This window comes from Orrella sp. JC864, from assembly GCF_037026685.1.
Taxonomy (GTDB): domain Bacteria; phylum Pseudomonadota; class Gammaproteobacteria; order Burkholderiales; family Burkholderiaceae_B; genus Orrella.
In genome coordinates this window covers 112616-224756 of the sequence record NZ_JBANET010000001.1, presented here as the reverse complement: position 1 = coordinate 224756, position 112141 = coordinate 112616, and the positions used below count along the sequence as shown (strand labels likewise).

General features: G+C 70.3%; 98 protein-coding genes, 1 pseudogene and 1 riboswitch (2 of these 100 cut by a window edge). Of the genes and pseudogenes, 53 read left to right on the top strand and 46 right to left on the bottom strand.

Going from position 1 to position 112141, the window contains the following annotated elements; genetic code table 11:
- Nucleotides 1-674, bottom strand: partial view of a LysR substrate-binding domain-containing protein gene (locus V8Z80_RS00965; RefSeq protein ID WP_336060724.1) — the 5' portion only. 280 nt of this gene lie to the left of the window's left edge; only the first 674 of its 954 coding nucleotides appear in the window; its start codon is at nucleotides 672-674; the stop codon falls past the left edge of the window.
- 107 nt (nucleotides 675-781) lie between these two features.
- On the opposite strand from V8Z80_RS00965, the gene V8Z80_RS00960 reads away from it, so the two are divergent.
- Both V8Z80_RS00960 and V8Z80_RS00955 read left to right on the top strand, forming a co-directional pair.
- A complete protein-coding gene (locus V8Z80_RS00960; RefSeq protein WP_336060723.1) occupies nucleotides 782-1687 on the top strand; it encodes a DMT family transporter in 906 nt (301 codons plus the stop codon).
- Nucleotides 1688-1792: 105 nt separating this feature from the next.
- Nucleotides 1793-2434 carry an OmpW/AlkL family protein gene (locus tag V8Z80_RS00955; RefSeq protein WP_336060722.1) on the top strand — a complete coding sequence of 214 codons (642 nt, stop codon included), beginning with the start codon at nucleotides 1793-1795 and terminating at the stop codon, nucleotides 2432-2434.
- Between the two features lie 10 nt (nucleotides 2435-2444).
- Here the strand turns inward: V8Z80_RS00955 and V8Z80_RS00950 are convergent, their stop codons facing one another.
- From V8Z80_RS00950 to V8Z80_RS00920, 7 genes are all read right to left on the bottom strand, one after another.
- Nucleotides 2445-3542, bottom strand: a complete 1098-nt coding sequence (locus tag V8Z80_RS00950) for a DNA alkylation repair protein (RefSeq protein ID WP_336060721.1) — start codon at nucleotides 3540-3542, stop codon at nucleotides 2445-2447.
- A 12-nt stretch (nucleotides 3543-3554) separates the two neighbouring features.
- Nucleotides 3555-4847: an LLM class flavin-dependent oxidoreductase gene (locus V8Z80_RS00945; protein ID WP_336060720.1), complete on the bottom strand. Its 1293-nt coding sequence runs from the start codon at nucleotides 4845-4847 to the stop codon at nucleotides 3555-3557.
- 13 nt (nucleotides 4848-4860) lie between these two features.
- On the bottom strand, nucleotides 4861-5634 hold the full coding sequence (locus V8Z80_RS00940; RefSeq protein WP_336060719.1) for a 3-oxoacyl-ACP reductase: 774 nt from the start codon (nucleotides 5632-5634) through the stop codon (nucleotides 4861-4863).
- Between the two features lie 196 nt (nucleotides 5635-5830).
- Nucleotides 5831-6136 (bottom strand): putative quinol monooxygenase, encoded by a 306-nt coding sequence (locus V8Z80_RS00935; RefSeq protein ID WP_155195432.1) that lies wholly within the window; start codon nucleotides 6134-6136, stop codon nucleotides 5831-5833.
- Nucleotides 6137-6148: 12 nt separating this feature from the next.
- Nucleotides 6149-7111, bottom strand: coding sequence for a tripartite tricarboxylate transporter substrate binding protein (locus V8Z80_RS00930; protein ID WP_155195433.1), 963 nt, complete (start codon nucleotides 7109-7111; stop codon nucleotides 6149-6151).
- A gap of 104 nt (nucleotides 7112-7215) precedes the next feature.
- Nucleotides 7216-8301: an isocitrate/isopropylmalate dehydrogenase family protein gene (locus tag V8Z80_RS00925; protein ID WP_155195434.1), complete on the bottom strand. Its 1086-nt coding sequence runs from the start codon at nucleotides 8299-8301 to the stop codon at nucleotides 7216-7218.
- Nucleotides 8302-8309: 8 nt separating this feature from the next.
- Nucleotides 8310-8999 carry a GntR family transcriptional regulator gene (locus V8Z80_RS00920; protein ID WP_155195435.1) on the bottom strand — a complete coding sequence of 230 codons (690 nt, stop codon included), beginning with the start codon at nucleotides 8997-8999 and terminating at the stop codon, nucleotides 8310-8312.
- A 113-nt stretch (nucleotides 9000-9112) separates the two neighbouring features.
- A riboswitch (TPP riboswitch) is annotated at nucleotides 9113-9222 on the top strand.
- Between the two features lie 100 nt (nucleotides 9223-9322).
- On the opposite strand from V8Z80_RS00920, the gene V8Z80_RS00915 reads away from it, so the two are divergent.
- Nucleotides 9323-10771 carry a sodium:solute symporter family protein gene (locus tag V8Z80_RS00915; protein WP_336060718.1) on the top strand — a complete coding sequence of 483 codons (1449 nt, stop codon included), beginning with the start codon at nucleotides 9323-9325 and terminating at the stop codon, nucleotides 10769-10771.
- Nucleotides 10772-10777: 6 nt separating this feature from the next.
- Here V8Z80_RS00915 and V8Z80_RS00910 read toward each other — a convergent pair whose 3' ends face one another.
- On the bottom strand, nucleotides 10778-11704 hold the full coding sequence (locus V8Z80_RS00910) for a LysR substrate-binding domain-containing protein (protein ID WP_336060835.1): 927 nt from the start codon (nucleotides 11702-11704) through the stop codon (nucleotides 10778-10780).
- A gap of 182 nt (nucleotides 11705-11886) precedes the next feature.
- On the opposite strand from V8Z80_RS00910, the gene V8Z80_RS00905 reads away from it, so the two are divergent.
- Both V8Z80_RS00905 and V8Z80_RS00900 read left to right on the top strand, forming a co-directional pair.
- Nucleotides 11887-12522, top strand: coding sequence for a 2-hydroxychromene-2-carboxylate isomerase (locus V8Z80_RS00905; RefSeq protein ID WP_336060717.1), 636 nt, complete (start codon nucleotides 11887-11889; stop codon nucleotides 12520-12522).
- The gene (locus tag V8Z80_RS00900) at nucleotides 12519-13742 is read left to right on the top strand and encodes an MFS transporter (protein ID WP_155195438.1); all 1224 of its coding nucleotides are present in this window, start codon (nucleotides 12519-12521) and stop codon (nucleotides 13740-13742) included. Before V8Z80_RS00905 ends, V8Z80_RS00900 begins: the two co-directional genes overlap by 4 nt.
- Nucleotides 13743-13796: 54 nt before the next feature.
- Here the strand turns inward: V8Z80_RS00900 and V8Z80_RS00895 are convergent, their stop codons facing one another.
- Genes V8Z80_RS00895 through V8Z80_RS00880 form a run of 4 tightly spaced genes read right to left on the bottom strand, consistent with a single transcriptional unit; the run spans nucleotide 13797 to nucleotide 17479 of the window.
- Entirely contained in the window at nucleotides 13797-14555 is a 759-nt protein-coding gene (locus tag V8Z80_RS00895) for an iron ABC transporter ATP-binding protein (protein ID WP_336060716.1), read from the bottom strand.
- Nucleotides 14552-15535: an iron chelate uptake ABC transporter family permease subunit gene (locus tag V8Z80_RS00890; protein WP_155195440.1), complete on the bottom strand. Its 984-nt coding sequence runs from the start codon at nucleotides 15533-15535 to the stop codon at nucleotides 14552-14554. The genes V8Z80_RS00895 and V8Z80_RS00890 overlap by 4 nt, the downstream gene beginning before the upstream one ends.
- Entirely contained in the window at nucleotides 15535-16551 is a 1017-nt protein-coding gene (locus V8Z80_RS00885) for an ABC transporter permease (RefSeq protein WP_336060715.1), read from the bottom strand. The genes V8Z80_RS00890 and V8Z80_RS00885 overlap by 1 nt, the downstream gene beginning before the upstream one ends.
- A complete protein-coding gene (locus tag V8Z80_RS00880; protein WP_442951918.1) occupies nucleotides 16538-17479 on the bottom strand; it encodes a siderophore ABC transporter substrate-binding protein in 942 nt (313 codons plus the stop codon). The genes V8Z80_RS00885 and V8Z80_RS00880 overlap by 14 nt, the downstream gene beginning before the upstream one ends.
- A gap of 170 nt (nucleotides 17480-17649) precedes the next feature.
- Here V8Z80_RS00880 and V8Z80_RS00875 point away from each other — a divergent pair, with 170 nt between their 5' ends.
- Together V8Z80_RS00875 and V8Z80_RS00870 are read left to right on the top strand one after the other, a co-directional pair.
- A complete protein-coding gene (locus V8Z80_RS00875; protein WP_336060713.1) occupies nucleotides 17650-18372 on the top strand; it encodes a response regulator transcription factor in 723 nt (240 codons plus the stop codon).
- Entirely contained in the window at nucleotides 18369-19784 is a 1416-nt protein-coding gene (locus tag V8Z80_RS00870; protein WP_336060712.1) for a HAMP domain-containing sensor histidine kinase, read from the top strand. The genes V8Z80_RS00875 and V8Z80_RS00870 overlap by 4 nt, the downstream gene beginning before the upstream one ends.
- Here V8Z80_RS00870 and gspF read toward each other — a convergent pair.
- From gspF to gspG, 11 genes are read right to left on the bottom strand one after another with little or no spacing between them, the layout of a single operon-like run.
- Entirely contained in the window at nucleotides 19769-20977 is a 1209-nt protein-coding gene (gene gspF / locus V8Z80_RS00865) for a type II secretion system inner membrane protein GspF (RefSeq protein ID WP_336060711.1), read from the bottom strand. The genes V8Z80_RS00870 and gspF overlap by 16 nt on opposite strands.
- Before the next feature lie 10 nt (nucleotides 20978-20987).
- Nucleotides 20988-22412 (bottom strand): type II secretion system ATPase GspE, encoded by a 1425-nt coding sequence (gspE, locus tag V8Z80_RS00860; RefSeq protein WP_155195445.1) that lies wholly within the window; start codon nucleotides 22410-22412, stop codon nucleotides 20988-20990.
- A gap of 13 nt (nucleotides 22413-22425) precedes the next feature.
- Entirely contained in the window at nucleotides 22426-25239 is a 2814-nt protein-coding gene (gene gspD / locus V8Z80_RS00855) for a type II secretion system secretin GspD (RefSeq protein WP_336060710.1), read from the bottom strand.
- A complete protein-coding gene (gene gspN, locus V8Z80_RS00850; protein WP_155195446.1) occupies nucleotides 25236-25985 on the bottom strand; it encodes a type II secretion system protein N in 750 nt (249 codons plus the stop codon). The genes gspD and gspN overlap by 4 nt, the downstream gene beginning before the upstream one ends.
- Nucleotides 25982-26575, bottom strand: coding sequence for a type II secretion system protein GspM (gene gspM, locus V8Z80_RS00845; protein WP_155195447.1), 594 nt, complete (start codon nucleotides 26573-26575; stop codon nucleotides 25982-25984). Before gspM ends, gspN begins: the two co-directional genes overlap by 4 nt.
- Complete coding sequence (gene gspL, locus V8Z80_RS00840; protein ID WP_336060709.1) at nucleotides 26572-27627, bottom strand: type II secretion system protein GspL; 1056 nt, start codon at nucleotides 27625-27627, stop codon at nucleotides 26572-26574. The genes gspM and gspL overlap by 4 nt, the downstream gene beginning before the upstream one ends.
- Nucleotides 27624-28661, bottom strand: a complete 1038-nt coding sequence (gene gspK, locus V8Z80_RS00835; RefSeq protein WP_336060708.1) for a type II secretion system minor pseudopilin GspK — start codon at nucleotides 28659-28661, stop codon at nucleotides 27624-27626. Before gspK ends, gspL begins: the two co-directional genes overlap by 4 nt.
- On the bottom strand, nucleotides 28658-29287 hold the full coding sequence (locus V8Z80_RS00830; protein ID WP_336060707.1) for a prepilin-type N-terminal cleavage/methylation domain-containing protein: 630 nt from the start codon (nucleotides 29285-29287) through the stop codon (nucleotides 28658-28660). The genes gspK and V8Z80_RS00830 overlap by 4 nt, the downstream gene beginning before the upstream one ends.
- A 4-nt stretch (nucleotides 29288-29291) precedes the next feature.
- Nucleotides 29292-29693: a type II secretion system minor pseudopilin GspI gene (gene gspI, locus V8Z80_RS00825; RefSeq protein ID WP_336060706.1), complete on the bottom strand. Its 402-nt coding sequence runs from the start codon at nucleotides 29691-29693 to the stop codon at nucleotides 29292-29294.
- Nucleotides 29690-30184 (bottom strand): GspH/FimT family pseudopilin, encoded by a 495-nt coding sequence (locus tag V8Z80_RS00820; protein WP_336060705.1) that lies wholly within the window; start codon nucleotides 30182-30184, stop codon nucleotides 29690-29692. Before V8Z80_RS00820 ends, gspI begins: the two co-directional genes overlap by 4 nt.
- A 7-nt stretch (nucleotides 30185-30191) precedes the next feature.
- Nucleotides 30192-30677: a type II secretion system major pseudopilin GspG gene (gene gspG, locus V8Z80_RS00815; protein ID WP_155195453.1), complete on the bottom strand. Its 486-nt coding sequence runs from the start codon at nucleotides 30675-30677 to the stop codon at nucleotides 30192-30194.
- A gap of 295 nt (nucleotides 30678-30972) precedes the next feature.
- Here gspG and V8Z80_RS00810 point away from each other — a divergent pair, with 295 nt between their 5' ends.
- Nucleotides 30973-31413, top strand: coding sequence for a type II secretion system protein N (locus V8Z80_RS00810; RefSeq protein WP_155195454.1), 441 nt, complete (start codon nucleotides 30973-30975; stop codon nucleotides 31411-31413).
- 80 nt (nucleotides 31414-31493) lie between these two features.
- Here V8Z80_RS00810 and V8Z80_RS00805 read toward each other — a convergent pair whose 3' ends face one another.
- The gene (locus tag V8Z80_RS00805; RefSeq protein ID WP_336060704.1) at nucleotides 31494-33458 is read right to left on the bottom strand and encodes a choice-of-anchor I family protein; all 1965 of its coding nucleotides are present in this window, start codon (nucleotides 33456-33458) and stop codon (nucleotides 31494-31496) included.
- 322 nt (nucleotides 33459-33780) lie between these two features.
- Here V8Z80_RS00805 and V8Z80_RS00800 point away from each other — a divergent pair, with 322 nt between their 5' ends.
- Together V8Z80_RS00800 and V8Z80_RS00795 are read left to right on the top strand one after the other, a co-directional pair.
- The gene (locus V8Z80_RS00800; protein ID WP_336060703.1) at nucleotides 33781-35844 is read left to right on the top strand and encodes a PhoX family protein; all 2064 of its coding nucleotides are present in this window, start codon (nucleotides 33781-33783) and stop codon (nucleotides 35842-35844) included.
- A 414-nt stretch (nucleotides 35845-36258) separates the two neighbouring features.
- On the top strand, nucleotides 36259-37131 hold the full coding sequence (locus V8Z80_RS00795) for a hypothetical protein (protein ID WP_155195456.1): 873 nt from the start codon (nucleotides 36259-36261) through the stop codon (nucleotides 37129-37131).
- 33 nt (nucleotides 37132-37164) lie between these two features.
- Here the strand turns inward: V8Z80_RS00795 and V8Z80_RS00790 are convergent, their stop codons facing one another.
- The 3 genes and pseudogenes from V8Z80_RS00790 to V8Z80_RS00780 form a co-directional block, all read right to left on the bottom strand.
- On the bottom strand, nucleotides 37165-38283 hold the full coding sequence (locus tag V8Z80_RS00790) for a 3-deoxy-7-phosphoheptulonate synthase (protein WP_336060702.1): 1119 nt from the start codon (nucleotides 38281-38283) through the stop codon (nucleotides 37165-37167).
- A gap of 38 nt (nucleotides 38284-38321) precedes the next feature.
- Nucleotides 38322-38891 (bottom strand): restriction endonuclease, encoded by a 570-nt coding sequence (locus V8Z80_RS00785; RefSeq protein ID WP_155195458.1) that lies wholly within the window; start codon nucleotides 38889-38891, stop codon nucleotides 38322-38324.
- A 199-nt stretch (nucleotides 38892-39090) separates the two neighbouring features.
- Nucleotides 39091-39735, bottom strand: a pseudogene (locus V8Z80_RS00780) (DUF502 domain-containing protein); the annotation flags it as partial.
- A 308-nt stretch (nucleotides 39736-40043) separates the two neighbouring features.
- Between V8Z80_RS00780 and V8Z80_RS00775 the strand changes: the two are divergent.
- The 4 genes from V8Z80_RS00775 (at nucleotide 40044) to V8Z80_RS00760 (ending at nucleotide 43279) form a co-directional block, all read left to right on the top strand.
- Entirely contained in the window at nucleotides 40044-40679 is a 636-nt protein-coding gene (locus tag V8Z80_RS00775; RefSeq protein ID WP_336060701.1) for a hypothetical protein, read from the top strand.
- 206 nt (nucleotides 40680-40885) lie between these two features.
- Nucleotides 40886-41731: an HAD family hydrolase gene (locus tag V8Z80_RS00770; protein WP_155195460.1), complete on the top strand. Its 846-nt coding sequence runs from the start codon at nucleotides 40886-40888 to the stop codon at nucleotides 41729-41731.
- On the top strand, nucleotides 41724-42230 hold the full coding sequence (tadA, locus tag V8Z80_RS00765; RefSeq protein ID WP_336060700.1) for a tRNA adenosine(34) deaminase TadA: 507 nt from the start codon (nucleotides 41724-41726) through the stop codon (nucleotides 42228-42230). Before V8Z80_RS00770 ends, tadA begins: the two co-directional genes overlap by 8 nt.
- Entirely contained in the window at nucleotides 42227-43279 is a 1053-nt protein-coding gene (locus V8Z80_RS00760; RefSeq protein WP_336060699.1) for an LD-carboxypeptidase, read from the top strand. Before tadA ends, V8Z80_RS00760 begins: the two co-directional genes overlap by 4 nt.
- A gap of 194 nt (nucleotides 43280-43473) precedes the next feature.
- Here V8Z80_RS00760 and V8Z80_RS00755 read toward each other — a convergent pair whose 3' ends face one another.
- Nucleotides 43474-44079, bottom strand: a complete 606-nt coding sequence (locus V8Z80_RS00755) for an enoyl-CoA hydratase-related protein (protein ID WP_336060698.1) — start codon at nucleotides 44077-44079, stop codon at nucleotides 43474-43476.
- Nucleotides 44080-44310: 231 nt separating this feature from the next.
- On the opposite strand from V8Z80_RS00755, the gene V8Z80_RS00750 reads away from it, so the two are divergent.
- Entirely contained in the window at nucleotides 44311-45912 is a 1602-nt protein-coding gene (locus V8Z80_RS00750) for an ABC-F family ATPase (RefSeq protein WP_336060697.1), read from the top strand.
- A gap of 1 nt (nucleotide 45913) precedes the next feature.
- Complete coding sequence (locus V8Z80_RS00745; RefSeq protein ID WP_336060832.1) at nucleotides 45914-46507, top strand: IMPACT family protein; 594 nt, start codon at nucleotides 45914-45916, stop codon at nucleotides 46505-46507.
- A gap of 51 nt (nucleotides 46508-46558) precedes the next feature.
- On the opposite strand, the gene V8Z80_RS00740 is transcribed toward V8Z80_RS00745, so the two are convergent.
- Entirely contained in the window at nucleotides 46559-47851 is a 1293-nt protein-coding gene (locus V8Z80_RS00740) for an NCS2 family permease (protein WP_336060696.1), read from the bottom strand.
- Between the two features lie 68 nt (nucleotides 47852-47919).
- On the opposite strand from V8Z80_RS00740, the gene tsaD reads away from it, so the two are divergent.
- On the top strand, nucleotides 47920-48972 hold the full coding sequence (gene tsaD / locus V8Z80_RS00735) for a tRNA (adenosine(37)-N6)-threonylcarbamoyltransferase complex transferase subunit TsaD (RefSeq protein WP_336060695.1): 1053 nt from the start codon (nucleotides 47920-47922) through the stop codon (nucleotides 48970-48972).
- Between the two features lie 18 nt (nucleotides 48973-48990).
- On the opposite strand, the gene plsY is transcribed toward tsaD, so the two are convergent.
- Nucleotides 48991-49635, bottom strand: a complete 645-nt coding sequence (gene plsY / locus V8Z80_RS00730; protein WP_155197287.1) for a glycerol-3-phosphate 1-O-acyltransferase PlsY — start codon at nucleotides 49633-49635, stop codon at nucleotides 48991-48993.
- A 153-nt stretch (nucleotides 49636-49788) separates the two neighbouring features.
- On the opposite strand from plsY, the gene surE reads away from it, so the two are divergent.
- The 7 genes from surE (at nucleotide 49789) to rlmD (ending at nucleotide 56777) form a co-directional block, all read left to right on the top strand.
- A complete protein-coding gene (surE, locus tag V8Z80_RS00725) occupies nucleotides 49789-50535 on the top strand; it encodes a 5'/3'-nucleotidase SurE (protein WP_155197288.1) in 747 nt (248 codons plus the stop codon).
- 125 nt (nucleotides 50536-50660) lie between these two features.
- Nucleotides 50661-51383, top strand: coding sequence for a protein-L-isoaspartate(D-aspartate) O-methyltransferase (locus V8Z80_RS00720; RefSeq protein ID WP_155197294.1), 723 nt, complete (start codon nucleotides 50661-50663; stop codon nucleotides 51381-51383).
- A gap of 17 nt (nucleotides 51384-51400) precedes the next feature.
- Complete coding sequence (locus tag V8Z80_RS00715; protein ID WP_336060694.1) at nucleotides 51401-52342, top strand: peptidoglycan DD-metalloendopeptidase family protein; 942 nt, start codon at nucleotides 51401-51403, stop codon at nucleotides 52340-52342.
- Nucleotides 52339-53115 carry a 3'-5' exonuclease gene (locus V8Z80_RS00710; RefSeq protein WP_336060693.1) on the top strand — a complete coding sequence of 259 codons (777 nt, stop codon included), beginning with the start codon at nucleotides 52339-52341 and terminating at the stop codon, nucleotides 53113-53115. The genes V8Z80_RS00715 and V8Z80_RS00710 overlap by 4 nt, the downstream gene beginning before the upstream one ends.
- 91 nt (nucleotides 53116-53206) lie before the next feature.
- Nucleotides 53207-53803, top strand: a complete 597-nt coding sequence (locus V8Z80_RS00705; RefSeq protein WP_336060692.1) for a hypothetical protein — start codon at nucleotides 53207-53209, stop codon at nucleotides 53801-53803.
- 358 nt (nucleotides 53804-54161) lie between these two features.
- Nucleotides 54162-54923, top strand: a complete 762-nt coding sequence (locus V8Z80_RS00700; RefSeq protein WP_336060691.1) for a TorF family putative porin — start codon at nucleotides 54162-54164, stop codon at nucleotides 54921-54923.
- Between the two features lie 546 nt (nucleotides 54924-55469).
- On the top strand, nucleotides 55470-56777 hold the full coding sequence (gene rlmD, locus V8Z80_RS00695; protein WP_155195535.1) for a 23S rRNA (uracil(1939)-C(5))-methyltransferase RlmD: 1308 nt from the start codon (nucleotides 55470-55472) through the stop codon (nucleotides 56775-56777).
- Nucleotides 56778-56819: 42 nt separating this feature from the next.
- On the opposite strand, the gene argH is transcribed toward rlmD, so the two are convergent.
- Nucleotides 56820-58250: an argininosuccinate lyase gene (argH, locus tag V8Z80_RS00690; protein WP_336060690.1), complete on the bottom strand. Its 1431-nt coding sequence runs from the start codon at nucleotides 58248-58250 to the stop codon at nucleotides 56820-56822.
- Between the two features lie 135 nt (nucleotides 58251-58385).
- Between argH and V8Z80_RS00685 the strand changes: the two genes are divergently transcribed.
- The 3 genes from V8Z80_RS00685 to V8Z80_RS00675 all read left to right on the top strand — a co-directional run bounded on the left by V8Z80_RS00685 (nucleotide 58386) and on the right by V8Z80_RS00675 (nucleotide 61462).
- Nucleotides 58386-59321: a 3-hydroxyacyl-CoA dehydrogenase family protein gene (locus V8Z80_RS00685; RefSeq protein WP_336060689.1), complete on the top strand. Its 936-nt coding sequence runs from the start codon at nucleotides 58386-58388 to the stop codon at nucleotides 59319-59321.
- 98 nt (nucleotides 59322-59419) lie between these two features.
- Nucleotides 59420-61063 carry an NAD+ synthase gene (locus tag V8Z80_RS00680; RefSeq protein WP_155195538.1) on the top strand — a complete coding sequence of 548 codons (1644 nt, stop codon included), beginning with the start codon at nucleotides 59420-59422 and terminating at the stop codon, nucleotides 61061-61063.
- A gap of 60 nt (nucleotides 61064-61123) precedes the next feature.
- On the top strand, nucleotides 61124-61462 hold the full coding sequence (locus V8Z80_RS00675; RefSeq protein WP_336060688.1) for a P-II family nitrogen regulator: 339 nt from the start codon (nucleotides 61124-61126) through the stop codon (nucleotides 61460-61462).
- A gap of 81 nt (nucleotides 61463-61543) precedes the next feature.
- Here V8Z80_RS00675 and V8Z80_RS00670 read toward each other — a convergent pair whose 3' ends face one another.
- Nucleotides 61544-62122, bottom strand: coding sequence for a chorismate--pyruvate lyase family protein (locus V8Z80_RS00670; protein ID WP_336060687.1), 579 nt, complete (start codon nucleotides 62120-62122; stop codon nucleotides 61544-61546).
- 45 nt (nucleotides 62123-62167) lie between these two features.
- Between V8Z80_RS00670 and V8Z80_RS00665 the strand changes: the two genes are divergently transcribed.
- Complete coding sequence (locus tag V8Z80_RS00665) at nucleotides 62168-62902, top strand: pseudouridine synthase (protein WP_155195540.1); 735 nt, start codon at nucleotides 62168-62170, stop codon at nucleotides 62900-62902.
- 15 nt (nucleotides 62903-62917) lie between these two features.
- Here the strand turns inward: V8Z80_RS00665 and V8Z80_RS00660 are convergent, their stop codons facing one another.
- The gene (locus V8Z80_RS00660) at nucleotides 62918-63775 is read right to left on the bottom strand and encodes a 23S rRNA (adenine(2030)-N(6))-methyltransferase RlmJ (protein ID WP_336060686.1); all 858 of its coding nucleotides are present in this window, start codon (nucleotides 63773-63775) and stop codon (nucleotides 62918-62920) included.
- 27 nt (nucleotides 63776-63802) lie between these two features.
- On the bottom strand, nucleotides 63803-64546 hold the full coding sequence (ugpQ, locus tag V8Z80_RS00655) for a glycerophosphodiester phosphodiesterase (RefSeq protein WP_155195575.1): 744 nt from the start codon (nucleotides 64544-64546) through the stop codon (nucleotides 63803-63805).
- 219 nt (nucleotides 64547-64765) lie between these two features.
- On the opposite strand from ugpQ, the gene V8Z80_RS00650 reads away from it, so the two are divergent.
- Entirely contained in the window at nucleotides 64766-66715 is a 1950-nt protein-coding gene (locus tag V8Z80_RS00650) for a SurA N-terminal domain-containing protein (protein WP_155195542.1), read from the top strand.
- A 483-nt stretch (nucleotides 66716-67198) separates the two neighbouring features.
- Here the strand turns inward: V8Z80_RS00650 and V8Z80_RS00645 are convergent, their stop codons facing one another.
- Nucleotides 67199-67867 carry an arylesterase gene (locus tag V8Z80_RS00645; protein WP_155195543.1) on the bottom strand — a complete coding sequence of 223 codons (669 nt, stop codon included), beginning with the start codon at nucleotides 67865-67867 and terminating at the stop codon, nucleotides 67199-67201.
- A gap of 100 nt (nucleotides 67868-67967) precedes the next feature.
- Here V8Z80_RS00645 and V8Z80_RS00640 point away from each other — a divergent pair, with 100 nt between their 5' ends.
- The gene (locus V8Z80_RS00640; RefSeq protein WP_336060831.1) at nucleotides 67968-68639 is read left to right on the top strand and encodes an ABC transporter ATP-binding protein; all 672 of its coding nucleotides are present in this window, start codon (nucleotides 67968-67970) and stop codon (nucleotides 68637-68639) included.
- Nucleotides 68640-68645: 6 nt separating this feature from the next.
- Here the strand turns inward: V8Z80_RS00640 and V8Z80_RS00635 are convergent, their stop codons facing one another.
- Nucleotides 68646-69587: a DMT family transporter gene (locus tag V8Z80_RS00635; protein WP_155195545.1), complete on the bottom strand. Its 942-nt coding sequence runs from the start codon at nucleotides 69585-69587 to the stop codon at nucleotides 68646-68648.
- Nucleotides 69588-69720: 133 nt separating this feature from the next.
- On the opposite strand from V8Z80_RS00635, the gene V8Z80_RS00630 reads away from it, so the two are divergent.
- The 8 genes from V8Z80_RS00630 to dinB all read left to right on the top strand — a co-directional run bounded on the left by V8Z80_RS00630 (nucleotide 69721) and on the right by dinB (nucleotide 78212).
- A complete protein-coding gene (locus tag V8Z80_RS00630; protein ID WP_155195546.1) occupies nucleotides 69721-70647 on the top strand; it encodes a LysR family transcriptional regulator in 927 nt (308 codons plus the stop codon).
- A gap of 149 nt (nucleotides 70648-70796) precedes the next feature.
- A complete protein-coding gene (locus V8Z80_RS00625) occupies nucleotides 70797-71603 on the top strand; it encodes a putative hydro-lyase (protein ID WP_336060685.1) in 807 nt (268 codons plus the stop codon).
- 81 nt (nucleotides 71604-71684) lie between these two features.
- Nucleotides 71685-72731, top strand: a complete 1047-nt coding sequence (locus tag V8Z80_RS00620; RefSeq protein WP_336060684.1) for a TRAP transporter substrate-binding protein — start codon at nucleotides 71685-71687, stop codon at nucleotides 72729-72731.
- A 161-nt stretch (nucleotides 72732-72892) separates the two neighbouring features.
- Complete coding sequence (locus tag V8Z80_RS00615) at nucleotides 72893-73513, top strand: TRAP transporter small permease subunit (protein WP_155195548.1); 621 nt, start codon at nucleotides 72893-72895, stop codon at nucleotides 73511-73513.
- Nucleotides 73510-74796 (top strand): TRAP transporter large permease, encoded by a 1287-nt coding sequence (locus V8Z80_RS00610; RefSeq protein WP_155195549.1) that lies wholly within the window; start codon nucleotides 73510-73512, stop codon nucleotides 74794-74796. The genes V8Z80_RS00615 and V8Z80_RS00610 overlap by 4 nt, the downstream gene beginning before the upstream one ends.
- A gap of 43 nt (nucleotides 74797-74839) precedes the next feature.
- Entirely contained in the window at nucleotides 74840-75526 is a 687-nt protein-coding gene (locus tag V8Z80_RS00605; RefSeq protein WP_336060683.1) for a DUF2848 domain-containing protein, read from the top strand.
- Between the two features lie 5 nt (nucleotides 75527-75531).
- Nucleotides 75532-76878, top strand: a complete 1347-nt coding sequence (locus V8Z80_RS00600; RefSeq protein ID WP_336060682.1) for an amidase — start codon at nucleotides 75532-75534, stop codon at nucleotides 76876-76878.
- A gap of 32 nt (nucleotides 76879-76910) precedes the next feature.
- Nucleotides 76911-78212 carry a DNA polymerase IV gene (gene dinB, locus V8Z80_RS00595; RefSeq protein WP_336060681.1) on the top strand — a complete coding sequence of 434 codons (1302 nt, stop codon included), beginning with the start codon at nucleotides 76911-76913 and terminating at the stop codon, nucleotides 78210-78212.
- Nucleotides 78213-78263: 51 nt separating this feature from the next.
- Here dinB and V8Z80_RS00590 read toward each other — a convergent pair whose 3' ends face one another.
- The 3 genes from V8Z80_RS00590 to gmk form a co-directional block, all read right to left on the bottom strand.
- Nucleotides 78264-80558, bottom strand: coding sequence for a RelA/SpoT family protein (locus V8Z80_RS00590; RefSeq protein ID WP_336060680.1), 2295 nt, complete (start codon nucleotides 80556-80558; stop codon nucleotides 78264-78266).
- Between the two features lie 26 nt (nucleotides 80559-80584).
- Nucleotides 80585-80788: a DNA-directed RNA polymerase subunit omega gene (gene rpoZ / locus V8Z80_RS00585; protein WP_155195554.1), complete on the bottom strand. Its 204-nt coding sequence runs from the start codon at nucleotides 80786-80788 to the stop codon at nucleotides 80585-80587.
- Between the two features lie 65 nt (nucleotides 80789-80853).
- Nucleotides 80854-81495 (bottom strand): guanylate kinase, encoded by a 642-nt coding sequence (gene gmk, locus V8Z80_RS00580; protein ID WP_155195555.1) that lies wholly within the window; start codon nucleotides 81493-81495, stop codon nucleotides 80854-80856.
- A 121-nt stretch (nucleotides 81496-81616) separates the two neighbouring features.
- Between gmk and V8Z80_RS00575 the strand changes: the two genes are divergently transcribed.
- Nucleotides 81617-82492 carry a sulfurtransferase gene (locus V8Z80_RS00575; RefSeq protein WP_155195556.1) on the top strand — a complete coding sequence of 292 codons (876 nt, stop codon included), beginning with the start codon at nucleotides 81617-81619 and terminating at the stop codon, nucleotides 82490-82492.
- A 60-nt stretch (nucleotides 82493-82552) separates the two neighbouring features.
- A complete protein-coding gene (locus V8Z80_RS00570) occupies nucleotides 82553-83311 on the top strand; it encodes an SDR family oxidoreductase (protein ID WP_155195557.1) in 759 nt (252 codons plus the stop codon).
- A gap of 17 nt (nucleotides 83312-83328) precedes the next feature.
- Here the strand turns inward: V8Z80_RS00570 and V8Z80_RS00565 are convergent, their stop codons facing one another.
- Complete coding sequence (locus tag V8Z80_RS00565) at nucleotides 83329-83961, bottom strand: C40 family peptidase (RefSeq protein WP_155195558.1); 633 nt, start codon at nucleotides 83959-83961, stop codon at nucleotides 83329-83331.
- 202 nt (nucleotides 83962-84163) lie between these two features.
- On the opposite strand from V8Z80_RS00565, the gene V8Z80_RS00560 reads away from it, so the two are divergent.
- From V8Z80_RS00560 to recD, 4 genes are read left to right on the top strand one after another with little or no spacing between them, the layout of a single operon-like run.
- Nucleotides 84164-84745 (top strand): NUDIX domain-containing protein, encoded by a 582-nt coding sequence (locus V8Z80_RS00560; protein ID WP_155195559.1) that lies wholly within the window; start codon nucleotides 84164-84166, stop codon nucleotides 84743-84745.
- A gap of 52 nt (nucleotides 84746-84797) precedes the next feature.
- A complete protein-coding gene (gene recC / locus V8Z80_RS00555) occupies nucleotides 84798-88343 on the top strand; it encodes an exodeoxyribonuclease V subunit gamma (protein WP_336060679.1) in 3546 nt (1181 codons plus the stop codon).
- Nucleotides 88340-92161, top strand: a complete 3822-nt coding sequence (gene recB / locus V8Z80_RS00550) for an exodeoxyribonuclease V subunit beta (RefSeq protein ID WP_336060678.1) — start codon at nucleotides 88340-88342, stop codon at nucleotides 92159-92161. Before recC ends, recB begins: the two co-directional genes overlap by 4 nt.
- Nucleotides 92158-94281 (top strand): exodeoxyribonuclease V subunit alpha, encoded by a 2124-nt coding sequence (gene recD, locus V8Z80_RS00545; protein WP_336060677.1) that lies wholly within the window; start codon nucleotides 92158-92160, stop codon nucleotides 94279-94281. The genes recB and recD overlap by 4 nt, the downstream gene beginning before the upstream one ends.
- A gap of 15 nt (nucleotides 94282-94296) precedes the next feature.
- On the opposite strand, the gene V8Z80_RS00540 is transcribed toward recD, so the two are convergent.
- From V8Z80_RS00540 to V8Z80_RS00525, 4 genes are all read right to left on the bottom strand, one after another.
- Nucleotides 94297-95220, bottom strand: a complete 924-nt coding sequence (locus V8Z80_RS00540; protein ID WP_336060829.1) for a YicC/YloC family endoribonuclease — start codon at nucleotides 95218-95220, stop codon at nucleotides 94297-94299.
- Between the two features lie 130 nt (nucleotides 95221-95350).
- Nucleotides 95351-97033 (bottom strand): hydantoinase B/oxoprolinase family protein, encoded by a 1683-nt coding sequence (locus V8Z80_RS00535; protein WP_336060676.1) that lies wholly within the window; start codon nucleotides 97031-97033, stop codon nucleotides 95351-95353.
- A 31-nt stretch (nucleotides 97034-97064) separates the two neighbouring features.
- Nucleotides 97065-99161 carry a hydantoinase/oxoprolinase family protein gene (locus tag V8Z80_RS00530; protein ID WP_336060675.1) on the bottom strand — a complete coding sequence of 699 codons (2097 nt, stop codon included), beginning with the start codon at nucleotides 99159-99161 and terminating at the stop codon, nucleotides 97065-97067.
- A 130-nt stretch (nucleotides 99162-99291) separates the two neighbouring features.
- Nucleotides 99292-100014, bottom strand: a complete 723-nt coding sequence (locus V8Z80_RS00525) for a FadR/GntR family transcriptional regulator (protein WP_336060674.1) — start codon at nucleotides 100012-100014, stop codon at nucleotides 99292-99294.
- A gap of 220 nt (nucleotides 100015-100234) precedes the next feature.
- On the opposite strand from V8Z80_RS00525, the gene V8Z80_RS00520 reads away from it, so the two are divergent.
- The 5 genes from V8Z80_RS00520 to V8Z80_RS00500 all read left to right on the top strand — a co-directional run bounded on the left by V8Z80_RS00520 (nucleotide 100235) and on the right by V8Z80_RS00500 (nucleotide 105701).
- Nucleotides 100235-101224 carry a TRAP transporter substrate-binding protein gene (locus tag V8Z80_RS00520; RefSeq protein WP_336060672.1) on the top strand — a complete coding sequence of 330 codons (990 nt, stop codon included), beginning with the start codon at nucleotides 100235-100237 and terminating at the stop codon, nucleotides 101222-101224.
- A 3-nt stretch (nucleotides 101225-101227) separates the two neighbouring features.
- Nucleotides 101228-101737 carry a TRAP transporter small permease gene (locus V8Z80_RS00515; RefSeq protein ID WP_336060671.1) on the top strand — a complete coding sequence of 170 codons (510 nt, stop codon included), beginning with the start codon at nucleotides 101228-101230 and terminating at the stop codon, nucleotides 101735-101737.
- Between the two features lie 30 nt (nucleotides 101738-101767).
- Nucleotides 101768-103078 (top strand): TRAP transporter large permease, encoded by a 1311-nt coding sequence (locus V8Z80_RS00510; protein WP_336060670.1) that lies wholly within the window; start codon nucleotides 101768-101770, stop codon nucleotides 103076-103078.
- Between the two features lie 52 nt (nucleotides 103079-103130).
- Complete coding sequence (gene rph / locus V8Z80_RS00505) at nucleotides 103131-103874, top strand: ribonuclease PH (RefSeq protein ID WP_336060669.1); 744 nt, start codon at nucleotides 103131-103133, stop codon at nucleotides 103872-103874.
- Between the two features lie 105 nt (nucleotides 103875-103979).
- Nucleotides 103980-105701, top strand: a complete 1722-nt coding sequence (locus V8Z80_RS00500; protein ID WP_155195579.1) for a methyl-accepting chemotaxis protein — start codon at nucleotides 103980-103982, stop codon at nucleotides 105699-105701.
- Here V8Z80_RS00500 and V8Z80_RS00495 read toward each other — a convergent pair.
- Complete coding sequence (locus V8Z80_RS00495) at nucleotides 105582-107303, bottom strand: EAL domain-containing protein (protein ID WP_442951922.1); 1722 nt, start codon at nucleotides 107301-107303, stop codon at nucleotides 105582-105584. The genes V8Z80_RS00500 and V8Z80_RS00495 overlap by 120 nt on opposite strands.
- A 255-nt stretch (nucleotides 107304-107558) precedes the next feature.
- On the opposite strand from V8Z80_RS00495, the gene rdgB reads away from it, so the two are divergent.
- From rdgB to glnL, 4 genes are all read left to right on the top strand, one after another.
- Nucleotides 107559-108182 carry an RdgB/HAM1 family non-canonical purine NTP pyrophosphatase gene (gene rdgB / locus V8Z80_RS00490; protein ID WP_155195567.1) on the top strand — a complete coding sequence of 208 codons (624 nt, stop codon included), beginning with the start codon at nucleotides 107559-107561 and terminating at the stop codon, nucleotides 108180-108182.
- Between the two features lie 48 nt (nucleotides 108183-108230).
- A complete protein-coding gene (hemW, locus tag V8Z80_RS00485) occupies nucleotides 108231-109451 on the top strand; it encodes a radical SAM family heme chaperone HemW (RefSeq protein ID WP_336060666.1) in 1221 nt (406 codons plus the stop codon).
- A gap of 179 nt (nucleotides 109452-109630) precedes the next feature.
- Entirely contained in the window at nucleotides 109631-111043 is a 1413-nt protein-coding gene (gene glnA / locus V8Z80_RS00480) for a type I glutamate--ammonia ligase (RefSeq protein WP_336060665.1), read from the top strand.
- A gap of 163 nt (nucleotides 111044-111206) precedes the next feature.
- A protein-coding gene (gene glnL / locus V8Z80_RS00475) for a nitrogen regulation protein NR(II) (protein ID WP_155195570.1) crosses the window boundary here: on the top strand, nucleotides 111207-112141 show its 5' portion. The gene runs 118 nt beyond the window's last position; 935 of the gene's 1053 nt are visible here — the first part of the coding sequence; the start codon lies at nucleotides 111207-111209; the stop codon falls past the right edge of the window.

The window sequence follows — 112141 nt, the reverse complement described above, 5'->3', positions numbered from 1 at the left end:
ATCATGTACATGAATTGCTCGAAGCGCATGGCGGGCGCCGCGGCGGGCCGCTCCAGGCCGTATGTCCTGGCCCAGAGCTGCCAGGCCTGCGGATGGGAGGCGGTGGCCAGCAGCGGCCGCGCCAGCAAGGCCTGCACGCCGGCGGCGCGCTTGCCCGCCGGCGGGGCGCAGACCGGCCCCAGGTCGTTCTCGGCCAGGGGCCAGGCGGCCAGGTCCGGCGCGCTGGGCGCGGCGCCGAAATGCAGCAGGGCGTCGACGCCGCCCTGGCGCAATTGCGCCAGGCCCGCGCCGGCCTGCAGCTGCAGCCAGCGCCGGGGCCTGCGCCGCGAGAATGCGTCCAGGCGGGGAATGAGCCACTGCATCATGAAGCTGCCGGGACAGCCCAGGCGCAGGACCGGATGCAGGTGGCGCTGGCGCAGCGCCTGGCAGGCGCGGGCGATGTCGGCCAATGCGCGGCCGGTGCAATCGTGCAGAAAGCGGCCCGCCTCGGTCAATTGGACGCCTTGGGGATGACGAGTAAAAAGCTCACAGCCCAGCTGGGATTCGAGTTGCCGGACCTGATGGCTGATGGCGCCGTGGCTGACATGAAGCTGCTCGCCAGCCAATGAAAAGCTGCCGGCCTGGGCGGCGGCGTCAAAGGCCTTGATGGCGTTGAGCGAGGGCAGGGTAGCCATGAAGATATGAGGAAAATTGACATCCCAGTGTAGAAAACATCGATGCCGGCGGCAAGGCGAACCGGCTTATCCTGCATGCCTGCCTGCATTTTTTCCGGATCGCCCCCATGTCCCCCGCCGACCTGCCCTTGCGCCGCGCCTGCCTGCTGCTAGCCTTTGTCGTCGCCGCCTGGGGCGCGAACTGGTCGGTCAGCAAGGCCCTGCTCGACTACGTCTCGCCGCTGTGGGCCACCGCGCTGCGGGCCTTGCTGGCCTGTGCCGGGCTATGGCTGCTGTGCCTGGCGCGGGCAGGGGTGCGCCCGCCGGCCCGCGCCGACCTGCCGCTGGTGTGCAGCGTGGGGGTGCTGCACATGACGGCGTTTTCCCTGCTGTGCAGCCTGGGGCTGCAGGCTTTGCCGGCTGGCCGCTCCATCGTGCTGGCCTATACGACGCCGCTGTGGGTGCTGCCCGCCGCCCGGCTGTTCCTCGGCGAGCCCCTGCATGCCGCGCGGGTGCTGGGCCTGCTGCTGGGGCTGGCCGGCCTGGCCCTGATGCTGCGGCCCGGCGCCTTCGATTGGCACGACAGCCGCGTGCTGGCCGGCCATGCCTGCATCCTGGGCGCGGCGTTGTGCTGGGCGGCCTGCATCGTGTATGGGCGCGCCCACCCGGGGCGCACCGCCGCCTTCGCGCTGCTGCCCTGGCAGCTCTTGCTGGCCGCCACGCTGCTGGGCGCGCTGGCCCTGGCCGTCGAGGGCCTGCCGCGCCTGCCATCGGCGCCCCGGTTCTGGGGCCTGCTGGCCTACGCCAGCCTGGTCGGCACCGTGCTGGCGTATTGGGCCATGAACACCGTCAATCGCGGCATGCCGGCTTCGTTCACGTCCATGGCGCTGCTGGCCGTGCCGGTGGCCGGGCTGCTGTTCGCCACGCTGGCCCTGCGCGAGCCGCTCGATCTGTGGCTGGCGGCCGCCTCGGCCCTGGTCGTGGCTGGCGTGGCCTGCTCGGCGCGCCGCCCGGCCGGCGCCGGGCGCGGCTGAGCGCCGGGATGCGGGCCGCCCTTCGTCGCGCTTGATTTTCCGCAAGGCCGGCCCGGCGCAAAGCTGCCAAGCTGTGCGCTGTCTTATGTGCTTGGAGAAATCGATATGTCGAGGTACTGCGCGCGTGCCCGCCTGGCCCTGGCCGGCACGCTGCTGGCCATCCTGCCCGTGGGCGCCGGCCTGGCCCACCAGGCGGGCGATTGGCTGCTCAAGGCCGGGGCCAGCCAGGTGCGGCCCAAGTCCGGCAACGGCAGCGTGCTGGATGGCGCGGTGGCGCTCGATGCCGGCAATGCCACGCGTCCCAGTCTTACCGTGACCTACATGGCCACGCGCCACGTCGGTATCGAGCTGCTGGGCGCGGCCCCGTTCCGGCACGACGTTTCGGCCTCGGGCGCGGCGCAGGGGCGCATCGCCAGCACCCGGCAGCTGCCGCCCACGCTCAGCGTGCTGTGGTACTTCCTGCCCGATGCGCGGGTGCAGCCCTATGTGGGGGTGGGACTGAACTACACGCGCTTTTTCGATACCGAAACCCGCGGCGCGCTGGCCGGCAGCAAGCTGGACATGGCCGACTCGTGGGGCGTGGCGCTGCAGGCCGGCGCGGACATCGAGCTGGGCGGGCGCTGGATGCTCAATGCCAGCCTGCGCTATATCGACATTTCCTCGCGCCTGAAACTGGACGGACAGTCCATCGGCAAGGCTCGCATCGACCCGTGGGTGCCCACGCTGGCGCTGGGCTACCGCTTCTGACCCGGGCCTTTCAGCCGGCCAGCAGGGTGAATTCGCAACCGCCCAGCCGCTCGCCGTTGACCAGCAGGTCGATTGCATGGCGTCCGGGGTGATGCCGCCGGGTGCTGAAGTCCTGCATGCGCTGGGTGCGCGTCAGCGTCAGCGTGGCGCCGGCCGGCAGCTCCAGCGTCTTGAGCTTGAATACCTTGGGCGCGGCCGTGCCGTCCCGCTTGACGTAGTGGATGGCATAGTCGATCACCAGGCGCTGCGGCCGGGAGCAGGTCGACACCAGCGTCAGGCTCAGCGCGATGCGCCCGCCCAGCTTCAGGCGGCCTGGCTGCACGGCCAGCGCCTGCAAGCGGACCTGCGCCGGTTCGCCCGCGCCCACCAGGGCCAGCGCGCGCCGTTCGCCGCGCTTGATCAAGGTGCGCAGGCCGTGGCGCACGATCCAGGCCGTGCGCGGATCCTGCGTGGACCAGCCTTGCAGGCGCTGCAACAGCCACTCCGGATTGTCCTTGGCGATGTCGTTCAGGTGGTTGGCCACGGACTTGCGCACGTACAGGCTCTCGTCCGTCTTCAAGCGCTCCAGGATCTGCGCCGCCGGCGCGGGGTCGCGCCGCAGCGCGTCCAGGTGAAAGGACCATGGCAGCCGCGGGCGTGCGCCTTCGCTGGCCAGCCGGCGCACGTGCTCGTCATCGTCCTGGGTCCAGGCGTGCAGATGCGCCAGCGCGCGCGGCAGGTCCTGGCGCAGGAAGGGCCGCACGCCGTATTCCGAGGTGCCGAAGGGCGTGAAGAACCTGAGCGCCTGCATGGAGAGGTCGAAATCGTGCAGGCCGTGGCAGGCCACGTAGTCGGGCAGGACCAGCGTCACGAAGCGGTGATTCAGCCGCGGGGCCAGCGCTTGCAGGATCTCCAGCGCCCGGGGGTAGTCGTCCGGCAGGCAGGCGTGCAGGGCCTGGGAGACGCGGCGCAGGCGCTGCATCAGCGAGAGCGCGTCCAGGTCCTGGCCGGCCAGGCGCAGGAAGCGGCGCCGGTCAAAACCGGCGTGCACGGCCGCGGTCTGCTCGGCAATGTGCCGCAACCGTTCGGCGTTGAAGATCTCCTTCAGGGCGGGGGCAGGTTCTGTCATGGCGCGCCCATGTTAACGCCGGGGCGGGCGCGCCAGGCCCAGGTGCTCGCGCAGCGTGGCGCCCTCGTAGTCCCGGCGGAACAGGCCGCGGCGCTGCAGCACCGGGACGACCTGTTCGACGAAGTCCTCGATGCCGTCCGGCAGCGAGGGCGGCATGAGGTTAAAGCCGTCGGCCCCTTCGTTGCGCCACCAGTGCTCCATGTGATCGGCGATCTGTTCGGGCGTGCCGACCACGGTGCAGTGGCCGCCGCCGGCGGCCAGCCGGCCCAGCAGCTGGCGCACGGTGGGGCGCTCGGTCTCGATGATGCGCAGGATGGTGCCGTAGCGCCCCTTCGGGCCGGTGTAGGCCTGCAGCGGCGGCAGGGACGGCACCGGCGCGTCCAGGTCCCAATCCATGCAGTCCTGGCCGATGAAGGTGCCCAGCTGGCGCAGCGAGGTCTCGGCCGGCAGCAGTTCGTCCAGGGCGCGCTGCTTGGCGCGGGCTTCGGCCTCGGTGGCGGCCACGTAGACCACCAGGCCCGGCATGATGGGCACCGGGTCTTGCCGGCCGGCCTGGCGCACGCGCCGCTTGATGTCGCGATAGTAGGCTTGCGCGGCTGGCAGGTCGTAGGCCACGGCGTAGATGGCCTCGGCGTGCCGGGCCGCCAGCGCGCGGCCCTGCTCGGAGGAGCCGGCCTGGAACAGCACCGGATGGCCCTGCGGCGGGCGCGGCACGGTCAGCGGGCCTTGCACCTGGGGGAAATGCTCGCCGTGGTGCGTGACTGCGCGCACCGACTGCGGGCGCGCATAGGCGCCGGCCCGGTCGCACACGATGGCCCCGTCATCCCAGGAGTCCCACAGCCGCAGCACCACGTCCACGAACTCTTGCGCGCGCGCATAGCGCCAGGCATGGTCGGGCATGGCGGCATGGCCGTGGTTGCGGGCCTCGGCGTCGAACATCGAGGTGACGACGTTCCAGCCCATGCGCCCGCCGCTGATGTGATCCAGCGAAGCGAGCATGCGCGCCGCATGAAAGGGCGTGTAAAAAGTGCTGGAGACCGTGCTGATCAAGCCGATGCGTTCGGTGGCGCGGCTCATGGCCGCCATGGCGGTCAGCGGTTCGAGAAACCAGCGCGGGCCGTCGGCCACGTTTTCCGCGCTGTGGCCGTCGGCGAAGAAGACCGCGTCGAGCTTGCCGCGCTCGGCGATGCGGGCCAGCGATTCGTAGTAGGCGATCTCGCCCAGCCGTTCGGCCGCCGAGCCGGGGGCGCGCCAGGCGGCCCGGTGATGGCCGCAGCCGAAGATGAACAGGTTAAGGTGCAGCATGGCGCGCCGGGCCCTACTGCTTGACCAGGCCGCCGTCGACCACCAGGTTCTGTCCGGTGACCGCGCGCGACCAGGGCGAGGCAAAGAACAGCACCGCGTCGGCGAACTCCTCGGGCGTGGTGACGCGGCGCAGCGGCGTGCTGGCGGCGATCAGGTCGAACACCTCGCCGGGCGTGGCCCGCGAGGCATCGGTGGTGCGCAGCAGGCCGCCCGAGACCATGTTGACGGTGATGCCCTGCGGGCCCAGGTCCTGCGCCAGCGTGCGCGTGAGCGACAGCAGCGCGGCCTTGGCGGCCGTGTAGTCGTGGTAGGGCACCACCGGGTTCTGGAACAGGTTGGTGCCCACGTTGACGATGCGCCCGCCGCCGGCCTGGCGCATGCCGGGCAGCGCCGCCTGCACGGTATTGAGGGCGCCGCGCACGCTGCCTTCCATCTGCTGCAGCACCTGCTCCCAGCGCAGCGCCTCGGCGCCGGGGCGGGCATCGCCGTTGAAGCTGAAATCGGGCAGGGCGTTGTTGACCACCGTGGTGACCGGCGCGCCGAAATGCGCGCGCGCCTGGGCCAGCATGGCGGCCACGGCTTCGGGGTCGCGCACGTCGGCCTGCACGGCCAGCGCGCGGCCGGCGTGTTCGCCGGCCAGGGCTTGGGCCGCCTGGCTGCTGCGCAGGTAGTTGATCACCACGCGCGCGCCTTCGCGCAGGAAGGCGCGGCTGATGTGCGCGCCCAGGCCGCGCGCGCCGCCGGTCACCAGGACGATCTGTTCGGAAAGGGAAGTTGCGGTGGGCAAGCGTGTCTCCGTGGGCGAGGAGACGCATGCGGCGCGGCGCCGCGGACATCCCTTCGCCAGTGTGAGCTGGGGCAGGTTCGACGGGTGTGATCTCAGCCCCGGCCCAGCCGGGACACCCCGTGTCGTGGGCCACAAGGTAGCACACTCGGGCACCTTGCGCGCAAGGGCGGCTTCGGCCGCCGCGGTGCGGGTGTGCTTACGCGTCCCGGCAGGCCTGCGCCAGCGTCAGCCTTCGCACCGTCTTGGCGGCGACCCACGATGCCGTCCGGGCATCCATGTGCAGGAAGTGCGGGCTTTTCAGATGCGCCTGCACCGCCGCCTCGTCGTCGTAGACTTCATACAGGAAGAACAGCGCCGGGTCCGCCGGGTCGCGGCAGACATCGAAAAGCCGGCAGCCCGGTTCGTTTTCGACGGACTGCCGGGCGTTGTGCGCGATGGCACGGGCGAAGTCCTCGATGTGCTCGGGCTTGATGCGAAACTCGACGGCCAGTACGGCGGACATATGGGGCTCCCGTCAGTCGACGCTCAGATTGGCCTTGTCGGCCAGCGCCTGGAATTCCCGCATTTCGCGGGCGATCTGTTCGGCCATTTCCTTGGGCGTATTGCCCACAGGCTCGGCGCCCATCGTCAGCAGCTGCTTGCGCACGGCCGGTTCGGCCAGGATGTCGGCGCTGTCGCGATGGATCTTCTCGATGACCTCGGCGGGCGTGCCGGCCGGCACCAGGAAGCCGAACCACGAGCCGATGTCGAAACCGGGCAGGCCCGATTCGGCCAGCGTGGGCACCTCGGGCAGGGCCGAGGAACGCTTGCCGGTGGCCACCGCGATGGGCTTGACCTTGCCGCTCTGGATGTGCGGCAGGCACGAGGCCACGGTATCGAACATGATGTCGATGCGCCCGCCCATGAGATCGACCAGCGCCGGGCCGCTGCCCTTGTAGGGGATGTGCGTGAGCGTGGTGCCCGCCATGTCGTTGAACTGCTCGCCGATCAGGTGGTGCGCGGTGCCCGCGCCGGTGCTGCCGTAGGTGAGCTGGCTGCCGGGCTTTTTGGCTTGTTCGATCACTTCGCGGGTGGTGCTGGCCGGAAAGGACGCCGGCACGATGAGCACATTGGGCACCACGGCCACCATGGTGACCGGCGCCAGGTCCTTCTGGAAATCGTAGGGCAGCTGCTTGCGCACGGCCGGCGCAATCGAATGATGCACGGCGCCCATCAGGATGGTGTAGCCGTCGGCCGGCTGGCGCGCGACAAAGTCGGCGCCCAGCGTCAGGCCGGCGCCCGGCTTGTTCTCGATGACCACGGACTGGCCCCATTTCTCGGCCAGTTTCTGGCCCATCAGCCGCGCCAGCTGGTCGGTGCTGCCGCCGGGCGGGGAGGGCACGACGATGCGTACGGGCTTTTCGGGGTACTGCGCGTGGGCGGCGGCGCCGGTCAGGGCAATGGCCGCCAGCAGGGCGTGGCTCAATAGGCGTTTCATGTCGTCTCCTTATGGCCCGTTCGAAGGGGCTCGTTGGTCGTTGTGCAATAGCGGGGCGGCGCCGCAGTCCGGCGCGGCGCGGATCGGCCAGGCAGCGCTTGCGTTCAGCCTTGCAGCCTTTCGATCACCGCGCGGGTGATCTCGGCCGTGCCGCTGGTGCCGCCGAACTCGCGCGGGCGCACCGCGCCGCCGGCAAAGGCCTGCTGCACCGCGGTCTCGATGGCGCGCGCGCCGTCGGCCAGGGCGGTGTCCTGGTGGCGGTCCGCCAGCCAGTCCAGCATCATCGCCGCCGAAAGAATCATGGCGGTGGGATTGGCGATGCCCTGGCCGGCGATGTCGGGCGCGGTGCCGTGCGCCGGCTGGAACAGCCCGTGCCGGTCGCCGATGTCGCCCGAGGGCGCCATGCCCATGCCGCCCACCAGCGCGGCCACCAGGTCCGAGAGGATGTCGCCGAACATGTTTTCGGTGACCAGCACGTCGTAGCGCCACGGCTTGAGCACCAGGTTCAGCGCCATGGCGTCGACGTAGGCGCTTTCGGTCGCGATCTCGGGAAAGCGCCGGGCCCGCTCCTCGAAGATCCGGCGCCAGAACGCCATCGATTGGAATACGTTGGCCTTGTCCACGCTGGTGACCTGGCCCGCTCGGCCTTGCTCGCGGCGGCGTTGCGCCAGCTTGAGCGCGAAATCGCAGATCCGCTCGGTGCCCGCGCGCGTGATTTTCATGGTGTCCAGCGCGGCGTCCTCGCCTTGCATCACGCCGCGCCCGCGCGCGTAGAACAGGCCTTCGGTGTTTTCGCGCACCAGCACCAGGTCGATGCGCGCCGCCTCGGGATGCGCCAGCGGCGTGGGCAGGCCTTCGAAGGTGCGGATGGGGCGCACGCCCGCGTACAGGTCCAGCGCGAAGCGGATGTCCAGCTGCGGGATGATCTCGGTGCCGTCGGCGCCGCGCACGTGGGGCAGGCCCATGGCCCCGAACAGGATGGCGTCGGCTTCGCGGCAGGCCTGCAAGGTGGGCGCCGGCAGGGATTGGCCGGTTTCGGCATAGTGCTGCGCGCCGGCCGGATGCTGCCGGGTATCGAAGCCGCGGCCGATGCGCGGCGCCACGGCCTGCAGCACCGCCAGGGCCGAGGCCATGACTTCGCGGCCGATGCCGTCTCCAGGCAGGACCGCGATGGCGTAGTTCTTGTTCATGAGGGAGGTCACACTTGTTGTAGGTGGAATCGTTCGAAGATGGCGAGCAGCTCGCGGCTGGCGCGTTCGCGATGCTCGCGGTTGACCTGCACGGCGCCTTGCACGTCGCCCGCGCGCAGGCGCTCGACCAGCGCCTGGTGCTCCTGCGTGGACTGCACGGGCTTGGGCCGCAGGCGCAGCGTGAACAGGCGGGCGCGGTGCGCGCGGTCCCAGTAGTTCAGGACGGTCTGGTACAGGTGGCGGTTGCCGCACAGCAGGACCAGCTGCTTGTGAAAGCGCGCGTCCGCATCCGCCCAGGCCTGCAGGTCGTCGGCCGCCAGGGCGGCGGCCATGTCGCCGGTCGCGGCCTCCAGGGCCTGCAACTCGCTTTCGCTGGCGCCGCGCCGGGCCACGATCTCGACGGCCATGCACTCCAGGGCCGTCAACACCTGGTAGATCTCGCGCATGTCGGCCGGCGACATGGGCAGCACGCGCATGCCGCGCCGGGGAATGACCTTAACCAGGCCTTCGCGCTGCAGCATGATGAGCGCCTCGCGCACAGGCGTGCGGCTCATGCCCAGCATCTGCGCGATTTCCTGTTCCAGCGCCTGGTAGCCCGGCGCCCAGGCGTTGTCCAGGATGCGGCGTCGCAGCTGCTGGTAGGCCTGCTCGGTCAGGGAGGATCCCGGGTCGGCGGCAAGGGCGGGGGCTTCGGTCATGATGAATCTACGTATGCATTAACGTATACGTTAATAGGAAAACGCCGTCCCCGACATGCGCGTTTTCCCCAGTCCCCGCGTTGACAAGCGGGTATGCCGCTCGTAACCTTCGGCCCAGTTCCTGGGGGAGTCCGGTTTCGGGCTGAGATTCCGCGGCATGTCGCGGTAACCCTTAGAACCTGATCCGGGTCATGCCGGCGAAGGGAAGGAGGCGTTCGATCGCGCGCGGCCTTTCGCGCCCGCCTTGCCCCTTCCCTCGGTCCCGCGGCGTCTTTCCGGCGCCGCAAGCGGTCCGGCCACCGGGCCGGGCAAAGGCACGCATCATGCTCAGCGACAAGGCTGCGCTGCTCTGGCTCTTCCTGTTTTCCGCCTTGTTCGTGGCCGCCGGCCTGTGGGCGTCGCGCCGCGACCGCGGCAGCCTGGAGGACTACATCGTCGCGCGCAACTCCCAGGGTGCGCTGGCCACGCTGCTGACCCTGATGGCCTCCAGCCTGGGCGCGTGGATCCTGTTTGCGCCGGCGCAGGCCGCCACCTGGGGGGGCCTGGCGGCGGTGCTCGGCTACGCGCTGGGCGCCATGTCGCCGCGCCTGGCGATGATCCCGCTGGGCCGGCGCATGCGCGAGCTGATGCCGCAAGGCCATACGCTGACCGAATTCCTGATCGCGCGCTACGGCCGTGGGCTGTACGGCCTGGTGCTGCTGATCATGCTGTTCTACCTGTTCATCGCGCTGTCGGCCGAAATCACCGCGATGGGGCAGTTGGTGGCGCTGCTGGCGCCGGTGCCCCTGTGGGTGACCGCGGCCGTGGTCATGGGCAGCACGCTGATCTACACGTCTTATGGCGGACTGCGTGCTTCCATTTTCACCGACAAGCTGCAGATGGCCATCATCGTGCCGCTGCTGCTGGGGCTGCTCGCCCTGGGCTGGCACGCCGCCGGCGGCACGCGCCCCACGGTCCAGGCATTGCAGGAGCGGGCGCCGCAATTGCTGGACCTGGGCGACTGGAGCGGCATCAAGGCCGGCCTGACCTTTTTCTTCGCCATCCTGCTCACAGGCGTGTTCCACCAAGGCAACTGGCAGCGCGTCTATGCCGCGCGCAGCACCGCCGACATGCGCCGCGGCTTCCTGCTGGGCGGGCTGATGGTGGTGCCTTTCATCTTCGCCCTTGGACTGTTCGGCCTGGCCTTCGTGGCGCTGCAGCCGCCAGGCAGCAGTTCGGTGGCGGTGTTCGCGCTGCTCAAGCAGCACATGCCCTTGTGGGTCGCCATCGCGCTGGTGCCGCTGGGACTGGCCCTGGTGATGAGCAGCGCCGATACGGCGATCAGCGCGGTCTCCAGCATCATCGCCGTGGACCTGCGCCGCGTCCTGCCGCGGGCCGACAGCCGCCAGCTGATGCGGCTGTCGCGCTGGCTGGTCTATCTGCTGGCGGTCCCGGTGATGATCGTGGCCGCGCAGGGCTACAGCGTGCTGTACCTGTTCCTGCTGGCGGACCTGCTGTGCTCGGCGGCGGCCTTCCCGGTGTTCTATGGCCTGTTCAGCCGGCGCCACGACGGATTGACCGCCATGGCCGGCACCCTGGCCGGCCTGGTGGCGGGGCTGGCGCTGTTTCCCGCGCCGGGCCAGCCCATGGATACGCTGCTCGAATCCTTCCTGGTGGCCGCGCTGACGCCGGTGGCGGTCACCGTGCTGATGCGCTGGCTGCGGCCGGCGCGGGCATTCGATTTTGCAGCGCTGGCCGCGTCGGTACGCCGGCTGGATGGCGACCGGGCGTAGGGTGGGTCAATCCGCCGCGTCCAGCCCCAGGTTCTGCGCCGCGGCCTGCGCCGCCACCCATTCGGCCAGCGCCTGCGCCTCGGGCGCCTGCGCGTGCGGATGGCGCACCAGCCAATAGGCATAGGGCGCGCTGATCCGGCTGTGCGGCGCCAGCGCGGCCAGGCGGCCATCGGCCAGCATGGGCGCGACCAGCGGCAGGCGGCCCAGCGCCACGCCGTGCCCGGCCAGCGCCGCCAGCACCGCCTGGTCGTACTGGTTAAAGCGCAGCATCGCGCGCGGCTTGGCCGCGTGCAGCCCCTGCGCGGCCAGCCAATCGGGCCATTGCAGCCAGGGACGCGCCGGATCGTCGTATTCGAGCAGGGTCAGGCCAGGCAGCGCCTGGGCGAATCCTTCCGGGCCGGCCAGCAGGCCCGGGCGCGCCACCGGGACGAGATGTTCGCCGAACAGGCGCCGCGCCCCTTCCGGCGCGCTGTGCCGCGGGCCGTAGCGGATCGCCAGGTCCACGCCCTCGCGGGCCAGATCGACGATGCGGTTGTTGGCCGCCACCCGCACGTCGATGTGCGGATGGGCGGCCTGGAAGGCGCCCAGGCGCGGCAGTATCCACAAGGCCGCCACGCCGATGCTGGCGGTGATGGTGACCGGCCGGCGCGCATCCTCCTGGCGCAGCCGCTCGGCCAGCTCGCCCATCTCCTGCATCCAGGGGTCGGCCAGCCGGAACAGCTGCGCGCCGGCCGGCGTGAGCGAGATCGCGCGAAAGCCGCGCTCCAGGAGAAGCACGCCCATCTGGGCCTCCAGGCTGCGCACCTGCCTGCTGACCGCCGATTGGGTCAGGTGCAGGTCTTGCGCGGCCAGGGTGATGCTCATGCGCCGGGCCACGGCCACGAAGCCACGGACCAGTTCCAGATTGGGCAGCTTGTGCAGGGGCAGGGACATATCGGCGGCGGACAGGGGTGGCATTCCCATGGCTCATGCGAGCCGGGCGTAAAAGTCGCTTGAGGCAGGGCGGCGGCAGCGATGTAATCAGACCGTAGCGAATTTCCAGGCCGTTGTCACTTGCAGGCGAGGAATGGTTGTCCGGCAATCGCGCCGGCCGTCCCGCCTGGTGGAGCCCCGTCATGCCCGCACCGACCTCGCCCTCCGGCATCGAGATGTGGTTCGATTTCGCCAGCCCCTACAGCTATCTGTCGCTGATGCGCATCCAGCCCCTGGCGGCCCGCGCCGGCGTGCAGGTAAGCTACCAGCCCTTCCTGCTTGGGCCGGTATTCAAGGCACAGGGCATGAACGACACGCCGTTTCGCCTGTTTCCCGGCCGGGGCGCCTACCTGCTGCGGGACGTGGCGCGCCGGGCCGAACGCTTCGGCTTGCCGTTCAAGGCGCCCAGCGAATTTCCCCGCAACAGCCTGCTGGCCGCGCGCCTTGCCTTGCTGGCGCGCGACGAGCCCTGGTATGTCGATTTCTGCAAGGCGGTGTTCCGCCAGAACTTCGTGCACGATTGCGACCTGCAGGCGCCCGGCACGATGGCCGGCGTGCTGCAGGCGCTGGGCCAGCCGGCCGAGTCCTGGATCGCCCGGGCGGGCGGGCAGCCGGCCAAGGACGCGCTCAGGCAGGCCACCGACGCCGCCCAGGCGCGCGGCGTGTTCGGCGCGCCGACCTTCTTCGTCGGCCAGGAGCTGTTCTGGGGCGACGACAGGCTGGAAGACGCGCTGCAGTGGGCCGGCGCGCCGGGCCGCGCGGCCGGAGCCGCGCAATGAGCGCCGGCCTGCCGTCCCAAGGCGCCCGCACCGCCCTGGCGCTGGTGGTCTGCGCGGGTGTGATCATCGGCTTTGCCATGGGCACCCGGCACGTGCAGGGGGTGTTCCTGCCGCCCATGGTCATGGCGCATGGCTGGACGCGTGAGGACTTTGCGCTGGCCCTGGCGGTGCAGAACCTGGTCTGGGGGCTGGCGCAGCCGGCCGCGGGCATGGTGGCCGACCGCTACGGCACCACGCGCGTGGCGGTGGCCGGCTGCGTGCTGTATGCGGCCGGCCTGCTGCTGCAGCAGCAGGCCCAGACACCGCTGCAACTGCTGGTGGGCGCGGGCGTGGTCATCGGGCTGGCCCTGTCGGCCACCTCGTTCGCGGTGGTGTACGGCGCTGTCAGCCGCCTGAGCGCGCCCGAGCGGCGCAGCTGGGCGCTGGGGGTGGCCGGGGCGGTGGCCGGCCTGATGCAGTTCCTGCTGGTGCCCGGGGTGCAGGCTTTCATCGGCGGGATGGGCTGGCCAGCCGCCTTGCTGGCGCTGGCGCTGCTGGGCGTGCTGGTCGCGCCGCTGGCGCGCGCCCTGGACGATCGCAGCGTCACGGCGCAGGCCGGCGGCGCGGCGCTGTCCATGCGCGCGGCCATCGGCCAGGCGCTGACGCACAAGGGCTTCTGGCTGCTGAACGCGGGCTTTCTGGCCTGCGGCTTTCACCTGGCCTTTATCGCCGGCCACCTGCCGGCCTACCTGATGGACCGCGGGCTGAACGCCAGCCACGGCGTCACGGCGCTGGCGCTGATTGCGCTGGCCAACATCGCGGGCACCTACCTGTGCGGCTACCTGGGCGGACGCTATCGCCGCAAGTATCTGCTGGCCGGGCTGTATGCCGTGCGCACCGCGGCCATCGCCGTTTTCCTGCTGCTGCCGGTGTCGGCGCCCTCGCTGTACCTGTTCGCCGTGGTGATGGGGCTGACGTGGCTGGGCACCGTGCCGCTGACCAACGGCCTGCTTTCGCAGATGTTCGGCGTGCGCTATATCGCCACCTTGTTCGGCTTCGTCTTCCTGGGGCACCAGCTTGGCTCCTTCCTGGGGGTATGGCTGGGCGGCTGGGCCTACGACCGGGCCGGCTCGTACCTGCCGGTCTGGCTGGCCTGCCTGGCCATCGGGCTGATCGCCGTGGCGCTGCACCTGCCCATCGACGACCGCGAAGTGGCGCCGGCCGCCGCCCGTCCCGCCTGAGCGGCAAGGCGCGGGCCCGCGCGCCGGCCGGGCCGCCGGGCGGACGGCGGGGCCTTAGCCGTAGTACACGCAGATGCGCCGGCCGTCGATCTCGTGCACCGTCATGGGTATCTGGTAGAGCTCGCTCAGCACCTGGGGCCGGATCAGCTCGGCCGGCGTGCCGTGATGGGCCACCTTGCCGTCGCGCATGGCGATGATGGCATCGGCATAGCACGAGGCGAAATTGATGTCGTGCAGCACCAGCACCACCGTCTTGCCCAGCTCGTCGGCGGCCCGGCGCAGGGTGCGCATCATGCCCACCGCGTGGCGCATGTCCAGGTTGTTCAGCGGCTCGTCCAGCAGTACGTAGTCGGTGTCCTGGCACAGCACCATGGCCACGAAGGCGCGCTGGCGCTGCCCGCCCGACAGCTCGTCCAGGAAGCGCCCGGCCAGCGGCTCGAGCTGCATGTAGCGCAGGGCCTGCTCGACGTGCCGGGCATCCTCGACCGTGGGCCGCCCGCCGGTGTAGGGAAAGCGCCCGAAGGCGACCAGTTCGCGCACCGTCAGGCGCAGCGGCAGGTGGTTGTCCTGCCGCAGGATGGCCAGGCGGCGCGCCAGCAGCTTGCTGTCGGCCCGGCTGACGTCCAGGCCGTCCACCACCACCGTGCCTTGGCTCATGGGCAGCAGCCGGCTGACCATGGACAGCAGGGTGGACTTGCCGGCGCCGTTCGGGCCGATGATGGCGGTGATGCCGCCGGCGGGGATGCGCAGCGAGACGCCGTCCACCACCACGGTCTGGCCGTAGCGCTTGCTCAGTTCGGAAATCTCTATCATCGGCGTACCTTGCGGGTGACCAGGACCAGGAACAGCAGCCCGCCGACGAATTCGATCACCACGCTGACCGTGGCGTCGAACCGCAGCACGCGCTCGAGCAGCGTCTGCCCGCCCACCAGGAACACCACGGCGATCAGCACGGCCGCCGGCAAGGTCAGGCGGTGGCGGTCGCTGCCCATGATGTGATAGGCAAGATTGCTGACCAGCAGGCCGAAAAAGGTGACCGGCCCGACCAGCGCGGTCGAGACCGAGACCATGACGGCGATCAGCACGAGCGTGAGCATCACCGTGCGGCGGTAGTCCACGCCCAGGCTGATGGCGATCTCGCGGCCCAGCGCCAGCACGTCGTAGCGCGGCAGCAGCCGCCAGGCCAGCGCCGAGGCGGCCAGCAGCGTCACCGTGGCGATGCCCAGCAGCCCGGTGTGGATGGTGTTGAAGGAGGCGAACATGCGGTCCTGCAGCATCATGAATTCGTTGGGATCGATCAGCCGCATGATGAAGCTCGACAGGCTGCGAAACAGCAGGCCGAACACGATGCCCACCAGCATCATGCGGTGCAGGCTGTGCGTGGCCCCGGTGAACAGCCAGCGAAACAGCAGGCAGGCCATGCCGGTCATGATCGCCACTTCGGCCAGGAACTTGAGCGGCGAATCCAGGCCCGGCGACTGGTATCCCAGCCCCAGGCCCAGCACCAGCAGCGCCTGGATCAGCACGTAGAGCGCATCGAAGCCCATGAGCGCGGGCGTCAGGATGCGGTTGTGCGTGACCGTCTGGAACAGCACCGAAGAGACCGCGATGGCATAGGCCACCAGCAGCATGGCGGCAAGCTTGGCGCCGCGAAAGGCCAGGATGAACGACCAGTCGCCTTGCGCGCCCAGCGTCATGAAGGCGAGCACGGCGCCGGCCGCGAGCAGGCCGAGCGCGGCCAGCCGCAAGGGCGCGGCCGGTATCGGAAAGGGCGGGGCTGCGAAGCGGGACATCAGGCGTTGGCGCCCTTGCGGCGCAGGATCAGTAGCAGGAACAGGGCGCTGCCGACGATGCCCACCACCGTGCCGATGGGGATCTCGTAGGGCGGGTGCACCAGGCGTCCGAGTACGTCGCAGGCCAGCACGAAACTGCCGCCCAGCAGCGCGACCCAGGGAACCGAGCGGCGCATGTTATCGCCCAGCACCAGGCTCACGGCATTGGGCACGATCAGGCCCAGGAAGGGGATGTTGCCGGCCGTGACCACCACCACCGAGGCGATGGCCGAGACGATGAGCAGGCCCATGAGGGTCAGGCGCCTGTGGTTCAGGCCCAGGTTGGTGGTGAACTGCTGGCCCATGCCGGCCACGGTATAGCGGTCGGCGGCCAGGTAGGCCGCGCAGGCCAGTCCGAAGCCTATCCACAGCAGTTCGTAGCGCCCGCGCAGCACCCCCGAGAAGTCGCCGGTGGTCCAGGCGTACAGCGACTGCAGCATGTCGTGCCGATAGGCGAAGAAGGTGGTGACCGCGTGCACCACGCCGCCCAGCACCAGGCCGATCAGCGGCACCAGGAAGGGCGAGCGCAGCGGCACCCGGCGCAGGATGCCCAGGAACAGCAGGGTGCCGGCCATGGCGAAGGCGGTGGCCGCCAGCATCTTGCCGATCACCGGTGTATCGGGCGCCAGCAGCATCAGGCACAGGATGCCCAGCGTGGCCGATTCGGTCGTGCCCGCCGTCGAGGGTTCGACGTAGCGGTTGCGCACCAGCATCTGCATGATCAGGCCGGCCACGGCCAGGGACATGCCGGCCAGCAGCAGCGCCAGCGTGCGCGGCACGCGGCTGGCCACCAGCAGCGTCCAGGATTCGGACGCGGTGCCGGCAAGCAGGCCGGAAAACGAGAAGTCGCCGGCTCCCAGGCTGACGCTGATTGCCGCCAGGACCAGCAGGCCCAGGCCGGGCAGCAGCAGCCAGGCCAGGGACGGCCGGCGCGGGTCGGGGCCGCCGGGCCCCGGCGCGCCGCTAGGACTTGTCATCGAAGGCGCGGATCAGTTGCTCGACGTTCTGCTGCATGGCGGTCAGCCCGGCGCTGCCCAGCAAATACCAGTTCATGGCGTCCAGGTAGACCACGCGTCCGTTCTGCCAGGCGCGGGTCTTGCGCACCAGCTCGTTGTCCAGCAGGCGCTGGGCCGAGGCGCCTTCGCGGCCGATGGCCGCATCGCGGTCGATGACGAACAGCCAATCGGGATTGGTCTTGAGGATGAACTCGTTGGAGATGGCCTGCCCGTGGTTGGAGGTGTTGAGCTTGGCGTCGGCCGGCGCGATGCCGAAGGCGTCGTGCAGCACGCCGAAGCGCGAGCCCGGGCCATAGGCGCTCATCTTGCCGCCGGTGGTCAGCACGATCAGCCCGGTGCCGGCGCCCTGGGCCTTCTTGCGCAGGGTCTCGATGGACTCGTCCAGCGCCTTGAGCCTGGCCTGGGCCAGGTCCTGCTTGCCGAACAGCCGGCCCAGCGTCTCGGTATTGCGCCGCAGGCTGCCCAGCAGGTCGGCGGTGTCGGCGGTCAGGTCGATGGTCGGCGCGATGCGCGCCACCTCGGCGTACTTGGCGGCCGAGCGCCCGCCCACGATCACCAGGTCGGGCTTGGCGGCGTGGATCACCTCGTAGTTGGGCTCGAACAGCGTGCCGGCGCGCAGATAGCCGTCGCCGTTGTACTGCTTGAGGCGGCCGGGCAGGGGCGTGGTGGGGGCGCCGGCCACCGGCACGCCCAGCGCATCGAGCGTATCGAGCGCGGCCATGTCCAGCACGATGACCTTGGCGGGCGGGCCCTGCAGGGTCAGGCTGCCCTGCGCATGCTCGACCTGCAGGGGCTGGGCCGCGGCGGCCGTGGCGGCGCAGCAGGCGAGCAGGGCGGCCCGCGCGGGGCGCAGGCAAGGAGCGAGCAGGCGGCTAAAAGCGGATTTCAAGACGGACTCCAGGGGGTGAAACGATCTTAATGCTAATGGAAACAATTCTCATATTAAAATTGTAGAGATTTTTGACCGGGAAGCGGCGCGCCCGCAACGTCTTTAACGTTCTTTGCACTTGTTCCCGGCATGCGGCGGCACACTTTCATCCCTATCGATTCATCCATGCCATGGCAGACCTTCTTGCGGACAAGCGCAGCATCCTGCTGATCGACGACGATGCGGAGCTGGCCCAGATGCTTTGCGAATACCTGGCGCCGGACGACTACCGGGTGCGGGTGGCCCACACGGGCGCGCAGGCCGACGCGCTGATGGCGCAGGCGCCGTTCGACATCGCCTTGCTCGACCTGATGCTGCCCGACGTCAACGGACTGCACCTGCTCAAGCGCCTGCGGGCGCGCTGGAGCCGGCCGGTCATCATGTTCACCGCCCACGGCGGCGAGCCCGACCGGGTGCAGGGCCTGGAGCTGGGCGCCGACGACTACCTGGCCAAGCCTTTCAGCGCGCGCGAGCTCAAGGCGCGCATCCACGCGGTGCTGCGCCGCTTCTATGCCGCGCCGCACGAACCCGCGCAGGAAATGGTGATCGCCGGGCCGCTGAGCTACGACCCGGTGTCCGGCCGCACCGTGATCGCCGGGCGCAGCGTCGTCCTGACCGGGGCCGAACAGCGCATCCTGGCCGTGCTGATGCGCGCCTACGGCCAGGTGGTCTCGCGCGAGGCCATCGGCCTGCAGGCGCTGGGACGCCAGCCCGGGCCGTTCGACCGCAGCGTCGAGACGCACATCAGCAGCCTGCGCCGCAAGCTGGGGCTGGAGCAGGGCGAGGCCGGCCTGCAAGTGCGCAACCTGCGCGGGCAGGGCTATGTGCTGGGCGCGCAGGCCGGCGCCGCATGAGATCGCTGTTCTGGCGGTACTTTCTCACTTTCTGGCTGGCGGCCGCCATCGTGGTGTGCGCGGCCGTCTCGCTCACGGCCGGGATCGCCTGGCAGCGCGTCAATTCGCTCGACGGCCTGAGCGCGGCCAACCTGACGCGCGATGCGCAGCTGCTGGGCCTGAACGACGACGAAAGCGCCCTGCGCCGCTGGGTGCGCGCGGTCGAGGAGCGTTATTCGGCCCTGCGTATCTACATCGTCTACGCGGACGGGCGCGACATCCTGACGCGCGTGGTGCCCGAGCGGGTGGAGAACAAGCTGCGCGCCTACCGGCTGGCGCGCGAGGCGGGCACCGCCGCGCCGCAGGCCTACTTTCCGGTGCTGCCCGAATCCGAGGCGGGCAAGGTCTCCTGGTGGGATCCGCAGACCATCACGCTGGCCACCGGCGAGCCCCTGTACATGGCTTTCCTGCCTTACGACGCGCTGCAATGGGAGCGCCTGGAAAGCTGGCAGCTGGCCCTGCTGCTGGGGCTTGCCGCGCTGGTGCTGACCGCGCCGCTGTGCTGGGCGCTCACGCGCGGGTTCACCGGCCCCATGCGCGAGCTCAAGCAGGCGGCGCGGGCGCTGGCCGACGGCCGCCTGGCCACGCGCACGCCCGCGGCCCTGGCGCGGCGGCGCGACGAGCTGGGCCAGTTCGCACGCGATTTCGATGCCATGGCCGCGCGCATGCAGGACCTGGTGGCCGCGCATGAGCAATTGCTGCGCAACGTGGCCCACGAGCTGCGCTCGCCGCTGGCGCGGCTGATGCTGGGCGTGGAACTTGCCCGGCGCAAGGACGACCGGCTGGACTTGCAGCTGGATCGCATCGAGCGCGAGGGCCAGCGCCTGGACGTGCTGGTGGGGCGCACCCTTGCACTGGCGCGGCTGGGGGCAATGCCCCCGCCCACGGCGCGCGTGGACCTGGCCGGGATCGTCGGGCAGGTGGTCGAGGACGGCCGCTTCGAGGCCCGGGCGCGCGGGGTGCGGATCGGATGGGAGCCCCCCGCGGGCGACATGATGCTGGCCGGCGACGCCGACAGCCTGCGCAGCGCGGTCGAGAACGTGCTGCGCAACGCCATCCGCCATACCGATCCGGCCCGGCCCATCCGCGTAGCCTTGCGGGCCGACGGCCCCTGCCTGGTGGTGGAGGTCGCCGACGGCGGGCCCGGCGTGCCGCAAAGCGAGCTGCCGCGCATTTTCGAGCCGTTCTACCGCGTGCGCGAGGGCTCGGCCGGCCAGTCCGGCGGCACCGGCCTGGGCCTGAGCATCGTGGCGGCCTGCGTGCGGCGCCACGGGGGCACGGTATCGGCCCGCAACATCGCCCCGGCCGGCCTGCAGGTGCAGATACGCCTGCCTCGCGCCGGCCAGGGCCGCCCCGCTCAGGCGATCATCTGATTCATCTGGATGATCGGCATCATCACGGCCAGCACGATCACCAGCACCACCCCGCCCATGACCAATATCATCAGCGGCTCGAGCAGGGCCGTCATGGCCATGGCGCGGCGCTCCAGGTCGCGCGAGAGCGTGCTGGCGGCCCGCTCGAGCATGGGCGGCAGCTCGCCGGTGCGCTCGCCGCTGGCGATCAGGTGGATCAGCAGCGGCGGAAACACCTTTTGCGCCTGCAAGGAGGCGGCCAGCGCCGCGCCTTCGCGCACGCGCGCGCTGGCGTCGGCCACCGCGCTGCGCAGGCGGTCGTTGGTCAGGGTCTGGCCCGCCGCGTCCAGCGCCCGCAGCAGCGAGACGCCGCTGCTCGACAGGATGGCCAGCGTCGAGGCAAAGCGCGCCGCGTTCACCCCCAGCGCGAAGCGGCCGATCACTGGCAGGCGCAGGATGCGCGCATGCCAGGCCAGCCGGGCCGCCGGCGCGCGCAGGCGCAGCCGCCATAGCACGATGGCGGCGGCCAGCGCCGCGCCGGCGGCCAGGCCCCAATCGCGCACGAGGCCGCTGGCCCCGAGCATGATGCGGGTGATCAGCGGCAGCTGCTGCTGGGTATGGCTGAAGGCGCCGACCACCTGCGGCACCACGTAGCCCAGCAGGAAGAACACGATGCAGACCGACACCAGCGCGACGATGGCCGGGTAGATGAAGGCCGTCAGCACCTTGCCGCGCAGCGCATTGCGCTCTTCGATGTAGTCGGCCAGCTTTTCCATCACCAGTGCCAGGTCGCCCGACTCCTCGCCGGCGGCCACCAGGGCGCGGTAGATGTCCGGAAAGTCGCGCGGCCGGGCCGCCAGCGCGTCCTGCAGGCGGTGGCCGGCGCGCACGTCGGCGCGCACCGCCGCCAGCGCATGGGCGATGTGGCGCTTTTCGGCCTGCTCCAGCGTGGCCGTCAACGCGGCGTCCAGCGACAGCCCGGCGGCCAGCAGGCCGGCCATCTGCCGGGTCAGCCAGCCCAGGTCGGCATCCGACAGCCGGGTGCCCAGCTGCGGGCCGCCGGCCCCGCGCGCGCGGCCGGTTTCCTTGATGGACAGCGGCACCAGGCCGCGCGCGCGCAGGATGCTGCGGGCGCCGCGGTCCGAATCGGCATCGACCAGGCCGCGTTCGAGCTTGCCGGTGGCGTCCGAGGCTTCGAATTGATAGGAAGGCATGGTGTCCTCGCTAGGCGTCGCGGGTGGCGCGCATGACTTCCTCGGGCGCGGTCACGCCCTCGCGCACCCAGCGCTGGCCGTCCTCGCGCAGCGTGCGCATGCCGGCCTGTCGCGCGGCCGCGCGCAGGGCCGGCTCGCCTGCGTCGGCATGGATCAGGCCGCGCAGCGTATCGTCGATGACGAACAGTTCGTGGATGCCGGTGCGGCCCGCGTAGCCGGTGTGGTTGCAGTGTTCGCAGCCGGCCGCGCGCCAGGCCGGCTGGCCGTGTTCGTCCGGCGCCGGCACGCGGCAGTGCGGGCACAGCTTGCGCACCAGGCGCTGGGCCAGCACGCCCAGCAGCGAGGACGAGAGCAGGAAGGGCTCCACGCCCATGTCGGTCAGGCGGGTCAGCGCCGAGACCGAATCGTTGGTGTGCAGCGTGGCCAGCACCAGGTGGCCGGTCAGCGAGGCCTGCACGGCGATCTGCGCGGTCTCCAGGTCGCGGATCTCGCCGATCATGATGACATCCGGATCCTGGCGCAGGATGGCGCGCAGCGCGGCGGCGAAGGACATGTCGATGCGCGCGTTGACCTGCGTCTGGCCGATGCCCGGCAGGTCGTATTCGATGGGATCCTCCACCGTCAGGATATTGGCGGTGCTGGCGTCCAGCCGCGCCAGCGAGGCGTACAGGGTGGTGGTCTTGCCGCTGCCGGTCGGGCCGGTCACCAGCACGATGCCGTGCGGCTGGCGCAGCAGCCGGTCCAGCTGCGCCAGGATGTCCGGCGCCATGCCCAGCTTCTCCAGCTGCAGGCGGCCGGCCTCCTTGTCCAGCAGGCGCAGCACTGCGCGCTCGCCGTGGCCGGTGGGCAGGGTCGAGACCCGCACGTCGATGGGCCGCCCGCCCACGCGCAGCGCGATGCGCCCGTCCTGGGGCAGGCGCTTTTCGGCGATGTCCAGGTTGGCCATGATCTTGATGCGCGAGATCAGCGCGTTGTGCAGGGCGCGGCGCGGCGAGACCACGTCGCGCAGCGTGCCGTCCACGCGGTAGCGCACCACCGAATGCGTCTCGAAGGCCTCGATGTGGATATCGCTGGCGCCGTCGCGCGCGGCCTGCGTGAACAGCGCGTTGATCATGCGGATGATGGGCGCGTCGTCCTGCGTGTCCAGCAGGTCCTCGACTTCGGGCATGTCCTGCATCAGCCGGTCCAGGTCGATCTCGTTCTGCGCCGTGTCCATGACGGTGGCCGCGTCGCCGTTGCCGGCATAGGCCGCGGCCAGCAGGGTTTCCAGCTCGTCGTCGGGCGCCTCGCGCACTTGCGCATCGGGATGGCAGCGCAGCGCCTCGGCGCGCGCCCATTGCGGGGTGCGCGGGCTGAACGTCAGCCAGGCGCCGTCGGGCCGCTGGGTCAGCAGCGCGCGTTGCGCGCGCGCCCAGGCATAGGGAAGCTGCTTCATGGCCGGCTCCGTGTCATAGCGGCCTGGCGTCGTAGCCCAGCCCGCGCAGCAGGGCCTGCGCCGCCTGGGCCGATTCGTTGCGGGCCACGCGCGTGCGCACCAGCGTGCCGGTGCCCCCGGGCGCGACCTGCGTATAGGCGTTCAGGCCCGTGGCGCGGATGCGCTGCACGATGCGCTGGGCCTCCTGCTGGGAGGGCACGTTGGCCACCTCCAGCACCACGGCCGGGCCATCCCGGGGCACGTCCTCGGCCGCCAGCGCGGCGATGCGGGGCGGGCCTTCGGCCGGCGCGGCGGCGGCCGGCAAGGCGGGCGGCGGCGCGTGCACCTCGGTGGTGGTCCGCGTGGCGGGCGGCGCGGCTTGCCGCAGCGTGCGCTCCTGGTTTTCCGAACGCAGGTCCAGCGGCTGGCTTTCGGGCGCGGTGCCGCGCCCGGGCAGGGCCGGATCCAGCGGCACGGGCGAGGCCGGCTGGCCCTGCGTGTCCAGGGCCGGCAGCAGCGGCGCGTCGGTGACCGGCAGCGGCCAGCGCGCCTCGGGCCGCGCGTTGTCCTGCACCCGGCGCATGTAGTCGTAGCGGTCCAGCGACACGCGGCTGCCGTCGCCGGCCGTGCGCACGATGTGCGGGCGCAGGAAGATCATCAGGTTGGTCTTGGTGCGCTGGCGGCGGTCGTAGCGAAACAGCGAGCCCAGCACGGGCAGGCTGCCCAGGATGGGCACCGACTGGGTGCTGTCGCCGCCCGAGTCCTCCAGCAGCCCGCCCAGCACGATGATCTGGCCGTTGTCCACCAGCACGCTGGTCTCCAGCGCGCGCTTGCGGGTGATGATGCCGGCCGAGGTGGTGGCGGTCTCGTCGATGCTGCTCACTTCCTGGTACAGGTCCAGCTTGACCGTGCCGCCCTCGGAGATCTGCGGACGCAGGCGCAGTGTCAGGCCCACGTCCTCGCGCTCGATGGTCTGGAAAGGGTTGCCCGCGCCGTCGCCCGAGTTGGTGACGTAGGAGCCCGTCACGAAAGGCACGGTGCGGCCCACCACGATGCTGGCCTGCTCGTTGTCCAGCGTCATCAGGTTGGGCGTGGACAGGATGTTGGTGCCCGAGACGCGCTGCAGCGCCCTGGCCAGCACCCCGAGGTTGACGATCTCCTGGCCCAGCACGTTGACCGTGCCGCGCACCACGCCCAGGCTCAGGCCGCCGGCCAGCGCGTCCAGGGTGGTGGCCGCGTTGGGGTTGATGCCGCTGCCGCCCAGGTTCTGGCCGCCGATGAAGCTCGTGCCGCTGCCGTCCAGGCCGCCGCCGCCGGTCATCCACTGGATGCCGAACTCGGCGGCGTTCTCGCTGGTGACCTCGACGATCAGGCTCTCGACCAGCACTTGCGCGCGGCGCTGGTCCAGCTGGTCGATGACCTCGCGCAGGCTGCGGTACAGCGGCTCGGGGGCCGAAATGATCAAGGTGTTGGTGGTGGGGTCGGCCTGCACCGTGGCCCCGCCGGCCGAGAAGGCCACGCCCTGCGTGGCGCCGCCCGCACCGGCCCCGCCCAGGCTGGCGCCGCTGCCCAGCAGGCCTTGCGAGGACGTATCCTCGCCCAGCATGCCGCCGCGGTTGCCGCCGGCGCCCAGCCCCGCGTTGCGCGTGGCCCCGCCCAGCATGTCGCCGCCGCCCAGGCCGCCGCTGCCGCCGCCGACGAAACCGCCGCCAGCCTGCGCATTGCTCTGGCCGGTCAGGCTGCCGCGCAGCACTTCGGCCAGCTTGACCGCCTGCGCGTTGCGCAGGTACACCACGTGCAGATTGCCGGGGCGGGTGTTCGGATTATCCATGCGCAGGACCAGGTCGCGCGCCAGCTGGGCGCGCGCCGGGCTGCTGGCGCGCACCAGCACGCTGTTGCTGCGCGGGTCGGCGATCACCGTCACGCGCTGGGTGGCGTCGGCGCCCTGGGCGCCCTGCGGGCCATCGAGCAGCTGGCCGACCAGCACCGCGATGTCGCTGGCCACGCCGTGGCGCACCGGGATGATGTCCGCGCTCAGCGAGGCCGGGGTATCGATGCCGGCGATCACCTGGGCGATGCGCTCCATGTTGTCGGCATAGTCGGTCACCACCAGGGTGTTGTTGTTGGGATAGGCGTTGATGGGATTCGAGGGCGCGATCATCGGCCGCGGCACCGGCACCAGGTTGGCCGCGTTCTCGTATTGCAGCGTGAATACCCGGGTGACCAGCCCGCCGCCCGTGCTGGCGTCCGGGCCGCCGGCCACCGCGCCGCCCAGCAGCTTGGCGTCGGCCTCGGGCACCACGCGGCTGATGCCGCCGGACTCGACGATGGCGAATCCCTGCATGCGCAAGGCGCCGACCAGCATCTGGTAGGCGGTGGCGGCGTTGACCGGCGCTTCGGACACCAGCGTGAGCTGGCCCTTGACGCGCGGGTCGACGATGAAGTTGCGGCCGGTAAAGCGCGCCAGCGCGCGGACCACCGCCGGCAGGTCGGCATCGACAAAGTTCAGGCTGACCCGCTCGCCGCCGGCATCGGCCTGGCCGGCGTGCGCCTGGGCCGCAGGCTGGGGACCAGGCTGGGGACCAGGCTGGGCGCGCATGCGTATGGGCCCCAGGTCGCGCGGCGGGCTGGGGGGCGGGACGGCCACGCGCGCGGCGCCTTGCGCCGGATAGCCCGGCAGGTCGGCGTTGCCCAGGGTGGTGCCGCGCACCAGCGGCATCTCGGGCATGTCCATCGGAGCGGGCCTCGGATCGTGCGTGGCGCAGCCCGCCATCAGCAGCGCCGCGGCCAGGGCGGCGGCCAGCGGATGGATCCGGAAGGAAGGAAAGGCGTGGCGTTCTCGGGTCATGGGAGTTTGAGCGTGGTGACGTCGTTCTTGCGCGGGCCCAGCAAGCCCAGGATGGGCACGAGCGCTTCGCGGATTTCGGGAGCCGCGTCGGCAGCGGGCTGGACGGTGCCGTCCAGCCGTACCAGGCGCGACCGCTTGAGCTGGCCTTCGGCCTGCACCAGCAGGGGACCTTTCTGGCTGTCGATGAGCAGGGCCAGGCTGCCGTCCTCGCGGCCCAGCAGGCGGGCGCGGTAGCTGCCCAGCGGCTGGATGGGCACGCGCGCCGAGGAGGCATCGAGCCATTGCAGCGTGAGCACCGCGCCCTCGGGCGGCGGCCCCGGCAGGCGCAGGGCAGGCCAGGCGGCGGTCAGCTGGCCGCCGGGCTCGAGCGTGTTCAGCGGCGCGCCCAGGGCCGCCAGGGTGGTGGCCGGCAGGCGCAGGCTTTGCGCCGAGACGTGCAGTCCGGCCAGGCCGGGCGCCAGGATGACCGGGCCGGCCAGCCAGGGATGGACGATGCGCATGGCCGGTCCCTGGGCGCTCCAGCGCCAGTGCCAGCGCACCGCCTCGGGCAAGGTGCGGCGCATGCCGGGCGGGCCTACCGCCACCAGCGCGCTGCCTTGCCAGATGCTGCCTGCGGCATCGACCACCGCTACCGGCCAGTGCGCCGGTATCCAGGCCATCAGCCAGCGGGCCGGCAGCAGCGCCAGCGCGGCGGCCAGCGCGACCAGCAGCGCGGCCAGCGGCAGGAGCAGGCGGCGCAGCCTCATTGCGGCTCTCCGGCGGCCAGCAGCCGGATGCTGCCCGAGACCCGCGCCGGCACGGGCTTGCCGGCGGCATCCTTGCTGCGGGCGATATGCGCGCTGTGCACCGACAGGCGCAGCTGGCCCGGCACCAGCGAAATCCAGTTGAACAGCGCCGTGGCCGGCACCTGCTCGAACGCATAGTCCCAGGCCGGCTCCGCACTGCCGGCCACCGGCGTGATGGCCGCCTCGGCGCCCAGGCCGGCGCGTGCCAGGCTGGCGGCCAGCTCGCGCGGCATGTCCTGCGGCGCGATGCGTCCGCGCACCGCGCCCTGCAGGGCCTGGGCCTCCTGCACCAGGGCGTCGACCTCGGCCGCCTGGGCCCGCAGGCGCGTCAGTTCGGGACCGCTGGCCGAGACGGTTTGCCAGGCCGGCTGGACGGCAAGCTGCCATGCCAGCGCCAGCGCCAGGACGGCCCCCAGGGCCGCCACCAGGCGCTGCTCGCGCGCGCTCAACTGCTTCCAGCGGGCCGCGCCGGCCTCGCTGGCGCGCTGCCAGCGCTGGCGCCAGGCGGGGGGCAGGGCGGGCAGGCGCAGGCCCTTGCGTGGGGCGCTCATTGCAGGCCTCCTTGCAGCCGCACGCGCGGCGTGCCGCCCGGCTCGGGCGCGCTGCCGGCCGCCGCCCGCTCCAGGCGCCAGCCTTGCTCGGTGCGCGAGAGCGACAGGCCCAGGCTGGCGGCCTGCTGGATCGGTCCGGCGTCGGGCGCGGCGGGGGCGTCGGGATCCTCCTCCAGGTCCAGGTGCAGCACGCCGTCCTCGAAGCGCAAGCCCTCGACGCGCGTGCGCGCGGCCGGCAGCAATTGCGCCGCGCTCAGGGCCAGCGGCATGAAATCGCTGTCGCTGGCCGTGCCCTGGGCGGCACGCAGGCTGTCGCGGCGCTGCGTGGCCTGCTTCAGTGCATCGACCACCACCGGAATGTCCGGAAAGGCCTGGCGGACCTGCTGCTGCATGGTATGGCGCAATGCCTGCGCCTCCTGGCGCAGCTGGCTGGCGTGCAGGTTCAGGCCCAGCAGCCAGACCGCCGCCGCCCCCGCGGCCCACCACAGGGGGCGGCGCCAGCGCGAGAGCGGCGCGCCGGCCGGCCGCAGCTCGGGCAGCGCCAGCGACCAGCGCAGCGCCGCGCCCTGCCAGCGCGCATCGGCCGGCAGCGCCAGCGGCTGTTCGGGCGCGGCATCGCCAGGCGGCAGCACGGCGGCGGTGGGCAGGATGTCGGCCACCTGCAGGCCCGCCTGCTCCAGCCGCTGCCAGCCCTGGGCCAGCAGCGCACGATCCATCCACGCGACCGCCACCTGCCCGTCGGGCTGGCGTGGCGCATGGGCGATGGCCAGGTCCTGCACGGCCGACAAGGCCAGCGGCTCGACCAGCGCCGCCACGGCCGCGCCCTGGTGGCGCCGGCCCAGCGGCGGCAGCTGCAGCGCGGTGACCACGGTGTCGGCCGGGTGCAGCACCGCTTCGATGCGCGCGCCCGGCGCGGCCTGGGCCAGCTGCGGCAAGGGCAGCTCGCCGGCGCGCAGCACGCGGCGCTCGCGCCCCAGCAGCGCGAAGGCGATGGGCGTCTGCCCATCGAGCGCGCGCAGCGGGGGCAGGGCGATGCGCAGCACGGTTTTCATTGGACCTCCATCATCCATATCACGCGCGGCATGTCCTGGCCGCTGCGGTGCAGCAGCGCCTGCATGTCCAGCGAAGCGCGTTCCAGGCGCAGCGTGCCGTACACGCCGAACCAATCGCTGTCGGCCACCACCGCGTCGGCGGCAAGCTCGATCTCGGGGTTGGCCAGGCGATTGACGAAATCCGCCCGGTTGTTGAAGTACTGGCCCCGGTCGCGCTGGTCGACCAGGGCCATGGCCTGCGACAGCGACATCGCCGGGCTGAGCATGGCCAGCACTTCGGCGCGCGCCGTATTGACGTTCAGGGGCGTGCGCACGGGCAGCACGGTCAGGTAGGGACGCAGGGCCTGCAGGGCTTGCTCGTCCAGTCCCGGCATGCCGCGCAAGCCGTCGATCGAGCGCAACCCCGGGGCCAGCGCCGTGCCGCGCCGGGGCCGGCCCGCTGCGCCGGCGCCGGACGAGGCCGCCTCGCCTTGCTGCCCGGTGTCGTCCGGCTGGCCGCCGCCGTCCCGGCCATCCAGTCCGTCCTGGCCGTCCTGGCCGGCCGCCAGGGGCCTGGCCTGGGCGCGGGCGATGCGCTCGGCGATGTCCGCCGCCAGGTCGGCGGGCAGGCGCAGCGACTGCAGCAGCCGGCCCAGCGCCTGCACCTGGTCCTCGCGCACCAGGCCGTCCTGCGCCAGGTTCTGCAGGTTGTACTTGCCCTGTTCGTCCTCGGCGCGGCCCGAGAACACCGCCAGCCTGTCGTCGCCCTCCTGGCTGATGCGCAGGTCCACGATGGGCGTGGCCCACAGCTGCCCGGCATGGGTGACGGCGCTGCGCCGCGCATCGCCGCGCAGGGTCGCGCGCGCCCAGTCCATGCCGCCCGAGAGCAGCCAGCGCGCCTGCACGCGGGCCTGTTCGCTCTCCAGGGTGCGCACCTGCGTGGACTGCCGATCAACCATGCCGGCCACCAGCACCGAGACGGCGGCCACCACCAGCAGCGCGCTGATGACGGCCATGCCGGCCTGGGGGCGGCCCGGAACGCGGCGCGGCTTCATGGCAGCGACACCACGCGCCGGTAGCGCAAAGGCGCCTGGCCGGGCCGGCCCTGCTCCAGGGTGAACTCCAGGCCGGTCGCCGGCTGCGCGCCGCCGGCCTGCCCGGCAGGCAAGGGCTGCCAGCCGCGGCCCGGTACGTAGGCGCGCACGCTGAACTGGCTGACGCCCTCCAGGACGACGTCGCCTTGCTGCGGTTCGGGCAGGGGAAACGTGTCGCCCGCCGGCGGGGCCGCGCGGCGCAGCACGCTGCCGTCGCGCCACCAGCCGACCTGCTGCCAGGCGCCCGCGCCCGAGGCGGGGGTGCGCACGATGCGCAATTGCGGCGCGGCCTGGCCGCCGGTCAGTTCGATGGCGGCGGGCAGCAGCCGCGGCGCGGCGCCGGACAAGGGCAGGTTGCCGCCGTCGAGCACGTGGTCGGGGGCGCGCCGGCGCACGTCCAGGTCGATCTGGCCCAGCACGCGCAGCAGCGCCTGGTCGCGGGCATTGTCCCGGTCGAAGTGCTCGCGCAGCCGCGCCACGCTGTCCAGGCCCTGCCAGGAGACCACGCTGAGCACGGCCATCAGCACGATGGCCACCAGCACTTCTATGAGGGTGAAGCCCTGTTGGGCGCGGCGGGCGGCGTTCATGGCGTCACTGCCAGGCCGAGGCGAGGCTGCGCAGCTCGGCCAGGACGGGCCCGTCCGCCGGCATGCGCACCCGCACAGTGATCTGGCGAAAGGCCCGGTTGGCCGTGCCTTCGACGATACGCTCGCAGACCAGTTCGAGCGCGCCTTGCGGACAGGGCTCGCTGGCGCGGCCCAGCGGCGGGTAGGCGCGCAGCAGCCGCAGCTCGGCCAGCGCGTTTTCCGCCGAGACCAGGGCCAGCGAGCGGTCGCGCAGGCGCGCATGGGTATCGGTCATCTGGCCGGTGGCGCGCATGCAGGCCGCCAGCGCCACCGCGACGATGGCCAGGGCCACCAGCACCTCGACCAGGCTGAACCCTTGCTGGGCAGCGGCCGGGGCGACGCCCGGTGCAGCGACGCCCGGCCTCATTGCACCACCTCGTACATGCCGGCGGTGTCGCGGTGGATGGCGATGCGGTGCCGGCCGTCGCTCAGCTCGACATTCAGGGGCGCGGCGATCCATTCGCCGTTGAAGACGAGTTCGGCCATGGGCGCCACGCGCACGGTCACGCTGCCGGCTTCCCAGGCGCGCGGGCGCAGCGCCTCGTCGCGCTCGAAGCGGTCGGCCGGCGCCTGCGTCACGGCGGCATAGGCGGTCGCGGGCGACCAGGGCGCGCGCCGCCGGAAGCGGTATTGGCGCTCATCGGCTTCCCAGACAATGGGACGGCCGCCCGCGCGGGCCTCGGTTTGGGCGATCAGGAACAATTGGACCAGCCTGTCGGCGTCGCGCCGCAGCGCGGTGGAGGGCCGCTCGTAGGCGGCCAGGCCCACGGCGGCGCTTGCGATGCCGATGATCGCCACGACCACCAGCAGTTCTATCAGGGAGAAGCCGGATTGCTGCGCAGGCCTGCGTCGCGACACGCCGCGCTCAGAGCGTCCAGGAACCGATGTCGGCATCGCTGCCGTCTCCGCCGGGCTGGCCGTCGGCGCCCAGCGAGAAAACGTCGAACTCGCCGTGCACGCCGGGGCTCAGGTACTGGTAGGGGTTGTTCCAGGGATCGTTGGGCAGGCGCTCGAGATACTTGCGCCAGTTCGGCAGGTTGGCGTTGGCGGGCCGCTCGACCAGCGCCCGCAGGCCCTGCTCGGTGCTCGGATAGCGGCCGTTGTCCAGCCGGTACAGCTTCAGGGCCTGGCTGATGCTGGCGATGTCCTGGCGCGCGGCCACGGCGCGGGCCTGGTCGGGGCGGTCCAGGACGTTGGGCACGACCAGCGCGGCCAGCACCCCCATGATGACTACCACGATCATGATCTCGATCAGCGAGAAGCCGCGCTGGCGATGGCGGGCTCCCCCGGGAGCCGGCCCGCGGAACTGGCGCGCAAGGGTAGGGGCGGGGGCGGGCAGGCGGCTGGGCATCGGGCGGGAAAGCAAGGAATGGGGAAGGCGGGAAGGCCGGGTAGCGGCACGGGATAAGGTCACAACGTCTACGTCTAACTGTCACACGGTGCTGCTATGATCAACCGATTTTATGACAGTCATATGTAGGTCACGTGTTCGGGACAACCCGTATGCGGTCCCGCCCCCCGCGCGGCATACGGATGCACGCGGCGCACTAGCCTGCGCCCGCGGCGATGCATGCGTGGCGCCGCTTGCGCAGGGCATCATAACCAGCCAGTCTTTCCCTGATATTTAAATAAGTGCCCGAGCCGCCATGCGCTTTTTCCCCCTGCGCCGCCCCGATCCCGTCAAGGCCGCCACGGCCCTGGCCGTGCTGGCCCTTGCCGCCGGCGTGGGCGTGTGGGGCGCCATCCTGCTTGCGCCCAGGCCCGCCGCGCTGCCGCCGGGGCTGACCGCGCCGCCCCCGCCGCGGGCCGATGCAAGCCCGGTGGCCCAATGGTTCGGCGCCACGGCGTCGACCATCAAGGTCGCCATCGTGGGCCTGATCGCGGCGGGCGAGCAGGGTACCGCCGTGCTGCGCGTGGACGGCCAGCCGCCGCAAGCCTATCGCGTGGGCCAGAGCCTGGCACAAGGCGTGGTGCTGGCCGAGGTGCAGCCCGACGGCGTGGTGCTCTTGGCTGACGGCGCCACGCAGCGCGTACAGGCCCCGCCCGCGCCGGCGCTGGGTTCGCCGGGCTTTGTCAAGGAACAGTAAAAGCCACGCGCCGGGAAGGCAGGCCTTCCCGGCGCGCGGGCCGCACCTTGCCAGGCCCCGGGGACCTGGCGGGACTGCCGTCAATGGGCGGCCTGGGCGAAAAGCTGCTCGACGTTGTAGATCGCCGTCGTACCGCTGACCTCATTGCCGACGATCAGCAGCGCCTGGCCATTGGGCGACTGCGAGGCGGGCACGAACTTCAGGCCTTCGGGCCCGAGGTCGCCGGCCGTGGCGGCCACCGAAGCGGTATCCCGGGTGCTCCAGTCGACGCGGCTGTTGTAGTAGTCCACGAACACCGGCGCCTGCGGATCGGTCACGTCGTACACCATGATGCCGCCCATGCGCTCCAGGCCGATGAAGGCGAAGGTCTTTTCGCCGATGCGGCCCAGTTCGATGCCTTCGGGTTCGGGGCCCTTGGCGTCGCTGCGGCTGTCGAAGGCATTGCCTTCATTGTGGCCGCTATTGAAATACGTCTTGCAGGCAATGTCGCGCTGCGGACCGACGCGGCATTCATCCGAGGCCAGGTAGCGCTCGAACTGGTCGCCGGAATCCCACACCAGCTTGCCGTCCTCGTCCCAGATGGAGAACGAGCGCGCGCCGAAGGCGTAGAGCCTGTCGTACATCAGGATGGAACCGGCCGGATCCTCGGCGCCGCTGGCGTTGAAGTACACCGGCGAGCCGTCGGCATTGGTGCGATAGCCCAGTGTCCAGGTCACCTGCAGGCGGCCCAGTTCGGCATCGTCGCGGCAGGCGCCGCTGGTGGTGGTGCCGCCATTGGCCACGGTATTGGCCCCGCAATAGCCGAACACTTCGGGATTCAGGATGGCGCGGGTGGCCAGCATATCCAGCTGCGGCGCCAGGTCGTCGCCGCGGCGGCGGGCAAAGCCGCTGTTGTGCACCAGGTGCTTGACGCGGAATTCCTCCACGAAGCCCTTGCTGCGGTCGCCCGCCCAATAGGCCGGATCGTCCTCGCCCCAGGCGCGCGCGTCGCCCTCGTTGGCCGTGGCCAGGTAGGTCTTGCCGCCAGCCGTGTAGGCCGCGATGGCATCGGGCATGTACATGCCGTACACGCCGGGGCGCGGACGGATGTCCAGCTCGGCCGGATCGTCGCTGGCGTCGATGCCGTTGCCTGGCTGGCCGTGGTCCTTGTAGCCCAGCGGCAGGATGTCGGTGACGGTGGCCGAGGCGATGTCTAGCTTGGCCAGCGCGTTGTTCTCCTGCAGCGTGACCCAGGCGGTGGCGCCGTCGGGCGAGACGGCGATGTATTCGGGCTCCAGGTCCTGCGCCGCGCTGGCAAGGCCGGTGCCGGCCGCATTCGGGCCGAACAGGCGCACGCCTTTATCGCGCAGCGCCTGTTCCTGGCCGTTCCAGGCCGAGAAGCCGGCGGTGCGCACGGTGGGCCTGGCCGGATCGCTGACATCGATGATGCTGATGGAGCCTTCCGGATCGATCTGGTAGTCGTCGCTGGGCTCGCCCTCGTTGGCCACCAGCACGGTCTTGCCGTCGGGTGTAAAGACCAGGTTGTCCGGCAGGGCGCCCACGCCGACGTGGGCGATGGGCTCGAGCGTGTCGGCGCGGTACAGGCCGACGTAGCCGTTGTCCGTCTTGTTGGCGGCCTGGATGGCCAGCGCGATCAGGCCGTCCTGCACGGCGATGCTGTTGACTTCCGCGCCGGCCGCGATGGCGGATGCGTCCAGGCCGCCCACGCGCACGGGCTTGGCCGGATCGCTCAGATCCAGCACGTCCACCGCACCGGCCAGCGCGTTGACCACGAAGGCGCGCCGGGTCGCCGGATCGAACGCGGGGATCTCGGCTGCGCTGACGTCGAACTGGCCGGTTTCGAAACGCCCCAGCAGCGAGAGCTTCAGGCTGTCGGGCGTGCGTTCGGGTTCGGGCGGCGACGGTTCGGCAGGCACCTCGGGGGCCGGGGCGGGCGCGTCGTCGTCATCGTCGGACGAGCCGCAGGCCGCCAGCGCAAGGGCCAGGGAGCAGGCGGCGATGGCGCGCGCGCACGCATTCAGTCGAAATCGGCGTTCAGGAGTCATGGAAAGTTTTTTGAAAGGTGGCTCGAAGAGCGCTCGATTCTCTGTGGCGTTTATGACAGAAAGATGGCTGCCTGTTGCACATATGCCGCGTCGCTTACCAGCAGGGTTGCGGTCATCCCGCATTCACGCGAACGTCATGAAGGCTTCCTACCATCGCACCGGTCCGATAGGAAAGCGTAAGCAAGACACTGGCAAACGCCACCGATGCTTTGCCCCGCGGGGGCTTGCGCTTTCCGTCGCGCGTCCTATGGCGGGCGTATCGGCCGGCTTGCGGCTGGCCGGTGCGCCCGCGATTCCCTTTTTCACCTGACAAGGAATCCACATGAGTTCCGTCGACCTCGAAGACATCCCGACCAATCCCTCCGGCAATACTCCCTTCAATGAGATCGTCGAACGCGCACGCGCACGCCGCGGCTTTCTCAAGACTGGCCTGGGCCTGGGTGCGGTCGGTTTCCTGGGCATGGGCCTGGCGGCCTGTAGCAGCAGCGATGATGACGACGAGGACACGCCGCCCTCGAACGGCGAACCCAACCAGCCTGGCGAACCCAACGAGCCTGGTCCCGCAGGCCCGCTGCTGGGCTTTGCACCCGTGGCCGCCAGCAGCGGCGACACCATCGTGGTGCCCGAAGGCTACCGTTCGGCCGTGTTCTGCCGCTGGGGCGATCCGCTGGTGACCGCGGCCGCGGCCTGGAAGCCCGATGCCACCAACACCGCCGAAGAGCAGGCCCTGCAGTTCGGCGACAACCATGACGGCATGCATTTCTTCCCGCTCGGCGACGAGAACAACAGTACGGAAGGCTTGCTGGTCATGAACCACGAGTACCTGAACGACGAATTCTTCTACCCGCCCGGGATCGAGCCCGGCGGCGCCGGCTGGACGCTGGAGCAGGTGCGCAAGGGCCAGCACGCCCACGGGGTGGCGGTGGCGCACGTGCGCCTGGTCAACGGCAACTGGGAAGTGGTGGTGCCCTCGCGCTATAACCGCCGCATCCACATCAACACGCTCATGCAGCTGACCGGCCCGGCCAGCGGCCATCGCCTGATGCAGACGTCCGCCGATCCGTTGGGCCTGAGCTCCTATGGCACCGTCAACAACTGCGGCAACGGCTTCACGATGTGGGGCACCTACCTGACCTGCGAAGAAAACTTCAACGGCTATTTCGGCACCACCAATCCCGAGACCGCCGGCGACCAGCGCGACGCCGCCCAGCGCCGCTACGGCATCAGCCGCAATCGCAGCGGCTACCGCTGGGAAGACCACGACCCGCGCTTTGACTACGTGCTCAATCCCACCGAAAGCAACCGCTTCGGCTGGATCGTCGAGATCGATCCCTATGATCCCGACTCGGTGCCCAAGAAGCGCACCGCGCTGGGCCGCTTCAAGCACGAGAACGCCGCGCAGACCCTGGCCGCCGACAAGCGCGTGGTGGTCTACATGGGCGATGACCAGGCCAACGACTACATCTACAAGTTCGTCTCGGACGGCAAGTTCGACGAGAGCAACCCCATGCTCAACCGCAACCTGCTCGAGACCGGCACGCTGTACGTGGCCCGGTTCGACGCGGGCGAGGCCACCGGCGACATGATGGGCACCGGCCAGTGGATCGCGCTGCGCCCGGATACCCCGAAGGTGGGCGGCGGCACGCTGGCCGACGACTTCGCCGACCTGGGCGAGATCCTGATCTACGCGCGCCTGGCCGCCGACGCCGTGGGCGCGACCCCGATGGACCGGCCGGAGTGGGTGACGGTGCATCCGCAGACCGGCGAGGTCTACTGCACGCTGACCAACAACTCGGGCCGCTCGGCCGCCAACGTCGATGACGCCAACCCGCGCGCCAACAACGTCTACGGCCAGATCGTGCGCTGGCGCGAGACCGGCAACGACGCCGCCGCGCTGACCTTCGAATGGGACCTGTTCGTGCTGGCCGGCAACCCGACGGTGGGCGACGGCCTGGTCGCCGGTTCGTCCAACGTCACGGCCGAGAACATCTTCAACAGCCCCGACGGCCTGGCCTTCGACAAGTTCGGCCGCCTGTGGATCCAGACCGACGGCAACTTCTCCAACACCGGCGCCTATGCCGGCATGGGCAACAACCAGATGCTGGTGGCCGACCCGCAGGCCGGCGCCGGTAACGGCGAAATCCGCCGCTTCCTGGTGGGCCCCTCGGGCTGCGAGATCACCGGCATCACCTTCACGCCCGACCACAAGTACGTGTTCGTGAACGTGCAGCATCCCGGCGAATACGGCTCGCATCCGAACCGTCCGGCCGTGGGCGCCAAGACCGATCCGCTGGCCTTCTCGAAGTGGCCCGAGGAATCGGGCGGCCGTCCCCGCTCGGCCACCGTGGTGGTCTGGAAGGAAGACGGCGGCGTCGTGGGCAGCTGATGCCCGCCTAGCCTGATCCGCCAGGGCAAAGGCCGCTGCGTGCCGCAGCGGCCTTTTTTTTGCCGCCGGGCCGTCCCAAGGCAAAAAGGCCCCCTCGGGGGCAGCAAGCCGAAGGCGCAGCGTGGGGGCGTTTTTTGCCGCCGGGCCGTCCCAAGGCAAAAAGGCCCCCTCGGGGGGCAGCAAGCCGAAGGCGCAGCGTGGGGGCGTTCTTTGCCGCCGGGCCGTCCCAAGGCAAAAAGGCCCCCTCGGGGGGCAGCAAGCCGCAGGCGCAGCGTGGGCGCGTTTTTTGCCGCCGGGCCGTCCCAAGGCAAAAAGGCCCCCTCGGGGGGCAGCAAGCCGCAGGCGCAGCGTGGGGGCGTTTTTTCAGGCGTGTCATCATTACGGGTTGTTCATCCGTTTGCCTGTCGCCTTGCCATGACCATCCGTATCGACGAATCGCTGCGCCGCTATATCGACCCGCTCACCGAAGACGAATACGCTGCCCTGGAGCGTAGCCTGCTCGAGGAAGGCTGCCGCGACGCGCTGGTGCTTTGGGGCGACCTGCTGGTCGACGGCCACAACCGCTACGGCATCTGCCAGAAGCACGGCATCGCCTTCCAGACGGTGCAGAACACGCGGTTTCGCAGCATGGAAGACGTGCATCTGTGGATGATCGACAACCATCTGGGCCGGCGCAGCGTGTCCGATTACCAGCGCGGCGTGCTGGCCTTGCGCAAGAAGGAGATCCTGGCCGCCCGGGCCCGCCAGGCCCAGGACGGGCCGCAGGCCGCGCCGGCCGCGCTCCAGGGCCAGGCCGGCGCCGGGGACACGGACGAGCCGCCATCGCAGGCGCCCAGCGCCAGGGCCCAGGCCGTGCTGACCCGCCAGGCGCTGGCCCGGGCGGCGCGGCTCAGCAGCGCCACGCTGGGGCAGATCGAAAAAATCGAGAAATCCGCCGCGCCCGAGGTGGTCGAGGCGGTGAAAGCGGGGATGATTTCCATCAATGCCGCGGCCGAGGTGGCAGCGTTGCCCGAGGCCGAGCAGGCCGCCGCGGCGAGCGGTGGCGGCAAGGAACTGCGCCAGTTGGCCAAGCAGCTGCGCGAGGCGCGCAAGCCGGCCAAGCCCAAGCCCGCGCCCGAACCGCCGGCGCTGCCTGCCGACGCCACGCCCGAGCAGGTCGAAATCGCCCGGTTGACGCACGCGCTGGCGTGCATGACCGAAGAGCGCGACCAGCTCAAGAAGAAAGTGCAGCAGCTGACCATCGCCCTGGCGCAGGCGCGCGGCGGCGAGGCCGGCCCGCCTTTCTAGCCGGCCGGGCGGCGTGGGCAGGCGCGGCGCGGCCTAGCCGCCCCGGCGCGCGCGCACGGCCTGGGCCAGCATTTCCAGCACCGGCTCGGTCTGGGCCCACCCCAGGCAGGCGTCGGTGATGGACACGCCGCGCGCCAGCGGCACGCCGGGCTTGAGGTCCTGCCGGCCTTCCTGCAGATGGCTTTCGATCATCACGCCCATGATGCGCCGCTCGCCGGCGGCCAGCTGCGCGGCAACGTCGCGGGCCACGTCGGCCTGGCGCTGGTGGGATTTGTTGGAGTTGGCGTGCGAGCAATCGACCATCACCTGCTCGCGCAGGCCGGCCTTGGCCAGCACCGCGCAGCTGGCGGCGATGCTGGCCGCGTCGTAGTTGGGGCCATGCTTGCCGCCGCGCAGGATGACGTGGCAGTCGTCGTTGCCGCGCGTCTCGAAAATGGCGGCCATGCCCATCTTGGTCATGCCCATGAAGGCATGCGGCGAGCGCGCCGAGACGATGGCGTCGGCGGCCACCTGCACGCCGCCGTCGGTGCCGTTCTTGAAGCCCAGCGGACAGCTCAGGCCCGAGGACAGCTGCCTGTGGCTCTGGCTTTCGGTGGTGCGCGCGCCGATGGCGCCCCATGCGATCAGGTCGGCGATGTATTGCGGGCTGAGCAGGTCCAGGAACTCGGTGCCGGTGGGCAGGCCCAGTTCGCCGATCTCCAGCAGCAGTTCGCGTGCGCGGCGCAGGCCTTCGTTGATGCGAAAGCTGCCGTCCAGGCGCGGGTCGTTGATGTAGCCCTTCCAGCCCACCGTGGTGCGGGGCTTTTCGAAGTACACCCGCATGATCACCAGCAGCTCGCCGGCCAGCCGGTCGGCCGCGCCCTTGAGCAGGCGCGCGTATTCCATCGCCTGGCCGTGGTCGTGGATGGAGCAGGGCCCCACCACCGCCACCAGGCGGTCGTCGCGGCCGTGCAGCACGTCGGCGACGGCGGCGCGGTTGCGCTCGACCAGCTCGAGTACCGCCGGCGTGGGCGGCAGTTCGTCCAGCAGCAGGGCCGGCGAGATGAGGGGCCGCACCGCGCTGATGCGGGTGTCGTCGATACGGGTGGTGTCCTGGGTGGAATCGGCCTGGCCGACCTCACGGTCATGCCTGGGGTCGTCGATGCGCTGCAAAACGGTCTCCGGCTCACGGGAAAGAGGCGGGCATTATCTCATTGGCGCGGCAGCAGCCGGGCCAGCTGCGCGGCATCGAGCAGCTGTATGCCCTGCTCGCGGGCAAAACGGGCCGCCGGTTCGCTGACCTCGCCCAAGGCGACATAAAGGCATTCGCGGGCTTGTTGCGCCTGGGCGGCCTGGGCCAGCTCGCGCAGCGCCTGCACCCCCACGCGCTGCGCCTTCCAGCGCCGGGCGCCCACCAGCGCAAGATGCTGGCCGCGCCGCAGCGCAAAATCGGCCGGGCCCTGGGCGCAACGCTGCACCTGGCAGCCGTCGCGCTCGAACGCGGCATGCAAGGCATCGGCGAAGACAGGCCAGGACATCGCGGCCACCGCCTCATGGACCTGCTCGATGCGCCGGCTCGAAGGCGCCTTGAGCTGGCGCACCAGGGCAATGCCGGCGATGACAAAAAAGGGCAGGGCGCCGAAGGCGCCGGCCCAGGCATATTGCGCGGGCAGGAGCGCGGCAGACAGCGCCACGATGGCCAGGGCGATCAGCGCGCTGATCCACCACGCCGAGCGCAGCAGGATCGCAAAAACCGAGTTCTGGGCCATCTTCAGCTTCATGGGACTGCCTTGGACAAAAGGCTGCAGTATAGGGGCCCGGCGCGTGCGCCTAGCGGCCCGGCGGCGGCGGCATGCCGGTATCGGCCTGCGGCGCCGGCTTTGCCTCGGCAGGGGGCGCGGAGGCAGGGGGCGCGGAGCCGGCGGGCGGCGCCTGCTGCGCCCGGGCGGCCGCGTCGATGTGGGCCTGCGCCAGGTTGGCCGCCGGCTTGGCCGCGGCGGCCTGCGCGGCGGCCGCGGTGGCCGCCACCTGGCCGGCATCGCTGCGGGCCATCCAGGCGATCAGCGACGAGCGCATGGCTTCCTCGACCGACATGGCGATGGGCTGCACCCAGCTGCGCGGCACGAACACCGTATAGCCGCCGATCATGTAGCCCATCGGCAGGTAGACCGCCACGCGGTCTTCCCTGAGGAACCCGTCGGGCAGGCCGTCCACGCCGTGGCGCGTCACCAGGCCCACCAGCTCGAGCGGATGGCCGGGAATGCGCAGCAGCACCACCTGCTGCTTGTCGCCGTCGTGCTTGCTGCGGGGCGAAAAGTAGTCGGCAAAGCTCTTGAGGGAGGAATAGATGCTCTTGACCACGGGCACGGTGGTGAAAGGCAGCTCGACCACGGTGATCATCTGCTGGAAACGGGGCTGCGACACCAGCACGCCCAGGGCGACGATGCCCAGGATGCCGAGCAGCAGGCCCATGCCGGGGATGTAGAAGCTGCCCACGAAGGGGCTGAGCACCATCAGGGCCGTCGATTCCATCCATGACAGGAACATCACCAGCAGGTAGACGGTCAGCGCCAGGGGCAGGATGGTGATCAGGCCGCGGATGAAGTATTTGGAGAAGCGTTTCATGGAGACTCCTGGGCCGGACAGGCAAGGCCTGCCCATGCACGGTCAGCGCACGGAGCATAGCAGCAGGATGTGACAGCGGGGGCTACGCAGGGTAACCAATTGGGCCGCGCGGCGCATTGCCGGAGGGCCGTCACGCCGTTGCGCCGGTGCCGCGCGGGTGTTGCAAGGCGCAAGAAGCGCCCGGCGCCCGGGTAGGGAATGGAAAGAGTCTTTGCCAGAAGTAAGGGACGGGTATGCCGGCGCGCGGGGCGTATCCATAATAGTGCCAGTCATATCGCTCCCCGTATCTGCGCGACAAGGAGGTCCTCATGCATCACCGACATCGACGATTCCGAACCCAAGCCCTGCTGCTGGGCATCGCGGGCGCCGTACTGGCCGGCGGCGCGATGGCCGCCGGCGATTCGCGGCAGGCCCAGTACGAAAGGGACGTGGCCGCCTGCAGGAGCGGGGCCACGGGGCAGAACCTGGAAGATTGCCTGCGCGAGGCCGGGGCGGTGCTCACCGAGGCCAGGCCGAACCGGCATGCGGCTTCGCCCGAGGAATTGCAGCGCAACGCCCAGCAGCGCTGCGCCAAGCTGCCGCCCGACCAGCAGCAGACCTGCCTCGAAACCATGACCTCGCCGCAGACCCGCACGCACGGCAGCGTGGCCGGCGGCGGCGTGCTGCGCGAGCGCACCATCACGGTCCCGGTGGACAGCACCGGCATGCAGCCCATGCCCGCGCCCGGGACAGGCAGCCCCGCCCCGCAGCCCATGCCGGGCACGAGTGTCCCGCAGCCGATGCCGGGCACGGGGACGCCGCAGCCGATGCCGGGCACGAGCGCCCCGCAGCCGATGCCGGCGCCCACGCCGGCCCCCGGCACCGGCACCATGGCGCCGCAGCCCCTGCCTGCGCCGGGCGGCCCCATGGGCGCGCCCGGGCCGGCCGGCACCAACGTGCGCTGACGCCAGGACCCCGTCTCCAGGGTTGGCCGCGCAGGCCGGCATCTCGGCCGGCCCCACGCCCGCCAGCCGTTTTTCCAGGGCCCGCCCGCGGCGCGGCCCTGGTTTTTTTCGCCGTCCGGCCATCCCGGGGCGAAAACGCTTCTTTTGGACGGCGGCAAGCCGGCTCGCCTTACAATGCGGCTTTTTAGCCCGCCGGCTCCGGCCCCATGTCAGACGTTATCGCGCTGATCTTCGACTTCGACGACACCCTTGCGCCCGACAGCACCTCGGGTTTTCTTGCGCATATCGGCGTCGATACGGCCGCTTTCTGGGCCGGGCAGGTCGATCCGCTGCTGGCCCAGGACTGGGACCCCGTGCCGGCCTACCTGTACCGCATGATCGAGCTGTCGCGGGCGGGCGCCCACGGGCCGATCACCCGCGAGCGCCTGCGGCGCTGGGGGGCCGGGCTGCCGCTGCACGAGGGGGTGGCCACGGTGTTCGGCAGGCTGCGCCAGGCCGTGAGGCAGGTCCATCCGCAGGTCCAGCTGGAGTTCTACCTGATCTCCAGCGGCATCGGCGACGTGGTGCGCGCCACGCCCATCGCGCCGGAGTTCACCGACATCTGGGCCTCGGAATTCACCTACGACGCCCAGGACGCCATCGTGTTTCCCCGGCGCATCGTCAGCTTCACGGACAAGACCCGTTACCTCTTCCATATCCAGAAGGGCATCATCGGGCCCGCCTATGCGGGCAAGCCCTTCGAGGTCAACCGCAAGGTGCCGCCCGAGCGCCTGCGCGTGCCGTTCGACCAGATGATTTTTGTGGGTGACGGCTATACCGATATTCCCTGCTTCTCGGTGGTGCGCCGCGGCGGCGGTTTCGCCTTCGGGGTGTGGGATCCGCGCCATCGCGACAAGCGCAGCCGCGCCTGGGGCTTCATCGAGGACGGCCGGGTCTCCAATCTGAACCAGGCGCGCTACGACGAGCAGGCCGAGCTCTACCAATGGCTGGAAGAGGCCGTGACCAGCCTGGCCAAGCGCATCGCGCTCAAGAGCAGGACCTACGGTGGCTGAGACGGCAGCGGCCGGCGCGCCGCACGTTCCCGTGGACGACGAAACCGCCATGCGGCTGGCCCTGGCGCAGGCGCAACTGGCCTGGCAGGCCGGCGAGGTGCCGGTGGGCGCCGTGCTGCTCGATGCCGCCGGGCAGGTGGCCGGCCGGGGCCACAACCGTGTCATCACGGATAGCGACCCGACCGCCCACGCCGAGATCGTGGCGCTGCGCCAGGCCGCCGCGCAGGCCGGCAATTACCGGCTGCCCGGCGCGACCCTGTACGTGACGCTGGAGCCCTGCGCCATGTGCGTGGGCGCCATGCTGCATGCCCGGCTGGCGCGCATCGTCTTTGGCGCCGCCGATCCCAAGACCGGCTGCTGCGGCAGCGTGCTGGACATCGGCGCCCACCGCCAGCTCAATCATCAAACCCAGATCATGGGCGGCATCCTGCAAGAGGCCTGCGGCGACCTGCTGCGCCGCTTTTTCCGGGAACGCCGCCGCAAGGACCTTTCCGAATGAGCGCAAGCAAACGAACCCCGGCCCGCCAGGGCGCACCGTCCTCCGACAACGGCCCGCGTCATGCCGGCGGACAGGCCGGCGGGCAGGGCCCTTGCCCGGCCTGCGGCGCACACGGGCAGGACGATTGCGGGCACGATCATGCCGCCCTGGCCGCGCAGGCCAGCGGCATCTACCTGTTCTCCCCCTCGAGCGCGGTGGCCGATCCGCAGGCGCTCGAGCGCGCCCGCAAGCGTCTGGCCCAGCTGGGATTTCGCAACGCGGTGGACCGTACCGCGCTGGCGGTGCACCAGCGCTTTGCCGGCACCGATGCGCAGCGCCTGGCCGCCTTCGGGCGCGCGGTCAAGCAAAAGCATCCCATCGTGATGGCCACGCGCGGCGGCTACGGGCTGGGGCGCCTGCTGCCCCAACTCGACTGGCGCGCACTGGCCGACAGCGGCAAACGCTTCGTCGGCCTGAGCGACTTCACCGCCTTCAACCTGGCGCTGCTGGCCCGGACTGGCACGGTCAGCTACAGCGGGCCGACCGCCTGCACGGATTTCGGGGCGGCCCGGCTCGACCCGCTGACGCCGGACCTGTTCGCCGAAACCCTGCGCGGCGAGCTGGAGGTGCTGAGCTTCGAGTCGCCCGACTCCGATCCGGTGGACTGCCGCGGCGTGCTGTGGGGCGGCAACCTGGCCATGGTGGCCTCGCTGCTGGGTACGCCCTACCTGCCCAAGGTGCGCGGCGGCATCCTGTTCCTGGAGGACGTGGGCGAGCACCCATACCGGATCGAGCGCATGTTGGCGCAGCTTTGGCAGGCCGGCGTGCTGGGACGCCAGAAGGCGATCCTGCTGGGCCGTTTCACCGGGTACCGGCTGGCGCCGCACGACCGGGGCTACGATATGCCGGCCGTGCTCCAGTGGCTGCGCCAGACCGTGAAGGTGCCGGTGGTCACGGGCCTGCCCTACGGGCACGTGCCGACCAAGGCCACCTTGCCGGTGGGGGCCAGGGTCGGCCTGGCCACCGAGGACGGCATGGCCTACCTGGTGCTGCAGGAACACGATCACTGAGCCCGTCCCCGCCGGCGCGAAAGCGCGGGCGGGGCTGCGGCCTGCGTGGCAAGGCGGGCGCAAGCAAGCAGAAGGCGTGCGTAAGGCAGCCGTAAGATTTGCGTAAGGGCGTGGACCGCAAAGGCAGGGAGGGCAGGGGATAAAACGGGGACGGGATGGCGCGGGGCCGGGAAGGCGGGGGGCGGGGAAGGGTCTTAGCAGAGCGTGCGCAGCAAGGCCTTGGTGCCTTGCACCGCCGGGGCGCTGGACATCATGAAGCCGCCGAGCAGGGCGTCGATGCGCGGGTCCAGCTCGGCCAGGTTGCACACGTCGTGCACGAAACCGATGCGCCAGGCTTCGTTGGCCCCGAAGGTCTCGCCGGTAAGCAGCCAGCGCTGGGCGGCGCGAAGGCTCATGGCGCGCACCACGTAAGGGGCGGTCAGGGCCGGCATCAGGCCCAGCCGCGTCTCGGGCTGGCCGAAGGAGGCCGTGCGCGAGGCCACCGCGATGTCGCAGACGGCGGCCAGGCCCATGCCGGCGCCGATGCAGGCCCCGTGTATCCGGGCCACCACGGGCTTGGGACAGTCGTCGATGGTGCGCAGCAGCTCGCGCATGGCTTCTACGTCGGCCTGGTCCTCGGCCTCGGTATGGGACGAGGCCGAGCGTATCCAGGCCAGGTCCGCCCCCGCGCAAAAGGCGCTGCCACGCCCGCCCAGCACGATCGCACGCACCCGCTCGTCGTCCACCAGGCTGTTGAAGGCCTGGGTCAACTCGCCGATCATGACGCCGTTCAGGGCATTGCGCATGTCGGCCCGATTCATCCATATCGTTGCAGTGCGATGGCCAATCGCAAGTTCCAGCGTCGTGAACATGGCCTGTTCTCCCGGACGAGCTGCCTTTCCATAGGCCGCAGGAGGCGGTATAGCACGCCCCGGCAAGCCGCAGTGCCTGGGATTGGCCCGATATATCCCGCCAGTTGGGCCAATGCAACGCTCGCGTTACACTGGCGGATTAGCGTGTAGCGGGCTACACCGCCTTTTTCTGCCAGCATCGTGATTTCTACAGCCAATCTCACCATCCAGTTCGGTCCCAAGCCCTTGTTCGAGAACGTCTCGGTCAAGTTCGGAGAGGGCAACCGCTATGGCTTGATCGGAGCCAACGGCTCGGGCAAGTCCACCTTCATGAAGATCATCGGCGGCGACCTGGAGCCCACTTCGGGCAATGTTTCGCTCGAGCCGGGCGTGCGCCTGGGCAAGCTGCGCCAGGACCAGTTCGCCTACGAGGACGTACGCGTGCTGGACGTGGTGATGATGGGCCACACCGAGATGTGGCAGGCCATGTCCGAGCGCGATGCCATCTATGCCGATCCCGAGGCGTCCGAGGACGACTACATGCGGGCGGCCGAGCTCGAGGCCAAGTTCGCCGAGTACGACGGCTATACCGCCGAGGCGCGCGCCGGCGAACTGCTGCTGGGCCTGGAGATTCCCGTCGAGCAGCACCAGCTGCCCATGCGCGAGATCGCGCCGGGCTGGAAGCTGCGGGTGCTGCTGGCCCAGGCGCTGTTCTCCAATCCCGACGTGCTGCTGCTGGACGAGCCCACCAACAACCTGGACATCAACACCATCCGCTGGCTGGAAGGCGTGCTCAACGGCTACCAGAGCACCATGATCATCATCAGCCACGACCGCCACTTCCTGAACGAGGTGTGCACGCACATGGCCGACCTGGACTACCGCGAGCTGCGCGTGTATCCGGGCAACTACGACGACTACATGCTGGCCTCGGCCCAGGCGCGCGAGCGCATCGCCGCCTCCAACGCCAAGGCCAAGGAGCGCATCGCCGACCTGCAGGATTTCGTGCGGCGCTTCTCGGCCAACAAGTCCAAGGCCCGCCAGGCCACTTCGCGCTTAAAGCAGATCGACCGCATCAAGGCCGAGGCCGTCGAGGTCAAGCCATCCTCGCGCCAGAATCCCTACATCCGCTTCGAGCAGGGCAAGGTCATGCACCGGCAGGCGGTCACCATCGAGGGGCTTTCCAAGGCCTACGACCAGCCGGTCATCGGCAATTTCTCGGCCATGGTCGAGGCCGGCGAGAAGATCGCCATCATCGGCGCCAACGGCGTGGGCAAGACCACCTTGCTGCGCCTGCTGGCCGGCGACCTGGCGCCGGATTCGGGCACGGTCAAGTGGTCCGAGAACGCCGACCTGGGCTACATGGCGCAGGACGTCTCGGACCAGTTCGATTCCGACGAGAACCTGTTCGACTGGATGAGCCGTTTCCGCCAGCCGGGCGACGACGACCAGGCCATGCGCTCGGTGCTGGGCCGGCTGCTGTTCTCGGGCGACGACATCCCCAAGGCGGTGCGGGTGCTCTCGGGCGGCGAGAAGAATCGCATGAGCTTCGGGCGCCTGATGCTGGGCCGGCACAACGTGCTGCTGATGGACGAGCCCACCAACCACCTGGACATGGAATCGATCGAGTCGCTGCAGTTCGCCCTGGAGAAGTACGAAGGCACGCTGGTGTTCGTCTCGCACGACCGCGAATTCGTCTCGGGGCTGGCTACGCGCATCTTCGAAGTCACCCCCGGCGGCAAGGTCGAGGACTACCGCGGCGGCTACGAGGACTTCCTCGCCTCGCGTGAAGCCCAGTCCTGACCTGCTCGATACGCTGGCCGGCCCTTGCACCTTCGAGGAGACGGTGCGCAAGAGCCGCTTTCTGACCCACGCCGCGCCGGTCTGCGACCCGCAGGCGGCGCTGGCATTCATCGCCGCGCGCAGCGACCCCACCGCCACGCACAACTGCTGGGCCTACCGCATCGGGCAGGTCTACCGCAGCAGCGACGACGGCGAGCCGGCGGGCACCGCCGGACGCCCCATCCTGCAGGCCATAGACGGCCAGCAGCTCGATCATGTCTGCGTTCTGGTGGTGCGCTGGTTCGGCGGCATCAAGCTGGGCGCGGGCGGGCTGGCGCGCGCCTATGCCGGCGGCGCGGCCCAATGCCTGCGCGCAGGCGTGCGCCAGCCGCGCGTGCGGCTGGCCCGGGTGCGCCTGGGCTGTCCCTTTGCGGAACTGGCGCGGCTGCAGGCGCGGCTGGCGCAGTGGCAGGCCGTGATCGAGGAAGAGGCCTTCGATGCGGCCGGCGCCCGGCTGACGGTAAGCCTGCCGGCGCACCAGTGCCAGGCGCTGCATGACTACCTCATGGCCGCCAGCCGCGGCCAGGGGCGCTGGGAGCCGCTGCAGGAAACCTGAAGCGCCGGGCCGGCGCACGCGGGCCGGCGCACGCCCGGCCCGCGCGGCGGCCTACTCCGGAAAGAAGGCGTAGCGCACCACGAACAGCCCGGCCACCAGCCACATGGCAGGATGAACCTGGCGGGCGCGCCCCGTGGCGGCCTTGAGCACCACGTAGCTGATGAAGCCGAAAGCCAGGCCGTTGGCGATGGAATAGGTAAAGGGCATCGCCAGGGCCGTCAGCGCGGCCGGCGTGGCTTCGGTGACGTCGTTCCAGTCGATGTCGATGAGCTCGCGCATCATCAGGCCGGCCACGTACAGCAGCGCGGGCGCGGTGGCGTAGGCCGGCACGGAGGCGGCCAGCGGCGAGACGAACAGCGCGGCCAGGAACAGCAGGGCCACCACCAGCGCCGTCAGGCCGGTGCGCCCGCCCGCCTGCACGCCCGAGGCGCTTTCGACATAGGCGGTGGTGCTGCTGGTGCCCAGCATCGAGCCGGCCACGATGGCGCTGCTGTCGGCCAGCAGCGGTCGGCCCAGGCGCGCGGGCTGCTTGTCATCGACCAGGCCGGCGCGCTTGGCCACGCCGATCAGCGTGCCGGTGGCGTCGAACACCTCGACCAGCACGAACACCAGGATGACGTGCAGAAAGCCCGTCTGCAGCACGCCCATGATGTCCAGCTGCATGAAGGTGGGCGCCAGGCTGGGCGGCGCCGAGAACACGCCCTGGAACTGGGTCAGGCCCAGCAGCATGGACAGCGCGGTAATGGCCAGGATGCCGATCAGGATGGCGCCGCGCACCCGCATGGCGTCCAGCGCGGCGATCAGGAAAAAGCCCAGGATGGCCAGCAGCGGTCCCGGCTCGCGCAGGTCGCCCAGCGTGACCTTGGTGGCGGGGTGGTCGACCACGATGCCGGCGCTGCTCAGGGCGATGATGGCCAGGAACAGCCCGATGCCCGCGGCGATCGCGCTGCGCAGCGAGCGGGGAATGCCCGCGATCAGCCAGCTGCGCACCTTGGTCACGGTCAGGATCAGGAAGATGATGCCCGAGATGAACACCGCGCCCAGCGCCTGCTGCCAGGTGTAGCCCATGGCGCCCACCACCGTGAAGGCGAAGAAGGCATTCAGCCCCATGCCCGGCGCCATGCCGATGGGCCAGTTGGCCAGCAGGGCCATGATCAGCGAGCCGAGCGCGGCGGCCAGGCAGGTGGCCACGAAAACCGCGTTGCGGTCCATGCCCGTGCTGGACAGGATGTCCGGATTGACGAAGATGATGTAGGACATCGTCAGGAAGGTGGTGAACCCGGCGATGGCCTCGGTGCGCACCGAGGTGGCGTGTTCGCGCAGTTTGAAGAGTCGTTCGAGCATGTCGGTCGAAAAGAAGGGTTGCGTAGCGGAAAGCCGGGTGCGGGCGCGGGGCTGTAAACTCTCGCGCCATGATCATTCTAGGTTTTGAAAGCTCTTGTGACGAGACCGGCGTGGCTGCCGTGTGCACCGAGCGCGGGCTGCTGGCCCATGCGCTGCATACGCAGGCGGCCATGCACGAGGCTTTCGGCGGGGTGGTGCCCGAGCTGGCCTCGCGCGACCACATCCGCCGCGTGCTGCCCCTGTCGCGCCAGGTGCTGGCCCAGGCGGGCCTGTCGCTGCGGGACGTGGGGGCAGTGGCCTACACGGCCGGCCCTGGGCTGGCCGGCGCGCTGCTGGTCGGGGCAAGCTTTGCCTGTTCGCTGGCCTGGGCGCGCGGCATTCCGGCCATTCCCATCCATCACCTGGAGGGCCATCTGCTCTCGCCGCTGCTGGCCGAGCCGGCGCCGCAGTTTCCCTTCGTGGCGCTGCTGGTCTCGGGCGGGCATACGCAGCTGATGCGCGTGGACGGCGTGGGCCGCTACACCCTGCTTGGAGAGACGCTGGACGATGCGGCCGGCGAAGCCTTCGACAAGACCGCCAAGCTGCTGGGCCTGGGCTATCCGGGCGGGCCGGCGCTGGCCAGGCTGGCCGAATCCGGGCGTGCCGAGGCCATCGAGCTGCCGCGGCCCAAGCTGCACAGCGGCGACCTGGACTTCAGCTTCAGCGGCCTGAAGACGGCCGTGCTGACCCGGCTGCGGCAGGCCCAGGCAAACGGCGCGCACAGCGAGTCGCTGGCCGCCGACCTGGCCGCGGCCACGCAGCAGGCCATCGTCGAGGTGCTGGTGGCCAAGTCGGCCAAGGCCCTGCGCCAGACGCGGCTCAAGCGGCTGGTGGTGGCCGGCGGCGTGGGAGCCAACCGCCTGCTGCGCGAGCGGCTGGCCCAGGCCTTGCGGCCGCTGGGCGGGCAGGCGTTCTTTCCTCCGCTGGCGCTGTGCACCGACAACGGCGCCATGATCGCCTTCGCGGCCGCGCAGCGGGTGCGCGCCGGGCTGCAGGACCTGGGCCAGGCCGCCCAGGCCGGGCATGGCTTTACGGTGCGGCCCCGCTGGAGCCTGGACGACATCCAGGCCGGGCCGCGCTAGGGCGGGGCGGCGCACGGCTTATTTCTTGCCCTTGCCGCCGATGCGGCTTTCCGTGCCCGCCAGCAGGCGCGAGATGTTGGCGCGGTGGCGGTAGATCAGGAGCAGCGAGATCGCGCCGATGGCCACGCCGATGGGCCGCGAGGCATACCAGGCCACGCCCGAGCCGAACACGTAATAGACCGGCGCGAACAGGGCCGCCACCAGCGCGGCCAGCGAGGAGTAGCGCAGGAAGAAGGCCACCAGCAGCCAGGTGGCGGCGGTGGCCAGCGCCAGCCAGGGCTGCAGGGCCAGCAGCACGCCCAGGGCCGTGGCCACGCCTTTGCCGCCCTTGAAACGCAGGAAGACCGGATAGAGGTGGCCGAGAAACACGGCCACGGCGACCAGCGCGATCGTCGCGGACGAGAACCCCAGCTCGGGCGCCCAGCGCTGCGCCGCCCACACCGCCAGCCAGCCCTTGGCCGCGTCGCCCGCCAGGGTCAGGGCCGCGGCGGTCTTGTTGCCCGTGCGCAGCACATTGGTGGCGCCCGGGTTGCCCGAGCCGTAGCTGCGCGGGTCCTTAAGGCCCATCAGCCGGCTGACCACGACGGCAAAGGGCACCGAGCCCAGCAGGTAGGCGAGCGCCAGCGCGGCAAGAACCAGGGCCAGGGAAGGGGATCCGATCATGTATGCGACTCGCCTGTTTTTGATGTGGCGGCATTCTACCGTCCGCCGGCCCCCCGCGGGCAGGGACGGCGGCGCCCGCCCGCGCACAGCGGCCGCAGCGGGCGTGCGGGTACAATCGGCTGCGTTCGGTCACGTTTTTTTTCGGGTCGCTGCATGCACATCCTCGTTTCCAACGACGACGGCTATACCGCCACCGGCCTGGAGGCGCTGGTCGCCGCGCTCCAGGGGCTGGGCAAGCTCACGGTGGTCGCGCCCGAGACCAACCATAGCGGCGCCTCCAATTCCCTGACGCTGGCCCGCCCCCTGGCGGTGCGCCAGGCGGCCAACGGCTTCTACTACATCAACGGCACGCCCTCGGACTGCGTGCACGTCGCGCTCACCGGCCTGCTCGACGAGCGCCCCGACCTGGTGGTCTCGGGCATCAACAACGGCGCGAACATGGGCGATGACACGCTGTATTCCGGCACGGTGGCCGCGGCCACCGAAGGCTACCTGTTCGGCATACCGGCCATCGCCTTCTCGCTGGTGGACAAGGGCTGGGCGCATATCGAGGCGGCCGCGCAGGTGGCGCGCCGCGTGGTCGAGCGCCAGATCGCCGAGCCGCTGGCCGCTCCCGTGCTGCTGAACGTCAACATTCCCAACCTGCCCGAGGCGTCGCTGCGGCGCATCGAGGTCACCCGCCTGGGCAAGCGGCATCCTTCCGAACCCGTGGTCAAGACCACCACGCCTTATGGCGAGACGGTCTACTGGATCGGGCCGGCCGGCCACGCGCTGGATGCCGCCCCAGGCACCGATTTCCATGCCACGGCGCAAGGCAGCGTCTCGATCACGCCCCTGCGCCTGGACCTGACCCACAAAGAGCAGTTGCCGCAGGTGCGTGACTGGGCGGAGCCGCTGTGAGCAAGCGCCCCGGCGACACTTCCTCCTTCTGGCCGCGCGCCGGCCGCGCGGGCGGCGCCTCGCCTTTCGGCTCGAAGCCGGGCATCACCGCCAGCAACAGCAACACCCGCATCCTGACGCCGGGCATGCCGCAGCCCGGGCCGGCGCGCCCGCGGCCGCCGGCGGCCGTCCCGGCCTCGGTGTCGGTGCCGGGCATGCCCGGCAACCTGGGCCTGAATTCGGACCGCATGCGCGCGGCCATGGTGCAGCGCCTGCGCCAGCAGGGCATCGACGACGAGCGGGTGCTGGCCGCGATGATGGCCGTGCCGCGCCATCACTTCGTGGATGAAGCCCTTGCCAGCCGGGCCTACGAGGATGCCGCGCTGCCCATCGGCTTTGGCCAGACCATTTCGCAGCCCTGGGTGGTGGCCTACATGATCTGCGCCGTCTGCCGCGACCGCGCCCCGGCCAAGGTGCTGGAGGTCGGCGCGGGCTGCGGCTACCAGGCGGCCGTGCTGGCGCAGCTGGTGCGCGAAGTGCACGCGATCGAGCGCGTCAAGGGCCTGTACGAGTCGGCCCGGCAGCGGCTGCGGCAATTGCGCCTGCACCGCGTCAAGCTGTCTTTCGGCGACGGCATGGCCGGCGCGCCCAGCGCGGCTCCGTTCGATGCTATCGTGGTGGCCGCCGCGGGCATGCAGATCCCGCGCGCGCTGCTCGAGCAACTGGCGCCGGGCGGCCGGCTCATCGCCCCGGAAGGCGGTGCCCAGCAGCGGCTGGTGCTGATCGAACGCACCGGTCCGGCCAGCTGGGTGCGCACCGAACTGGAGGCCGTCCGCTTCGTGCCCTTGCGGGCAGGGATACAATCTTGAGCAAACAGGAGAATCGTATGCTCGACGGGCAGTTGGCACTGACCGATCCCCAAGGCCGCCAGCCTGTGCCGGGCGGCCGTGCCGCGCTGGCGGCGCTGGCCTTGGCGCTGGCGCTGGCCGGCTGCGCTTCGCAACAACGCGCGCCGGTGGTCGACCTATCCGAGCAGCCCACGGCATTGCCGCAAGGCACCGCGCCCGCACCGGGCAGCACCTACGTCGTCAAGCCGCGCGACACCCTCTACCAGGTCGCCCGCGCCCACAACCTCAATCCCAACGACCTGGCGCGCTGGAACAACATCACCGATCCCGATCACTTGCGCATCGGGCAGGTGCTGCAGCTCTCGGGCAGCGGCGCGGCGGCAGCCGCCTCGGCCGCCGCCGCGTCCAGCCAGCCCGCGCCCGGCGCGCAGGCGCCCGCTCCGGGCGGAGCGGGCGTCTCGCAGGATGGCAAGATCGAAACCCGGCCGCTCGAGCCGGTGCAGCCCGGCCAGATCGCCGGCGCCCCGGGCACGCCGCCCGCCGCCACGCCCCCGGCGGCCGCGCCAGCCCCGGCCCCCGCGCCGGCCAGCAGCCCGGCGCGCGCGGCCGACGCCTCGCTCATCAACTGGGGCTGGCCGGCCAACGGCCCCATCATCCAGGGCTTTACCCCCGCCACCAAGGGCATAGACATTTCCGGCAATCCGGGCGACCCCATCGTGGCCGCGGCCGACGGCAAGGTCATGTACAGCGGCAACGGCGTGCGCGGCCTGGGCAACCTGATCATCATCAACCACCAGAACGGCTTCATCACCGCCTACGCCCATAACCGCACGCTGCTCGTGCAGACCGGCCAGGACGTCAAGCGCGGCATGCGCATCGCCGAGATGGGCAGCACCGACGCCGCCTCGCCGCGCCTGCATTTCGAGCTGCGCCGCCAGGGTACGCCGGTCAATCCGCTGCAATACCTGCCGCCGCGATGACGCCGACCCTGGTCTTCGACCTGGAGACCCTGCCCGATGTGCAGGGTCTGCGCACCCTCAACGGCTGGGGGCCGGAAGTCCCCGACCTGGAAGTGGCCGAGCGCGCCTTCGCGGCGCGCCGCGAAAGCCACGGCAGCGACTTCATGCCCTTGCACCTGCAGCAGGTGGCGGTGATCGGCTGCGTCTTTCGCGACGACCAAGGCTTTCGCGTCAAGACGCTGGGCCAGCCGGGCGATCCCGAGGCCGCGCTGATCTCGGGCTTTTTCAAGACCATCGAGCGTTATACGCCGCGCCTGGTCAGCTGGAACGGCTCGGGCTTTGACCTGCCGGTGCTGCACTACCGCAGCCTCATCCACGGGGTGCCTGCGCCGCGCTACTGGGACACCGGCGACGAGGACCGCGATTTCCGCTACAACAACTACATATCGCGCTACCACACGCGGCATATCGACCTGATGGACCTGCTGGCCAAGTACAACGGCCGCGCCAATGCGCCGCTGGACGAGCTGGCCAAGCTGTGCGGCTTTCCCGGCAAGCTGGGCATGGACGGCAGCCAGGTCTGGCCGGCGTGGAACGCCGGGCGCGCCGACGAGGTCAGGGCTTATTGCGAAACCGACGTGGTCAACACCTGGCTGGTGTATTGCCGCTTCCGCTATCTGCGCGGCGAACTGGACCGCAGCGCCTACGACGCCGAGATCCAGCTGGTGCGCGACACGCTGGCGGCCAGCGACGCGCCGCACTGGCGCGAGTACCTGGCGGCCTGGCCCGCGTAACCGCCTGAAGCAAGCGGGCGCTTGCGCGAAACGCCCGCGTAACGGTCCCGGCCCGACACTGCGTCCACGTCCAAACCATAGGAGTGACGCCATGTCCCGCAGCTACTTCCGTCCCGTCATCGCCGGCGTTGCGCTGGCCGTTTCCTCGGCGCTGATGAGCACCGGGGCCCTGGCCCAGGCCCCGGCCGACGCCGCGCCCGCCAAGCCGTCGGCCGCGCAGGCCGAGCGTGGGGGCAAGCACGCCAAGCACGCCAAGCACGGCGACCCGCGCCAGCGCGCCATGTTCCAGGCCATGCGCGAAGGCCTGCTGGTGCCTGGCCTGGGTCCCGTGCCCAAGCAGGTCGTCGACACGCTGAACCTGAACGAAGCCCAGCAAAAGCAGCTGGCCCAGACCCGCGCCAGCCAGCGCGAGCTGGGCAAGTCCCTGCGCGAGGCCGGCAAGAGCCGGCACGAAACCCTGCAGGCCCAGCTCTCGGCCGGCAAGCTCGATCCGCGCGCCCTGGTCGCCGAAAACCAAGGCAAGCGCGAGCAGTTGGCCGATGAGCGCAAGGCCGTCCAGGACCGCTGGCTGGCCTTGTGGGACAGCCTGGACGCCACCCAGCAAGCCAAGGTGGCCGACTACGTCAAGCAGCGCCACGAACGCATGGCCCAGCGCGCCGAGGCCCGCAAGGCCAAGGCGGCGGGCTAGCAATAGGCCCGCCAGGCCCGTCTCGCGGCGGGCTATAGGCGGCGGCCCTGCCATGCAAGATCCCCGGAAGGTTGGATTTGCGTCCAACTTTCCGGGGGCAGCCCAGGGACGGCGCTTTCTTCTTGAAATGTTTTTCCCCATTTTGATGCAAGGCCGGGCCGGCTGCGGCCGGGCCTGCGCCTCGTGATGGTGCATCGCGGCGCGGCGCGCCGGTCCGGGCGCCGTTTGGCCTGGCCGAAAGGCGCTTGAAAGGCGCTGGCACGAAAAATGCTTTGGAAGACTTGAACCCGCATTACGAAATCGAACGCGGGCCATACCGGGGCACACCCCGCTTATCAAGCCTTCCAGGAAATCCATCATGAAGAAGACGCTGCTTGCCTCCACGCTTTCCGCTGCCTTGGCCACGTGTTTTGCTTCACCCAGCTTTGCCCAGGACGCCACGGACCTTGGCGCCGGCTTGACCCTGACCGGCAACGCCACCATCGTCAACGACTACCGCTTCCGCGGCTACACGCAGACCAACTTCCGGCCCGCGATCCAGCTGGGGTTCGACATCGCCCACGAATCGGGCTTTTACATCGGCAACTGGAACTCCAACGTCGCCGACAGCCTGTTTCCCGAAGGCAACCTGGAGATGGATTTCTACGGCGGCTGGGCCGGCGAGATCGGCGGCGGCCTGGGCCTGGACGTGGGCGTGCTGCGCTACTGGTACCCCGGGTCCAGCTCGCCCAAGGGCGGCAACTACAACAACACCGACCTGTACGTGGGGCTGAGCTACGACGCCTACAGCATCAAGTATTCGTACACGCCCAGCGATTTCTTCAGCACGCCCGACAGCAAGGGCACCTGGTACCTGCAGGGCGATGCCGAATGGGACCTGGGCAACGGCTGGGGGCTGACGGCGCACATCGGCTATCAAAAGCTCAAGAAGCAGGTCGACGTGAACGGCGACTCCATCGGCCACTACATCGACTACAGCGTGGGCGTGACCAAGGACCTCAAGGGCTGGGTAGTAGGCCTGGCGGCGGTAGGCGCCAGCGATGACAACTGGTATGCGACCAAGAGCGGCAAGGATGCCGGACGCTTGGGCGCGGTGTTTTCGGTCGCGCGCGCGTTCTGAACCCCTTCCGGCCGGGCCGCAGGCGTGCCGACGCAGGTGAAGGGGCGTCGGCATCCCTGCAGGCTTAGGCCCGGCCGGAAATGGACGCGCCAGCAGACCGGGCGGGTTGGCCGATTTCAGGGCGGCCGACCCGCTTTTTTTGGGGGGACAGCAAGCCGAAGGCGCAGCGTGGGGGCCTTTTTTGCCGCCGGGCCGCCCCAAGGCAAAAAGCGGCCCCCTCGGGGGGCAGCAAGCCGCAGGCGCAGCGTGGGGGCTTTTTTTGCCGCCGGGCCGCCCCAAGGCAAAAAGCGGCCCCCTCGGGGGGCAGCAAGCCGCAGGCGCAGCGTGGGGGCCTTTTTTGCCGCCGGGCCGCCCCAAGGCAAAAAGCGGCCCCTCGGGGGGCAGCAAGCCGCAGGCGCAGCGTGGGGGCCTTTTTTTGCCGCCGGGCCGCCCCAAGGCAAAAAGCGGCCCCCTCGGGGGGCAGCAAGCCGCAGGCGCAGCGTGGGGGCCTTTCTTCCTCTTCTTCTACAATGCCGGCTGCCTAAAAAACCCCCATCCTTTCAAGCAATGTCGGAAGAACTGAGCATCGAGTCCCTGGATCTCGAGGCGCGCGGTATCGCGCGGCGCGAGGGCAAGGTCATTTTTGTCGAAGGCGCCTTGCCCGGCGAGCGCGTCACCGCCATAGCGGTTCGCAGGAAACCGTCCTACGAGATCGCGCGCGTGGACCAGGTCCGCCGCGCCTCGTCGCAGCGCGTGGCGCCGCGCTGCCCGCACTTCGGCGTGTGCGGCGGCTGCGCCATGCAGCACCTGGAGCCGGCCGCGCAAGTGGCGGTCAAGCAGCGCGCGCTGGAGGACTCCTTCAGGCACGTGGGCGGCCTGTCGCCGGCCCGCATCCTGCCGCCGCTGCACGGCCCGACCTGGGGCTACCGCTACCGCGCGCGCCTGGCCGTGCGCATGGTGCCCAAGAAAGGCGGCGTGCTGGTGGGGTTTCACGAACGCAAGAGCAGCTTCGTTGCCGACATGCGCACCTGCTTCGTGCTGCCGCCGAAGGTGGCCGCCCTGCTGGTGCCGCTGCGGGAGCTGATCGCGGGCATGTCGCGGCCCGACCGCATGCCGCAGATCGAAGTGGCGGTCGGCGACCAGGCCGTCGTGCTGGTGCTGCGCCATCTGGAGCCGTTGACCGGGGACGACCGGGCGCTGCTGCGCGCCTTCGGCCAGCGCCACCAGGTGTGCTGGTGGCTGCAGGCCAAGGGGCCCGATTCGGTCATGCCGCTCGAGCCCGGGGACCACGACGTGCTGGCCTACCGGCTGCCCGAGTTCGGGCTGCGCATGCCGTTTCGGCCCACCGACTTCACGCAGGTCAATCCGCACATCAACCAGGCGCTGGTTTCACGCGCGCTGAACCTGCTGCAGGTCCAGCCGCAGGACCGGGTGGCCGACCTGTTCTGCGGCCTGGGCAATTTCACCTTGCCGCTGGCCACGCAGGCCCGCGAGGTCGTGGGCGTGGAAGGCAGCAAGGCGCTGACCGACCGGGCGCTGGAGGCGGCGGCCCGCCACGGCCTGGCCGAGCGCACGCGTTTTGCCACGCTGAACCTGTTCGAGGTGGATGCGCAGTGGCTGCGCGAGCTGGGCCGGTTCGACCGCATGCTGATCGATCCGCCGCGCGAGGGCGCGCAAGCCGTCTCGCAGGCGCTGGCCCAGCTGCAGGCGGACGAGCGGCCGCGCCGCATCGTGTATGTGTCCTGTAATCCGGCCACGCTGGCGCGCGATGCGGCCATCCTGGTGCACGAAGGCGGCTATGCGCTGCGCAGCGCCGGCGTGGTCAATATGTTTCCCCACACCGGGCACGTGGAATCCATCGCGGTATTCGAGTAGGGGCGGAGCGCCCGCCCGCGCGGGCGGGCGCCGGCATCCGGCTCAGGCCTGGTCCGGCTGGGTCTCGTCGAGTATGCGCTGCGCCTCGATGCGCACGCGCTCGGGCGCCGTGCCGCCGATGTGCGAGCGCGAGGCCACCGAGCCTTCCAGGGTCAGCACCTGGTGCACGTCGTCCTGGATGGCCGGATGAAAGGCCTGCAGCTCGGCGGTGCTCAGGTCCGCCAGGTCGCAGCCGCGCTCCTCGCAAGCGCGCACGGCGTGGGCGACCACTTCGTGCGCGTCCCGGAAGGGCAGGCCGCGCTTGACCAGGTAGTCGGCCAGGTCGGTGGCGGTGGCAAAGCCCTGCAAGGCGGCGCTACGCATGGCTTGGGGCTTGACCTTGATGCCGGCGGCCATGTCCACGAAGATGGTCAGCGTGTCGCGCACCGTGTCGGCGGTATCGAACAGGCCTTCCTTGTCTTCCTGGTTGTCCTTGTTGTAGGCCAGCGGCTGCCCCTTCATCAGCGTCAGCAGGCCCACCAGGTTGCCGTTGACCCGCCCGGTCTTGCCCCGGGCCAGCTCGGGCACGTCGGGGTTCTTCTTTTGCGGCATGATCGAACTGCCGGTGCAGAAGCGGTCGGCCAGCTCGATGAAGCCCACCCGCGGGCTCATCCAGATGATCAGTTCTTCCGAGAGCCGCGAGATGTGCGTCATGATCAGCGCGCCGGCGGCGCAGAACTCGATGGCGAAATCGCGGTCGGACACCGCGTCCAGCGAGTTGCGGCACACGCCGTCGAACTGCAGCGTGGCGGCCACGCGTTCGCGGTCGATGGGGTAGCTGGTGCCGGCCAGCGCGGCCGCGCCCAGCGGCAGCTGGTTCACGCGCTTGCGGCAATCGGCCAGGCGCTGCGCGTCGCGGCCGAACATCTCCGCGTAGGCCAGCAGATGGTGGCCGAAGGTAACGGGCTGGGCCACCTGCATGTGGGTAAAACCCGGCAGGATCACGTCCGCGTGCGCCAGCGCCACGCTGGCCAGGGCGCGGCGCAGCCGGCCCAGCAGGGCGATGGCGGTGTCGATCTCGGCGCGCAGCCACAGGCGGATGTCGGTGGCCACCTGGTCGTTGCGCGAGCGGCCGGTATGCAGGCGCTTGCCGGCATCGCCCACCAGTTCGACCAGGCGTTTTTCGATGTTCAGGTGCACGTCTTCCAGGTCGAGCAGCCAGCGGAACTGGCCGCGCTCGATCTCTTGCAGGATCTGCGCCATGCCGCGCTCGATGTCGGCCAGGTCCTGGGCGCAGATCACGCCCGCCGCCGCCAGCATCTCGGCGTGGGCCAGCGAGCCCTGGATGTCGAAACGGGCCAGGCGCTGGTCGAAATCCACCGAGGCGGTATAGCGCTTGACGAGGTCGGAAACGGGTTCGGAGAACCGGGCGGACCAGGCTTGGGCCTTGTTGGCGAACTGGTCCTGCGGGGAAGGGGTGGGAGTATTTGCCATGGTGGGGCGATTATAGAGTGACGGCGGAGGCGGGCGGCCCGTTTGGAACCGCCGGCATCGTGCTTCAATGAATGCGCGCTTCCATGCATGGGCGGGACGCTTGCCGCCGCCCCCACCCGAACGAACGGAGACACCATGACGAATCAGCCAGGCACGACTTCCTCCGCCCCCGCCCAGGCCGGCATCGCCGGCGGTGGCCTGCTGGGCACCGGCATCGCCATCCAGCTGCTGCGCCACGGCGCGGCGGTCACCATTGTCGATGCCGACCCGGCCGCCAGAACGCGCATCGAGCGCCAGGTCCATGCGGTCTGCGCGGAGCTGGCCGATTGGGGCCGCGCCGGGCCGCACGAGGCGCAGCGCCTGCTGTCGCGGCTGTCGGTCACGCAGGACCTGGACGCCCTGGGCCAGATGCCCTGGGTCATCGAGGCCGTGCCCGAGATCCTGCAGGCCAAGCTCGACCTGTACCGCGAACTGTCCCCGCGGCTGGCCGGGCACTGCATCCTGTCGAGCAACACCAGCGGCATCGTGCCGGCCTTGCTCGAACCGGCCATCGCCGATCCGTCCCGCTTCCTGATCACGCACTATTGGAACGCGCCCCATGCCGTACCGCTGGTCGAGGTCGTGCCGGGCACCCGGACCGACCCGGGGGTGCTGGAGCAGGCCCAGGCCTGGGTGCGCGCCACGGGCAACGAGCCGGTGCTGCTGCGCAAGGCGGTGCCGGGCTTCGTGGGCAACCGCATCCAGTACGCCGTACTGCGCGAGGCGCTGAGCCTGGTCGAGCAGGGCGTGGCCACGCCCGAGGCGGTGGACGAGGTGGTGCGCGCCACGCTGGGCAAGCGCTATCCCTGGGCCGGGCCATTCCAGATCGCCGACCTGGGCGGGCTGCAGACCTTCGCGCAGGTCTCGGGCCATCTCTTTCCCGAACTGGCCGGCGGCACTGCGGGCCTGGCGGTGCTGCAGGAGAGGGTGGCGGCCGGCAAGCTGGGCGCGGCCAGCGGCGAAGGCTTCTACAAGTGGGACGACGCGCGCCGGAAGGCGGTGGCGCAAGCCCGCAAGCGCGTGCTTTCCTGAACGCGCGCCAGGGCCGGCCCCGGGGGCCGCGGCACGCCCGGCACGGCGCGGCCTCATGCGATAATCGGGCGTTTCCTAATGCTGAATCCGGGATGTCCATGAGTGCCGCACGGGTCGCGATCGCCCAACTGAACCTTTGCGTCGGCGACCTGGCCGGCAACGTCCGCCGCCTGGCCCAGGCCGCGCGCCAGGCGCATGCCCAGGGCGCCGACATCCTGCTCACGCCGGAGCTGGCCATCACCGGCTATCCCCCCGAAGACCTGCTGCTGCGCCCGCGCTTTCTGGACGACGCCCAGGCCGCATTCGAGACCCTGCGCCAGGAACTGGCCGGCCTGAAGGGCCTGCACGTGGTGCTCGGCCACGAGACCCGGCGCGGCGGCAAGCTCTACAACGCCGCCTCGGTCCTGCTCGAAGGCGGCGTGCTGGGCACCTATTGCAAGCGCGAGCTGCCCAACTACGCGGTGTTCGACGAGCAGCGCTACTTCGCGTCCGACACCGCGCCGCTGGTCTTCGAGGTCAAGGGCGTGCGGTTTGGCGTGAACATCTGCGAGGACATCTGGTTCGACGCCGCACCCAAGGCCGCCGCCGAGCAGGGCGCGCAGGTGCTGCTGGTGCCCAACGCCTCGCCCTTCGATATCGGCAAGCAGCGCCAGCGCGCCGAGATCGCCGGGCGCTGCGTGCGCGAGACCGGCTGCGCGCTGGTCTATGCCAACCTGGCTGGCGCGCAGGACGAACTGGTCTTTGACGGCGCTTCGTTCGCGCTGGACGCCGCCGGCCGGCTGGCCGCGCGCCTGCCCGATTTCACCGAAACCGTGGCGGTGCTGCAGGTCGGCGCCGACGGTTCGGTGCAGTGCCCGCAAGGCCCCGAGCCGGTGGTCGAGGCCTTGCCGCTGGAGGCGCGGGTCTGGGAAGCCCTGAAGCTGGGCGTGCGCGACTACCTGGGCAAGAACGGTTTTCCGGGCGCCATCATCGGGCTGTCCGGCGGCATCGATTCGGCCGTGGTGCTGGCCATCGCGGTCGATGCCCTGGGCGCCGAGAACGTGCGCACCGTGATGATGCCCTCGCGCTATACGGCCGACATCTCGCTGGACGACGCGCAGGACATGGCCCAGCGCCTGGGCGTGCGCCACGACGACATCCCCATCGTGCCGATGGTGCAGGCCTTCGAGCAGGCGCTGGCCGGGCAGTTCGCCGGGCTGCCGGCCGACGCCACCGAAGAGAACATCCAGGCGCGCGTGCGCGGCGTGCTGCTGATGGCGCTGTCGAACAAGACAGGGCGCCTGGTGCTGACCACCGGCAACAAGTCCGAGCTGACCACCGGCTACTGCACGCTGTACGGCGACATGGCCGGCGGCTTTGCGGTCATCAAGGACGTGCCCAAGACGCTGGTCTACCGCCTGGCGCGCTGGCGCAACACCTTGTCCGAGGTCATCCCCGAGCGCATCATCACCCGCCCGCCCTCGGCCGAGCTGCGGCCGGACCAGACCGACCAGGACAGCCTGCCGCCCTATGACGTGCTGGATGCGATCATCGAGCGCTACATGGAAGAGAACCAGTCGGTCGACCAGATCATCGCGGCCGGCCATCCGGCCGAGGCGGTCGAGCAGGTGGTGCGCCTGCTGCGCATCAACGAGTACAAGCGGCGCCAGGCGCCGCCCGGGCCGCGCATCACGCCGCGCGCATTCGGGCGGGATTGGCGCTATCCTCTTACCAACGGATTTCGCGAGCGGCCGCGCGGCTGATGCCCGCGCCGCGCGCACGCACCGGTTCCAACAAACAGAACATTCCAGGACAGGCCCAACGTGAAGCAAGTCACCGCCATCATCAAGCCCTTCAAACTCGACGAAGTCCGCGAGGCGCTGGCCGAGGTCGGCGTCAGCGGGCTGACCGTGACCGAGGTCAAGGGTTTCGGCCGCCAGAAAGGCCATACCGAACTGTACCGGGGCGCCGAATACGTGGTCGATTTCCTGCCCAAGATCCGCGTCGAGGTGGTGCTGCCCGACACGCAGGTCGAGCCGGCCGTGGAAGCCATCCTGAAGGCGGCGCGCACCGGCAAGATCGGCGATGGCAAGATCTTCGTCACGCCGGTCGAGCACGCCGTGCGCATCCGCACCGGCGAGACCGACGAAGCGGCGCTGTAGGCGGCACAGGGCGCGGCCGCCGTGCCGCGCGGCCTTGGCGCCTGGACGCGCGGCCTGGCGCCTGAACGGCCTGCAGCGGTTCTAGACCCGCCAGTCGGCCCGTGCTTGCGCCTGCCGCCAGAAGGCGGGCAGGAAACATTCCTCGACCATCAGCGGCTGGCCCAGGCGCCGGAACACCGAACGGCGCGCCAGCGGCCGGCGCACGTGCGGCTCGCCGGCGCAGGGCAGGCCGCGCACGGTCTTGTGCAGCGCCTGGCGCGCATGCAGCCGCGCGACCTCGAAGGCGCTGCGCTGGACGCTGCGGTCGTGATAGAGCATGTCGGCCAGCGGGCGGGTGCGCAGCCGGCGCATGCCTTGCCACACGCCGTGCGAGGCCGCCAGCGGCGTGAGGCTGCGCGCCGCCACGCAATCGGCGCCGTTCACGGCCATGACGACTTCGCGGATCCAGACCGGCGTACCCGCGGCCAGGCCCATGCCGTGGGCCTCGTCCGCCGGCGCGCCGCCGGCGTATTCGCGCAACACGCGCAGTTCGAAGCGGCCCAGGGCGCGCAGGCCCGCGGTCAGGGCGCCGGGGCGAAACAGCCAGTAGCGGTGCAAGGCGGCAAGGCTGGGCGGCGCGCTCGGCAGCCAGCCCGGACGGGAAACGGATGCTGCATTCATGGCCGCTATTATGGGGGATGGGGCAAAGCAAGTAAGATGCCGCCGATGGAAAAAGTCCGTATCTCCAAGCTGATGTCCGAGCGCGGCCTGTGTTCGCGCCGCGAAGCCGACGACTACATCGCCCGCGGCTGGGTGCGCGTGGACGGGCAGGTGGTTTCCGAACTGGGCGCGCGCGCCTTGCCCAGCCAGACCATCACGCTCGAGCGCGCGGCCCAGGCGCGCCAGGTGGCCCGCGTCACCATCCTGCTGCACAAGCCGGTGGGCTACGTGTCCGGCCAGGCCGAGGATGGCCATGCGCCGGCCGCCACGCTGATCCGGCGCGAGACGCAATGGCGCCAGGGCCGCGGCGGTCCGGCTTTCGAGCCGGCGCACCTGCGCGGACTGGCGCCGGCCGGCCGCCTGGACATCGATTCGACCGGCCTGCTGGTGCTGACCCAGAACGGCGCCATCGCCAGGCAGTTGATCGGCGAGGACTCCAGCATCGACAAGGAATACCTCGTGCGCGTGCAGGGCAGGCTCACGGCCGAAGGGCTGGCCCTGCTCAATCACGGCCTGTCGCTGGACGGGCGGGCGCTCAAGCCGGCCCGCGTGGCCTGGCAGAACCAGGACCAGCTGCGTTTCGTGCTGCGCGAGGGCCGCAAGCGCCAGATCCGCCGCATGTGCGAACTGGTCGGCCTGAAGGTGGTGGGCTTAAAGCGCGTGCGCATCGGGCGGGTGATGCTGGGCGAGTTGCCGCAGGGCCAGTGGCGCTACCTGCGGCCCGACGAGCGCTTCGCTTAGGCGGCCTGCGCCAGCCTACTTCTGCCGGCCGTCCAGGCGCCAGCCGGCGCGCTCGTCCTGGGCCAGTTCGCGGGCCAGCCAGGGCAGCGCCTGGCGCAGCGCGGCCATCAGCGTCCAGGGCGGGTTGACCACGAACATGCCGCTGCCGTGCAGGCCCAGGCCGTCGGCGGCGGGCTTGCGCACGGTCAGGCTGGCGTCGAGCCAGTCCTGCACGGGCAGGCGCGCCAGCTGGCGCGGCAGCTCCTGCGCCTCGCGCCGCTGCACCAGCGGATACCAGACCACGAAGGTGCCGGTGGCGAAACGCTTGAGGCCCTCGCGCACGGCCTCCAGGGCGCGGCGGTAGTCGCGCTTGTCTTCGTAGGAAGGATCGATCACCGTCATGCCGCGCCGGGTCGGCGGCGGCAGCAGGGCCTGCACCCCGTCGAAGCCGTCGGCCGCGTAAAGCGTGACCTGGCGCAGGCGCTTGCGCTCGAGCTTTTCCAGGTTGCCTTGCAGGACCTGGGTTTCGGTCGGATGCAGTTCGAACAGGCGCAGGCGGTCGCGCTCGCGCAGCGCCTGCAGGGCCAGCCACGGCGAGCCCGGATAGCGCCGCAGCGCGCCGTCCGGATTGAGCTGCGCCACCGCCTCGACGTAGCGGGCCAGCAGCGCAGGCAGGTCGCGCCGGGGCCAGATGCGGGCGATGCCGTCGGCATACTCGGCCCGCTTGTTGGCCCAATCGCCATCGAGCGCGTACAGGCCCGCGCCGGCGTGGGTATCGATCACCCAATACGGCGCATCCTTGTTGCCGAAGTGATCGAGCATGTGCACGAGCATGGCGTGCTTGAGCACGTCGGCATGATTGCCTGCGTGAAAGGCGTGGCGATAGCTGAACAAGGCGGTTATCCGTAGCAGCGCCGCGGCTCAGGGCCGCAGCAGGTCGATTCGGTCGGTGATCAGGCTGTCCACGCCCCAGTCCCTGAGCAGCGCGGCGCGCGCCGGGTCGTTGACGGTCCAGGCGCCCAGGCGAAAGCCCGCCGCGCGCACGCGCTCGGCGATCTCGGCGGTAATGTGGCGCTCGTTCATGTTCAGCGCGATGCAGCCGTGGCGCCGCAGGCGTTCGAGCCAATCGTGCGGCAGCGCCGCTTCGAGCAGCAGGGCGCGGGGCAGCTCGGGCGCGGCGCGGGCCGCGGCGGCCAGCGCGGTCTCGGAGAAGGACGAAAGCAGGGGCGCGCGCGCCGCCTCGCGCCAGAGCTCGCGCACGGCCTGGGCCACCAGCGTGCCGGTCTGGGCCTCGCGTCCCGGGCACGGCTTGATCTCGACGTTGCTGGCCATGCCGTTGGCCAGCGTATAGCGCGCCACCGCGCGCAGCGCGGGCACCGGCTCGCCGGCATAGGGCGGCGAATGCCAGCTGCCGGCATCGAGCGCGGCCATTTCGGCATAGGTCTTTTGCGCCGCCGCCCCCGTGCCGTCCGTGGTCCGGTCCACGGTGTCGTCGTGCATCAGCAGCGGCACGCGGTCCAGGCTGAGCTTGGCGTCGTACTCGGCCATGTCGTAGCCGTGCGCGCGGCCGGCGCGCAGGCCCGCGAGCGTGTTCTCGGGCGCGAGCACGCCGCCGCCGCGGTGGGCGATCAAAGGCGGATAGGGCCAGTCGGGCAGGGCGGTCAGGGACATGGAAGCGGCAAGGGCGCAGGCGCGCGGCGGCGCAAACGCCTAGGATACAGCAGGCCCGCCGGCGCGCCGGCGGCCCGCTTAAAGGCCGCTGACATGGTGGTAAACTGCGGTCGTTTTGCCCGGCCCGTCCGGGCAGGTGGATGCGAGGCGAATCCGGTTCGCCTTTTTTTATGCTGCCCTGGCCGTGTGCCGGGCGGCTCAGTCGGATACCCCATGTTCGATATCATTCGCAATAATCGCCGCGTGGCGATGTTCCTGCTGCTGTTGCTGGTCGTGCCGTCGTTCGTGTTTTTCGGCATGGAAGGCTACATGAGCTTTAATTCGCGCGACACCGAACTGGCCAGCGTGCGCGGCGAGCCGATCACGCAGCAGGAGTTCGACCGGGTGCGCGCCCAGCAGCTGGAGCAGTACCGCGCCATGCTGGGTTCGCAGTTCGACGCGAGCGCGCTCGATACGCCGGAGCTGCGCCGCCGCCTGCTCGACCAGATGATCGACACGCGGGTGGTGGCCAACGCGGCCGCCGAAGGCCGCTATTCGGTCTCGGACGAAACCCTGCGCCGCACCATCGCCGGCATCCCGCAAGTGCAGGAGGACGGCCGCTTCTCTCCCGAGCGCTACCGCCAGGCCCTGGCCGCCCAGGGGCTGACGCCGGCCGGCTTCGAGGCCGGCCTGCGGCGCGACCTGGCCACGGCGCAGGTGCTGCAGCCGGTGGCCGAATCGGCCGGCGTGCCCGATACCGTGCTGGCCAGCCTGCAGGCGGCCCTGACCGAGACCCGCACGCTGCGCCTGCGCCGCTTCGAGGCCGCGCAATACCGCGACGGCGTGCAGGTCAGCCAGGCCGATATCCAGGCCTGGTACGACGCCCACGCGCAGTCGCTGGAAGTGCCCGAGCACGTGCGCGCGCAATACGTCGTCATCGACGAGGCCGCCGCCAGCCAGGGCATCGAAATCGGCGACGCCGACATCGCCGGCTACTACGAACAGAACAAGTCTCGCTTTGGCACGCCCGAGCGCCGGCGTGCCGCGCACATCCTGATCGAGTCCGGCGGCGATGCGCAGGCCGCGCGCGGCCGGGCCGAGGAACTGGCCCGCCAAGCCGCTGCCGACCCCGGCCGCTTCGCCGAGCTGGCCCGCGAGCACTCGCAGGATCCGGGTTCGGCCGCCAGCGGCGGCGACCTGGGCTGGATCAGCCCCGGCATGCTGGTCGAGCCGGTGGAAAAGGCCATCTACGGCCTGAAGGACAAGGACCAGGTGTCGGGCGTGGTGCAAAGCCAGTTCGGCTTTCACGTCGTCAAGCTGACCGACCTGCAGCCGGCCGATATCAAGCCGCTGGACGAGGTGCGTGAACAGATCCGCGACGAGATCCGCAAGCAGCTGGCCAGCGAGCGTTTTGCCGACATGAGCACCAAGCTGACCCAGCTGGTCTACGACCAGCGCGACAGCCTGCAGCCGGTGGCCGACAGCGTGGGCGTGCAGGTGCGCAGCGCCGGCGGCATCACCCGGACCGGCCTGCTGGATGCCGGGCAGGCCGGCCCGGATGCCGCGGCCGCGGGCCCGGATGCCGAGCTGCTGGACAATCCCCGCGTGCGCGAGGCCTTGTTCTCGGCCGAAGTGCTGGGCCAGAAGCTCAATTCGGGCGTGATCGAGGTTTCGCCCGGCGTGCTGGTGGCGGTGCGCGTGGCCGAGGTCACGCCCGCGCAGGTGCCGGCGCTGGAGCAGGTCAGCGCCCAGGTGCGCGAGCGCCTGCTCGCCGAGCGTGCCGCGCAAGCGGCCCATGACGCCGGCCAGGCAGCGCTCAAGACGCTGGAGCAGGCGCCGGCTTCGGACAGCGCCCCCGAAGGCTTCGGCGAACCGCATTCGGTCAGCCGCCAGACCGCCGAAGGCCTGCCGCGCGAGGTGCTGGAGGCCGTCATGCGCGCGCCCCACGAAACGCTGCCGGCCTATGTGGGCACGGCGCAAGGCAGCGACTACGTGATCGCCCGCATCGAAGCGGTCGAGCCGGGCAAGCCGTCCGAAGAGCAAGCCCAATCCCTGCGCGCGCAACTGGCGCGGATCTGGGGCGAGGCCGAGCAGGAGGCGGTGCTCAGGATGATGCGCCAGCAATTCGACACACGGGTGCTGCCGGCGGCTGAGGCGGCGATTCAGGGGGAAAGGAGCGAGTAGGGTTGGCGGGGGAAGCGCTAGGGGCTGGACCGCTGGCCCGACGGCCGTCGGGGTAAGAGAGAAAGACTTTGCAGGGCCGTTCAAGAGGGGTTGCGCAGGCAACCCCTCTTGAACATTCGACCGCCGCTTTTGAGAGCTAGGGCATCGGGGCAGGGCCGAAGATTTCAAGGGCGGAAGACCGAGGATGGCGTGGCGTCGTTCAGAGCTTGGCCCTGCGCGTTGGTCTAGCGTGTTGGCTTGCGCTATAGCCGAACCGGCGTGCCGTGATTGGACGCGTCAGCCCCGTGACTGGCGCGCTGGCCACGTTCTTGGACGCAGTGATCGGCTGGCATGGCGTCGTACCGTCCGCTCGCCATTCGCCGGGAAATCCGCCATTCGCCTGAAATCCGGCCACCCCGCCACACACCCCCAGCGTCGGACCAAGCCCGGACTCGGCGGACGTGTCGTGTCCGAGCGCCCCCCCGAACGTATCGCCGTCCATCTTCACCCCTTCACCCCGCCAACCTCCCGCACCACCGGCTCCAACACCCGCCACACGTTCTCGAAGATCACCGGCTGCGCCTTTTCGGTCGGATGGATGGCGTCGTCCTGGAACATGGCGCGGTCCTGCGCCATGCCTTCGAGCAGGAAGGGGATCAGCTCGGCCTGCTCGGCCTGCGCGACCGACTCGAACAACGTGCGGAAGCGCTCGGCATAGGGCCTGCCGTAGTTGGGCGGTATCTGCATGCCCGCGATGATCACCCGTGCCCCCGCGGCCCTGGCCGCCTGGGCCATGGTGCGCAGGTTCTTCTCGGTCATGTCCAGCGGCAGGCCGCGCAAGGCGTCGTTCGAGCCCAGCTCCAGGATGACGATGTCCGGCTGCACGCGTTCCAGTTCGGCCGGCAGCCGGCTGACGCCGCCGCTGGTGGTGTCGCCGCTGATGCTGGCATTGGCCACTTGGGCGCCCGGGTAGTCCCGCGCCAGCCGCTCCTGCAGGATGGCCACCCAGCCGCTGCCGCGTGTGAGACCATATTCGGCGCTCAGGCTGTCTCCGACGATCAGGATCCGGACCGGCGGTTGGGCGGAACCCTGCGCGGGGGCGGCGGTCTGAGCGAGGGCGGCCAGCCACGGTGCGCAGGCCAGGACGATGCAGGACAACAAACGGATGATCATGGATTCCAATTCCGATGTGACAGCGGCGCTTGACCCTGGCCGGCACGGCGCCGCCCGCGCGGCCGGCCCCGGCGCGGCGCCCGGGGCCGGCGATGCGATCATGGTCAAGGGCCTGGGTAAACGGGTAAGCGATGCCGCAGGCGAACTCGTCATACTGGACGATATCGACTTTACCGTGCCCAAGGGCGCGGCGCTGGCGATCACCGGCAGCTCGGGTTCGGGCAAGTCGACCTTGCTGGGACTCATGGCGGGGCTGGATGTTCCTTCGCAAGGCCGCGTGTGGCTGGCCGGGCACGACCTGTTCGCCCTGGACGAGGATGGCCGGGCGCGGCTGCGCGCCAGCGAAGTGGGATTCGTGTTCCAGTCCTTCCAGCTGCTGCCCAACCTGACCGCGCTGGAGAACGTGATGCTGCCGCTCGAACTGAGCGGCAAGCCGGCCCGCGAGCCGGCCCAGGCCATGCTTGAGCGGGTGGGACTGGGCCAGCGCCTGCATCACTACCCGCGCACCCTGTCCGGCGGAGAGCAGCAGCGCGTGTCGCTGGCGCGCGCCTTCGTGGTGCAGCCGGCCCTGCTGTTCGCCGACGAGCCCACCGGCAGCCTGGATGCGGCCACCGGCGCGGCGGTGATCGAGCAGATGTTCGCGCTGCACCGCGAGCACGGCACGACGCTGGTGCTGGTCACGCACGACCCGCAGCTGGCCGCGCGCTGCGGCATGCAGATCGTGCTGCAGGGCGGGCGGCAGGTGCAGGCCGAGGCGGCGGTGCCGGCTTAGCGCGGTTCAGGCCGCGCGCTGGCGGCGCCACTCCAGCACGGCGATGACCACGCCGCTGCCGCAAGTGATGCCGATGCCCAGCCAGGTCAGCGGGCCGGGAAAGTGGCTCCAGATCAGCCAGCCCAGCGTGGCCGCGCAGGTGATCTGCAGATAGGCGAAGGGCGCCAGCATCGAGGCCGGCGCGTTGCGATAGGCCTGGATCTGCAGCAGGTGTCCCAGGCCGCCGCTGATGCCGGTCGAGACCAGCACCAGCCATTCGAGGGTGCCGAGCCGGGCGATGGCGGGCAGGCCGGAGGCCAGCGTGAAAGGCAGGATCAGGCTCATGCCGACCGCGCCCACGCCGCCGCTCCAGAGCAGGGTGGTGAAAGGGTTTTCGCCGGCCAGCCTGCGCGTGGCGATGAACTGCCCGGCGAACAGGCAGGCCGTGACCAGGCCGCACAGCACGCCGACCGGATGCAGGCCCGAGCCGGGACGGATCACGATGAGCACGCCGGCAAAGCCGACGCCGGCCGCCACCCAGCGCGACAGCCGGGGCGGCTCCTTGAGCACCCAGGGGGCGGCGGCCAGCACCAGCAAGGGCGCCAGGAACACGATGGCGGTCGCCTCGGCCTGCGGCAGGTAGCGCAAGGTGGAAAAGAACATCAGCGTGGCGGCCAGCATCACCAGGCCGCGCAGCAGCTGGTCGCGCAGCTGGCGCGGCTTGAGCACGGACAGCCCGCGCAGCGGCACGATCAGCAAGGCCACCAGCACCACGTGCACCACATAGCGCATCCAGCTCACCAGCACCAGCGGCGCGCCCTGGGCCATGGCCCACTTGCCGCTGGCGTCCAGCGTGGCCAGGCACCACATGGACAGGTACAGCAAGGCCACCCCGCCCAGCATCTGGCCGGCGGGGGGCAGGGCGCGAGCGGGGGAGCCGGCGGTGGGGCTGGCGCCGGTCCGGGGCATGAATCGTCTCCAGTCGTTCGGCGGACGGCGAGCCTTGCATGAAGGCTGCCGCCCTTGGCATGCCGGCGGCAAGGGGCTGCCGCCGCGAGGCTGACATAATACGCCCATATCCCGACCCCTACTGCCGCCTGCCATGATAGACCTGCGCAATATCGAGACCTTCGTGTGGGTGGCCGAACTGGGCGGCTTTCGCGCCGCGGCGGAAAAGCTCAACACCACCCAGCCCGCCGTATCGCAGCGCATCGCCTCGCTCGAATCGCACCTGGGCGTGCGGCTGTTCGACCGCGATGCGCGCGGCATACGGCTGACGGCCAAGGGCGCCGAACTGCTCTCGCATGCCGAGCGCATGCTGCAGATGCGCCACGACATGCTGCAGGCCGCGCGGCAGGAGAACGTCATGAGCGGCACGGTGCGCATCGGGGTGGCCGAGACCATCGTGCAGACCTGGCTCTCGACCTTGCTCGAGCGCCTGCATGCCGCGCATCCGGCGCTGATCCTGGAGATCGAGGTGGACACCACCCACGTGCTGCGGCCCCAGCTGCTGAGCCGCCAGATCGACGTGGCCTTCCTGATGGGGCCGATCCAGGAGCCGCGGGTCGAGAACATCGCGCTGTGCCGCTATCCGCTGGCCTGGGTGGCCAGCCCGGCGCTCAAGCTCGGTTCACGCACGCTGTCGCTGGCCGAGGTCGGCCAGCATCCGATCATCACCTATCCGTCCAACAGCCAGCCCTACCAATCGGTGCGCGCGATGCTGCTGCGCGCCGGGGTACGGGCGCCGCGCATGTACGGCAACGCCTCGCTGAGCATGGCGGTGCGCATGACGCGCGACGCCATCGGCGTGAGCGTCATCGCGCCGGTATTCCTGGGCGAGGAACTGCGCAGCGGCGAACTCGAGCTGCTGCAGGTCGAGCAGCCCGAGCCGCTGGAGGCGCTGAACTTCACCGCCACCTGGCTGCAGGGGCCGGACGCGCACGTGGGGCGGGCCATCGCGCAGCTGGCGCAGGAAGTCGCCCGCCAGGCGCCCGGCTCGACCCTGTCGCGCAGCGGCGCAGCCTTATAAGCAGAATTTATAACCCGGCATCCGAACATACGATTGGACGCGCCCCGGGCGATCGCGGTGCAATGCGTCCTGTCGTATCCACAGCGCGCGCCGCCCCTCGCGTGGGCAGGCGGGCCCAAGAAAAACACAGTATGCCGGGGAAATACCGCATGGTTGCGCCAGCGCTTCGTCCGCCCATCGAAAACGCCGCCCGCCAGGCTCGCCTGGACGCACGCAGGCAGGTGGCGACCGGCCCGACCGCCGGCGTGGCGCCGGGCTGCGTGCAGGCCAACCTGGCCATCCTGCCGGCCGGGCTGGCCGGCGATTTCCTGCGCTTTTGCCAGCGCAACCCCCGTCCTTGCCCCTTGCTGGCGGTGTCCGAGCCGGGCGATCCCTTCCTGCCCATGCTGGGCCAGGACGTGGACATCCGCAGCGACGTCACCCGCTATCGCGTCTGGCAGGGCGGCGAACTGGTCGACGAGCCCCTGGACATTTCGCACCTATGGCGCGATGACCTGGTTTCCTTCCTGATCGGCTGCTCCTTCTCGTTCGAGGAAGCGCTGCTGGCCGACGGCATCGACGTGCGCCACATTTCGCAGGGCTGCAACGTGCCCATGTACCGCACCAACATCCAGACCGCGCCGGCCGGCCCCTTCAGGGGCCCCATGGTGGTGTCCATGCGGCCCATGGTGGCGGCCGATGCCATCCGCGCCGTGCAGATCACCTCGCGCTTTCCGTCGGTGCATGGCGCGCCCGTGCACCTGGGCGATCCGGCGCTGATCGGCATCCAGGACATCGGCCGGCCCGACTACGGCGACGCGGTCCAGGTCCGCCCCGGCGAGATCCCCGTATTCTGGGCTTGCGGCGTCACGCCGCAGTCGGTGGTGGCCTCGACCCGCCCGCAATTCTGCATCACCCATGCGCCAGGCCACATGCTGGTCACGGACCTGCGCAACAGCCGTATCGCAGCACTGTAGTTCGCCCGTTTTCTTTTTCGGCGCGTCCGAAGGCCACGGGAGCCGGCCGCGCTTTGCAATGTCCCGCCCAGGAGTCTTTCCATGAATATGCGTCTGCTTGCCGCGGCCATCGCCGGCACCCTGATGTTCGGCGCCGCCCAGGCCCAGGATCTGCCCAAGACCCACCTGAAGATCGTCGGCGGCCTGTCCAACCTGACGGCCTACAACGACTACGAGAAGCCTTTCTGGACCAAGACCATCCCGGAGAAGTCCGGCGGCCAGGTGACCGCGGAGATCCGCGGCTTCAACGAAATGGGCCTGAAGGGACCGGAACTGCTGCGCCTGATGTCGCAGGGCGTGATCGAATTCGGCACCGCCACGCTGTCGTACTTCGCCAGCGACAATCCCATCAACGAGGCCATCGACCTGGCGGGCCTTGCGCCGGACGTGGAAACCGCCCGCAAGGTGACCGATGCCTTCACGCCGGTGTATGCCAAGCTCTACGGCGAAGGCTCGAACGTCAAGCTGCTGGGCGTATCCACCTATCCGGCGCAGGTGCTGTTCTGCAATGCGCAGGTCAACAGCCTGGCCGACATCCGCGGCAAGAAGGTGCGCACCAGCAGCCGCACCACCGCCGAGTTCGTCGAGGCCCTGGGCGGCTCGGCCGTGACGATGGCCTTCGGCGAAGTGGTGCCGGCCCTGCAGAACAGGGTGGTGGACTGCGCCATCACCGGCTCGCTGTCGGGCTATTCGGCCAAGTGGTACGAGGTTTCCACCCACCTGTACGCGCTGCCGATCAACTGGAACCAGCAGATCCATGCGGTCAACCAGCGCGCGTGGGACAAGCTCGATCCCAAGGTGCGCGATTTCCTGGAGGCCGAAGTCAAGACGCTGGTCAACGACATCTGGGACGCGGCCGCGCGCCAGACCCAGGAAGGCTACGACTGCAATACCGGCTCGCACGCCTGCCCCTATGACGTCAAGGGCAAGATGACCCTGGTGCAGCCCAGCGATGCCGACCGCGAACTGCTCAAGAAGGTGACGCAGGAAACCGTGGTGCCCAAGTGGGCGGCGCGCTGCTCGGCGCAGTGCGTGTCCGACTTCAATGACACCGTCGGCAAGGTGGTGGGCGTGACGGCCAAGAAGTAGCGATCCGCCCTGGCCGCCGTGCCGCCCTCGGGCCCAGGCGACCCCTGCACGGGGGTCGGCCTGGCCCAAGCGCGGCACGGCGGCGTTGTCTGCCAACGCGCGGCCCGGTCCTGGGGCCGGCCGCGCCTTGCGCGCGCTTCTTGCGCGCAGCCGGGAACATCATGACCAACAATACACGCTTGCCCTTGCTCGGACGCGCGCTGGCGCTGGCCGGCACGCTTTCGAATGTCGCGGTCTGGGTCGGGGGCGCCCTGACCCTGGCCAGCGTCGCGCTGATCTGCTTCGAGGTGATCGCGCGCAAGTTCTTGGGCTTTACGCTTAGCGGCGCCGACGAGCTTTCGGGCTATGCCTTCGCCATCAGCACCTCGTGGGCGCTGGCTTTCGCGGCCATCAACCGCGCCAACGTGCGCGTGGACGCCATCTACCAGCGGCTGCCCGTGCGCGCGGCGGCGGTGCTGGACTGGATCGCGCTGGTGGCCACCGCCGTCTTCATGGTCTACCTGACCCGCTATGCCGCGGACGTGGCGATGCAATCGTGGCAGCAGCAATCGAGCGCCAATACGCCGCTGGCCACGCCCTTGTGGATCCCGCAGGGCCTGTGGGTGCTGGGCCTAGCGTGGATGTGCATCGTGCTGGCCCTGATGCTGGTGCGCGCCTGCTGCGCGCTGGTCACAGGCGACCTGGCCGCCTTGCAGCGGCTGTGCGGCGTGCGCAGCGCGCAGGAAGAGGCCGAGGAAGAGGCCGCCGCCGGCGCCCGCATCATCGAAGGAGAACGCGCATGATCGCCACTTCCCTGATCCTGCTGCTCGTGCTGATCGGCGCGAGCATTCCCGTGGGCGCGGCGCTGGGCGTGCTGGGCCTGATCCTGGATCCGCTGTATTCCATGCTGCCGCTTACGCGGGCGATGGGCGAGCTGGCCTGGGGCACGGGCAACGAGTTCCTGCTGGTGGCCATCCCGCTGTTCATCATGCTGGGCGAAGTGCTGCTGCGCGCCGGTTTTGCCGAGCGCATGTACGCGGCCATGTCGCAATGGCTGTCCTGGCTGCCGGGCGGTCTGATGCACGCCAACATCGGCGCCTCCACCGTGTTCTCGGCCACCTCGGGATCGAGCGTGGCCACCGCGGCCACGGTCGGGACCGTGGCCATCCCCCAGATCAAGAAGTACGGCTACAACGAATCGTTGTTCCTGGGCAGCCTGGCCGCCGGCGGCACGCTGGGCATCCTGATCCCGCCCTCGATCAACCTGGTGCTGTACGGCGTGCTGACCAACTCCTCGGTGCCCAAGCTCTATCTGGCCGGCATCGTGCCGGGCCTGCTGCTGGCCGCGCTGTTCATGCTGATGGTGGTGATCGCCTGCGTGCTGCGGCCGCAATGGGGCGGCCGCAAGATCCAGGCCTCCTGGGGCCAGCGCATGAAGGGGCTGGTGCACCTGCTGCCGCCGCTGGGCATCTTCCTGCTGGTGGTCGGCTCGATCTACGCCGGCCTGGCCACGCCCACCGAGGCCGCGGCGCTGGGCGTGGCCGGCGCCATCGCGCTGGCGGCGGCCTTCGGGCGCCTGAGCTGGAAGATGCTGCGCGAGGTCGTGGAGAACACCATGAAGGCCACCGCCATGATCATGCTGATCGTGATCGCGGCGGGCTTTCTGAACTTCATCCTGTCGGCCACCGGCATCACCGACGCGCTGGTCAGCAGCATTTCGGGCCTGGGCCTGTCGCCGGCGTGGATGCTGGTGATCCTGGTGCTGTTCTACCTGGTGCTGGGCTGCTTCATGGAGACGCTGTCGATGATGATCACCACCATCCCCATCGTCGCGCCCATCATGATCGCGCTGGGCTACGACCCGATCTGGCTGGGCATCGCCATCATCGTCATGGTCGAGACCGCGCTGATCACCCCGCCCGTGGGCCTGAACCTGTTCGTGGTGCAGAGCCTGCGCAAGAGCGGCTCGATGAACGCGGTGATCCTGGGCAGCCTGCCCTTTGTCATCGCGCTGCTGGCCATGGTGGCGCTGCTGGCGCTGTTCCCGGGCCTGGCCCTGTGGCTGCCCAACGCCGTAGGCAATTGAGCCCCCTTTGAGATAGCACCGTATTCGGAGTACCTGGAGCATCATGAAACTGACATTCGACTTGTTGACGGAGCAGGGCGCAAGGCCCCTGCAGGCGGACCTGTGCAGCGTGATCGTGGCGGGCTGGGCCGGCCGCGACCTGGCGGCCATCGAGCATCACATCGAGGAACTGGCCGCGCTGGGGGTGCCGCGGCCCAGCGCGGTGCCGCTGTACTACCGCATTGCGCACAACCAGCTCACCCAGGACGACCGCATCCAGGTGGTGGGCGATGCCTCTTCGGGCGAAGTCGAGACCTTCGTCTTTGCCGTGGACGGCGAGCTGTACGTGAGCATTGCCTCGGACCATACCGACCGCAAGCTCGAGGCGGTCAGCGTGGCCCTGTCCAAGCAGGTGTGCGTCAAGCCCGTGGGCCGGCAGGCCTGGCGTTTTGCCGATGTGGCCGATTACTGGGACGAGCTGGTCATCCGCGCCCGCATCGTCGAAGGCGGCCGCAGCGTGCTGTACCAGGAAGGCACGCTGGACAGCCTGCGCAACCCGCTGGACCTGATCCAGGGCTATACGGGCGGGCAGCGCATGCTGCCGGCCGGCGCGGGCATGACCTGCGGCACCGTGGCGGCCATCGGCGGCATCCGGCCCGCGCCGGTGTTCGAAATGGAACTGCACGATCCGCGGCGCCAGCGTTCGATCAAGCATCGTTATGATGTCGAGATTCTGCCCGAGATAGCCTGAAGACCATGTATCCGACCATCGCCGAACTGGCGGCCGCGCTGCAAGCGGGCCGCAGCACTTCCGTCGCCCTGACCGAGGCGGCCCTGGCCCGTGCCCAGGACGCCTACGGAGAGGGCGCCAAGGTATTCACCGACCTGTATCCCGAGCAGGCCCTGGCGGCCGCGCGCGCCTCCGATACGCTGCGCGCGGCAGGCCTGGCGCGCTCGCCCATCGACGGCCTGCCGATCTCGGTCAAGGACCTGTTCGACATCGCCGGCCAGCCCACGCGGGCCGGTTCGGTGGTGCTCAAGACCGCGCCGCCCGCCCAGCGCAGCGCCCTGGCGGTGCGCCGCCTGCAGGCGGCCGGGGTGGTGGTGGTGGGCCGCACCAACATGACCGAGTTCGCCTATTCCGGCCTGGGCATCAATCCGCACTACGGCACGCCGCGCAACCCCTGGGACCGCGACACCGGCCGCATTCCCGGCGGCTCGTCCTCGGGCGCGGCCGTCTCGGTCAGCGACGGCATGGCGGTGGCCGGCATCGGCTCGGATACCGGCGGCTCGGTGCGCATCCCCGCGGCCCTGTGCGGCCTGACCGGGTTCAAGCCCACCGCCCGGCGCATCGACATGCAGGGCGTGCTGCCCCTGTCGGCCGAGCTCGATTCGCTCGGTCCGCTGGCCGCCTCGGTGGCCTGCTGCGCCGTGCTCGACGCGGTGCTGGCCGGCGAGGAGCCCGAGGTCCCGCCGGCGGCCGAGCTGGCCGGCGCGCGCCTGGCCGTGCCTACCACCGTGGTGCTGGACGACATGGACGAGACGGTTGCCGCAGCGTTCGCCCGCGCCCGCGAGCGCCTGCAAGCCGCCGGGGTCCGCATCGCCGAGATCGAGATCCCCGAGTTCGCCGAGCTGGCGTCCATCAACGCCAAGGGCGGGTATACGGCGGCGCAGGCCTGGGCCTGGCACAAGGACCTGATCGCCCGGGCCGAGGAGGAATACGACCCGCGCGTGGTCTCGCGCATCCGCCGCGGCCGCGACATGAGCGCGGCCGACTTCATCGCGCTGCAGGCCGCGCGCCAGCGCTGGATCGCGCAAGTGCAGGCGCGCATGGCCGGCTACGACGCGCTGCTCATGCCCACGGTGCCGCAGGTCGCGCCGCCGATCGCGGCGCTGGTCCAGGACGAGGCGCTGTACTTCAGGATGAACGGCCTGATGCTGCGCAACCCGACCTTCATCAATTTCCTGGACGGCTGCGCGCTGTCCCTGCCGTGCCACGCGCCGGGCCAGGCCCCCGTGGGCCTGATGCTGGCCGCCGGCGGCGGCCAGGACCGCCGCGTGCTCTCGCTGGGCCTGGCGGTGGAGGGCGCGCTGCGCGCCTGAGCCCGGCCGGCGGCCGCGCTATGCTTGCCGGCATGACAGCTGGATACGACGTTTCCGACGGGCCCGCCCGGCACGGCCCGGGCGCGCCGGCGCCGCAAGAAGGTCGGCCGGCCGGCAGCGCCCATCGCCGGCTGGTGGCGCACCTGGACATGGACGCCTTCTACGCCTCGGTCGAGCTGCTGCGCTATCCGCACTTGCGCGGCCTGCCGGTGGTCATCGGCGGGCATGCGCAGCCGCCTCGCCAGCGCGAGGACGGCAGCTGGGTCCACAGCCTGCTGCGCGACTACGCCGGCCGGGCAGTGGTAACCACCGCGACCTACGAAGCGCGCGCCTTCGGCGTGCACTCGGCCATGGGCATGATGAAGGCGGCGGCCCTGGCGCCGCAGGCCGTGCTGCTGCCGGTGGATTTCGACCGCTACCGCCACTATTCGCGTCTGTTCAAGGCGGCCGTGGCCGAGATCGCGCCGCACATCGAGGACCGCGGCATCGACGAAATCTATATCGACCTGACCGAGGTGCCGGGCGCACAGGAGGGCACCGCGCAAGATCCGCTGGCCGGGGCGCGCGCACTGGGACAGCGGCTGCGCCAGCGGGTGTTCGAGCAGACCGGCCTGAGCTGCTCGATCGGCATATCGCCCAACAAGCTGCTGTCCAAGCTGTGCTCGGAACTGGACAAGCCTGGCGGACTGACGGTCATCAGCGAATCGGACATTCCCCGGCGCATCTGGCCGCTGCCGGTGCGGCGGGTCAACGGCATCGGCCCGAAGTCCAGCGCCCGCCTGGAATCGCTGGGCGTGATGACAGTGGGCGAGCTGGCCGCCGCCGATCCGCACTGGCTGGTGCAGGAGTTCGGCGCCAGCTACGGCGCCTGGCTGCACGAGGCCGCGCACGGCCGCGACGAGCGTCCGGTGGTGACCCACAGCGAACCGAAGTCCATCAGCCGCGAGACGACCTTCGAGCGCGACCTGCATCCGGTGCGCGACCGCGCCGAGCTGGGCGCGATCTTCACCCGCCTTTGCACGCGGCTGTCCGAGGACCTGCAGCGCAAGGGCTACCTGGGCCGCAGCATAGGCATCAAGCTGCGCTACGACGACTTTCGCACCGTCACCCGCGACGCCACCTTGCCCGAGTCCACGCGCGATGCCGCGGCCATCCGCAAGGCGGCGGGGCAGTGCCTCAAGCGCGTGCCGCTGGACCGGCGCCTGCGCCTGCTGGGCGTGCGCATCGGCGCGCTGACCCGGCCGGGCCAGGAGCAAGCCGAAGCCGCGCGCGGCCGCGCGCCCGGGAACGATCCCTATACATTGCCCTTGTTCGAGGACGATCCGGCGGCCTGAGGCGCCAGGGCCGGCGCCGGGCGCCGGCAGGCGTGGATATCCCGGGCCGGCTCAGCCCTTGACGCGCACGATCTTCTGCACCTGCGGCACGTGCCGCACGGCGCGGATCACCTGCGCCAGGTGCTTGCGGCTTTCCACCTGGATGGTCAGGTGCAGCGCCACGGTGGAAACCGCGTCGTCGTGCATGGTGACATGCACGATATTCGCGTCGGTGGCGGTCACCTCCGCGGCGATGCGGCCCAGCACGCCGCGCTCGTTGCGCGTGACGATGTCCAGGCGGGTCGAGAAATGCTTGGCCGGCTGCGCGTCCCAGGCGACCTGCACCCAGCGCTCGGGCTCGCGCGCGCGGGCGCGCTGGGCGACCGGACAGTCTTCGGTATGCACGACCAGGCCGTGGCCCAGCCGGATGCCCGCGACGATGGCATCGCCCGGCAGGGGGCCGCAGCACGGCGCCAGCTGCACCGCCTGGCCCTCGTTGCCCTGGATGGTGATGGGAGCGGCGCGCGCGGCGGTGATCTCGTCGACCGCCGCGGCGGTGGTGGCCACCAGCGCATGCTCGGGAGCGAAGCGGCGCGCCACCACGGCGGCCAGCCGCTTGCCCAGGCCGATGTCGGCCAGGATCTCGTCGCGCGAGCGTGCGCCCGAGGCGCGCGCCAGCTTTTCCCATACGGGGTCGTCGGCCGGCGGCAGCTCGAGCTTGAGCTCGGCCAGCGCCTGGGTCAGCAGCCGCTCGCCGAAGCCGACCGACTCGGCATACTTGACGGTGCGCAGGTAGTGGCGGATTTCCGAACGCGCGCGGCCGGTGCGCACGTAATTGAGCCACTGCGCGCTGGGACGCGAAGCGGGCGAGGTGATGATCTCGACCGTGTCGCCGCTGGTCAGCTCGGTGCGCAGCGGCACGAAATCGCCATTGACCTTGGCCGCCACCGCCTGGTGGCCGATGTCGGTATGGATGGCGTAGGCGAAATCGACGGGCGTGGCGCCGCGCGGCAGCGAAATGATGGCCCCGCGCGGGGTGAAGACGTAGACGGCGTCGGGAAACAGGTCGACCTTGACGTGCTCGAGGAATTCGCCCGAATCGCCCGTCTGGCTCTGGATGTCCAGCAGCGACTGCAGCCACTGGTGCGTGCGCTTTTGCAGGTCGTTCAGGCTCAGGTCGTCTTCCTTGTAGAGCCAGTGCGAGGCCACGCCTTCCTCGGCCACGTGATGCATGTCGCGCGTGCGGAACTGGAATTCCACGGGCGTGCCATAGGGGCCGACCAGCGTGGTGTGCAGCGACTGGTAGCCGTTGACCTTGGGGATGGCGATGTAGTCCTTGAACTTGCCCGGCACCGGCCGGTAGAGCTGGTGCAACGTGCCCAGGGCCAGGTAGCACTCGGGCAGGGTATGCACGATGATCCGAAAGCCGTAGATGTCCAGCACCTCGGAAAAGCTCTTCTTTTGCTCGACCATCTTGTGATAGATGCCGAACAGGGTCTTTTCCCGGCCGCTGACCTCGGCCTCGATGCCCGCTGCCGGCAGCGCGGCCTTGACCGCATCGCCGATCTTGCCGATGACTTCGCGCCGGTTGCCGCGCGCGGCCAGCACCGCCTTTTTCAGGACCTGGTAGCGGTTCGGGTACATGGCCGCAAAGCACAGGTCCTGCAGTTCGCGAAACAGCACGTTCAGCCCGAGCCGGTTGGCGATGGGCGCGTAGATGTCCAGCGTCTCGCGCGCGATGCGCCGGCGCTTTTCGGGCGAGACCGCATCGAGCGTGCGCATGTTGTGCACACGGTCGGCCAGCTTGATGAGAATGACCCGCACGTCGCGGGCCATGGCCAGCAGCATCTTGCGAAAGCTCTCGGCCTGCTGCTGGGCCTTGGTGGCAAAATCCAGGCGGTCGAGCTTGGACAGGCCGTCCACCAGCTCGGCCACCTCGGGGCCGAAACGCTCGGCCAGCTCGTGCTTGGCGACGTGCTGGTCTTCCATCACGTCGTGCAGCAAGGCGGCCATCAGGGCGTTGGCATCGAGCTTCCAGCCCGCGCAGATCTCGGTGACGGCGATGGGATGGGAGATATAGGGCGCGCCGCTGGCCCGGAACTGGCCCAGGTGCGCCTGGTCGGAAAACCGGTAGGCTTCGCGCACGCGCGCGATGTCTTTTTCGTCGAGATAGGTGGAGATGATCTCGGTCAGGCCCGCCAGCGAGGCGATGGGCGCGGCCGCGGGACCGGCCGGGGCAGGGGGGGCGGCCTCGGCGGGCGCGGCCGGCGAGGCGTTTTTTTTGCGGGCGCGCCGCCCCAGACGAGAGCCCGCCTTCAGGGCGGCGAGCAGGCCCGAGGATGCATGCCTGAAACCGGAAAACGCCATGGACGCGCGGCCGCCCGCTCAGCCGTTCAGGTAGGAACCTTGCGCAGCATTTCCAGGCCGGTATGGCCCTCGGCCACCTCGCGCAGCGCCGTGACGGTGGGCTTGTCCTTGCTGTCGATGCGCGGCGCATGGCCCTGCGCGAGCTCGCGGGCGCGGTAGGTGGCAGCCAGCGTGAGGTTGAATCGATTGGGAATGCGCTTAAGGCAATCTTCGACGGTAATACGGGCCATGGCGAACACCTGAGGAAAAAGGGAGAAAAACGAAAAACCGGGCCAGCGCCTGGGCGCGGCGGACATCAGCCCTTGGCGCCGGGCGCGATGCCCAGTTGGGAAAACAGCTCGGCGTGGCGGGCGGCCTGCGACGCGAAGCGCAGGCGCGCGGCCTGAACGATCTGCTCCAGCTCGTTCAATGCAACGCTAAATTCTTGATTAATAATAACATATTCGAATTCGCCGGCATGCGCGATCTCGCCGCCGGCCGCCAGCAGGCGACGCGCGATCACATGGCTGTCGTCCTGGCCGCGCTTTTTCAGCCGGCTCTCCAGCGACTCGATGGAAGGCGGCAGGATGAATATCCCGATGGCCGAGGGATAGTGTCCCCGCACCTGGCGCGCACCCTGCCAGTCGATCTCCAGCAGCACGTCGCGGCCCTGGGCGGTGGCCTGTTCGATGAAATCGCGCGGGGTGCCGTAGAAATTGCCGTGCACCTCGGCCCATTCGAGCAGCGCGTTGTCCTCGCGCAGCCGCTTGAACTGCTCGACGTCGACGAAGCGGTATTGCTTGCCGTCGGTTTCGCCGGGCCGGGGAGGGCGGGTGGTGCAAGAGACCGACAGGCAGATGCTGGGATCGCGCTCGAGCAGGGCGTTGACCAGGCTGGACTTGCCGGCGCCGCTGGGGGCCACCACCATGAAAACGTTACCGGCGCGCGAAAACGACATACGGGCTGCAATGCAAGGGCTGGACGAAGGTGCAAGAATACCAAAACTGACACCTTTGTTTCCGTCCCATGAATGGCGCGCGCGCCTGCCGCGCCTTTTTTCCTGAAAGGAGCCCGCGTCCATGCCCTATACCACGCTCATCCAGCCGGCCCCGCTGCAGGCCCTGCTGCAGGCCGATCCCGCCGCGGTCCTGGTGCTGGACTGCAGCTTCGACCTGGCCGATCCGGGGGCGGGCCGCCGGGCCTACGAGCAGGCCCACGTGCCCGGGGCGCTGCACGTGGACCTGGACCGCGACCTGAGCGGCGCCAAGACCGGCAGCAACGGCCGCCACCCCTTGCCCGAGCCCCAGGCCTTCGCGGCCCGCATGGCCGCGCTGGGCGCGCATCCGGACACGCAGGTCGTGGCCTACGACGGCAGCGGCGGCATGTATGCCGCGCGCCTGTGGTGGATGCTGCGCTGGATCGGCCACGAGGCGGTGGCCGTGCTGGACGGCGGGCTGGCCGCCTGGCGCGAAGCCGGCTTCCCCGATACCGACAAGCCGCCCATGGCCCGTGCGCCCGGCACGCTGTCGGTGCGTGCCCCGCTGGCCGCCCTGGTCGACTACGACACCTTGCTGCGCCACGTGCGCCAGGGCGAGCGCCTGGTGCTGGACGCGCGCGCCGCCGACCGTTTCCGCGGCGAGAACGAGACGCTGGACCCGGTCGGCGGCCATATCCCCGGGGCGCGCAACCGTCCCTTCAAGCAGAACCTGGACGAGCGCGGGCGCTTCAAGCCCGCCCAGGCGCTGCGCCAGGAGTTCGAGCAGGCGCTCCAGGGCCATGCGCCCGCGCTGAGCGTGGCGCAATGCGGCTCGGGAGTAAGCGCCTGCCACAACCTGCTGGCCATGGAGGTGGCCGGCCTGCCTGGCGCGTCGCTATACGCCGGCTCCTGGAGCGAGTGGTGCGCGCGCCAGGGCGCGCCCGTGGCCACCGGGCCCGAGCCGGGCCGAATCGGTTAGGATGCCAGGCGGCCGCCCGCGGGCGGCCGCGGCGACGAACGACAACCAGGAGAAACAACAATGGCTGCACAGAACAAGGTGGCGGTGGTGACCGGCGCAGGAACCGGCATCGGGCGCGCGGTGGCGCTCGAGCTGCTGGCCAACGGCTATCGCGTGGCGCTGGCGGGGCGTCGCCGCGAGCCTCTGGAACAAACCCGCACGGCCGCCGGCGAGGATGCCGTGCGCGCCCTGGTGGTTCCCACCGACGTCACCGACGAGCACTCCGTGCGCGCCCTGTTCGACCAGGCCCAGCGCGAATACGGGCGGGTGGACGTGCTGTTCAACAATGCCGGGCGCAACAGCCCGGCCGTACCGATCGACGAGCTGCCAGTGGCCCAATGGCGGGAGATCGTCGAGGTCAACCTCACCGGCATGTTCCTGTGCGCCCAGGCCGCCGTGCGCGTCATGAAAAACCAGGATCCGCAAGGCGGGCGCATCATCAACAATGGCTCGATCTCTGCATATTCGCCTCGTCCGCTGTCGGCGGCCTACGCGGCCACCAAGCATGCGGTCACCGGGCTGACCAAGTCCCTGTCGCTGGACGGGCGGGCCCACAACATCGCCTGCGGCCAGATCGACATCGGCAATGCCGCCACCGACATGACCACGCGCATGGCCGAGGGCGTGCTGCAGGCCGATGGCAGCCTGAAGGCCGAACCGCGCATGGACGTGGCGCACGTGGCCCGCGCCGTGCTGCACATGTCCGAGCTGCCGCTGGAGGCCAATGTGCAATTCATGACCATCATGGCCACGGCCATGCCCTTCGTGGGCCGCGGCTAGGCCTTCAGCGCAGCCGCTCAGGCGCGCGAGGCCGCATCCTTGTCCAGGTAGCGCCGCGCGCCGGTATAGCGCTTGGCCCAATAGCTGTTGCTGAGCTTGTCCACGCGTACCCGCGCGCCGCGCGAGGGGGCGTGGACGAATTCGCCGTTGCCGATATAGATGCCCACGTGCGAGGCGGGGTGGCGCATGGTGTTGAAGAACACCAGGTCGCCCGGCTGCAGGTGCTTGCGCTGCACCGGGCGGCCCAGCGGGCGCTGCTGGCGCGCGCGATGCGGCAGGTCTATGGCGGCGATGCTGGCGTACACGAAACGCACCAGCCCGCTGCAGTCGAACCCGCGCTGCGGATCGTCGCCGCCCCAGGCATAGCGCACCCCCAGTTCGGCCAGCGAGGCGCTGACCAGCCGCTCGCGCAGGGGGACGCTTTCATCGTCGCGCAGCCAGGCATGCAGGACGGCGGGCGCCTGGGCGCCGGACAGCAGTTCGCTATCGTCGATCTCCTGGCTCAGGCTGGCCAGGATGGGCGCGGGCTGGGGGGCAAGGGACTTGGCGTGGGCGCCGCAGGCCGCGGCGGCAAGAACCAGGGCGGCAAGCGGGCGGGCGCAGGAAGCGAGGCGGGATGAAACGGCGAAAAGGCGCTGTGGCGGCGTCATGACGCGTGCGGACTCCTGGGCAGCGGCAAAAAAAAGATACGGGCGATTGTAAAGGAAATGTCTTTTGCGCGATTTTTGTCGAAGATGAAAGCAATTGCCAACGGTTACGGCGCCGCGCCGCCGCGCCGCCGCGCGCGCCGGCGCCGCCGCGGCAAAGCGCCATGGGCTAAAGTAGGACCCTCGTTTGCCCAGCGTCCCGACCATGACCGACATCCGCCACGCTCCCGATACCCTCACGGAAACCCGCATCGACAGCCAGCTCGTGCTGGACGGCCGCTTCCTCAAGGTCTGGCGCGACCAGGTCCGCCTGCCCGACGGCCGCCAGGCCGACCGCGAATACGTCGTGCATCCCGGCGCCGTGGTGGTGATCCCGCTGCTCGATGACGGCAGGGTGCTGGTCGAGCGCCAGTACCGCTACCCGGTGGGGCAGGTGATGACCGAATTTCCGGCCGGCAAGCTCGATCCGGGCGAGGATCCGCTGGCCTGCGGGCGGCGCGAGCTGCTGGAGGAAACCGGATACCGGGCCGCCCAATGGGCCCGGGCAGGGATCATGCACCTGGCCATCGCCTATTCGACCGAGATCATCCACATCTATTTCGCCCGGGGGCTGCAGCCCGGCGCGCAACAGCTCGACGACGGCGAGTTCCTTGAAGTGCAGGCCGTCGAGGTGGCCGAGCTGGAGGCCGCCTGCCGCCAGGGCCAGGTCACCGACGCCAAGACCCTGGCCTGCATGATGTGGCTGCAGAACGTGCGCCGGGGCGACTGGCAGCTCGAGTGGCAATGAGGTTGCGGCCGTTCGTTTGCCGCCGTGGCATGCCGCGTGACGGACAACTGAAGTGAAGACCGATCTGCAACCGGGCTTCATGGCCGTGCACGGCAACCATGCCGAATCCTTGCGCGACCTGCTGCTGGCCTGGATCACGCGCCATCCCCTGGCGCCCCTCGAAGACGAGTGGGTGCTGGTGCAAAGCAACGGCGTGGCGCAATGGCTCAAGCTGTCGCTGGCGCGCGACCGCGCGCAGGGCGGGGCGGGCATCGCCGCGGCCTTGCGCACCGAGCTGCCCTCGCGCTTCATCTGGCGGGCCTACCGGGCCGTGCTGGGCGAGGACCAGGTGCCCGAGGCCTCGCCGCTCGACAAGCCGGCGCTGCTCTGGCGCCTGATGCGGGTGCTGCCCGGGCAGCTTGCCGACCCGGCGTTCGAGCCGCTGCGCCGCTTCCTGCGGCAGGACCAGGACCTGCGCAAGCGCTTCCAGCTGGCCGAGCGCCTGGCCGATCTGTTCGACCAGTACCAGGTCTACCGGGCCGACTGGCTCTCGGGCTGGGCGGCCGGGCGCGACGATATCGCCACCAGCCGGGCCGGCGTGCAGCCCTTGCCCGAGGACATGCGCTGGCAGGCCAGGCTGTGGCGCGCGCTGCTCGATGACGTGGGGCCCGCCCAGGCGGAAAACAGCCGCACGGCGGTGCACACCCGCTTCCTGCAGGGCCTGCGGACCTGGGGCGAACAGCGTCCGCCGGCACTGCCGCGCCGGCTGCTGGTGTTCGGCATTTCCTCCATGCCGCAGCAGTCGCTCGAAGTGCTGGCCGCGCTGGCGCGCTGGATGCAGGTGCTGCTGTGCGTGAACAACCCCAGCGAGCACGATTGGTCGCACATCGTGGCCGACAAGGATCTGCTGCGCGCCGAGCGCAAGCGCCAGCGCGCCCGCGCCGGCCAGCCGCCGCCCGAGGCCCTGGACGCCGGCCTGCATGGCCACCCGCTGCTGGCGGCCTGGGGCAAGCAGGGGCGGGACTTCATCAGCCTGCTCAACGCGTACGACGACCACCAGGCCTACGCGCAGCGCTTTGCCGCCATCGGCCAGCGCATCGACATCTTCGACCCGAACCCCGGCGATACGCTGCTGCGCCAGCTCCAGGACGACATCCGCGACCTGCGTCCGCTGGCCGAGACACGGCAGGCGTGGCCGCCGGTCGATCCAGCCGTGGACCGCTCGATACGTTTTCACGTGGCCCACAGCGCCCAGCGCGAGGTGGAGGTCCTGCACGACCAGCTGCTGGCCGCGCTGGCCGAGGATCCGACCCTGCAGGCGCGCGACATCCTGGTCATGGTGCCGGACATCGCCGCGTATGCGCCGCACGTGCAGGCGGTGTTCGGGCTGCCGGGGCGGGACGATCCGCGCCGCATCCCCTACACGCTGGCCGACCAGGGCCAGCGCCATCGCGATCCTCTGGTGGGCGCGCTCGAACGCCTGCTGGCCCTGCCGCAGTCGCGCATCGCCGTCAGCGACGTGCTGGACCTGCTCGAAGTGCCCGCCCTGCGGGCGCGTTTTGGCATCGGACCGGACGATCTTCCCTTGCTGCGGCGCTGGATAGCCGCGGCCAACGTCCGCTGGGGCCTGCACGCCGGCCAGCGCCAGGCCCTGGGGCTGCCCCAGGCGGGCATGCAGAACACCTGGGATTTCGGCCTGCAGCGCATGCTGCTGGGCTATGCCTGCGGCGCGGGACAGGCCTGGTGCGGCATCGAGCCGCTGGATGAAATCGGCGGGCTGGAGGCCGCCTTGCTCGGGCCGCTGGTGCGGCTGCTGCAGACGCTCGAGCGCCACTGGCGGGCGCTGTCCGAGCCCGCCAGCCCGGAGCAATGGAGCGAGCGCCTGCGCGCGCTGCTGGCCGACAGCTTCGCCGCGCAGACCGAGGCCGACGGCTACACGCTGCAGCGGCTGGAGTCCACGCTGGCCCAGTGGCGCCAGGCCTGCCAGGACGCGGACCTGCGCGAGCCCTTGCCCTTGTCGGTGGTGCGCGAGCATTGGCTCGCGCAGCTGGACCAGCCCAGCCTGAGCCAGCCCTTTTTCGGCGGGGCGGTCACCTTCGCCACGCTCATGCCCATGCGGGCGATCCCGTTTCGCCACGTGGCCCTGCTGGGCATGAACGACGGCGACTATCCGCGCACCCGCGCGCCCATGGATTTCGACCTCATGGGACGCGACTACCGGCCCGGCGACCGTTCGCGCCGCGAAGACGACCGCTACCTGTTCCTGGAAGCCTTGCTGTCGGCGCGCGAGCGGCTGCACATCAGCTGGGTGGGCCGCAGCATCCATGACGATACCGAACGCGCGCCCTCGGTGCTGGTGGCGCAGCTGCGCGACCACCTGGCCGCCGGCTGGCGCCTGGACGGCCCCGCGCCGCAGGACCTGCTGGCGGCGCTGACCGTCACCCACCGGCTGCAGCCGTTTCACCCCGACTATTACACGCAGCCGGGGGACGGGCGGGGCAGCTGGCCTTATTTCACCTACGCGCGCGAGTGGCGCGCCGCGCCCGCCTCGGCCGGACCGGCCGCGAGCGGCCCGGCCACGGCCGAACTGGACGACAGCCGCTTCGAAGGGCCGCTTACGCTGGCGCTGCTGGGCGATTTTCTCAAGGACCCGGTCCGCGGTTTCTTCCAGCTGCGCCTGGGCATCCGTTTCGGCGAGGACGATCCCGTCGGCGAGGACATCGAGCCGTTCTCGCTGGACGCCTTGCGCAACTGGCAGCTGCAGGATGAGCTGATCCAGCAGCAGCGCCTGGCCGTGGAAACCGGGCGGGACCGCCAGCTGGCCCTGGCCGAGGGACTGCAACGCATGGCCCGGCGCGGCGACCTGCCCGAGGGCCGCTATGCGGAACTGGTGCAGGCCGACCTGGCCGAACCCATGGCGCAGATGTTCGGCGACTATGCCCAGGCCCTGCAGGCCTGGCCCCAGGCCTTGCCCGAACAGCCGCTGGAGCACCTGCCGGCGGGGCTGCCCGACACGCTGCGCCTGGCCGATTGGCTGCACGGCGTGCGCGCCAACGGCCAGGGCGAACGCTGCCGGCTGCTGCTCGACAGCGGCAGCCTGGTGCGCCAGAAACCCAAGGTGCAGTACCGGCGCGAGCGCCTGGTGCCGTATTGGCTGGCCCACGTGGCGGCCCACCTGGACGGCCCGCCCATGCAGACCCACGTCATCAGCAAGGCGGGCAGCGTCACGCTGGCCCCGCTGCCGCGCGAGACCGCGCGGCGCTACTGGCTCGCGCTGCTGCAGGCCTGGCGGCAAGGGCTGCGCGCTCCCTTGCCGCTGGCGCTCAAGACCGGCCTGGCATGGCTGGAGGCCGGCGGCGCCGGCGAGGACCCGTCCGGGCCCGGCCAACCCGCCTACGAGGCGGCCCGCCGCCATTACGAAATCCACGAACCGGCCTTCATGCGCTACGGCGAAGGCGTGCAGAACCCCTACTTGGCGCGCGCCTTCCCGGACTTCGCCGCGCTGTGGGCCGAAGGACGCTTCGCGCACTGGTGCCTGGCGCTGCTGCGCCCCATGGCCGATGCCGTCGGCGGCGCCCAGGCCGCCGCGCCCCGGCCCGACGCCAAGGAGCCGGCATGAGCCCGCCGGGCCGTCCCAAGGGCGAATACCGGAGTGCGCAGCACGAAGGCGGCCCGGCCAGCCCGCCGCAGCCGCTCGATCCCTTGTCCTTTCCGCTGCGCGGCAGCCGCCTTATCGAGGCCAGCGCCGGCACCGGCAAGACCTACACCATCACGGCGCTGTACCTGCGGCTGATCCTGGGCCACGGCGGCGAGCCGGCGGGTTTCGGCCGGGCGCTCACGCCGCCCGAGATCCTCGTGGTGACCTTCACCGAGGCCGCCACGCAAGAACTGCGCGACCGCATCCGCACCCGGCTGGCCGAAGCGGCGCAGGCCTTCCAGCAAGACGCGCAAGGGCCGGCGCCGGACGGCCTGCTCGATGCGCTGCGCAGCCAGTATCCGCCCGGGCAGTGGCCGGCGCACGCGCGCACCTTGCGCCTGGCGGCCGAATGGATGGACGAGGCGGCCGTCTCCACCATCCACGCCTGGTGCCACCGCATGCTGGCCGAACACGCCTTCGACAGCGGCAGCCTGTTCACCCAGACGCTGCAGGCCGACCAGCGCGCCCTGCAGGCCGAGGCCGTGCGCGACTACTGGCGCACTTTCCTGACGCCCTTGGCCGCCGCGCACGCCCGGCAGGTGCGCCAGTGGTGGGACGGGCCGCAAGCCTTGCAGGCCGACCTGGCCCGGCTGGGCGGCTTGCGCGAAGCGCTGTCCGAAGGACAGGCGCCCGAGCAGGCCCTGCAACAGGCCCGCGCGCAATGCGAGCAGGCCCTGGCGGCCCTGAAGGCGCCCTGGGCCGGCGAATGCGGCTGGGCGCACGAGCTGGCCCAGGCGCTGGACGCCGCCGTGGCGGCCAAGCAATGCAAGATGCCCAGGCGGCGGGAATGGATGCAGGCGCTGCGGCAATGGGCCGAAGGCGATGCGCTGCTGCCGGCGCTCACGTCCACGGCCTGGGAACGGCTGAGCCCCGCCGGCCTGGCCAAGGACTGGAGCGGCGATGCCGCGCTGCTGTCCCATCCCTGCTGGCAGGCGCTGGCCGGGCTGCGCGCCACGGTGCAGGCGCTGCCCGATGCGCGCGAAACCATCCTGCGGCATGCCACGGGATGGTGCGCCGAACGCATGCAGGCCGAGCAGGCGCGCCGCGCCGAAATGGGATTCGACGAGCTGCTCGCGCGGCTGGACGCGGCGCTGCAGGGCCCGAACGGCCCGCGGCTGGCGGCGTCCATACGGCGGCAGTTTCCGGCCGCGCTGATCGACGAATTCCAGGACACCGACCCCCTGCAGTACCGCATCTTCGACGCCATTTACGGCGTGCGCCGCAACGACCCGGACACCGCGCTGATCCTGATCGGCGATCCCAAGCAGGCCATTTATGCCTTTCGCGGCGCCGACATCTACACCTACCTGGCGGCGCGCCGGGACACCGAAGGGCGGCACGCCACGCTGGACATGAACTACCGCTCATCGGCGGACATGGTGCAGGCGGTCAATCACCTGTTCCTGCAGGCCGAGCAGCGCCCGCAAGGGCAGGGCGCTTTCCTGTTCCGCGATGCCCAGGGCGAAGTCCCGCCCGGCGGCGCTGCGCCGGACGACTCCCGGCCGGGCGGCACCCCGCTGCCGTTCGTTCCCGTGCGCGCGCGTGGCCGGGGCGAAAGCTGGCTGTGCCAGGGCAGGCCGGCGCCCGCCCTCACTTGCTGGACCCTGGCCGAGGACGCGGTGCAGGGCGGCGACGCGCAGCATGCCATGGCGCAATCCTGCGCCACCGCCATCGTGCAGCTATTGCAGCAGGGCCAGCAAGGACAGGCCGGCTTCGGCTCGCCCCAGGGCCCCTTGCGCCCGGTCGGGCCCGGCGATATCGCCGTCCTGGTGCACAACGGCCGCGAGGCTCGCGCGGTGCGGCAGGCGCTGGGCCAGCGCGGCGTGCGCAGCGTCTACCTTTCGGACAAGGACTCGGTGTTCCAGACCGGGGCGGCGGCCGAACTGCAACGCTGGCTGGCCGCTTGCGCCGAGCCCGAGGACGACCGCCTGCTGCGCGCCGCGCTGGGCACCGCCTCGCTGGGCCTGGACTGGAGCGAGCTCGATCGCCTGAACCACGACGAAGCCCGCTGGGAAGAACGGGTGGCGCAGTTCCACGCCTACCAGGGCCGCTGGCGGCGCCAGGGCGTGCTGCCCATGCTGCGCCACCTGCTGCACGACTTCGGCGTGCCGGGCCGGCTGCTCGCGCTGGGCGAGGAACGCCGGCTGACCGACCTGCTGCACCTGGCCGAACTGCTGCAGCAGGCCAGCGCCAGCATAGACGGCGAGCACGCGCTGATCCGCTGGCTGGCCGAGCAGCGCCAGGAAGGCGGCGACAGCGAGGCCCGCAAGCTGCGGCTCGAAAGCGACGCGGACCGTGTCAAGGTCGTGACGGTGCACAAGTCCAAGGGCCTGGAGTATCCCCTGGTCTTTCTGCCCTTTGCCAACACGTACCGCGCCGTCAAGCCCAGGGACCTGCCCCTGCGCTGGCACGACGGGCAGGGCAGGCTGCAGGTATCGCTGCGCCCCGATCCGCACGCGCTGGCGCGCGCCGACCACGAAAGGCTGGGCGAAGACCTGCGCAAGCTGTACGTCGCGCTCACGCGGGCCCGCCATGCCACATGGATAGGCGCGGCCCCGCAGGACAAGCCGGGCGCCGGCGCGCTGGGCTACCTGCTAGGCCTGGACCAGCCGCAAGGCCCGGCCAGTCTCGAACAGGCCTTGCAGGCGCTGGCCCGGGCCTGCCCGGCCATCGTGGCCGAGGCCGCCCCGGCGCCCGGCACGCAGGCGTATCGGCCGCCGGCGCACACCGCCCGCGCCGCGCCCGAGCCCAGCATGCCGCCGCCGGCGCCCGCGTGGTGGATCGCCAGCTATTCGGCGCTGGGCATCGCCGCACCCCGGCCCGAGGACGAGCTGGACGATCCCGACCCGCAGCCTGCGCAGGCGCCGGCGGACGCGGCGCAAGACATCTATGCGGACAGCCTAGGCGAAGCGGGCGGGCCGCTGCCCGAGCCCCAGCCCGCGGCCCAGGCGGGCACGCTGCATGCCTTTGCACGCGGCCCGCAGGCCGGCAGCTTCCTGCACGGCCTGCTCGAATGGGCGGGCAGGGCGGGCTTTGCGCGAGCGGCCGGCGACCCCGCCACCCGGCGCGCCCTGGCCGGCCAGATCGAACAGCGTTGCACGCTGGCGGGCTGGCCGCAATGGGCCGCGCCGCTGCAGGATTGGATGGAACAATGGCTGCGCACCGGCTGGCCGCTGCCCGCCGCGCCCGGACAGGCGCCCGCGCGGGTGGCGCCGGCCGCCATGCAGGCCACGCAGATCGAAATGGAGTTCTGGTTCTCGGTGCAGGGCGTGCAGGCCCAGGCCCTGGATGCGCTGGTCTGCCGCCACACGCTGGACGCCATGCCGCGGCCGGCGCTGGCGCCGCGCCGGCTGCATGGCATGCTCAAGGGATTCATCGACCTGGTGTTCGAGCACGAGGGCCGCTATTACGTGGCAGACTACAAATCCAACTGGCTGGGGCCGGCCGACGAGCACTACGGCCCCCAGGCCTTGCGCCAGGCCATCGCGCACCATCGCTACGACGTCCAGTACGTGCTGTATATCTTTGCCTTGCACCGCCTGCTCATGGCCCGGCTGCCCGGCTACGATTACGACAGCCACATCGGCGGGGCCGTCTACCTCTTTTTGCGCGGCCACGGCGCGGCCAGCCAGGGCGTGCATGCCGAGCGTCCGCCGCGCGCGCTGATCGAGGCGCTCGAAGCCCTGGTACGCGGCGTGGGCCAGGACGATGCCGCGCCAGCCGCCGGAGGCCGGGCATGATCCTGGGCGACCTGCCGGCGGCGCTGCAGCCGCTGTTCGACGAGCTCGACCGCTGGGTAGAGCATGGCTGGCTGCGCGAACTGGACCGCAGTTTCGCGGCCTTCCTGGCGCGGCAGGTCCCCGACGCGGACCGCCTGCTGATCCTGGCCGCCGCGCTGGCCAGCCACCAGCTGGGCCGCGGCCACGTCTGCCTGGACCTGGCCGCCACCTTGCAGGACGCGCCCGGCACCCTGTCGCTGCCGCCCGAAGGCCGCGAGCCGGCGCACCGGCAGGCCGCCGCCTTGCCCGCCGCCTTGCTCGGGCGCATCTCGCTGTCCGGCTGGCTGGACCGCCTGGCCGATCCGCGGCTGGTATCCCCGGGCGAGGGCGACACGCCCCTGGTGCTGGCTGGCACGCGCCTGTACCTGCGGCGCTACTGGGCGCACGAGCAGACCGTGCGCCGCGCCATCGCCGAACGCGTGCGGGCCAGCGAGCAGACGCCGGCGCTGGCGCGCCAGCTTTCGGCCACGCTGGCGGCGCTGTTCGGCCGCGCCGCGGCCGGGCCGGCGGGCCACCGCGCCACAGCGCACGGCCAGTCCGGCGGCGCGGCTGAGGCGCCGGACTGGCAGCGCATCGCCTGCGCGCTGGCCATGCGCCAGCGGTTCTGCATCATCACGGGCGGACCGGGCACGGGCAAGACCACCACGGTGGTCCGCCTGCTGGCCGTGCTGCAATCCCTGGCCCTGGCGCGGCCCGGCGGGCGGCCCCTGCGCATCCGGCTCGCGGCCCCGACCGGCAAGGCCGCGGCGCGGCTGAACGCCTCCATCGCCCGGGCGGTGGCGGACCTGCCGCTGGACGCGCTGGATAATGCGCAGGCCGTGCGCGCCGAGATTCCCACCCAGGTGGGCACCGTGCATCGCCTGCTGGGCAGCCGCCCCGATACCCGCCGCTTTCGCCATCACGCCGGCAACCGGCTGGCCCTGGACGTGCTGGTGGTGGACGAGGCCTCCATGCTCGACCTGGAGATGGCGGCGGCCTTGTTCGACGCCTTGCCCGGCAAGGCCACGCTCATCCTGCTGGGCGACAAGGACCAGCTGGCCTCGGTCGAGGCCGGCGCGGTGCTGGGCGACCTGTGCCGGCGCGCCGATGGCGGCCATTACACGCCGCCCACCGCACAATGGCTGCGCACGGCGGCCGGCCAGGCCATCGACCCGGCCTATCTCGACCCGCAGGGCACGGCGCTGGACCAGGCCATCGTCAAGCTGCGCGTCAGCCATCGCTTTCGCGGGGACAGCGGCATCGGGCAGCTGGCCGATGCCGTCAACGCCGGCGACGCGCGCGCCGCGCGGCAGGTGCTGCAGGCCGGGTATCCCGACCTGGCCCAGGCGCCGGCCGGCGACGATGCGGCTTTTGCCCAGCTGGTGGTCGAAGGCGGGCTGCAACCGCCGGCGCAAGGCCAGTTGGCCTTGCAGGCCGAGCCGGCCGGGCAAGGCTATGGCCATTACCTTCGGGTGGTGCGGGCCGGGCAGCCGCCTGCCGACGCCCCGCAGGCCGCTTTCGACCAATGGGCCGCGCGGGTGCTGGCCGCCCACGCCGGATTCCAGCTGCTGTGCGCCTTGCGCGAAGGCCCGCAAGGCGTCAGCGGCCTGAACCAGGCCGTCGAGGCCGCGCTGGCCGCGGCCGGGCTTATCGCGCCGGACACCGTCTGGTACCCGGGCCGTCCCGTGCTCGTGACCCGCAACGACTACGGCCTGGGCCTGATGAACGGCGACGTCGGCGTCACGCTGGCCCTGCCGCTGTCCGACTCGCAGGGCCGCACGCGCTGGGCGCCCCGGGTGGCCTTCGCCGCCGGCGACGGCAGCGGCGCCATCCGCTGGGTGCTGCCCAGCCGCTTGCACGCGGTCGAAACGGTCTACGCCATGACCGTGCACAAATCGCAGGGTTCGGAGTTCGCGCATGCCGCGCTGCTGCTGCCCGAGCGCGCCGGGCCGGGCCTGACGCGCGAACTGCTCTATACCGGCATCACGCGGGCGCGCCAGCGCTTTACGCTGATCGCCGCGCCCGCGGTGCTGCAAGAGGCCGTGCGCCGCAAGGTGGCTCGCACCGGCGGGCTGGCCGGGCCGCTGTTCGGGCACGAGTAGCGGGCCCGGGCGCCGCTACTCGATGTTCTGCGCCTGTTCGCGCATCTGCTCGATCAGCAGTTTCAGGTCCATGGCCGCGCGCGTCACTTCCAGGCCGCCGGCCTTGGATCCCAGGGTGTTGGCTTCGCGGTTCATTTCCTGGAACAGGAAGTCCAGGCGCTTGCCGGCGCTGCCGGCGCGCTTGCCGGCGGCTGGTTCGCCACGCGTGAGGATGTGCTCGAGTTCCTGGATGTGCGAGCGCAGCCGCGCCAGTTCCTCGGCCACGTCTATGCGTAGCGAGAACAAGGTGGCCTCCGCCGCCAGGCGCTCGGAGAGCTCGGCGCCGCCGATATGGGCGAAACCGCCCGGGAAGGCCTGCTCGACCACGTCGCGCAGCTTGGCCGCCTGCTTCTCGCGGTGATCGGCCAGCAATTGCGGCAGCAGCGTTTCGACTTTCTGGACGATATCGCCCACCTGCCGGGCGCAATCCATCATCACGGCCGCCAGGCGCTGGCCTTCGCGGCGGCGGGCCTGCTGCAGCTGGGCCAGGGCCTGGCGGGCGGCCTCCACCACGGCTTGCGACCAGGCCTGCAGGTCCGGCCCGGCGCTGGCGCGCTGGCTGGGCCAGTTCAACAGCTCGCTGAGCGTGGGTTCGGCGGCATGGGGAAACACGGCGCGGGCCGCCTGCAGTTCCTGGGCCAGCGATTGCAGCCACTGCGGATCGAGCTTGCCCGTCTCGGCCGAGGCGCGGCGCGTATAGGCCGCGCGCACTTCCACCTTGCCGCGCGCCAGGGCTGCGCCAAGCAGCTCGCGCAGCGGGGCTTCGGCCAGGCGAAGGTCTTCGGGCAGACGAAACTGCAGATCCAGGAAACGGCTGTTGACACTGCGCAGCTCCACGGTCACCGACACGTCGTCGAGATCGACCTGGGCGCTGCCGAAGGCAGTCATGCTATCGAGTATGGAGTTCATCGTTCGCATGATACGCGGATTGCCGGCCTCCTGGCTGGCTCCAGGGCGGTAGCAGGCGGCAGCCCGCCCGCGGGCGACGCGGCTTGCCCACGTGCAGGCCCGGTCCCCCCGCCTTGTAACGTCAGCAGCGGGGCAGGGCGGGCAGTTCGGCCGGCTCCACGCCGTAGTCGCGCCGCAGCGCCGCCTCGTCCAGGTAGCCGTTGCGCAGGTCGCACGCCAACGCTTGGCGATCGCGCCGCGCCGGATCACCGAAGCCGCCGCCGCCGGGCAGTTCCAGGATCAGGTGCTGGCCCGGCGGCACGTGCTGCGTGCCCTTGCCGCGCAGCAGGGTGCCGTCGCTCAGCGATACGCGGCCTGGCGCGCCGCTGCCGCCGCCGGCGCGTCCGCGCGCGGGATTGGCGATACGGTCGAACATGGCGTTGAACCTGAATGCATAGCCTTCGCGTGGCCCCAGCTCCATGACTTGGCCCAGGCCGCCACGGTATTGGCCCGCGCCGCTGGAGTGTTCGCGCAGCTCCTTGCGCCAGACCACGATGGGGCCGGTCTGCTCGGTGGCTTCGGCCGACATGGCGTGCACGCCGCTGGGAAAGGCCGTTGCCGACAAGCCGTCGAGACTGGGGCGCGCGCCGGTGCCCCCGCTGTTGAACATCAGGATCTCGGCCGCGGGCAGGCCGGCCTGCGGGTCGATGGGCCGGGCGCTGACATGCAGGTTCCAGAGCGCGCCCGAGCCTTCGGCCGGGATTCGGTCGGGCAGGAAGCGATGCAGCGCGCCCAGCACCAGGTCCGGCACGAAATGGCCCAGTACGTGGCGCACCGCCACCGGGCTGGGACGCTGTGCGTTGAGGATGCAGCCGGCCGGCGCCCGCACCGCAAAGGGGGCGAGCGAAGCGCTGTTGTTGGGCACCTCGGGCGCGATCACGCACTTGAGCCCGTAGCAAGCGTAGGCCTTGGTATAGGTCAGCGGCACGTTGATACCCATGCCGCTGGCCGCAGAGGTGCCTTCGAAATCCGCGAGCAACCCGTCCGGGCCGATCTCGAGCGCCACGGCCAGGGTGACGTCGCGATCGTAGCCATCCAGCGTCATGCTGTTGGCGTAGCGCCCGCGCGGCAATTCGGCGATGCGCGCCAGCGTGGCGGCCAGGCTGCGTTCCAGGATGAAGCCGCCAATGCCTTCGAGGTCGCGCAGTTCGAATTCGCGCATCATGTCCAGCAGCCGACGGTGGCCGGTATCGTTGCTGGCCGCCAGCGCATAAAGGTCGCCCACCACCTTGTCGGATTCGCGCACGTTGTTGTGCAGGATGTTGACCAGGTCGCGATTGACCGTGCCGCGGTCGGCGAACTTCATGATGGGCACGCACAGGCCTTCCTCGTAGACCTCGCGGCCGTCTGGCCCGAAGCCGCGGCCGCCCACGTCCACCACGTGAGCGGTGCTGGCGAAGTAGCCTATCAGCTCGCCCTCCAGGAAGGACGGCGTGACTACCGTGAAATCGTGTAGATGGCCCGTGCCTTTCCACGGGTCGTTGGTGATGTAGACGTCGCCTTCATGGATGTTGCCCTGGCCGATGTCGCGGATGAAATGCGGCACGGCGTCCGCCATGGAATTGACGTGGCCGGGCGTGCCGGTGACGGCCTGCGCGAGCATGCGGCCCTGGCGGTCGAACACTCCCGCAGACAGATCGCCCGCCTCGCGCACGCTCGTGCTGAAGGCGGTGCGGATCAGGGCCAGGGCCTGCTCCTCGACGACCGAAATCAGGCGGTTCCACATGACCTGCATGTGAATGTGCTGCAGCGTGCTGTCGGACATGGCGTTTCCTGGGAGTGAGGGCCGATGGACTTCAGGCCGCGTCGTCGCGGCGGCTGACCAGCAGGCAGCCGTCGGCCTGCACCACGGCCTCGAAGGCCGAGGTGATCAGGGTGGAGGTTTCCCGCTCGGCCACGATGGCCGGGCCCGGGATGCGCGTGCCCGGCGCCAGTCCTTCCCGCTCGACGATGTCGGCTAGTACCTCGCGCCCGAGCCGGGCGTCGAAGACCGGGCGCTGCGCCCCTGCGCTGGCGGCGGTGCCGGCCGGGACCGAGGGCACGGGCTGCACCGGCGGCAGGGGTGAACTGGCCTTGACCGACCAGCTGATCACTTCGATGTCCAGCCCATCAATAGGACGGCCGAAGTAGCGGGTATAGGCGGCCTCGAATCCGGCGCGCAGCGACTGCGCGGCTTGCCCGGGCAATCGCGCGTCGTGCAGCGGCACCGGGATTTCCCAGCCTTGGCCGACATAGCGCATGTATGCCTTCGCCTCCAGTTGCGGCTGCACGCCGTCTGGCGTGCCCTGGCGGGCAAAGGCCAGCGCCTCTTGACGCAATTGTTCGAGCAGGCGCGCGGCCGCCGGCGCGTCGAAACGCGACAGGCGGAAGTTGGCGCTGCGCACGCTTTCATAGCCGAACGGCGCTCGCAGGAAACCGATGGCCGAGCCGACACCGGCGCCGGGCGGCACCAGGAAGCGCTGGATGCCGGTTTTTTCGCACAGGCGGGCGGCATGCAATGGCCCGGCTCCACCGAAGGTGATCATGGTGTAGCGGCCGATCTCCTTGCCGCTTTCCACCGTATGCACGCGCGCCGCGTTGCTCATGTTCTCGTCGACCATCTCGGCGATGCCATAGGCGGCTTGCTGCGGCGACAGGCCCAGCGGTTCGCCGACGTGCGCGGCGATGGCCTGGCCGGCCCGTTGCCCGGACAACGCGATCGAACCGCCGGCGAAATTGTCCGGGTCCAGGCGTCCCAGGATCAGGTCCGCGTCGGTGACGGTAGGTTGCGTGCCGCCACGCTGATAGCAGGCCGGCCCGGGCTCGGAGCCGGCGCTGTGCGGGCCCACCCGGATCTGCCGCATCAGGTCCAGCCCGGCGATCGAGCCTCCGCCGGCGCCGATCTCGACCATCTCGACCACGGGAATGGAGATGGGCATGCCGCTGCCTTTCTTGAAACGGTAGGTACGGGCCACCTCGAAGGTATTGGCCGTCTTGGGGGTCTGCTGGTCGATCAGGCAGATCTTGGCGGTGGTGCCGCCCATGTCGAAGGACAGCACGGCGTCGAAGCCGTAGCGCGACGCGATGTGGGCCGCGAAAATGGCGCCTCCGGCCGGCCCGGATTCGACCAGCCGCACGGGAAAGCGCGCGGCGCTTTCCACCGAGATGATGCCGCCGCCCGAATGCATGATGAATACCGGGCAGCGGGCACCGGCGTCGTGGATGCGGCCTACCAGCCGGTCCAGGTAGGACTGCATGAGCGGGCGCACGTAGGCGTTCGCGCACACGGTGTTGAATCGCTCGAATTCACGCAGCTGGGGCGAGACTTCCGACGAAATGCAGACCGACAGCCGGGGCAGGCGCCGCAGCAGCGCCTCGCGCATGCGTTTTTCATGCGCGTCATTGACGTAGGCATGGATAAAGCCGATGGCCACGCTTTCGTAACCGCCGGCCGCGATGCGCTCGGCCAGCGCGTCGATATCCGCCTGGCTGGGCGACACCAGCGGCGCGCCCTGGGCATCGATGCGTTCGCGCAAGGTAAGGCGGTCGCAGCGTTCGATCAAGGGAGGCGGCAGGCGGATGTTCAGGTCGTACTGTTCGAAACGGCTTTCCGAGCGCATTTCCAGCACGTCGCGAAAGCCCTCTGTGGTGATGAAGGCGGTGCGCGCGCCGCGCCGCTCGATCAGCGCGTTGGTGGCAAGCGTGGTGCCGTGGATGATGATGCCGATGCGCGCCAGGCCGATGCCGGCTGCCTGGCAGACCTGCTCCAGGCCCTGGACGATGGCGCGCTCGGGCTGCGCATAATCGGTGAGAACCTTGACAGAATGCAGCGTACCCGCCAGTTCCAGTGCGACGTCCGTGAAGGTGCCGCCGATGTCCACGCCCACGCGGGCCTGCTGCTGCGATGAAGCCACGATGAGTGTTCCCCTGCGAAATACCGGCTGCGCCGCGGCCCCTAGCAGGGCGCCAGCGTTCATGCCGGTATGATGGAGGTCATCATACAGCTGGGTCAACCAAGGGTTTCCCCCAGTGGCCGAAGAGACGCTAGGACCGGGCCAGCCGCTTGCGATAGCGGGCGATGCTGTCGCCCAGGTGGCGCGCCATCGCGGTGCGCGCCGCGCCCGTGTCGCGCCGGGTGATCGCGGTCATGATGGCGGCATGCTCGCGTGTGGTGCGCTTGGCATATTCGGCACGGGCGGCCGGCTTGCGCTCGGAGCCGTGCTTGATCTTGAGTTCGAGCAGCATGTCCTGGGTCGCCGTGGCCAGTATCTGCACGAAATGCGGATTGTGCGAGGCCCGGGCGATCGCGGTATGAAAGGCGAGGTCGGCTTCGATGGCCGTAGCCATGTCCGCGCCCGATACGGCAAAGGCATCGAAGGCCTGGACGATGTCGGCAAGGTCCTGCGGCGTGCGCCGCTCTGCGGCCAGGCCGGCGGCCTGCACCTCGATGGCCAGGCGCAGTTCCATGATGTGCAGCGCCCAGCGTTCGTCGGCGGCGGGCGGCACGACGAAATCCACTGGCGCATCGGCTTCCTGCGCCACGTACAGCCCCAAGCCCGGCCGGCTTATCAGCCGGCCGCTCAGCCGCATCGAGGCCACCGCCTCGCGCACGACCGTGCGGCTGACGTTGAACTCCTGGCACAGCGCGCGCTCGGACGGCAAGCGCTCGCCGGGGCGATAGAGCTTGCGGTCCAGACGGTCGGACAACGCCTTGATGAGCACGTCGGTCAGGCGCGTGGGACCAGGAACGGAAGAGGGCGGATTCAAGCACGCAGCCGAGGGGAAAAAGTCCGGCGAAGCGTATCACAGCGCCACGCGGCGCTGGCGGCAAGGTCGGCCACCGCCGCGCTGCGGCGGGGGCGGTATCGGGTTATCCCTAGCTATCCATGCCAAAACGCCCTGCGTAGATTTGGGTTTACCCACATGTATGATGGGTGGAATCAGACCAGATGCCGTTTCCGGCACACGCGAACAAGGGGGTTCAAGCATGCGAGGCTTTGCGAAATGGATGGTCGGGCTGTCGCTGGCGTTGCCGGCCGCGGCATGGAGCGCCAGCGCCACGTGGACCATGGCCACGGGCTATCCGGAGAACAGCTTCTTTACCCAGAACATCCGCCAGTTCATCAGCGAGGTGGAAAAGGAAAGCGGCGGGCGCCTGAAGATAGACCTGCGGCCGAACGATACGCTCATCAAGCACGACGCCATCAAGCGCGCCGTGCAAACCGGCCAGGTGCAGGCCGGCGAGGTCCGGCTGGGCGTCTACGGCAACGAGGATGCGATGTACGTGCTGGACGGCCTGCCCAATATCGCCGCCAACTACGAACAGGCCTGGCTGCTGATGCAGGCGCAAAAACCCTATTTCGACAAGCTGCTGGCGCGCAACAACCTGCGCGCCATCACCTATGTCTCCTGGCCGGGGCAGGGCTTCTATACCAAGACGCCCGTCAAGTCCGTGGACGACTTCAAGGGCAAGAGGCTGCGCATCTATTCCCAACCCACGCAGAAAATGGGCGAGATGCTGGGCTTTCAGGCCACCATCCTGCCTTTTTCCGAGGTGCCCCAGGCCTTTGCCACCGGCTTGATCGACTCCTTGTTCACCAGCGCCCAGACCGGCATCGACACGCAGGCCTGGGACAACGTCAAGTACTTCATGTACACCGGCACGCTGCACAACAAGAACATGGTCGTGGTCAACGAGCGGGCCTTTCGCCAACTCGACGAGGACGTGCAGCGCATCGTATTGGAGGCAGGCGAGCGCGCGAGCAAGCGCGGCTTCGAAATGAGCCGCAAGGCCGGCCAGGACACCGTGGAGCAACTGCGCGCCAATGGCATGGAGGTCAGCGAGGCGCCCGAATCGATCCAGCAGGCGCTGGCCGAGGTCGGCCAGGCCATGACCGCCGACTGGCGCAAGTCGGCCACGCCCGAGCAGCAGAAAGTGCTGGACGACTACCTGGAGATGAAGAAGGCCGGGAGCTGAGCCATGCGCGCGATGCTGGACGCGCTGTACCGGGCCAGCGGCGTGGCCGCTGCGCTGTTCCTGGCCGCCATACCCATCGCCATCCTCTCGCAGGTGCTGGGCCGCATGATGGGCAGGACGGTGGACACCACCGAACTGTCCGGTTTCTTCATGGCGGCCTCGACCTTCCTGGGCTTGGCCTATACCTTCCGTGCCGGCGGGCACATCCGCATCGGCCTGCTGGTGAGCCGGGTGGCCGGCGCGCGGCGCCGGGCGCTCGAACTGTGGTGCTGCCTGGCGGGCGCCGCGCTGGCTGGCTTCGTGGCGGGCCACGCGGTGCGGTTCGCGCTGGAGTCGCATGCCTTTCACGACATCAGCCCGGGCCTGCTGGCCATTCCTTTCTGGATTCCGCAATCGGGCATGGCCGCCGGGCTGGTTATCCTCACCGTGGCGCTGCTGGACGCGGCGTGGGCGGTGGCGCACGGCCGCGCGGCAGGCTACGAACGCAACGAGGACGCGGCCCTGGACGACTGACCGCGCCGCCGTCCGCAGCAGGAAACAACGATGGACCAAACCACCACCTTGCTCGCCGGCGCCACGATGCTGGCCGCGCTGCTCGTGCTGCTGGCCAGCGGCATCTGGGTGGCGCTGGCCCTGCTGGCAATCAGCCTGCTGGGGCTGGCCCTGTTCACCACCGCGCCGGTCGGCTCGCTAATGGCCTCGACGATGTGGGATTCCAGCTGGTCCTGGGCCATGACGGCATTGCCGCTGTTCATCTGGATGGGCGAGATACTGTTCCGCACCCGGCTGGCCGAGGACATGTTCCGGGGGCTGGGGCCATGGGTGAACTGGCTGCCGGGCCGCCTTCTGCACGTCAACGTGCTGGGTTGCGGACTCATGTCGGCGGTGGCCGGTTCCTCCTCGGTGACCTGCGCCACGGTGGCCCGCATGGCGCTGCCCGAGCTCAAGCGCCGCGGCTACCACGAGGGCATGATGATCGGCACGCTGGCGGGCTCGGGCACGCTGGGCCTGATGATCCCGCCTTCGATCATCATGATCGTCTACGGTGTGACCGCCCAGCAATCGGTGGCCCGGCTGTTCATGGCGGGCATCCTGCCCGGGCTGATGCTGATGGCGTTGTTCATGGGTTATGTGATGCTGTGGTCCCTGCTGCATCCCGAAAAGGTGCCGCCGCGCGATCCGCCCATGCCGCTGGCGACCAAGCTGTGGAACTCGCGCAGGCTGATTCCCGTGGCGCTGCTGATCGCGGCGGTGATCGGTTCGATCTATGCAGGCGTGGCCACGCCCACCGAGGCAGCCACCTTCGGCGTGCTTGGTGCGCTGGTGCTCGCGGCCGCCACCGGCGGCCTGAGCTGGCGCAGCCTGGCCGAAAGCCTGATGTCGGCCATGAAGATCTCGTGCATGATCTCCTTCATCGTGGCCTGCGCCGCGGTGCTGTCCATCGCGGTGGGCTTTCTCGGGATCCCGCAGGTCCTGGCCGGCGCGGTGCAGGCCATGGACCTTTCGCCGGCGATGCTGCTGGTGGTGCTGACCGCCTGCTTTCTGGTGCTGGGCTGCTTCCTGGAAGGCATCTCCATCCTGGTGCTCAGCAGCGCCGTGGTGCTGCCCATGGTGCAGGCCGCCGGGATCGACCTGCTGTGGTTCGGCATCTACATCATCATCGTCATAGAGATCGCGCAACTGACCCCACCCCTGGGGTTCAACCTGTTCGTGCTGCAATCGATGACGGGCCGCGACATCTGGCGCGTGACGCAGGCTTCGCTGCCTTTTATCGGTTTGCTGCTGGTGGCCGTGGTGCTGATCTCGGTATTCCCGCGCATCGTGACCATACTGCCGGAACTGATGCGGGGCTGACGCCGGCCCGCTTACAATCCTGCGCTTATGCCTTGTGCAGGAGCTTTCGCAGATGTCCACACCGTCCATACCCGTGCGCCGCCCCGAAGGCCGCACCGCCGATTCCCTGCGTCCCATCCGCATCGAACGCGGCTGCTCGCCCTACGCCGAGGGTTCGGCGCTGGTGCGCATGGGCGGCACCCACGTGCTGTGCACCGCCAGCGTGCTGGAGAAGGTGCCCGGCTTCATGAAAGGGCAAGGGCGCGGCTGGGTCACGGCCGAATACGGCATGCTGCCGCGCGCCACGCACACGCGCGGCGAGCGCGAAGCCGCGCGCGGCAAGCAAAGCGGGCGCACGCAGGAGATCCAGCGCCTGATCGGCCGCAGCTTGCGCGCGGTGTTCGACCTGCAGGCCTTGGGCGAGCGCACCTTGCAGATCGATTGCGACGTGCTGCAGGCCGACGGCGGCACGCGCTGCGCCAGCATCACCGGCGCCTGGGTGGCCGCGGCCGATGCGGTCGGCTGGCTCATGGCGCGCGAGGCGCTGGCCGCCAACCCTGTGCGCGATCACGTGGCCGCCGTCTCGGTCGGGCTGGTCGGCGGCCAGGCCTTGCTGGACCTGGACTATCCCGAGGATTCGGGCTGCGATGCCGACGTCAACGTCGTGATGACCGGCAACGGCCATCTGGTCGAAGTGCAAGGCACGGCCGAAGGCCAGGCCTTTACCCGCGCCGAGCTGGACCGCCTGCTGGATCTGGCCCAGGCCGGCATCGCCCAGCTGGTGGCCGCGCAGCGCGCGGCGCGCGCGCTGCCCTGACCAGGCACGGGCGCCTGCGCCGCAGCCGCCCGCGTTTGTAAAGAAACCGCCAAGTTGTTCGCACATAATCCCCAAGGCTGCCGCGTGGGAGGCCTTGAGGTGATGATGAAACGAATGATGGGTGTAAACGCGGCGCTGTCCGCGGTGCTGGCCGGCTTCGTGCTGCTGTTTGCCGCCGCGGGCGCGGCGGGCATCGCGATGCTGCAGGACAACCGCCGCGTGATCGAGGCGTTGGGCCAGGGCAATATCGAGCGCGCCAGCGACCTGACCAATGTATCGAGCCTGGTCTTTCGCGTGCGCGCCACGCTGACCGACGCCAAGACCTTCATGGAAGGCGGCCTGATCGAGCAGCGCGACGCGGCCGTGGCCGATGCGCGCAGGCTGCTGCAGGCCGCGCAGGCGCACTTCGCCGCCTTGCAATCGAAACCGGACGAATCGGCCGGCTCGCGGGAGCTGTACGAAGCCGTGCTCGCCAGCTACACGGCCCTGGTCGCCGAAGGGCTGGAGCCCATGCTCACGGCCATCGAAAAATGGAACGGCCCCGAACTGAACCGCCTGAACGACAAGGTCATGCCGGGCCTTAATGACGCATTCATCGGCGCGGTCGACGCCTACCAGGAGCAATCGCGCCGCGACGGCCGGCAGGCCGTGGCCGACGCCGCCCAGGCCCAGGCCCTGGCGGTGCAGCTGGTCGTGGCGGCGGTGCTGCTGGTGCTGCTGATCGCCATCGGCCTGCGCATCGCCTTCCGGCGCGCCATGCTGCGTCCGCTGGTCGATGCCGGCGCGCACTTCGACCGCATCGCCGACGGCGACCTGACCGCGCCGATCCGCGCGCGCGGCAGCAACGAGATCGGCGTGCTGTACTCGGCCATGCAGCGCATGCAGGCCGGGCTGGGCAGGGCGGTCGCCTCGGTGCGCAGCGGCGTGGACGCCATTCATGGCGGCACCGGCGAGATCGCCTCGGGCGCCCAGCACATGTCCGACCGGGTCGCCTCGCAGGCCGCCTCGGTGCAGCAGACCGCCGCCAGCCTCGCGCAGCTGACCGAGTCGGTCAAGCAGACGGCCGGCAATGCGCACCTGGCCAACGACCAGACGGCGCAGGCGCGCGAGCTGGCCCAGCAGGGCGGGGCGGCGGTCGAGCGGGTCAGCGCAGCCATGCGCGACATCGACGCCAGCGCCCAGCGCATCGCCGAGATCGTCGGCGTGGTCGACAGCATCGCCTTCCAGACCAATATCCTGGCCCTGAACGCGGCGGTCGAGGCCGCGCGCGCCGGCCAGCAAGGCAAGGGCTTTGCCGTGGTCGCCACGGAGGTCCGCGGCCTGGCCCATCGCAGCAGCCAGGCCGCCCGCGAAATCAAGGACCTGATCGAGGCCTCGGCCCAGCGCGTGGCGGCCGGCGTGCGCGAGGTCGGCCATGCGGGCAAGACGCTGGGCGAGGTGCGCGCGGCCATCGACCTGGCGGCCGGCCGGGTTACCGACATCACCCTGGCCACTGGCGTGCAGGCCGAGGGCTTGCAGGCGGTCAACCAGGCCATCGGCCAGATCGAGCAGGCCACCCAGGAGAACGCCGCCATGATCGAGCAGACGGCGGCCGCGGCCGCTGCGCTGGCCGAGCGCGCCGAGCAGCTGCGCGAGGCCGTGGCCAAGTTCCGCATCGCCGGCCACGGCCATGCACAAGCGCCTGCGCTGGAGATGGGCGAAGCGGATCTAGAGGACGAGCGATTGCCCGTAGCGCTCGGTCACCAGCGACAGGCTCCCATGCTTGACCTTGTGCTTGACCTGCGCGGCCGCCGAGGCAATGTCCTCGGGGCGGATGCGGCCGGCTGAAGGCGCCGGGCCCACCAGCAAGGCCCCGACGCTCAGCGTCACGAACGGAAAGAAACGCAGCACCCCATAGCGGTCCTCGGCCTCGATGCCGCCGCGGTCCCGGCCGTCCTCGTCGTACAGGTCGATGGCGCCGCGGTTGAACTGCGCGATGGCGGCCTGCACGCGCGCCTGCCAGTCCGGGCTGCGAAACAGCACGACAAAATCGTCGCCGCCCACGTGCCCCACGAAATCGCGCAAGGGGTCGCAGTGCTGCTTCAGGGTGTCGGCGCACAGCTGGATCATGTCGTCGCCGCGCCAGTACCCGTATACGTCGTTGAACGGCTTGAAGTTGTTGAGGTCGCCATAGCAGGTGACGAACTCGGCGCCTTGCTCGAGCAGCGCGCCGATGTGCTGGCTGATCGGGATGTTGCCCGGCAGCGAGGTCAGGGGATTGGCGTAGCGGGCTGCCTCGATGCGCATTTCGGTCACCGAGCGCACCAGGGCCTCGCCCGTGCCCAGGCCGTCGTAGCGGCCTTCGCACGTGATGATGAAGCCATCGACGAGGTAGCGCTGGTCTTCGGACACCAGCACGCGGCTGAGCTGGTCCATGGACGTGTGCTGGTCCACCAGCACCGGCTGCGCGTTCATGAAGCGCGAGCACAGGTCGCGGCCGAACAGCTCGCGCGTGTAGCGCTGCGCATAGCGTTCGGAGAAGTCGCGCCGGTTGATGATGCCCACGGGACGGTCGTCCTCGTCGACCACGGCCACCGCGTGCAGGTTCTTGTGCTCGCTGAACAGCCGGTGGACTTCGTCATTGGTATGGCGGCCCACCTTTACCGCGGGGGCCTGCACGCGCAGGCTGGCCGCGGTATTGCTGGCGCGGCCGAAGCTGGGCGAGGCCTGGCGCGCGGCCAGCGCCGCCTGCGCCGGCGCCAGGACCTGGGTCAGCGGCTCGCTGGCCGGCCCGCCCAGGTGCCAGCCCTGGGCATAGCGGATGCCCAGGTCGCGCACGGTCTGCAGGTCTTCCTGGGTTTCTATGCCTTCGGCCAGGATAGGCGTGCCCAGGCATTGGGCCGTGGCCAGGATGGCCTTGACCAGCTTCTGGCGCGTCTCGTCGCGCGAGATGCCCTGGAAGAAGTAGCGGTCGACCTTGACCAGGTCGGGCCGGGCCTCGGCCCACAGCTGCATGCTCGAATGCCCCACGCCGTAGTCGTCCAGGGCGATGCGCAGGCCCCAGCGCCGCAAGGCGGCGAACACGTCCATCAATGCCGGCAGGCGCGAGGACACCGGATCGTGCTCGGTCATTTCTATCACGATGCGCGAAGGATCCAGCGGCACGCCCGCAAGCAGGGCCTGCAGGAAGCCTTCGCCGTGCTGGGCCCAGGATTGCAGCAGCGCGGTGGCCGACATGTTCAGAAAGAGGTAGCCGCCGCGGCCGTGCTGCTGGAAAGTGGCGATGCCGGCCTGGGCGCTGAGCATCTCCAGGCGGGTGGCCAGGCCCTGGCGGCGCGCTTCGGCGAACAGTGCGTCGGCGCTGTGCAGCACCGTGCGCTCGGGTCCCCGGATCAGGCTTTCGTGGCCGTAGATGCCGCCTTGCACCAGGTCGACCACGGGCTGGAACATGGGCGTGAGCAGGCGCCTCTGTATGACGCTGTCCAGGGTCAAGCCGGGAAAACCCGCCAGGGACGGAGCAGGCGGCTCCGTAGCGGCGAAGGGGTGCGCATGGACAGTCATCATCGAGCGAGGATAGAAAGGGCGCCTCATCTTGGGCATGCAACGTTACATCAACTTTGCAGGGCCATGACCAGCACAAGGGTGTCGTCAGCGAAATGACAGCTGGGCAAAAGAACGAGGCCGCCGGCCTTATACAATGGCCCGATGAACCCGAACGCAAATGCCTTGCCCCCGCGCATCGTGCTGGCTTCCAACAACGCCGGCAAGCTGCGCGAATTCTCCAGCCTCTTCGCGCCGCTGGGCGTGCAATTGCTGCCCCAGGGCGAGCTGGGCGTGTCCGAGGCCGAGGAGCCGCACCCGACCTTCGTCGAGAACGCCCTGGCCAAGGCGCGCCATGCCAGCCGCGCGACCGGCCTGCCGGCCATCGCGGATGACTCGGGCCTGTGCGTGGCCGCGCTGGGCAACGCGCCGGGCGTGCGTTCGGCCCGTTATGCGCAGGACGCCGGCGCGGGGCAGGGCGACGAGGCCAACAACCGCCTGCTGCTGCAGGCGCTGCAAGGCCAGGCCGACCGCCGCGCCAGCTATGTGGCCGTGCTCGTGCTGGTGCGCGCGCACGACGATCCGCTGCCGCTGATCGCCCAGGGACAGTGGCATGGAGAAATCGCGCCAGCGCCGCGCGGCGGGCAGGGTTTCGGCTACGACCCGTGCTTCTACCTGCCCAGCCACGGCAAGACCGTCGCCGAGCTGGACCCGGCCGAAAAGAACCGCTGCAGCCACCGGGCCATTGCCCTGCGCGCGCTGGTGGCCAGCCTGCACGCGCAGCCCTAGCAGGGTGGCGGCCGCGTTGACTTCGCCTGGATAGCCTGGATAGCCGATATGGCGGTAACCATTCCCATCGTGCCCGAGGGCGCCGGCCGGCCCGGGGGCAGCGCCTCGGGCGCGGGCGGCACGCGGCTGAGCAGCCTGCCGCCGCTGTCGGTCTACGTCCACGTGCCCTGGTGCGTGCGCAAGTGCCCGTATTGCGACTTCAATTCGCATGCCTGGGAAGGCGGTATTCCCGAGCGCCAGTACCTGGATGCGCTGCGGGCCGATCTGGAGCAGGCGCTGCCCGGCATCTGGGGCAGGCAGGTGCACACCGTGTTTCTGGGCGGGGGCACGCCCAGCCTGCTCTCGGCCGCGGGGCTGGACGAGCTGCTGGCCATGCTGCGCGCATGCCTGAACCTGGTGCCGGACGCCGAGATCACCCTGGAAGCCAATCCCGGCACCGCCGAGGCAGGGCGCTTTCGCGACTATGCCGCCAGCGGCGTGAACCGTCTTTCGCTGGGCATCCAGAGCTTTGACGATGCCCGCCTGCAGGCGCTGGGCCGCATCCATGATGCCGCGCAGGCGCGCCGCGCCATCGAGATGGCCCAGCAGGCCGTGCCCCGTGTGAACCTGGACCTGATGTTCGCGCTGCCCGGCCAGACCCTGCAGGACAGCCTGGCGGACCTGCGGCAGGCGCTGGCCTTCGGCACCGAGCATTTGTCGCTCTATCACCTGACGCTAGAACCGAACACGGTTTTTGCGAAGTATCCGCCGGCCGTGCCCGACGAGGACGAGGCCGCGGCCATGCAGGACGCGCTGGAAGCGGCCGCGGCCCAGGCCGGCCTGCAGCGCTACGAGGTTTCGGCCTATGCGCGGCCCGGCGCGCGCTGCCGGCACAACGTCAACTATTGGGAGTTCGGCGACTACCTGGGCATCGGGCCGGGCGCGCACGGCAAGCTGTCTTTCCATGACCGCATCGTGCGCCAGTCGCGGCTGCGCAATCCGCAACGCTGGATGGCCGCGGCGGCGGCCTACGACGGCTCGCACCTGGCGCAGGACGAGCCGGTGCCGCCCGAATCGCTGCCTTTCGAATTCATGCTCAACGCCCTGCGTTTGAAACAAGGCGTATCGGCAAGCACCTATACCGAGCGGACCGGCTTGCCGCTGGCCGGCATTCTGCACCAATTGGAGGCTGCCCATGCACGCGGCCTGCTCAGCGCCGATCCCACGCGGCTGCAGGCCACGCCACTGGGATGGCGCTTCCTGAACGACCTCCAGGAGATGTTTCTCTAGGCGCGCCGCAGGACGAACGCACCAATATTGTGCGTTCATGCACGCCATATTGCACTAACATGGTGCTTTCCGCCAATTTCAGGGGCGTCCCGCCCGCGCACCGTCCTGGCACGCCACTTGCTAGATAGGGATGCCGGTCGAGCAAAGCCCTCGATCTTTATTGCTACCCTGGAGATGACATGGCCACGCCACAAGACGTTCTGAAGCAGATTGCAGAGCACGAAGTCAAGTTCGTTGACTTCCGCTTTACCGATACCCTGGGCAAAGAGCAGCACGTTTCCGTGCCGGCCCACACGGTGGACGAGGACAAGCTCGAGGCAGGCCATGCCTTCGACGGCTCGTCGATCGCCGGCTGGAAGGGCATCGAGGCTTCCGACATGTTGCTGGTGCCCGATTCCGCCACCGCCCGCCTGGATCCCTTCCGCGAGGAAACCACGCTGATCCTGACCTGCGACGTGGTCGAACCCTCGGACATGAAAGGCTACGACCGCGACCCGCGTTCGCTGGCCAACCGCGCCGAAGCCTACCTGAAGTCCAGCGGCCTGGGCGATACCGCCTACTTCGGCCCCGAACCCGAATTCTTCGTCTTCGACGGCGTGACCTGGAACGACGACGCCTCGGGCTGCTTCGTCAAGATCAAGTCCGAGGAAGGCCCCTGGTCGCGCGGCATGGAATACGAGGGCGGCAACCTGGGCCATCGTCCCCGCACCAAGGGCGGCTACTTCCCCGTGCCCCCGGTCGATTCCTTCCAGGACATGCGCTCGGAAATGTGCCTGCTGCTCGAGCAGCTGGGCGTGCCGGTCGAAGTGCACCACCATGAAGTGGCCGCTCCCGGCCAGCTGGAGATCGGCACCAAGTTCTCCACGCTGGTGCAGCGCGCCGACTGGAACCAGGTCCTGAAGTACGTCGTGCACAACGTCGCCCACGCCTATGGCAAGACCGCGACCTTCATGCCCAAGCCCGTCGTCGGCGACAACGGCTCGGGCATGCACGTGCACCAGTCGATCTGGAAGGACGGCCAGAACCTGTTCGCAGGCAATGGCTATGCCGGCCTGTCCGAGTTCGCCTTGCACTACATCGGCGGCATCATCAAGCACGCCCGCGCGCTCAACGCCATCACCAACCCCGGCACCAACTCGTACAAGCGGCTGGTTCCGCACTTCGAAGCGCCGGTCAAGCTGGCCTACTCGGCCCGCAACCGTTCGGCCTCGATCCGCATTCCCTACGTGGGCAATCCCAAGGCCCGCCGTATCGAGACCCGCTTCCCCGATCCCCTGGCCAACCCCTACCTGGCCTTCTCGGCCCTGATGATGGCGGGCCTGGACGGCGTGCAGAACAAGATCCACCCGGGCGACCCCGCCGACAAGAACCTGTACGACCTGCCGCCCGAAGAAGACGCGAAGATCCCGACCGTCTGCGCTTCGCTTGAGCAGGCGCTCGAGGCGCTGGACAACGACCGCGAGTTCCTGACCCGCGGCGGCGTGTTCAGCAACAGCATGATCGATGCCTACATCGACCTGAAGATGCAGGAAGTCACCCGCCTGCGCATGACGACCCATCCGGTCGAGTTCGACCTGTACTACAGCCTGTAATCCGGCGGCCGCGCCGCCCGGCGACGGGCGGCGGGCCGGTCTGCCCGCAAGGGCACGCGCGGCGCCTGTCCAGGCAGGGCGCCCCCCCGCTTTGGGGGGGCGCCGTAGCGCCGCGCCCATCCCGGATGGACGGCATTGCCGTTCGTCCCTACGCAGCGTGAAGATGAACGTCGACGCCTTTGACCTCCTGGCTACCGCCATCCTGCTCCTGAGCAGGGAGGGCAGGGTCGAATATGCGAACGCTGCGGCAGAAGACCTGTTCGGACGCTCGCGCAAGCAGCTGGCCGGCCGTGCCGCCGCCACGCTGTTCGACGAATCCGACGATATCGGACACGCCATCGGCCAGGCGCTGGCGCGCGATTTCGCCGACCTTCGCCAGGCCGCGTCGGTGCGGCGCGGCAGCGAGCCCATGCAGGTGACGGTCACCGTGGTGGCCCTGTCCGAACAGCCCTGGCCTGTCCTGATCGAGGCGCGCGAGATCGAGCACCGCGTGCTGGCCGACCGCAACCACCGGCTGGTGGACGAGATCCAGACCCAGCGCGAGCTGCTGCGCAACCTGGCGCACGAGGTAAAGAATCCGCTGGGCGGGCTGCGCGGCGCGGCGCAATTGCTCGAGGCCGAGCTGCCCGACGCCGCGCTGACCGAATACACGCAGGTCATCATTTCCGAGGCCGACCGCCTGCAGGCGCTGGTCGACCGGCTGGCCACGCCGCAGCGCGCGCCGCTGAACACGCGCTCGGTCAACATCCACGAGATCTGCGAGCGCGTCTGCGCGCTGGTGCGCGGCGAGTTCCGCACCGACGTGACCCTGCTGCGCGACTACGACGCCTCGGTGCCGGACCTGCAGGCCGACGCCGAGCGCCTGATCCAGTCGCTGCTGAACGTGATGCGCAACGCCGCCCAGGCCCTGACCCAGCCCCGGCTGACCGAGAACGCGCAGATCACGCTGCGCACCCGGGTCGCGCGCCAGGTCATGCTGGCGCACCGGCAGCATCGCCTGGCCCTGGTCGTGTCGGTCATCGACAACGGCCCGGGCATCCCCGAGGCGCTGCGCGAGCGCATCTTCCATCCGCTGGTGACGGGCCGCGCCGATGGCAC

What these genes read in the sequence shown, in the direction of transcription:
- V8Z80_RS00715 (WP_336060694.1), top strand. Translation starts at nt 51,401, where the DNA reads ATGCTCGACGGGCAGTTGGCACTGACCGATCCCCAAGGCCGCCAGCCT.
- V8Z80_RS00575 (WP_155195556.1), top strand. Translation starts at nt 81,617, where the DNA reads ATGCCCTATACCACGCTCATCCAGCCGGCCCCGCTGCAGGCCCTGCTG.
- recD (WP_336060677.1), top strand. Translation starts at nt 92,158, where the DNA reads ATGATCCTGGGCGACCTGCCGGCGGCGCTGCAGCCGCTGTTCGACGAG.
- V8Z80_RS00650 (WP_155195542.1), top strand. Translation starts at nt 64,766, where the DNA reads ATGTTCGATATCATTCGCAATAATCGCCGCGTGGCGATGTTCCTGCTG.
- V8Z80_RS00775 (WP_336060701.1), top strand. Translation starts at nt 40,044, where the DNA reads ATGCATCACCGACATCGACGATTCCGAACCCAAGCCCTGCTGCTGGGC.
- hemW (WP_336060666.1), top strand. Translation starts at nt 108,231, where the DNA reads ATGGCGGTAACCATTCCCATCGTGCCCGAGGGCGCCGGCCGGCCCGGG.
- rlmD (WP_155195535.1), top strand. Translation starts at nt 55,470, where the DNA reads ATGTCGGAAGAACTGAGCATCGAGTCCCTGGATCTCGAGGCGCGCGGT.
- V8Z80_RS00935 (WP_155195432.1), bottom strand. Translation starts at nt 6,136, where the DNA reads ATGTCCGCCGTACTGGCCGTCGAGTTTCGCATCAAGCCCGAGCACATC.
- gspF (WP_336060711.1), bottom strand. Translation starts at nt 20,977, where the DNA reads ATGCCTTCCTATCAATTCGAAGCCTCGGACGCCACCGGCAAGCTCGAA.
- V8Z80_RS00705 (WP_336060692.1), top strand. Translation starts at nt 53,207, where the DNA reads ATGTCCCGCAGCTACTTCCGTCCCGTCATCGCCGGCGTTGCGCTGGCC.
- gspI (WP_336060706.1), bottom strand. Translation starts at nt 29,693, where the DNA reads ATGAGGCCGGGCGTCGCTGCACCGGGCGTCGCCCCGGCCGCTGCCCAG.
- V8Z80_RS00615 (WP_155195548.1), top strand. Translation starts at nt 72,893, where the DNA reads ATGACCAACAATACACGCTTGCCCTTGCTCGGACGCGCGCTGGCGCTG.
- V8Z80_RS00495 (WP_442951922.1), bottom strand. Translation starts at nt 107,303, where the DNA reads ATGTTCCAGCCCGTGGTCGACCTGGTGCAAGGCGGCATCTACGGCCAC.
- V8Z80_RS00500 (WP_155195579.1), top strand. Translation starts at nt 103,980, where the DNA reads ATGAAACGAATGATGGGTGTAAACGCGGCGCTGTCCGCGGTGCTGGCC.
- V8Z80_RS00920 (WP_155195435.1), bottom strand. Translation starts at nt 8,999, where the DNA reads ATGACCGAAGCCCCCGCCCTTGCCGCCGACCCGGGATCCTCCCTGACC.
- V8Z80_RS00955 (WP_336060722.1), top strand. Translation starts at nt 1,793, where the DNA reads ATGTCGAGGTACTGCGCGCGTGCCCGCCTGGCCCTGGCCGGCACGCTG.
- V8Z80_RS00635 (WP_155195545.1), bottom strand. Translation starts at nt 69,587, where the DNA reads ATGCCCCGGACCGGCGCCAGCCCCACCGCCGGCTCCCCCGCTCGCGCC.
- V8Z80_RS00910 (WP_336060835.1), bottom strand. Translation starts at nt 11,704, where the DNA reads ATGTCCCTGCCCCTGCACAAGCTGCCCAATCTGGAACTGGTCCGTGGC.
- V8Z80_RS00810 (WP_155195454.1), top strand. Translation starts at nt 30,973, where the DNA reads ATGCGCTTTTTCCCCCTGCGCCGCCCCGATCCCGTCAAGGCCGCCACG.
- V8Z80_RS00700 (WP_336060691.1), top strand. Translation starts at nt 54,162, where the DNA reads ATGAAGAAGACGCTGCTTGCCTCCACGCTTTCCGCTGCCTTGGCCACG.
- V8Z80_RS00830 (WP_336060707.1), bottom strand. Translation starts at nt 29,287, where the DNA reads ATGAACGCCGCCCGCCGCGCCCAACAGGGCTTCACCCTCATAGAAGTG.
- V8Z80_RS00640 (WP_336060831.1), top strand. Translation starts at nt 67,968, where the DNA reads ATGGTCAAGGGCCTGGGTAAACGGGTAAGCGATGCCGCAGGCGAACTC.
- V8Z80_RS00625 (WP_336060685.1), top strand. Translation starts at nt 70,797, where the DNA reads ATGGTTGCGCCAGCGCTTCGTCCGCCCATCGAAAACGCCGCCCGCCAG.
- V8Z80_RS00710 (WP_336060693.1), top strand. Translation starts at nt 52,339, where the DNA reads ATGACGCCGACCCTGGTCTTCGACCTGGAGACCCTGCCCGATGTGCAG.
- V8Z80_RS00740 (WP_336060696.1), bottom strand. Translation starts at nt 47,851, where the DNA reads ATGCTCGAACGACTCTTCAAACTGCGCGAACACGCCACCTCGGTGCGC.
- V8Z80_RS00915 (WP_336060718.1), top strand. Translation starts at nt 9,323, where the DNA reads ATGCTCAGCGACAAGGCTGCGCTGCTCTGGCTCTTCCTGTTTTCCGCC.
- gspD (WP_336060710.1), bottom strand. Translation starts at nt 25,239, where the DNA reads ATGACCCGAGAACGCCACGCCTTTCCTTCCTTCCGGATCCATCCGCTG.
- V8Z80_RS00800 (WP_336060703.1), top strand. Translation starts at nt 33,781, where the DNA reads ATGAGTTCCGTCGACCTCGAAGACATCCCGACCAATCCCTCCGGCAAT.
- V8Z80_RS00930 (WP_155195433.1), bottom strand. Translation starts at nt 7,111, where the DNA reads ATGAAACGCCTATTGAGCCACGCCCTGCTGGCGGCCATTGCCCTGACC.
- V8Z80_RS00805 (WP_336060704.1), bottom strand. Translation starts at nt 33,458, where the DNA reads ATGACTCCTGAACGCCGATTTCGACTGAATGCGTGCGCGCGCGCCATC.
- V8Z80_RS00905 (WP_336060717.1), top strand. Translation starts at nt 11,887, where the DNA reads ATGCCCGCACCGACCTCGCCCTCCGGCATCGAGATGTGGTTCGATTTC.
- argH (WP_336060690.1), bottom strand. Translation starts at nt 58,250, where the DNA reads ATGGCAAATACTCCCACCCCTTCCCCGCAGGACCAGTTCGCCAACAAG.
- recB (WP_336060678.1), top strand. Translation starts at nt 88,340, where the DNA reads ATGAGCCCGCCGGGCCGTCCCAAGGGCGAATACCGGAGTGCGCAGCAC.
- V8Z80_RS00895 (WP_336060716.1), bottom strand. Translation starts at nt 14,555, where the DNA reads ATGATAGAGATTTCCGAACTGAGCAAGCGCTACGGCCAGACCGTGGTG.
- V8Z80_RS00610 (WP_155195549.1), top strand. Translation starts at nt 73,510, where the DNA reads ATGATCGCCACTTCCCTGATCCTGCTGCTCGTGCTGATCGGCGCGAGC.
- V8Z80_RS00645 (WP_155195543.1), bottom strand. Translation starts at nt 67,867, where the DNA reads ATGATCATCCGTTTGTTGTCCTGCATCGTCCTGGCCTGCGCACCGTGG.
- V8Z80_RS00785 (WP_155195458.1), bottom strand. Translation starts at nt 38,891, where the DNA reads ATGAAGCTGAAGATGGCCCAGAACTCGGTTTTTGCGATCCTGCTGCGC.
- V8Z80_RS00620 (WP_336060684.1), top strand. Translation starts at nt 71,685, where the DNA reads ATGAATATGCGTCTGCTTGCCGCGGCCATCGCCGGCACCCTGATGTTC.
- dinB (WP_336060681.1), top strand. Translation starts at nt 76,911, where the DNA reads ATGACAGCTGGATACGACGTTTCCGACGGGCCCGCCCGGCACGGCCCG.
- gspG (WP_155195453.1), bottom strand. Translation starts at nt 30,677, where the DNA reads ATGCCCAGCCGCCTGCCCGCCCCCGCCCCTACCCTTGCGCGCCAGTTC.
- V8Z80_RS00875 (WP_336060713.1), top strand. Translation starts at nt 17,650, where the DNA reads ATGGCAGACCTTCTTGCGGACAAGCGCAGCATCCTGCTGATCGACGAC.
- V8Z80_RS00665 (WP_155195540.1), top strand. Translation starts at nt 62,168, where the DNA reads ATGGAAAAAGTCCGTATCTCCAAGCTGATGTCCGAGCGCGGCCTGTGT.
- V8Z80_RS00900 (WP_155195438.1), top strand. Translation starts at nt 12,519, where the DNA reads ATGAGCGCCGGCCTGCCGTCCCAAGGCGCCCGCACCGCCCTGGCGCTG.
- V8Z80_RS00890 (WP_155195440.1), bottom strand. Translation starts at nt 15,535, where the DNA reads ATGTCCCGCTTCGCAGCCCCGCCCTTTCCGATACCGGCCGCGCCCTTG.
- V8Z80_RS00565 (WP_155195558.1), bottom strand. Translation starts at nt 83,961, where the DNA reads ATGACGCCGCCACAGCGCCTTTTCGCCGTTTCATCCCGCCTCGCTTCC.
- V8Z80_RS00685 (WP_336060689.1), top strand. Translation starts at nt 58,386, where the DNA reads ATGACGAATCAGCCAGGCACGACTTCCTCCGCCCCCGCCCAGGCCGGC.
- V8Z80_RS00605 (WP_336060683.1), top strand. Translation starts at nt 74,840, where the DNA reads ATGAAACTGACATTCGACTTGTTGACGGAGCAGGGCGCAAGGCCCCTG.
- V8Z80_RS00720 (WP_155197294.1), top strand. Translation starts at nt 50,661, where the DNA reads ATGCCGCAGCCCGGGCCGGCGCGCCCGCGGCCGCCGGCGGCCGTCCCG.
- V8Z80_RS00925 (WP_155195434.1), bottom strand. Translation starts at nt 8,301, where the DNA reads ATGAACAAGAACTACGCCATCGCGGTCCTGCCTGGAGACGGCATCGGC.
- V8Z80_RS00600 (WP_336060682.1), top strand. Translation starts at nt 75,532, where the DNA reads ATGTATCCGACCATCGCCGAACTGGCGGCCGCGCTGCAAGCGGGCCGC.
- rph (WP_336060669.1), top strand. Translation starts at nt 103,131, where the DNA reads ATGTCCACACCGTCCATACCCGTGCGCCGCCCCGAAGGCCGCACCGCC.
- gspE (WP_155195445.1), bottom strand. Translation starts at nt 22,412, where the DNA reads ATGAAGCAGCTTCCCTATGCCTGGGCGCGCGCGCAACGCGCGCTGCTG.
- V8Z80_RS00680 (WP_155195538.1), top strand. Translation starts at nt 59,420, where the DNA reads ATGAGTGCCGCACGGGTCGCGATCGCCCAACTGAACCTTTGCGTCGGC.
- tsaD (WP_336060695.1), top strand. Translation starts at nt 47,920, where the DNA reads ATGATCATTCTAGGTTTTGAAAGCTCTTGTGACGAGACCGGCGTGGCT.
- rpoZ (WP_155195554.1), bottom strand. Translation starts at nt 80,788, where the DNA reads ATGGCCCGTATTACCGTCGAAGATTGCCTTAAGCGCATTCCCAATCGA.
- V8Z80_RS00770 (WP_155195460.1), top strand. Translation starts at nt 40,886, where the DNA reads ATGTCAGACGTTATCGCGCTGATCTTCGACTTCGACGACACCCTTGCG.
- V8Z80_RS00630 (WP_155195546.1), top strand. Translation starts at nt 69,721, where the DNA reads ATGATAGACCTGCGCAATATCGAGACCTTCGTGTGGGTGGCCGAACTG.
- gspL (WP_336060709.1), bottom strand. Translation starts at nt 27,627, where the DNA reads ATGAAAACCGTGCTGCGCATCGCCCTGCCCCCGCTGCGCGCGCTCGAT.
- rdgB (WP_155195567.1), top strand. Translation starts at nt 107,559, where the DNA reads ATGAACCCGAACGCAAATGCCTTGCCCCCGCGCATCGTGCTGGCTTCC.
- V8Z80_RS00945 (WP_336060720.1), bottom strand. Translation starts at nt 4,847, where the DNA reads ATGCTGCACCTTAACCTGTTCATCTTCGGCTGCGGCCATCACCGGGCC.
- V8Z80_RS00950 (WP_336060721.1), bottom strand. Translation starts at nt 3,542, where the DNA reads ATGACAGAACCTGCCCCCGCCCTGAAGGAGATCTTCAACGCCGAACGG.
- V8Z80_RS00760 (WP_336060699.1), top strand. Translation starts at nt 42,227, where the DNA reads ATGAGCGCAAGCAAACGAACCCCGGCCCGCCAGGGCGCACCGTCCTCC.
- V8Z80_RS00960 (WP_336060723.1), top strand. Translation starts at nt 782, where the DNA reads ATGTCCCCCGCCGACCTGCCCTTGCGCCGCGCCTGCCTGCTGCTAGCC.
- V8Z80_RS00590 (WP_336060680.1), bottom strand. Translation starts at nt 80,558, where the DNA reads ATGGCGTTTTCCGGTTTCAGGCATGCATCCTCGGGCCTGCTCGCCGCC.
- plsY (WP_155197287.1), bottom strand. Translation starts at nt 49,635, where the DNA reads ATGATCGGATCCCCTTCCCTGGCCCTGGTTCTTGCCGCGCTGGCGCTC.
- surE (WP_155197288.1), top strand. Translation starts at nt 49,789, where the DNA reads ATGCACATCCTCGTTTCCAACGACGACGGCTATACCGCCACCGGCCTG.
- V8Z80_RS00570 (WP_155195557.1), top strand. Translation starts at nt 82,553, where the DNA reads ATGGCTGCACAGAACAAGGTGGCGGTGGTGACCGGCGCAGGAACCGGC.
- V8Z80_RS00885 (WP_336060715.1), bottom strand. Translation starts at nt 16,551, where the DNA reads ATGACAAGTCCTAGCGGCGCGCCGGGGCCCGGCGGCCCCGACCCGCGC.
- V8Z80_RS00515 (WP_336060671.1), top strand. Translation starts at nt 101,228, where the DNA reads ATGCGCGCGATGCTGGACGCGCTGTACCGGGCCAGCGGCGTGGCCGCT.
- gmk (WP_155195555.1), bottom strand. Translation starts at nt 81,495, where the DNA reads ATGTCGTTTTCGCGCGCCGGTAACGTTTTCATGGTGGTGGCCCCCAGC.
- gspN (WP_155195446.1), bottom strand. Translation starts at nt 25,985, where the DNA reads ATGAGGCTGCGCCGCCTGCTCCTGCCGCTGGCCGCGCTGCTGGTCGCG.
- V8Z80_RS00870 (WP_336060712.1), top strand. Translation starts at nt 18,369, where the DNA reads ATGAGATCGCTGTTCTGGCGGTACTTTCTCACTTTCTGGCTGGCGGCC.
- V8Z80_RS00510 (WP_336060670.1), top strand. Translation starts at nt 101,768, where the DNA reads ATGGACCAAACCACCACCTTGCTCGCCGGCGCCACGATGCTGGCCGCG.
- V8Z80_RS00535 (WP_336060676.1), bottom strand. Translation starts at nt 97,033, where the DNA reads ATGTCCGACAGCACGCTGCAGCACATTCACATGCAGGTCATGTGGAAC.
- glnA (WP_336060665.1), top strand. Translation starts at nt 109,631, where the DNA reads ATGGCCACGCCACAAGACGTTCTGAAGCAGATTGCAGAGCACGAAGTC.
- gspM (WP_155195447.1), bottom strand. Translation starts at nt 26,575, where the DNA reads ATGAGCGCCCCACGCAAGGGCCTGCGCCTGCCCGCCCTGCCCCCCGCC.
- gspK (WP_336060708.1), bottom strand. Translation starts at nt 28,661, where the DNA reads ATGAAGCCGCGCCGCGTTCCGGGCCGCCCCCAGGCCGGCATGGCCGTC.
- V8Z80_RS00755 (WP_336060698.1), bottom strand. Translation starts at nt 44,079, where the DNA reads ATGAATCGGGCCGACATGCGCAATGCCCTGAACGGCGTCATGATCGGC.
- V8Z80_RS00520 (WP_336060672.1), top strand. Translation starts at nt 100,235, where the DNA reads ATGCGAGGCTTTGCGAAATGGATGGTCGGGCTGTCGCTGGCGTTGCCG.
- V8Z80_RS00670 (WP_336060687.1), bottom strand. Translation starts at nt 62,122, where the DNA reads ATGAATGCAGCATCCGTTTCCCGTCCGGGCTGGCTGCCGAGCGCGCCG.
- V8Z80_RS00560 (WP_155195559.1), top strand. Translation starts at nt 84,164, where the DNA reads ATGACCGACATCCGCCACGCTCCCGATACCCTCACGGAAACCCGCATC.
- V8Z80_RS00795 (WP_155195456.1), top strand. Translation starts at nt 36,259, where the DNA reads ATGACCATCCGTATCGACGAATCGCTGCGCCGCTATATCGACCCGCTC.